We start from the raw sequence: 115,343 nt of genomic DNA, 5'->3' as shown, positions 1-115,343 counted from the left end.
AAGGAATAAGAGAAAAAGTAACGGTAATGATAGGAGGAGGTCCTATATCTCAAAATTTTGCAGATAAGATAGGAGCAGATGTGTATACAACAGATGCTTCAAAAGCAGCAAAATATGCTAAAAAAATAGTAGCAGAAAAAGTTAAATGTTAGTAAAAATTATACTTAGAACAATAAATAAGTTTTTACAGAATATATTTAATAAATAATGTAAGGAAAAATTTAAAACATATGAGGTGCAGCAAATGTTAACACCAAAAGAAAGATTAAATTTAGTATTGAAAAATAAAGAGGTAGACAGGCCTCCCTGCATATGTCCAGGCGGAATGATGAATATGATAATAGAAGATTTAATGGATATAAGCGGATTTAAATGGCCAGAAGCCCATGTGAATCCAGAGATTATGGCTAACTTAGCTATATCAATGTATGAACAGGGAGGATTTGAAAACTTTGGAGTACCTTTCTGTATGACCATAGAAGCAGAAGCTATGGGAGCTACAGTAGATTTAGGAGATAAAACTACTGAACCTAGAGTTATAAAGTATCCCATAGAATCCGTAGAGCAGTGGAGACAATTAAAAAAAATAAATTTAAATGAAGGAAGAGAAAAAGTAGTTTTAGATGCTATAAAAATTATAAAAGATAGAAATTTACCAGTGCCCATAATGGCAAATTTAACAGGCCCTATAAGTGTAACATCATCTTTAATGGAGCCTATGTATTTTTATAAAGAATTAGTTAGAAAAAAAGATGAAGCACACAAATTTATAAATTTTGTAACAGAAAATTTAATAGAATTTGGGAAAGCTCAACTTTTAGCAGGAGCTAATGTTATAACTATATCAGATCCAAGTGGTACAGGAGAAATTCTAGGACCAAGATTGTTTAAAGAATTTGTAATACCTTATCTAAATAGAATAGTAGATGAACTTAAAGACTACACAGATGGAACAATAATACATATCTGTGGAAGATTAAAAAGTATATACAAAGAATTAAATGATTTGCATAGTGATGTGGTAAGTTTTGATTCTATAAGTAGTGTAACTCAAGTTCTTAAGAATGTACAAAATAAAGCTGTAATGGGAAATGTAAGTACATTAACTATACAAAATAGTACGAAAGAAGAGGTAGAAAAACTAGCTAATGCTTGCATGAATTTAGGAGTGGATATACTATCACCAGCCTGTGGCATAGGAACCAAAAGTCCTATAGAAAATGTAAGGGCAATGGTAAATGCAGCTAAAAAAAGAAACGTAAAATAAGGAAATTACGACTTAGAGGGAAGTTATACTACCCATGGTTTAAAAAAGGGATATGTGGCTAGAAAGGCAACTCACTTCAATAAGAGATTCTAACTTGTTTTTTCTTAAAATATATGGTTCCAAATTATAACTCGCTGAACACTCAGACAATAATTTGGAACATACATATATTTTGAAAAAACAACTAAGAATCTCTAATCTTGTTCAAATGCCTTTTACACCACATATCCCTATTTTTTAAACCACGGGAAGCTAGAATAACTCTTTAAAAATAATTTCCTATGTGGTAAAGAGGTACAAAAGGAAGATTTTACTCCACTACGTTCTGTAAAATACACAATTATATTTTCCTTTTTAAGATATTTATACATTATACGTATATAAAAAATTCTCATTATAGCTATCTATTGACTAAAAGTATTTCTTGTTTTAGTACCTTTAAAGGTTGGTATAATAATTTCCTACTGAAAGAAAAATAGTGGAGAGTATATAATTTAAAAAGTCATACTCTGTATTCTGTTTAGTTTCTTTTGCACTTTAATAAGAGTGTTATACGAATTTTTTATAGGAAAATATTCATCTATTAGAATTTTATATAATTGTAGAAAATTTATTATTCCAATGCTAAAATACAAAAATGGAAGGAACAATGGCGAATTTAGTATTATATTAAATTAAAAAAATAAAAATTCTACTTTAAAATATAAATATATTAAAAATAAATATAAAATAAGTAAAAAAAGAATAGAAATTTAATATATAAAATTTGAAAGAAAGGTATGTTAACCATGGATACTTTTAAAGATGAAATGACCGCAAAGGAAAGATCAGAAGCTTATTTTAAAGGAGAAGAAGTAGATAGATTGCCCTGTGCTATTATGTTTGAGGAAACAGCTGCGGTATATGCGGGTATAAGTACTAAGGAATATTATTTTGATGCGGATAAAATGCTACAGGCAGAAAAATTTAAAGTAAGAGAGCTAGGAGCAGAAAGTGCAGGAATTAACGTAACCTTAAGAGGTATGGGAGAAGCTCTTGGTAGTAAGATGGGTTATCCTAGTGATAGAGCCTCCTATTTAATTGATCCAGTATTAAAGGATTATAAAATGTTAGATAATATGGAGGTAGTAAATCCTTATAAGGATGGAAGGTTACCAATAATATTAAAAGCATTAGGTAAAATAAAAAAAGAGTTAGGTAATGAAGTAAATATAGGTAGTGGGGTTTCAGGACCTATTAGCGCAGCTTCTGCAGTTAGGGGAACAAATAACCTTATGAGGGATTTTGTTAAGAATAAAGAAGGTATACATAAATTATTAGATTTTATGACTGAATGTAATTTAGCTTTTATTAAGGCAGCCTATGAGGAATATGGATTAGTATGTGGCATAGGTGATCCTTTGTCCTGTGGTAATTTAATAAGTGGTAAACAGTTTGAAAAATTTGTGGAGCCTTATCTTAGAAAGACCATAGATGGAATATATAAGATAACAGGTAAAAAACCATCTTTGCATATATGTGGAAAAACAAAGCATATATGGAATAATTTGAGTAGAATGAATATATCAACTTTCAGTGTGGATAATTGTGAGGATATAGGGGAACTTAAAGATTTGCTAGGGGATAAAGTATGTATAGTAGGAAATGTGGATCCTGTTTCTGTCATAAGGAATGGAACTGTAGAAGATGTATACAATACTGTTAAACTATGCATAGAAAAGGCTGCGGACAGCCCTAAAGGATATGTAGTTGGATCTGGTTGTGATATACCTGGTGGAGCTCCAGTGGAGAATATAAGGGCTATGATAGAAGCCACTAAAAAGTATAGTAAGGGTATTAGAATAGGTAGAGGAATTTAACTTAAGAGGAGATGTAATATTAATGATAGAAATATCAAATTTACAAAAATTTTATGGTGATACAGAAGTTTTACGTGATATAAATGTGGAAATAGATAAGGGAGATATATATGGCCTTTTAGGAGTTAGTGGAGCAGGAAAATCTACGCTTTTAAGATGTATAAATGGACTTGAATCTTATGAAGCTGGAAGTCTGAAAGTAAATGATGTAGAAGTAAAAAAATTAAATGAAAAAGAACTTAGAGCCTTTAGAAAAAATATAGGAATGATATTTCAACAGTTTTCTTTACTTGAAAGAAAAACTGTATATGAAAATGTAGCATTACCTATGGAGTGTTGGGGATATAAAAAGCAAGATATAGATAAAAAAGTAAAGGAATTATTGGAATTAGTAGAATTAGGAAATAAGATAAAGTCTAAACCTAGAGAATTAAGTGGTGGACAAAAACAAAGAGTTGCTATAGCAAGAGCTCTTACCTTAGATCCACAAATATTATTATGTGATGAAGCTACATCAGCTTTAGATCCTAGTATAACAAATTCTATTTTAGAATTGCTTAAGAAGATAAATAAAGAATTAGGTATAACTATTGTAGTAGTTACTCATCAAATGGATGTAGTAAAGCAGGTGTGTAATAAAATGGCCATATTAAGTAAGGGCAATTTAGAGGCAAAAGGAAAAGTAGAGGATATTTTCTTGGACAAGCCTAAAGTTTTAGAAGAACTCTTAGGGGAATTAAAAGACAATGTAATACCAAAAAAAGGGATAAATATAGAAATAATAGAAAGAGAGAACATTCAAAAGGGTTCCCTTTTATCTAGTTTGGCTATAGATACAAAGGTTAAATATTCTTTAATATGGGGTGGAACAGATAAGTATAGAGACAAAATATTAGGGTCTTTTATTATAAATATAAAAAATGATGATAAATCAAAGATTATAAATTACTTAAATGAAAAGCATATTGAGTGGAGGGAAGTATAGAGTGAATGAGATTACAACTTTGATGAAACAAATAATTCTTCCTAGTTTATGGGAAACCATATATATGATAATAATAGCAACTATTTTATCTGCTGTAATTGGGTTTATATTAGCTATAGTATTAGTAGTAACAGATGAAAAAGGCATTAAGCCAAATAAAATAATTTATGGTATATTAAGTGCCATAATTAATGTATTAAGATCAGTACCCTTTATTATTCTTGCAGTAGCTATAATACCTTTTACAAGAAGTGTTGTAGGAACATCCATAGGAAAGGATGCAGCCATAGTTCCCTTAATTATAGCTTCAGCACCCTTTATAGCCAGATTAATAGAAAGTAGTTTAAAGGAAGTAAATCCAAGTTTAATAGAAGCAGCTAAATCCTTTGGAGCTTCAAATATTCAAATAATATTTAAAGTAATGGTAAAGGAAGCTATTCCATCTATAAATTTAAATTTAACTTTAGCTACAATAACAATATTAGGATTAACAGCTATGGCAGGAGCAGTAGGAGCTGGAGGCTTGGGAGCCGTTGGACTTACTTATGGGTACCAAAGTTTTAATGATACTATAATGTATACCACTTTAGTTTTATTAGTAATAATAGTTGGGATTATACAATTTGTGGGAAATATTATATATAAAAAATTAAAATAAATACATAATAATCTATTTAAAAAAATTTAAAGCTATAGTTAACTTAACTATATTTTTAAATAAATATATACATAGAAAGTAACAGTCCATATAATTTAATAAATTTTACATATTTAAGGAGGATTTAAAAATGAAAGGGAAGAAAATAGTCAGTATTTTAGCAGCTATAACATTAACATTGGGAATGGTAGCCTGTGGAAACAGTTCATCTAAAGATAAGGAAAAAGCCACTGAAACATCAGGAGATAAAAAGGTAATAACTATAGGAACATCAGTTATATCAAAGGATGTTTTAGAGGAAGCTCAAAAAGTATTTAACAAAAAAAGTAGCAAATATGAAATGAAAGTAAAAGTATTTGATGATGCAATAACACCTAATATGGCAGTTAATGATGGAAGTATAGATGGTAACTTTTATCAATATCAAGATTATATGGACAATTTCAACAAGGATAGAGGAACAAAATTAAAAGCATATGGTAAGCCAGTTTTTGCATTCCAAATAGGATTATATTCTAATAAAATTAAGAAAATAAATGATATTAAGGATAAAATGACTGTTGCAGTATCTAATGATAATACTAATAGAGCTTTAGCATTAAAATTATTAGATAAAGAAGGAATAATTAAACTTAAAAAAGGTGTAGAAGTACCAAACACTTTAGATATTGTTGAAAATAAACATAATTTAAAATTTGTCGAAATGGAAAGATTAAATTTAGCAAATGCATTAAACGATACTGATATGGCTATAGTTATGGCGGATGTTATGCTTAAAGCGGGTAAGGATTCAGAAAAAGCTTTAGCTTTTGCTCAAGAAGAGGGTATTGTATTAGTACTTAAAGAAGACAAAGAATGGGCAAAGGAAGTAGAAGAAGCTTTAACTAGCAATGAGGTTAAAACATTTATAAAAGAGAAAACAAAGGGAACAAAAACCCCTTTATTCTAGGCTAAATATTTTAGGATAATCACAATTCCTATTGTTAAATACAAAGATACCTCTGAACTGTTATAGTTTAGAGGTATCTTATTTTTAGTGGATTTTAAAGTTATTTTTATCTTTTATGATAAATTTATATTAAGAAAAAAGTGTATAACTTGTTAAAAGTAAAACTATTTTTATAGTCTAAAATAGCAAAAATTATGTAATTAAATGATTCTTAAATATTAGAATTTTCAACTCTCTCATCATTTTTATATTCACCAATGAAAATTTCACCATTAGAGTGAATGTACATACCTTTTCCATGTCTTAAATCATTTACCCATTGACCAATATATTTATCTCCATGGTTGCAAACATAAACTCCATGTCCATGACGAAAATCACAAATCCAATCACCAGTATAAACATCACCATCGGACCAAGTATAAATACCCTGACCGGATTTTAAATCATTTTCCCAATATCCAACATAACTTTCTCCATCAGGCCAAGTATATATGCCATATCCATGTTTTTCATCATCTTTCCAACTACCAGTATATTTTTCACCAGAAGCCCAAATTAAAACACCTTCACCATGCATCATGTTTTCTTTCCAGTAACCTACATATTTAGTTCCGTTAGTGTAAGTATATGTACCAAAACCATGCATTTTCCCATCTTTTCTCTCACCTTCATATACTCCACTATGACTATGATGATGTTCATTAGAAATAACAGCTTCAGATGCTGTAGCTTTAACACATATAACATTCAATTCATGATTTTTAGGATTTTCTATTTTAAATTTATTCATATTATATACCTTACCTTTCTAATATTAGTTATATTTATCTAATTTTTTAATATATTTATATAAATGATTTTTCATTTCATTTAATAATGAATAGCAAGTATAAAATATTATATCATAAAATACTGAAAACAAGATACTAAAAATCAATAATTTTATTGATTTTTTAGTATCTGAAAATCTTATTTAATATATTCTGTATGTTTGTTTTAAGAAGCTATTTTATTTTAATAAGTAAGTAAAAATTAAGTTCATTAATATTAATATAATTTAAGATTTTTGTATATGAAAACAGGCTAATCATAATCATAATTTCTAATATTGGGTACAATAAATAAATTTTAACAATAGAATCTTTTAAAAAATAGAGGAAGAGTTAATATATTTAAAGTAATATATAAGAGATAGTTAAAAAATCTGTTTTAACTCCTTTGCTGAAAGTTCAACATTAAATCAAACTATGCTAATATAATAATATAGAATTGAAATAAAACAGGGGGAACTTTTATGAAAAGTTTATTTGATAAAACCTGCATAAAAACAATGGAACTTAAAAATAGATTTGTTCGTTCAGCCACCTGGGAGGGCATGGCCACAGAAGAAGGACATATCACGGAGAGATTACTTAATTTATATGAAGAATTAGCAAAGGGTGGAGTTGGATTAATAATAACTAGTTACACTACTATATTTGATTATGATAAGCCAAGTCTTAGAATCCTTGGAATTTATGATGATAGCTTTATTAAAGAACATAAGCTTTTGACAGATATAATTCATAAATATGGAGCTAAAGTATTAATGCAAATAGTCTTAGGAGAAAATTATATTAATAATGAAACCGGTAGTGAATTTTACGGATTAAGTGAAAATATTCCAGAAGATGATATAAAGGCTATAGTAAAATCTTTTGCTGAGGCAGCTAAAAGGGCTAAAGAGTCAGGTTTTGATGGAATTCAAATTCATGGAGCACATGGATATTTTTTAAGTAGAACATTAAGTCCTCTTTTTAATAAAAGAAAGGATAAATACGGTGGTTCAGTGGAAAAGAGAGGTGCATTAATACTAGAAGTTTATGATAAGATAAGAAAAACAGTAGGAGAGGATTTTCATATATCCATAAAAATTAATTGTTCTGATTTTGAAGAAGGAGGAGCAACCTTTAAGGAATGTGAATTTGTTTGCAGGGAACTTTCTAAGAAAGGTATAGATTCTATAGAAATCAGCGGTGGAGGAACAATTTGGACAGAAACTAATAAAAAGGAATCTATATATAAAGAGTATGCTTCCAAAATAGCAGAACAAGTAGATACTCCTATAATTTTAGTTGGTATGAATAGAAGTTATAATAATATGGATCAAATATTAAACAATAGTAAGATAGAATATTTTTCAATGGCTAGACCTTTTATAAGGGAACCAGATTTAATAAATAAATTTGAAAAAGATGAAAATAGAAAAGCTAAATGTATATCCTGTGGGAAATGTTATGGTGAAAATGGAATAAGATGTATATTTAATATGTAAAATAAATATAAGGATGGAGAATTCAAGTGAAATTCTTCATCCTTTATTTATGTAAACATTATTTTAAAACATAGCAAATTAATATTTTAAAAACTAAAGGGTGATAATTACTAAAGTATTAAACAAATACTATAAAAAATTGATATTTTATTAAAAAATATATTGACTTAATGATAAAATTACGATAATATCTAATATATAATTAATAAATTGATTTTGGATATAATAATCATAATGTTAGTACTAATAGGTAATTATTTAATCCTAGATATAAGACTATAGGGTTTATGTAAAATAATTTTGAAGAAAGTTTTAGGAGGGAAACATATGATAAAATTTAAAGATAGATTAATGATACCTGAAGGATATGAATCCACATTAGGAATAAGAGAAACAGAGGTTGCAATAAAAAAGGTTAAAGATTTTTTTGAAAGAACTTTAGCAGAAAAGTTGAACCTTACAAGAGTTTCAGCACCTTTATTTGTAAGAAAAAATACAGGTATGAATGATAACTTAAATGGAGTAGAAAGACCAGTAGCTTTTGATATGAAAGATCTAAAGGAAGAAATGATAGAAATAGTACATTCTTTAGCTAAGTGGAAAAGAATGGCTTTACACAGATATGATTTTAAAGTTGGTGAAGGTCTTTATACAGATATGAATGCCATAAGAAGAGATGAGGATTTAGATAACCTTCATTCTATATATGTGGATCAATGGGATTGGGAAAAAGTTATTAAAAAAGAAGATAGAAACAAAGAAACTTTAAAGTCTATAGTTAACAAAATATATAGTGTATTTAAGGAAACAGAGAGAGAGATTTGTAGCCAATATGAGGGATTCAATGAAATATTACCAGAGGAAATATGTTTTATAACTTCTCAAGAACTCGAAGATACTTATCCGGATTTAGATTCAAAGGAAAGAGAAGATGCTATAACTAAAGAAAAGGGAGCAGTATTTTTAATGGAAATAGGGGGAGTTTTAGCCTCAGGAGAAAAGCATGATGGAAGAGCTCCAGATTATGATGACTGGACATTGAACGGAGATATATTATTTTGGAATCCAGTATTAGAAAGAGCCTTTGAATTATCTTCTATGGGTATAAGAGTAGATGAAGAATCTCTAGAAAAACAACTTAAAATAGCAGGTTGTGAAGATAGAAAAAATCTAGAATTTCATAGATTGCTTTTAGAGGGTAAATTGCCATATACCGTTGGTGGTGGAATTGGACAGTCAAGAATATGTATGTATTTTTTAAGAAAAGCACATATAGGGGAAGTTCAAGCATCCATATGGCCAGATTTAATGATAGAGGATTGTGAAAAAGCAAAAATCAACTTGCTATAGTATAACAATAGAATAAATTAAGTAATTATTAAATGATTATAAGGTTTAGATGGAGTTCTATTATGAAAAATAGCTCTCCATCTTTATTTTATAATATTATAAAATATTTGGATCAATTCTATTAGGATTTTCTTTATAATGATTTAATTTATTAATAGCAGGCCCTTCAATAATATCACCTTCATAGCTAAATCTAGAGCCATGACAAGGGCAATCCCAAGATTTTTCTGCATCATTCCACTTGAGTTCGCAACCTAGGTGAGTACAAGTATTATCTACTAAATGAATAGTACCGGCATTATCTTTATAAGCTCCATACTTTCGTCCATCAATTGTAACAACTTTTCCTTGGTCATTATTAAGGTCTAATGTATTAGGTGCACCTTGTAGCTTACCTTTAACAAATTCTTTGGCTACATCTATATTTAAAGTAAATAAGTTTTTAATGGAACTGGAGGTCATAGGTCTTGATGGATTATATAAATCCTTCCAGGAATTTTCTTTATTAGTAATGAGATCCTTTAGTAATATTGCAGCAGCAGTACCATTTGTCATTCCCCATTCTCCAAAACCCGTAGCTACATAAATATTTTTAGTAGAAGAGGTTAAATGTCCTATGTAAGGCACTCCATCTAAAGTCATGTAATCTTGAGTTGACCAATAGTATAATATATTATCTATACTAAAAGTTTTTTCTGCAAAGGACTTTAAATTTTTATAATGAGTTAACGTATTTTCTCCATGAGCTGTCTTATGGCCCTCGCCGCCTACAAGAACAATTTTGCTGCCCTTATAATTTTGACAACGAAGAGAGCGTCCAGGTTCTTCAGCATTTATAAACACACCTTTGGGAAAGTCTTCCTTTGTTTCTACAGCTAAAACATAAGATTTTTTTGGAGAAAGTCTTGCAAAGTATAATCCTAAAGCATCATAGCAAGGAAAGTGTGAAGCTACAATAATTTTCGAAGAAGATATTTTCTTCTCATTATCAGTAGTACATACGCAGCTATTATCGCTATCAATGTCTACTATTTTTGTATTTTCAAATATATGACTTCCATCTCCAGGTATTTTATTGGCTAGGTCTAATAAATATTTTCGTGGATGAAATTGAGCTTGATTTTCAAAACATAAAGCAGCTTTTACAGGCAAAGAAATAGGAATACTATCTAAAAATTTTGCTTTTAATCCTAAGCTTAAAGCTGCCTCTGCTTCTTTTTTTATTGAAGATACAAAGTTTTCATCTTCAGTATAAATATAAGCAGGGAGTCTGTGAAAATCACAGTCTATAGAATATTCATTAACTATATTCTCTATGAAATTTATTGCAAATTCATTGGCATCTGCATACTTTTGTGCTTTTTCTATTCCCATTTCAGTAATTAACTTATCGTATATTAAATGATGTTGAGAGGTTATTTTGGCCGTAGTATGGCCAGAAGTACCTTGGCATATTTTATCTGCATCTATCAGTGCAACTTTAAAACCTTCTTTTTTTAGAAGAAGAGAAGTAGTAATTCCTACTATACCAGCACCGATAACAGTTATATCCACAGTGATATCTTCATTTAAAACAGGATAGTCTGTTTCTGGAGTAGAGTCTAACCAATAAGATTTAAAAACCCCTTCAAAATTTTCACAGGTATTACATGATTTGTTCATTAATATCTATCCTTTCTTTAACTCGTAATATATAGATTTCAATATATATGTTAGCTTTTGTAATTAATAAAGAAATATTCTAAGACTTAATTTAATAATGGTAACTTCTTTAAAGTGAAAAGGAGCAGAAAGTTCTAAAATTTTTAGTTAAGATAATTTAAAAAAAGAGGAAAACATTCAAAATTTTTTAAGTTTGAATTTAACTAAAAAGAAAGAGCTGTCTCCTATTTTTGAGATTTAATATAGTTAAAAAGAATGAATTATACCCTATTTTTACAGAATAATTCTACTAAAATATGATATAATCATTAAATGAATAATTAAAACGAATAAATTATAGTGATGGTGAGAAAATGAGCAAATTATTATTAGCAGAAAAGCCCTCTGTAGCTAGAAATATAGGAGAGGCACTAGGGTGTAAAACTAGGGAAAACGGATACTTAGAAGGTAATGGATATATAGTTACCTGGGCCTTTGGTCATTTATTAACCTTATATGATTGCAAGGATTACGATCCTAAATTAGCTCTTTGGAGTTTTGAAAATTTTCCATATATACCTAAAGAGTTTAAATATAAAATAAAAAATGATGGTAAGAATAGAAATGTGGTAGATCCAGGAGCAAAAAAACAACTTGAAATAATAAAGGAACTTATAAATAGAGAAGAGGTAGAAGAAATAATATCTGCTACTGACTATGATAGAGAAGGGGAACTTATAGCACTTTTAATATTTAATTATTTAAAAGCAAATAAACCTATATATAGAATACTTATAAATGAATGGACACCTACAGAAATAAAAAAAGGTCTTAAGGATTTGAAAAAGAACGAAGAAATGATAAACTTACAAGATGCAGGAGTAAGTAGACAATTAGCAGATTGGGTTATAGGTATAAATTTTACATCTATAGCCACTATGAAATATACAAGAGGAAAAGGAAATCTTCTTAATATAGGTAGAGTATTAATGCCAACTTTAAAGATTATATATGACAGAGAAATGGAAATTAAAAATTTTAAGGTAGAAGAGTTTTATGAATTAGAAGCCACTTTTAAAAATGAAAAAGGCGAATATAAAGGTAAATTCTTTTATGGCAAAAAAGAAAAATTTCCAAATAAAAAAATTATGGAAAAGCTTAAAGCTGAAATAAAGGACAAAAATGGATTAGTAACAGAAAAAACTGTAGAAATTAAAAAGGAAAATCCACCAAGTTTATTTAATTTAAGTAATCTTCAAGGATATATTACAAGTAAATATAAAGGTTTTACTGCAGATAAAGTTTTAAAGGTATCCCAAAGTCTTTATGAAAAAAAATATATAACCTATCCAAGAACTGAAAGTACAGCCTTAGAAGAGAGTATTAAGGATAAAGCAAAAAAAGTATTAGAGGTTTTAAAAAATGATTTACCTTTTAAAGAGGAAATAGTTTTTAACACTTCAAAAAAGGTGTTTAACAATGCTAAGGTAGAAAGCCACAGTGCTATAATGCCAACCTACATAATACCTAAAAATTTAACTCCAGATGAAAGATTAGTATATGATGCAGTTAAAAATAGATTTATATCTCAATTTATGAAAGAAGCACAGTATGAAAATACAGAAATAGTAACTACTGTACTAGGAGAAAATTATGAAAGATTATTTAAGACAAAGGGCAAAATACTTAAAGCTAAAGGTTGGCTAAAGTTATATAAAGAAAAGAAGAAAGATGAACTTTTACCACCTATAGAAAAAGATGATGAAGTAGAAATGAAAAGTTTAAAAATAATATCAAAAAAGACTAAACCACCTGCTCATCATACAGAAAAAACTTTGCTTAAAGCTATGGAAACCTGTGGTAAAAACACAAAACAAAATGAAGATAATGAGGAAGAATCAAACATATTATATGGATATTCCATAGGAACAGCAGCTACTAGAGCAGAAACTATAAACAAGTTAAAATATGCAGGCTATATAACTCCTAAGGGGAAATCCTTATTAATAACAGATAAAGGTACTAAATTAATAGAAACCTTTCCTATAAGAGAACTTTTAGATACAGATTATACAGGAAAATTAGAAAAGAAATTATATGATATGGAAAAAGGAAAATTTAAAAGAGAAGATTTCCTAAAGGAAATATTTAATTTTACTGTAAATGGGGTAAATAAAATAAAAAATATAAGATCAAATGTAATTTGTGATACAAGAGTTAAAAATAATAAATAATATTAATGACAAAGGAGGGATTTAAATGCTACAGGATAAATTTTTAACTAAAATAAAAGAGCAGGGAAAAAATATTAAAGAGTATAGCAATATCTATAGTATATTGGGGACTTTAAGATTGATATCTATGATAGGGCTTATATATTTTATTTATAAAGCTTTAAATTCAAGTGTTTATAGTAAATATTTAGGGTTATCCATTTTAATGGCATGTATGTTTATAGCTTTAATAATAAAGCATAGCAATATAAAGAATAAACTTAAATTTTCCAAAGAAATGATAAATATAAATAAAAAATATGTAGATAGAATCAATGGACAATGGATAGAATTTCAGGATAGAGGAGAAGAATTTATTTCAGAAGATCATCCTTATTCAGGAGATTTGGATATAGTGGGAAAAGAATCACTTTTTCAACTTATAAACACAACTAACACCAAGGATGGTAGAGATAATTTAGCAAAATTATTATTAGAGCCAAATAAAAATAAAGATGAAATAATTTTAAACCAAAGAGCTGTAAAGGAGTTAGGAGAAAAATTAGAGTTTTGCCAAAACTTAGAATATACAACAGGAAAATATAAAGAAAAGCTAAAAAGCACAGAAAAACTTATGAAATATATAAGGGAAAATGGTATTTTAATAAAAAGTAAAGTAATAAAAAATATATTGTACATAATGCCATTAATTACAGTGCCTTTATCACTAGGTATAATTATATTAAAGCTTAAGAATCTATATACTTTAGTAGGAGTTTTAGGTATTGTTCAATGCTTAATATGGATGTTAAAAGCTTTAAAAATTAATGCTATCCTGCAATCTATAGATAAACTTAAATATAATTTTCAAACCTATAGTAAGGTGTTAAAGTTAATAGAAAAGGAAGAATTAGAGTGTGAAAAATTAAAGAGCATAAAGAAAGTACTTTTTAATGAAAAAGAAAGTTCTATTAAAGCTATAAAGGAATTAAATATAATTTCGGAGAAGGTTAATTTAAGGTACAATGGTATTTTATATATAGTCTTAAATATATTTTTCCTTTGGGATTACCAATGTGTTTTTTCCCTAGAGTCTTGGAAATTAAAATATGGCGATAAAATAGAAAAATGGCTAAATGGCATAGGAGAAATAGAAAGTTTTGCAAGTTTAGCTGTTTTAACTCATATAAATAACAAAATTTCTTTTCCTAATATATATGATTCCGATAAAAAAACAAGTTTAAATAAAAATACTCAGTCTAATAGTTTACATAAGGAGAATTTTAAATCTGAAAAAGATAGTTATCCTAATTTAAAATTAGAATATGGTGATAATTTAAAGATAGAATGTAAAAACATAGGGCATCCTTTAATTAATATAAAGGATAGAGTATGCAATGATTTAACTATGAAAAATAATATTCTCCTTATAACTGGATCTAATATGTCGGGAAAAACTACTTTTTTAAGAACGCTAGGAATTAATTTAGTTTTAGCTTATAGTGGGGCACCAGTGTGTGCAGAAGAAATGAGCTCTTCCCTTATGGACATATATACTTCTATGAGAATAACAGACGATTTAAAGGGTGGTATATCTACATTTTATAGAGAGCTTATAAAAATTAAAAATATAATTAACCATTCAAAAAATAAGAGCCCTATGATTTTTCTAATAGATGAAATATTTAGAGGAACAAACTCTAAAGATAGATATATAGGAGCCAAAAATGTATTGTTTAACCTAAATAAACCTTGGATAATAGGGGGATTAACTACTCATGATTTAGAACTTTGTGTTTTAGATAAAGATGAAAGAATAAAAAATTATCATTTCTCAGAATACTATAAGAATAATGAAATATATTTTGACTATAAAATAAAAAAAGGACAGTCTACCACGACTAATGCTAAATATCTTATGAATATGGTTGGTATAGAGATTTTAGAAGAATAAAATAGACCTAATAGGGTGTTTCAAAATAGATTAAATTTAATTTTAATGACAAAAATACACTTCATAAACCAATTAGTGTGCTTATGAAGTGTGTTTTTTATCTTTCTTATATTAAATGCACTATTTACTGTACCAACAGCATGGGGTTTAATAATAGATGAAATTTTATATATAGTTTTTATGATAGTAATTATAATCTTGTAATATTGCCAATGGATATTAAATTCAAAATAAAACTTAAAAATGTAATAATGTTAATAATATAGAATATATATTTTTAATAGACAAGTTGAAAAAATCTAAAGGGGGATGAAAATGTTATATAGAAAATTTGGAAAAACCGATGAAGAGGTTTCTATATTAGGATTTGGATGTATGAGACTTCCAGTAATAGATGATGATCCAGCTAAAATTGATGAGAAGAAAGCTATAAGACAAATAAGATATGCTATTGATAAAGGGGTTAACTATATAGATACAGCTTATCCATATCATGAAGGTGCCAGTGAATTTTTAGTAGGAAAGGCTCTTAAAGATGGATATAGAGAAAGGATAAAATTAGCTACTAAACTTCCTTCCTGGCTTATAAAAAGTAGAGAGGATATGGATAAATATTTAAATGAGCAGTTAGAAAAATTACAAACAGATCATATAGATTTTTATCTTTTGCATGCTCTCAATAAGGAAGATTGGGAAAATTTAAAGAAGCATAATGTATTTGAGTTTTTAGATAAAGCTATAGAAGATGGAAGAATAAAATATGCAGGTTTTTCTTTTCATGATGAATTATCTTTGTTTAAGGAAATAGTAGACGCTTATGATTGGAGTTTTTGTCAAATTCAATATAATTTTATAGATGAAAATTATCAAGCAGGTACAAAAGGGCTTAAATATGCTTCACAAAAAGGTCTTGCAGTTGTAATAATGGAACCTTTAAGAGGTGGAAACTTAGCAAGAGTAGTTCCAGATGATGTTAAGAAACTATGGAATAAAGCTCGTATTAAGAGAAGTCCTGCTCAGTGGGGATTTAGATTCTTATGGAATTATCCAGAAATAACTGTAGTTTTAAGTGGTATGGAAAAAATGGCTCACATAGAAGAAAACATAAAAGAATCTAACAACGGATATGCAAATTCTTTAACAGAAAAAGAGCTTGAATTAATTGATAAAGTTAAAGAAATATATATAAGTAGAATAAAGGTTGATTGTACAAATTGTAGATACTGTATGCCATGTCCCTTTGGAGTAAATATACCTAAAAACTTTAAGTACTTAAATATGGCTTCAATTTATAGTGATGTGAAAAAACAAAAGAAAAAATATGTAAGTTACTTAAATAAAAATGAAAAAGCTTCAAACTGTAGGAAATGTGGAAAATGTGAAGAAGCCTGTCCTCAGAATATTAAAATAAGAAATATGTTAGAGGAAGTGGTTAAAACCTTTGAACCTTAACAAATTGTTTTCAATTTGTTAAGGTTCTTGCTTTGTTACTTTTTTTAAGAGCACTTCTATTTTTAAATATTTACCTCTTTAATTTCATTTCCAGTCCATTGTAAAAATTTATAAAAATCCTCATAATCAATAGTAAGAGTAGCTGTATTTGTATTAGGATGAAAATTAATTTTACCATCATGCTTTAAATCCTTATCTAGAAGTACCTTTACTTTTTTATCAGAATTATTCATAAGCCCAAATGGAGTAACACTTCCAGGAGTAAGCCCTAAATGTTTATAAAGCCTTTCTTCTGATGCCATGGAAAGAGGTGTGCTTCCTATTTCCTTTGCCAAAGCCTTTAAATCTGCCATTTTTTCATCACACAAAATAAGAAGGTAATGTATATTTCCTTTTCTATTTCTAAGAAATAAGTTTTTGCAATGTTGCCCTTCTATATCTAATTGCAAATTATTTACCTCTTTTATTGTATAAACTGCCTCATGTTCATGCTTAATATATTTAATATTTAGCTCATCTAAAATATTGTATATTTTTTCTTTACCTTTGTTCATTTATTTCACCTTCCTATGAAATTTTCTTAAGGATTATGTAAAAGTCCTTAGTATTTATTTTTTGAAATGTTTATTGCTTAGACTTTATTATAATGTATTTTAGAAATAATTTCATTATATTTTATATTTTCTGAATTCTAAGGAGAACTAAATTTGTTTTATCACTAAAAATTATTAAATTAATGTATTTGTATTAAAACTAAAAAATATTGACCCCATGGTCAATAGGTGGTAATATGTAGTTAAAATAAAAAGGGGAGATGTTAGTTATGTATCTTTCATTAAAGAATATAGGGAAAAAATTTAATATAGCAGGTAGAGAATTTTGGGTGCTTAAAGATATAAATTTAGAAATAGAAAAGGGGAATATTGTTACCATTTTGGGACCTTCTGGGTCAGGAAAATCTACTTTATTAAATATAATAGGTGGCATAGATAAGGCAGATAAGGGTCAGTTTATTTTAAAGGATAATATTATAAGTGATCTTAAAGATCAGGAGCTTACTTTATATAGAAGAGAAAAATTAGGATTTGTGTTTCAATTTTATAATTTAATACCAAATCTTACGGTATGGGAAAATATAGAAGTAGCCTCTAATATAAGCCATAATCCTAGGGATATTAAAGAAATATTAGAGAAAGTTCATTTATATGATAAGAAAGATAAGTTTCCACAGGAATTAAGTGGGGGAGAACAACAAAGGGTTTCCATAGCTAGAGCTATTATAAAAAATCCAGAATTACTTTTATGTGATGAACCTACAGGTGCTTTAGATTATACAACATCAAAGGAAATACTAAAATTATTAGAGGAAATAAATAAGGAATTTAAGACTACAATTTTAATAGTAACTCACAATGAACCTATAGCTTCTATAAGTGACAAGATAATAAAGATTAGAGATGGAGGAATTTCTGAATTTATAAATAATAAAGAAAAAATTTCAGCGGAAAAGGTGGTGTGGTAGATGATTCTATCTAAAAGAATTAAAAGAGTTATAAAATCCAATAGAGGTTCTTATATAGGGTGTACTTTATTAGTTTTACTAAGTTGTATACTCTTTTCCTCTTTTAATGTGGCTTTTAGAAATATAGATAAAAATTTTAAAGAGTTTGTTGAGGATTATAATTTAGATTCTGCTAAAATCATGGTTAATAAATCTATAGATAATATAGAAAAATTAGAAGAAAAATTTAATATATACCTTGAAAAAAGGTATGAAATGGATTATAGCTTGGATGATAATACTACCTTAAGAATATTTAGTAAAACATCTAAAATAAATAAGTCCTATATTATACAGGGAAGAGATATAATAAATAAAAATGAGATACTCTTAGATCCATCCTTTTCAAAGGAGAAAAATATAAAATTAAAAGATAAAATAAAAATACAAGGAAAAGAGTTTAAAGTAGTTGGATTTTTTGCATTGCCAGATTATATTTATCCTCTAAAATCTGAAACAGATCTTATATGGAACGCTAAAAATTTTGGCATAGCTTCTATGTCAGAGAATAATATGGAAGAGTTAAAGGGAATAAAAACCTTTTACCACACAGTGTTTAAAGAAAATAATGAAAAGCAATTTAGAAAATATATAGAAAAAAACTATAATATATTATCCTACATAGAAAGGGAAAATAATGTAAGATATTCCTTTGTAAAAACTAAGTTAGATAGTTCTATAATCATGGCGATAACTCTTCCTATGGTTATAATTTTGTTAACCTCTGTTCTTTTATCCATAGTGATATGGAGAATGATAAAAATAGATTTAAAACAGATAGGGACTTTATATGCCTTAGGTTATAAGAAAGGTGAAATATTAAAGCATTATATGAATTATCCTATTATAATTGCTATTATAGGAGGAGTAATAGGTACCATATTGGGGCTATTTTTTTCGAAACCTCTAAGCCAGTTTATGCTAAGTTATTTCAATATACCTTTAATAAAAGAAAATTATAGTGTAAGTTATATTATTTTAAGTCTAATAATACCCTTATTCTTCTTGAGTTCAACCTCACTTATTGTACTATTAAAAGTTTTAAAAATGTCTCCTGTTAATCTTATGAAAGGTTTCAAAAATAAAGGGAAAGTAAACAAATTAGAAAAAAGCTTAAAACTTTATAGATTTAAATTTGAAAATAAGTTTAAAATAAGAGAGATTACAAGAAATGTGGGAAGAACTATTATATTATTAGTGGGTATAATAATAGCTTCCATGTTTTTGCTTATGGGGTTTATGAGTAAAGATTCCATGGATTCTTTACTAAAGGCTCAAAGAAATATAAACCAATATGAGTATAATTATATTTTGAAAAATATTCAAAGTGAAAAAAACTATACTGGGGAAAAATATAATCTATCCTCTTTTAAAGTAGATAATGACAAAGAACCTATACCTATATATGGTATAGAAAAAGATACACAGCTTATAAATTTAAAGGATTCGAAAGGAGAAAAAATACAGTTCAATAAAATTATAATAACTAAAGCATTAGCAGAAAAATTAAATATTGATAAAGGGGATAGAATAAAAATATATAATACTTATAAGGATAAAGGATTTTTTATAAATATAGATGAAATAGCAGATAATTATGTTACTAAAAGTATATATATACCTCTTGATGAATTTAATACTATGATGAATTATGAAAAAAATAGTTATATAGGATTATATTCAAAAGAAAAATTAGATATAGATGAAAACTTAATATTTAAGGTAGAAAGTAAAAAAGAAATTGAAGAAGCCTTTAAATCTATGACAGAGCCTATGAAATATTCCCTTACTATTATGGCAGTTTTTGCGATTATAATCGCTTTAATCGTAATATATGTTATAACTTCTATAATCGTAGAAGAAAACAAAGGTAATATATCTATGCTAAAAATATTAGGATATAAAGAGCAAGAAATAAATTCTTTAATATTAAATACAGGAAAAATTCCTGTTATAATAGGTTATTTATTTTCTATACCTATATTAAAAATTTCTATGGGACAGCTTATGAAAAAGGTAGCAAAGGATATTAATTTTTCAATACCTATGAATATTTCATTAAAGTATACTATAATAGGTTTTGTAATAATATATTTAACCTATGAAATATCAAAAATATTATCTAAGAAAAAAATTCTAACTATATCTATGGTAGATTTTATGAAGGCTGAATAGGAGAAGATTTTATGGATGACAATTTAAAGAATATACCGGAAGATAAAAAAGAAGCTATACTAAAAGCTGCTTTAGAAGAGTTTGCTACAAGGGGATATGAAAAGGCTTCTACAAATAAAATAGTAGAAAAAGCAGGCGTATCAAAGGGGCTTTTGTTTCATTACTTTTGTAATAAAAAGGGATTATTTATATATGTATATAACTATTATTTTAAGTTTTTGAAAGAAGAGTTATATATGAAGGTAGATACAGAGGAAAGGGATATTCTAGAACGAGTAAAAAAATGGACTATGATAAAAATGAACCTTATAGAAAAGTATCCTAGTATATTTATGCTATTTATAAAATCTATATTGAATATGCCTAAAGATATAAAATCTACTTTAGAAAAAATCCAATCAAAGGAAACAAAAGAAGCCTATGAAAATTTTTTATCCAATATAGATTATTCCAAATTTAAAGAGAATATTGATATACAGAAGTGTTTAAAAATACTAATGTGGACATTAGAGAAATATGGTGAAGAATATATAGTTCTTAATATAAATAAGCCACTATTACAAATAAATAAGGATAATATTAGAAAAGAGATAGAAGAATACGTGGATATATTAAAGGCTGGTTTTTATAGATAGTTTATTAATTATACAAAATGATGACTAGAAATAGATTTAATTTTAATATAACAAATATAAAAAATTAGGAAATGAGTTAGTTTATAGATTGAATTTTTTATATTTGAGGTGTTAAAATTAAATCTATTTTATTTTGAGAGAGCCTTTGTTATGTTATACGAGATATAACTTATATAATTTATTTTTATATGAAATTTAATAACATTTAATAGTATAAATAAAACAAATAGTTATAAACAAAATTATAAATTTTATCTATTTGATTAGAAAATGCCACTATTATATAATGAAGTTTGATTTAAAATGGAATATTAGTAATTTTTTATACAAAATAGTATATATGGATAAGAAGGAGATATAATGGAAAAAGAAAAAATAATATTTTTATCTCATTGTATATTAAATAAAAGTTCTAAAGTGAAATATTATGGAGAAGAAAAGAATAGAGAAAAAGATGAGAAAATAAAAAATTTACTAAAGTTACTTATGGATAATAATATATCAATTATTCAACTTCCCTGTCCTGAATTAACTTGCTATGGGATTAAAAGATGGGGACATGTAAAAGATCAATTTGATACCCCCCATTTTAGAAAACATTGTAGAGAATTATTTTCGATATATTTAGAGCAAATGGAAGAGTATATTAATAATGATTATGAAATTTTAGGGATTGTAGGAATAGAAGGAAGTCCAACCTGTGGTGTAAATAAAACCTGTGTAGGTAAATGGGGAGGAGAACTTTCGTCTAATAACGAGCTACAAAGCATTATAGGAACCATAAAAAGGGTAAATGAAAGAGGAATATTTATGGAAGAAATAAAAAAAATATTAGAAGAAAAACAGTTAAATATTAATATCATAGGATTAGACGAAAAAAATATAGAGGGTATATATGAACTCTTTCTGTAGGACGGTGTTAAAATGAATTTGAAAATTGAAAATCTTACCATAAAATTCAAAGAGGTTACTGCTGTAAAGAATTTAAATTTAGATATAGAGGAAGGGACTATTGTAACATTATTAGGGCCAAGTGGATGTGGTAAAAGCACTACATTATATACTATAGCTGGATTGTACAAGCCTACTAAAGGGAATATATATTTTAATGATAGGATTATAGATAATTTAGAGCCAGAAAAAAGAAATATAGGCATGGTTTTTCAAAATTATGCTCTATATCCTCATATGACTGTATATAAGAATATAGAATTTCCTTTAAAAATGAAAAAGATTAAATCTAAAGAAGCAAAGGAAAAAGTAGAAAGTATAGCTAAATTGGTTAAGATAGAAGATTTGTTAGAAAGAAAACCTTCACAACTATCAGGGGGACAACAACAAAGAGTGGCTATAGCAAGAGCTTTGGTTAAAGAGCCAGAAATACTATTGTTAGATGAACCTTTGTCTAATTTAGATGCCAGGCTTAGGATTGAAATGAGGGAAGAAATAAGGAGAATACAAAAAGAATTAAATATAACTACTATATTTGTTACCCATGATCAAGAAGAGGCTATGACAATGTCAGATAAAATTGCCTTATTAAAAAAAGGGGAACTTCAACAATATGATAAACCAGAAAACCTATATATAAAACCTAATAATTTATTTGTGGCTAAATTTTTAGGAAATCCTCCTATAAATATTTTAGATGGTGAAGTAGATAAAAATAGTAATTTTTTAAAAGTTTTTGAAGGTAAAACTATATTACATTTAGATGATTTTATTAAAGATAAAAATATAGAAGATGGTACATATAAAATTGCCATAAGATGTGAAGATTTTATACTAGGAGAAAAGGATAGGTCTACTATAAAAGGCACTATAGAAATGGCAGAAATGATAGGAAGAGATACTATAATAAAAGTAAAAGTAGGTAATGATTATATAAGATGCATAATACCCTATGAAAATTTAAATAAAAATGAGAAAACAGTATATCTAAATATAAAAAAATATAAGATACATTTTTTTAGTTTTGAAGATGAAAAAAATCTATTAATTAAAGGTGAAGAAAGTGAATAATAATAAAAATTTAAAATCCTTTGTAAAAGGTATTATGTATATAGCACCAGCTTTTGTACTACTCTTAATTTTTAATATTTATCCTATAATAAAATCCTTTGATATGAGTTTTTATACTCGTTATAACTACTATAAGGATATAGTTTATGCTAGGGGATTAGATAATTTTTATTACATATTTAGTGATAAAGAATTTTTAACAGCTATGAAAAATACTTTTATATATGTGCTTTATGTTATGCCTATATCTATTATTTTATCATTGATAATTGCTATTTTACTAAATTCAAATATAAAATTTAGAGGTTTTTTTAGAACTGTATATTTTATACCCTTTATAACATCAACAGTAGCCATATCTATGGTTTGGAGATGGATGTATCATGCAGATCATGGAATTATAAATTATCTATTACAAGCAATAGGATTATCTCCTGTTAAGTGGCTTTCAGATCCTAAATGGGCTATGCCTAGTTTAATTATATTAAGTGTATGGAAAAGTCTTGGTTATAATATAGTCATATTTTTAGCAGGACTTCAAAATATAGATGAGCAGTATAATTTAGCAGCTAAATTAGATGGAGCTAATAAGTGGGAAAGGATCAAAAATATAACTGTACCGCTTTTATCACCAACTATATTTTTTGTATGCATAATGACTTTGATAAGCTCTTTTAAGATTTTTGGAGAAATATTTGCCTTGTTTGATAAGCAACCTGGACCATTGAATAGCTGTCTTACTATGGTATATTACATATACAACAAATTTTATAATCAGTATCAATATGGCATTGCATCTGCTGCAGTATTTGTTCTTTTTATAATAATAAGCCTATTTAATTTTATTCAATTTTATATAGGAAAGAAAAAAGTAGAATATCATTAAATTATCTAGAGCATATTATGCAAGGAGATTATATTATGACAAAAAATATTTTAAAGAAATCTTTGATTTATATTATATTAGTATTAGGATGTATTATTACTTTGTTACCTTTCCTGTGGATGATAAGTACATCATTAAAGCCCTTTAATGAAATATTTTTAATGCCACCTAAATTGATACCATCTAAAATAATGTGGAAAAATTATGGAGAGGTTCAAAGTAAAATACCTTTACTAAAATATTTTTTAAATAGTGTGTTTATAACTTTAGGTATAACTTTAGGAACTCTTATTACTACTATTTTAGCAGCATTTGCTTTTTCAAAAGTTAAGTTTTGGGGCAGGGATGTAATATTTTCTATATTTATTGGAACTATGATGATACCAGGAGAGGTTATATTAATACCTAATTACATAACTATATCCAAGGTAGGTTGGATGAATAGCTATGAAGCCTTAATAATACCCTGGATTGTAAGTGTATTTTCTATATTTTTATTAAGACAATTTTTCTTTACTATACCAGAACCTCTTTATAGAGCAGCAAAAATAGATGGGTGCAGTGATTTTAAATTCTTGTGGACCATAATGGTTCCTTTATCAAAGCCAGCTTTAATAACTATAGCATTACTTAGAATTATAAACAGCTGGAATGAATTTTTATGGCCACTTATTGTAACTAATATACCAAATATGAGAACACTTCCAGTAGGGCTTATGACATTTACATCAGAGGCTGGAGCGGACTATCATTTATTAATGGCTGCAGCTACTATGATAATAATTCCAATACTTATAGTTTATTTTGTACTACAAAAATATATAATATCTGGTATGACCAAATCTGGAATAAAGGGATAATTTGTTTTTAAATAAATTTAATATAAATAAGTTGGAGGGGATAAAATGAAATTTAAAAAATTAACAGCTCTTATCACAGTAGTTACATTAACCTTTGGGTTAGCAGCCTGTGGTAGCAATAAGGAAGATGCATCAAAAAAGGAAGAGTCAAAAACCACAATAGCAACAGAGATAAAAGAACCTGTTACAATTGAATTTTGGCATGCTATGAATGGTGAGAACGAAGCTGCACTAAAAGATATAACAGAGGAATTTAATAAAAAAAATAAGGATAAGATAACAGTAAAATTAGTATACCAAGGTCATTATAAAGAATTATTTTCAAAATTAGATGGTGCTGCTAAATCTAAAAAATTACCAGCATTAACTATGATATATCCAAATAGATTGACAGCTTATGTTATGAATGATTTAGTAGAAAATTTAAATCCTTATATTGAAAATGAAAAAATAGGATTTAAAAAGGATGTATGGAATGATATTCCAGAATTTGTAAGAGATAATGGCATGTGGAATGATAAACATTATTCACTTCCATTTAATAAAGGTACATATCTTCTTTTTTACAATGAAGAGTTGCTAAAAAAATATAATGTAAAAGTTCCAACTAATTGGGATGAGTTAAAGGAAGCCTCTAAAAAATTAACTGTAGATACTAATGGTGATGGGAAAAATGATATATACGGCTTAGGATTAAATTCATCTGTAGGAATAGATTCAAGTTTTTGGGTAGAACAAGCAGGTGGACATTTAATAGATGAAGCCAATGATAAACTTCTTTTCAATTCAAAAGAGGGAGTAGAAGCCTTTGATTTTTTATCAGGATTAGTTAAATCAGGTAATGCTAAAATAGCCACTGAAGAAAAATATATGACTGGTGCTTTTAGTAGAGGAGAAGCAGCTATGGGAATTTCTTCAATATCAGCCTTACCAGATATAATAAAGGCTTGTAAAGGAAACAATATAAACTTTAAAACTGCAGTGCTACCAGAAGGAAAGAAAAAAGCAGCATTATTTTCAGGTACAGATGTAGCAATATTTAATACTCCTTCATCAGAAGAGAAACTAGCAGCCTTTGAATATTTAAAATTCTTTATGGAAAAAGAAAGTCAAACAAAGTGGGCTACTAAGTCAGGTTATTTACCACTTAGAAAATCTGTTGCAGATTCAAAAGAATTTAAAGATTATGTAGAAAAAGAAAACCCAGCAAAGGGAGAAGCCGTTAAAGAATTTGATTATGGTTACTGTGATCCTAAAGTATTAAATGGATATGCTATACATGATAATATGGCTAAAGCTTTAGATGAGATAATAGATGGAAAGAAAGATTCAAAACAAGCTTTAGGTGATGCAGAAAAGAAAGCAAGACAAGAGCTAGATGAAGCTAAAAAAGCTTTTGGAAAATAGGCATAAAAATTAACAGTTATAGTACTTATTTTGGATAATATAAAAGAATGAAGAAATTATAATAAAAAATCATAAATTCTAAAAATTTACCCTATAGAGTGGATAATGATATAGTCTCTTTAAGATACACATACTAAAAAATAAAAATCTGTCTATCTTAAAGGGGAATATATTAAAACCTATCTATAGGGTAATTTTAATACTAATATTTATCTTATGTAAAAACTATAGACCAGATGCATTAGTTAAAGTATCTTTTAAAGTATTGGCAGATTTAATTAGTTTATCTGCTTCTGTTTTACTTAAATCTATACTTAATGCTTTTTCAACACCTGATCCACCTACGATACAGGGCATTCCTAAGTAAACATCTTCAATTCCATAGTAATTTTCTACTAAAGTAGAAACTGGTAATATAGTTTTTTCATCTCCTAATATAGCTTTTACAATACGTGTTACTGCTAAAGCTATAGCATAGAAAGTAGCACCTTTTCTATTTATAACTTCGTAAGCAGCATTTTTAACATTTTCATAAACTTCTTTTCTAAAGTTATTATTATATTCAAGATTTTCTTTATTAGCATATTCATCAATTTTGATATTTTGAATATTAGTTACACTCCAAGTGGCGATTTCTGAATCTCCATGTTCCCCCATTATATAAGTATTTACGTTTCTTGGATCTATATTATATCTTTTCCCTATTTCGTGTTTAAGTCTTGATGTATCTAAGACTGTACCTGAACCTATAACTCTTTCTTTAGGGAAGCCTGATAGTTTATAAGTTACATAACTTAATACATCTACAGGATTTGAAACTACTAATAAAATAGCATCTTTATTATATTTTACCACTTCCGGAATTATTGCTTTAAATATATTAATATTTTTATTTATAAGTTGAAGTCTTGTTTCACCTACTTTTTGTGCTGCACCAGCTGTAATAACAACAATATCTGAACCTTCAGTATCTTTATAATCTCCACTTAGTATATTTACAGGTTTTACAAAATCTGCTCCATGGGATAAATCCATAGCTTCCCCTTCAGTTTTTGCTTTATTAACATCTACTAATACTATTTCTGTAGCAACACCTGATAGCATTAATGCATAAGCAGTGGTGGCACCTACTGAACCTGCTCCTATAACGGATATTTTAGTAGTATTTCTTTTTTTTATCATTTTAAATTACCCCCTAAAAATTTTAAGTTAATATAAATTAGTTTTAGTGGATTAATGGTATTTTGGTTTAGTGGTAGTACCAATAATCACATGTTTATAATATCATATAATATTATAGATTGCCAGGATAGTTAATTAATTAACATTATATGATATTATAATGATTTACAGCTAAATATAAAAAATAGTAATTAGTATTGGTTAATTTTCTTAAATATTATATACTTATATATTTGTATGGTAGCCGTAATTCTAAAAATATTYTGTTATATACAATAATGTTAAGAAATTGGTCATACTTGACATAAAATTGAAACTTAGAGTATAATCTTAATGAAAGTAATTAATATTTGATTGAAATAAAGTTTATATTTTTATAATATATTAGAATTTTTGTGAATATGTTCACAAATAAGTAGTAACCAAGGTTAATGTTATGTAAATTTTAATATACAATAGTTAAGTTTATAAAAAACTTATTATATTTTTACTTTTAAGAAGGGATGAATAATTATGTTTAGTCCTATAAAAAATACAAGAGTTTACGAAAAAGCTATAGAACAAATTAAAGAAATGATTGTTGAAGGTACTTTTAAAAAGGGAGATAAACTTCCTTCTGAGAGGGAAATGGCAGAAAGCCTACAAATTAGTAGAACTTCTATAAGAGAAGCCCTTAGAGAGTTAGAAATTATGGGACTTATAGAATCAAGACAAGGGGACGGAAACTTTGTAAAAAGTAGTTTTGAAAATAACTTATTAAAACCATTGTCCACTATATTTTTATTAAAAGAAAGTAATCCAGATGAAATATTAGAACTTAGGCAAATTATTGAAAGAGGATCTGTTGTATTAGCTGCTGAAAGAATAACTGATAAGGAATTAGAAGAAATGGAACTTCTTGTTGAAGATTCTTTAAAATCAGATTTTAAATATCAGTTAGTAGATGTAGATATAGCTTTTCATTATAAGATAGCCCAAGCTTCTAAAAATTTTCTTATACTAAGCATATTAAATGCTATATCATTTTTAATTGAAGCTTTTATTAAAGACATAAGAAAGAATGTAATAACAAAAAAGGAAAATACGGATATGCTCATAAAGCAGCACAGGGATATTTTGTCAGCATTAAAGGATCATGATCCAATAGCTGCTGAAAAAGCTATGTTATCTCACTTACAATACGTTAACAGCCAAATGAAAAAAGAAATAGAAATCATTACTTAAAGTACTATGGATTATATAGTGCTTTTTCATTTTAAAGAAAAAAGTTAGTTCACTAAAAACATAATAAAAAAAGAACTCTAATTTAACATATAGCTAAAATTAAAGTTCTTTCTATTGTTTTCCTTACTCATGTATATTATTGGTGCTAGTTTTAGAAAATATACATAAAATATAAGAATAAGTAAAGATAGTTATATTCTATGTAAGCTATTCACAATTTATAAGTGCTTGTATATTTGGAAATTTATATTATTATTTTACTTTAATATGTTCGTCTTCAATAAGTTCATTTGCAACCCATCTTGCAACTTTTCCAGTGATTGTTATGCAGTGATTTTTTCTTTCTGGACTTTTAAAGTTATCTCCAGCCCATTCTCTTGTTATTACTCTACAACAAGTTGATTTGTATTCATTTTTGATATAGTCATGAAGGCTGCTAGATTTTTTAAACATCTTTTCATTCATAGACTCACCTTCAACTCTACCATATATCATACCTAGAGCCATTTGTCCACCTGATACTGCACCACATAGACATCCTGATTTACCAAGGCCTATAGGAAATCCACTTGCCATTTTAACTATGCTTTCATCATATGGTTTCCCTAATACTTCATTAATTGTTTGAACTACTGCCTCACTGCAAAAAAAAGTACCGCTTCTAAAGTAATTTTCAGCTACAGCTTGTACTTTATCAAGAAGTTCTTCTTTTGTAAATTCTTTTGTGTTAATTAAATCCATCACATATTCCTCCTACATACTTATAAAAACTTACTAATATTATAATTTAAATTAAATACGCAACTTTTATTATAAGTTATGTATTTTAAACTTACCAATAAATAAATATTATAATTAAATGATTAATTATAATAAAAACAAATAACTAAAGAATCATATTTAGAGCTATGATATACTTTTATGTGCATTTAATAAACTTATAAAAACTTTAAAATACAAGGAGGCGATCTTAATTGAACGAATTTTTAAAGAAATATCCAGTTCCTATTGTGGGACTTATGTTAGGGTTGGCAGCGACAGGAAATCTTGTTCAATCCTATGGAGAAATATATCGTAGTATATTTGGAATAATATCAGCTATATTACTTATTTTAATGCTCGTAAAGATTGTGAAGTATCCCAAAGGTGTAGCAGAAAGTTTGGATAATCCAGTGGTAGCTAGTGTATTCCCAACATTGTCAATGGGAATTATGTTATTATCAACTTATTGTACTCCATATGCAGCATCCTTTGCTTATATAATGTGGATTATAGGAATTGTTTTACATATTATATTAATATTATGGTTTACAAAGAAATTTGTTTTTAATTTTAAGATTAAACAAGTATTCCCATCTTGGTTTATAGTTTATGTTGGTATAGTAGTTACAAGTGTAACAGCACCAGTTTATAAGATGGGAAATGTAGGAAGAATAGCCTTTTGGTTTGGGCTTGTAACTTATTTAATACTTTTACCAATAGTTATCTATAGGGTTGTAAAAGTAAAGGGAATGCCAGAGCAAACATTGCCAACTATCGCAATATTTGCAGCACCTGCAAGTTTATTATTAGCAGGATATATGAAATCATTTCAAACAAAAAACATGACAATGGCTTGGTTTTTAATGGTGTTATCCATTATTATGTATATAGCAGTTATTATTATGTTATTTAAGCTTTTAAAATTAAAGTTTTATCCAAGTTATTCAGGATTTACATTTCCACTTGTAATAAGCGGAATATCAATAAAACTTACAAATGGATTTTTAACTAAGTCTGGACAAGCTATTCCTTTATTAAAATATTTAGTGAAATTACAGGAAGTATTAGCTGTTGCCATAACACTATATGTATTAATTAGATATATTCAATTTCTTTTACCTGAAAAACATGATTGCATTAGTATTAATAAGGGCAATTAATAAGGAGTTATAAAAATTTGACTGAAGACAAGAGTTTTACAAAGACTAAAGTATGGGGTTTTAAAAAATGTTATAAAAAATAAAATGCAAAAATAGAGTTAAACATAAGAAATAATTAAACATGTATTTTGATGCGAAAAAAGCATAAATTTTAGCCATTCCCTTTTAAGAGGATTTAAAAGGGAATGGCTAAGTTTGTTACTATCTTTTTTATACAAAAATTAGTCACATCTATCATATTATTATCAATAGTTTCTATATTTTTAAATATTAACAGAGTAGAATATAATAACAAGGCAACACTAGATTATAGTAATCTTTATACTAAGAAATATTTTTATTTTACATATTAATTTTAACTATTTGCAATAATAGTTGATTATCTTTAGCTTACTAAAGTTTGATATAGGTATAGAAAATAAAAAATATAATTAGTATTTTAATAAATTATTGTTGAATTTAATCGAAATTAGTATAAAATAAAAGATAAAYGTTATTTGTAATTTAAGGATATAAAGTATATAAATTTGTTTTATTTGTAATTTAAGGATACAAAGTATATAAATTTATTTTATTTGTAATTTATGAATATGCAATAAAATGGAATTATGAATATTAAGAATAATAAATTCAATGGAAGCTAATGAAACACAATAGTAATGGAGGCGTGTCATGCTTGCAGCAATAATAAAAAAAATTCAATTAATTTTAGAAACTAAAAAAAAGAATACATTTAAATATGAATCTATTAAAATATGTTTAATGTATGTAATTAGTGGATTTATTTGGATTTATTTTTCAGATAAAATTATAAAGAAATTTGTTAATGATAGAGAAATGTTGATAATTATAAGTACATATAAAGGTTGGTTATATGTTATTATAACTGCACCAATTCTTTATTTAGTAATAAGAAGTATTCTAAAAAAAGTTTATTTAGCAGAAAAAAAAAATAAAGCTATTATAAAAGCAATACCGGATTTATTATTTGTAGTTAATAATGAGGGATACTTTATAGATTGTGTGGTAAATGATGAAAGTCTTTTGTTAATGCCTAGGGAAAATTTTATTGGAAAATCACTTTGGGAAGTTCTTCCTAAAGAGATATCAAAAGTAGCCTATGAAAAAATAAAATTAGTACTTAAACATGGGGGGTTAGAGAGCTTTGAGTACAAACTTAAAATTTCTAATAAAGAACTGTATTTTGAACTTAGAATGGTAAAAAATAATGAAAAAGAAATATTAGCGATCTCTAGAGATATTACTTTAAAAAAACAAAGTGAATTAGAGTTTAAGATTAGTGAAGAAAGGTATAAAACCCTTGTAAGTGAAATGCAGCAAGGATTAGTGCTTTTTCAAGGTAGTGATAATGAGGAAGGAAAAATTATAAACTATAAACTTTTAGATTCAAATGCAAGTTATGAGAGATTAACAGGATTAAAAAAGGAAAACATATTAGGTAAAACTCTTTATGAAATATTCCCTAATATGGAAAAGAGTCTGATTAAAAAAATCCAACGAGTGGCAATAACAGGACAATCTGTGCATTATCAACGTTATATAAAAGAAAAAGATAAATATTATGAAGCAATAGTGTATAGGCCTAAAAAATTACAATTCGCAGCAATTTTAACGGATATTACTGAAAGGAAACTTGCAGAGAAAGCTTTAAAGACTAGTGAATATAATTTTAGAAATATTTTTGAAAGCTCCTCAGATCCTATACTTATAACTCTGGATAATGAGATTATTGATTGTAATCTAGCTATGATCGAATTATTAGGCTATGATTCAAAGTCATCTATACTTCATAAAAATCCAGTTCAGTTTTCGCCAGAGAAGCAGCCTAATGGAGAATCTTCTAAAGAAAAAGCTCTTCAGGTATATAAGATTACTATGAAAAATAGGAAACATAAATTTGAATGGTGGTTCAAAAGAGTTGATGGTACCTTATTGCCAGTAGAGGTTATGATGACAACTATATTACATAATGGGAAAAAAGTTTTTCATTCTCTATGCAGAGATATTCGTGAAAGAAAAGAAATGGAAAATAAATTAGAATATTTAAGCTATCATGATCAACTAACAGGATTATATAATAGAAGGTTTTTTGAAAAAGAGTTAAAGAGACTAGATGTGGGAAAAAATTTACCTTTGACTATTGTTATGGCAGATGTTAATGGCCTAAAACTTGTAAATGATTCTTTTGGGCATGCTGCAGGAGATGAGCTATTAGAAAAAGTATCAGAAGTTATAAAAAAGGGATGTAGATCTAATGATATTATTGCTAGACTTGGCGGGGATGAATTTGTAATTTTGCTGCCTAAAACAGATATATATGAAACAGAACAAATTGTTAAAAATATTAATGCTTTAGCTTTAAAGGAGACAGTAAGTGCTGTTAACATATCCATCTCCTTTGGATATGGAACTAAGAAGAAAGAAGGAGAAAAGATTGAAGAAATTTTAAAGAAAGCTGAAGATTATATGTATAAGAAAAAGCTTTTTGAGAGTCCAAGTATGAGAGGAAAAACTATAGGTGCTATAATTAATACTCTTCATGAAAAAAATAAAAGAGAAGAGGAACACTCTCATAGAGTTTCAATGTTATGCCAGGATATGGGGCATGCTTTAGGGTTAACTGAAAGTGAGACAGAGGAACTAAAAACTATTGGTTTACTCCATGATATAGGGAAAATAGCTATAGAAGAAAATATACTAAACAAGCGTGAAGAACTTACAGAGGATGAATGGCAAGAAATAAAACGACATCCAGAAATAGGATATAGAATACTTAATACAGTAAATGATATGTTAGAGATAGCAGAGTATGTATTGTATCATCATGAAAGATGGGATGGGAAGGGATATCCTAAAGGTCTAAAGGGGGAAGAGATACCACTTCAATCAAGAATAATAACTATAGTTGATGCTTATGATGCCATGACTAGTCAAAGAAGTTATCGTAATGCTTTACAAGAGGAGATTGCTATAGAAGAACTAAAAATAAATTCAGGCACTCAATTTGACCCAGAGCTTGTAAGGATATTTATTGAAAAAGTATTAAATAAATCTTTTTATTAAAAAGTATCTTTTATGTTTTTTAGTATTTTATAGTTTTAGAATATAAATATATTTTTCGGTGATAATATATTTTAGATAAAAAATATATTGAAGGAAGTGTTTAATGTGGCAATAGTAAGTACAGCAGCGGACCCATATCAAGCATGTATATATGCCTGTAGCAGATGTGCTCAAGCATGTTATGAATGCTTAAATGCTTGCCTAAATGAACAAGATGCTAATCCAAGAAAAAATTGTATAAAAATCCTTATGGAATGTGCAAAAATGTGCGAAATGTCAGTAGGACTTATGGCAATGAATGGGCAATTTGCAAATGATCATTGTAAACTTTGTGCTACTATTTGTGATAAATGCGCTCAGGAGTGTAAAATGGTTCAAGATGAACATTGTCAAAAATGTGCACAAGAATGTACTACCTGCGCAGAAGAATGTAACAAAATGTCTGGAATGTAATGTATTTCAATATACGGATTTTGATAAAATATTTTGATAAATCTATTAAAAATTTAATAATTAAATAGGTAAAGGCTAGAAAATTAGGAATATAACTATTTCAATTTCTAGCTTTTTAATTTATAATTGAAGTTAAAAATTATCTATAAAGAATCAACAAATATATTTATATTACATTGTGTCAGTTAATGAGCATAGTGAATTTAAAGAGCACAAGATACTGTAAGTAGGTAGCTATCCTATTATAAGTAAAGAAGGAGAGTAATAATATGAATGGAACTATAAGAGAAAATATAAGACCAGGTACAAAAGTGAGAGTTGTTCAAAAACAAGATCAGCGTTCTGGAAAATTAACAGAAGGTGTGGTTGAAAAGCTTCTTACAAAGTCAGCTATTCATCCTCGTGGTATTAAAGTTATGCTTGAGAGTGGTATTGTTGGTAGAGTTAAGGAAATATTAAGGTAAAAAGTTAGATATTATAAAAAGAAATCCTTATATTTTTTTAAAAAAGATAGATGCATTTAATAAAAGTTTCTTTTATTTGTAATATGAAAAGAGTAAGTTTTTTATTAAATGAACTAATTAAAGAATGGAACACTATATTTAGGTAAAATTCAACTAAATATAGTTTTTATTTTTTAATTTATTGTAAAGAAATTTAATACATATAAATTAACCTATTAAAATTACGATTAATTACTGTATAAATAGACAAAATAAAAAAGGAGTATCAGTACAATGAAAAAAAATTCTAGTATAAAAAGTAAACTTATAATTTCTTTTGTATCATTGATTTTAGTATCCTTAGTTTTACTAGGCTCTATAGTTTACACTAAAGTATACAATCAAACAAAAGAAGACTATGCTCAATCTATAGAAAAGCAAATTACCCAAGTGGATACTAGCTTTAATAATTATATTGTAGCCTTTGAGGAAAATATAAATATGTTTTCTAAAGGACTAAATAATTTAGATAAGCAAGTAACTTCATATCTTGATAAGAAATATCAATCAAACGAAATACCTATGACTCCTCTAAAAAATGGAAGTTTTGAAGCTTCTTTATATAAGGAGTTCGAAAATTTTACAAAAACTCACGATGGGATAGAAACTCTTTCTATATCTTCAGAAAGCAATGGCGGATATATGCAGTATCCAGCAATTTCAAGAAAAAAGGGATATGATCCTAGAACAAGAGATTGGTACAATGAATCTAAGAAAAATAAGGACAAGGTTTCTTTTACAGATGTTTATAAAACCTCATCAGGATCTATGGTAATGTCAGTTCTAAATCCAGTTAAAGATTTAAATTCCAATTTTAAAGGAGTTATGACCTTTGATATAAACTTAAAAAAATTATCTGAAATGAGTAAAAATACTAAAATAGGTGAAAATGGTTATCTTATTGTAACGGATGAAAAAGGAACAATAATAGCTAGCGGTAAAGATGAAAGTCTTGTTTCCAAGAATATAAAGGAGCTTAAAGTAGAGAATTTAAATAATTTATCAAAATATAAAAATAATAGTTTTAGTACAAAAATGGGTAATGGAAAAGAATATTTTATAAATGTAAAAAAATCCTCTAATGAAAAATTAGGATGGTATTACATATCTTTTGTAGAAAAGGCAGAGCTTACAAGATCTGCAAATAGTATAGGTCTCATAACTTTAATTTTCACTATTATATTTTCCATAGTTGCAGTATTAGTATGTATATTTATATCTGATAAAATATCACAGCCTATTAAATATGCAGCGGAGCATATAAAAGAAATGGGAAAAGGAAATTTCACAATTCCAATAGAAGAAAAATATTTTAAATTAGAGGATGAAATTGGAGATATTATAAAGTCCTTAGACAGAATGCAGGATTCTATAAAATCTATGCTAGGTAAGGTAAAGGAAAGTTCTGGGGTAGTTTCAGAGGAGGGAGAAAAGTTGCTATCTGCTTCAGAAGAAATGACAGGTTCCTCAAGTGAAGTCTCAAATGCAATACATGACGTAGCTGTAGGAATTTCAAATCAAGCTGGAGAACTTGTAAAGGCTACCACAACTATATCAAGTTTTGGAGAAAGGCTTGATATGGTGGTAGGTGAGTTATCATCAATAAGCGAAAATTCTGTAAGTATAAATTTGGTAGCTAATGATAGCAATAAAAAGATGGTAAATATGATAGTATCCGTAAAAAATATTGAAGAGTTTTTTAAGGATTTTTTAAATGTAATATCTAAACTGGATAATAATGTAGGTCAAATAAGTGAGATGACAAATTTAATAAATAGTATTTCAGAGCAAACTAATCTTTTAGCTCTAAATGCAGCAATTGAAGCTGCAAGAGCAGGAGAATCTGGAAAAGGATTTGCTGTGGTGGCAGATGAAATAAGAAAGCTAGCAGAAAGAAGCAAGGAATCTTCTGAAAGTATAAATAAATTAGTAGAAAATATAGATAAAGATAAAAAAGATATTATAAATAATACTGAAAAAATGAAAGAAGAACTTGATAGTCAGTCTAAAACTATAGAGGAAACTATAGATGTATTTAAAAATATAATAGAAGCTATTGAGGATATTGTTCCTAAAATACAAAATGTTAATAGTTCAGCCTATTCTATAAATGAAGAAAAAGATGAGGTTTTGTCTAAGATGGAAGGAAGCTCAGCTATTTCAGAAGAGATATCTGCCTCTTCGGAAGAAATAAGTGCTTCTTCTGAGGAAATGCATAATTGTTCAAAGGATGTATCTATATCTGCGGAGAAATTAAGTGAAATGACTAGAGCAATGAATGAAGAGGTAAATAAATTTAGAATATAAATAAAGAATTTATTACAATTATAATAAAATAAATTATAGTAAATTAAAAACAAATCTTATATTTGTTTTTGTAAATAGGAATACTGCATGGATAGAAAATATAATTTTATAATTTTGAGGGTATTTCTAGAAATGCTTGGCATGAAAGATTCCTTTTTTAAGGAACTTTCATGTTTTTTTATATTTATGATAAAAATTTTGCTACATCATATTGATATTTATTAAGATAAATATTACAATATAAAAAAGGTAATATATTACCTTTTTATTTTCTATTAGGAGGAATAGCATGGATAATACAAAAGAAATGGATAATATTGATAAAAGATATCATATTTTTGGTATGCTATTTTTATTGTCTAATAAGCTTGAAACACTAGGAAATAATTTTCTTGGAGAACTCACAACAAAACAATGGCTTTTTATGTTAATATTAATGAATTTTTTTAAAGAACCTCCTACTCTTAGTGAATTAGCTCTCGAAATGGGAACTTCACATCAAAATGCAAAACAAATTGCCATTAAACTTGAAAAAAAAGGATTTTTAGTAGTGAACAAGGATATTAAGGATAAACGGGTATTAAGGTTAACTCCTACGAATAAAATTAGAGAATATGTAAAATTAAGAGAAGATAAAGATCACTTTTTTATTGAGAAATTTTTTAACGTATTAACAAAGGAGGAAGTTAAAAGTATTTATGAAAGTTTTACTAAACTATTAGATAATATACAAGTTATAGAAAATGAATTTTTATAAAAGTATAATTTCAGGAGGTAAAGTATATGTATAATAAAATAGCAGTAATATATAAATCAAAATATGGTAGCAGTAAAAAGTATGCCCAGTGGATAGCAGAGGAAGTAAAGGGAGATTTATTTAATTCTTCAAACATTAAAGGAGAAAAGTTAAAAGAATATGATATTATTGTTTATGGTGGAGGGCTCTATGCTAGTGGAATTTCAGGTATATCTCTTATAACTAAAAATTTCGATATTTTAAAGGATAAAAAAATAATAGTATATACAGTAGGACTTGCTTCAACGGACAAAAAAGAAATATTTATTCCTATTATAGAAAAAAATTTCCTTAAATCTAAGAGACAGGAAATAAAATTTTTCCATTTGCGAGGTGGAATAGATTATAAAAAGCTAAGTTTAGTACACAAATCTATGATGGCAATGCTTAAAAAGGTAACGGCTAAGAAAGCTGAAGATAAGTTAACAGATGAAGAAAGAGAATTTTTAGATACCTATGGAGATAAAGTAGATTTTACAGATAAAAATACAATAGTACCTTTAGTTAAGTATATTAGTAATATTGTCTAGCTAGGTGACTAAATAGAATTATATTAAGAAGAAATAGCAAAAACTCCAATAAATGTTTTGGCTTAAAAGACAAGCTTAGAACGGAAGATAACAACCGGCTTGGGTTATTTATTTATACCTTTGCCGGATCTTTGGTAGTGTAAATAATAAAACTACAAAGTAATTAGTTCATAATAGTCTTCTCCCCATTTGCACATCATACTAAGAATAGGCATTAAACTCTTACCTAAATCCGTTAATGAATATTCAACCTTTGGGGGAACTTGAGGATAAACCTTTCTGTTAACTAAATTATCTGATTCTAGTTCCCTTAGCTGTTGAGTTAACATTTTTTGAGTTATTCTAGGAATCAATTTTTTTAATTCATTGAATCTTTGTGTACTTTTTGTTCCAAGATGCCATATAATAAGAGGTTTCCATTTACCACCTATTAGATCTATTGTAATTTCAAAGGTACATGCATATTCTTTATTTTTAAATTCTAAAATATCGCAGTTAGAGTTCATAGTTTTTATCCTTTCTATAGTATCTTTTTAGATACTATAATACAAAAAAGTGCGTACTTGTTTTGATGAAACTTATTTTTTACAATAGTAGCATAAATTATAAAAAATATCAATAAGGAGGATACATTTATGAATAAGATATTAAATAGAAAAAGTATAAGAAAATATAAAGATATAAAAGTAAGCGATGATATTGTTGAGGATTTATTAAAAGTAGGCATGGCGGTACCTTCAGCTAGGGTATCCAGATGAAGAAAGAAAAATAGAGGATAGATTTAATAAAGGTAGAATACATTATAATAGATGGTAAAAAACTAAACGAATATCATATATAAATTAAAGAAATATGTATTCTATAATGATAAGATATAATAGTAATTTTTAATATGAAGGAGAGAAAATATGTTGACAAATCACTTGGGAATAAAAGTAAAAGATATAGAAAAAGCTCAAAAATTTTATTGTGAAAATTTAGAATTTGAATTTGAGCATAAATACGAGGATAAAGATAAAATTTTAGTATTTCTAAAAAATGAAAATTCAGTCATAGAGTTAATACACTCCAAGAATAATGTGTATAACTCAGTAAAAAATGGAATTATAGATCATTTAGCTTTTACTGTCACTAATATACAAGAATATATTGATAAGTTAAAAAGGAAGAATGTAAATTTTATTACAAATGAAATAACAGAAGTGGATGGCAAGCTAATTATATTTTTTGAAGGTGCTGAAGGAGAAAAAATTGAATTAGTTCAATACATATAGAAATATATTATATGAAGGAGGAGGGTATATGAATAATGCATATTGTTATGAAACCAAAATTGGGAAAATAGTAATTGTGGAAAATGGTACATCTATTACTCAGCTGTGTTTTGGAGAAGATATTCCTAAAGATGTAACCATTTTTGAGACTGATCTACTAAAAGAAGCAAATAAAGAGCTTGAAGAATATTTTAGAGGAAAAAGAGAAAAGTTTGATTTATCCTTTGATCCACAAGGTACAGAATTTCAAAAAAAGGTTTGGAAGGCATTACAAGAAATACCCTATGGGAAAACTTATAGCTATAAAAATGTAGCAGTAAATATAGGCAATGAGAAGGCTTGTCGTGCGGTAGGTATGGCCAACAATAAAAATCCTATACCTATTTTTATTCCTTGTCATCGTGTTATTGGAGCTAATGGTAGTTTAGTTGGTTATGCAGGTGGACTAGATATAAAAGAGAAGCTTTTAAAAATAGAAAAAGAGAACTCGGAAGGGTAAAACAGAACCACACAAAACATACTGAATTGTTAAAAGAGATAAGGGGCTTAGAAGGTATGAAAAGGAAAAAAATACTAGAAAATCTGAAATCACAAATAAAGAAAGGAAATCATATTATTGGTGTAGCCACAGGAACAGGAATGACAGCAAAGTATGCAAAAAAGGGTGGAGCAGATTTCCTTCTCATGTTGAACTCAGGTAGATTTCGTCAAATGGGAAGAAGTTCATTAGCAGGGTTTTTACCCTTTTATAATAGTAATGATATGGTAATGGAATTTGCCTATAGAGAGATAATACCTTTGGTAAGGGACATGCCTATAATTTTTGGATTTAATGCAACGGATCCCACAAAGGATATGGAAAGTTATATAGATGAAATAAAAAATAAGGGATTTTCTGGTATTAATAATTACCCTACAGTTGGATTAATAGATGGTGAGTTTAGTAAAGCTCTTGAAGAGAAGGAATGTCATTATCTAATTGAAGTGGAAGCAATAAGAATAGCCCACCAAAAAGATATGTTTACCGTTGCATTCGTATTTAGTGATATACAAGCAGCTCAAATGATTGAAGCTGGAGCAGATGTAATTTGTGTGCATTTAGGATTAACAGGAGGAGGGCTATTAGGAGCAAAAAAAGTTTTATCGCTAGAAGCTGCAAAGATTAAAGCAGAAAAAATATTTAAAAAATGTGATGAACTAAATCCAGATGTAATTAAGTTAATTTATGGAGGCCCTGTGAAAACTCCAACAGACGTTCAGTATATGTACAGTAATAATGAAAATTTAATGGGATATATAGGTGGATCTGCTTTTGAAAGAATCCCTTCTGAAAAATTTATTACAAATATAACGAAGGCTTTTAAAGTATCCTCACAATTAGATGAAGATGACTTAATGGTTAAAATGTTAGATGGAATTACAAAGCATTATGATTATGTTGAGTTTGTTAAAGAATATGTTACTAAAAATTATATGCGTGAAATTTCCTTTTCAGATTTGGCCAAGGTCGCTCATGTATCTAGGAGTTACCTAAGTACTTTGTTTAAAAAGGAGGTAGGCTGTAGTTTTCGAGAGTATCTAGTTAAATTTAGAATGGATAAAGCAGCAGAAATACTAGATAAAAAAAATATTCAGTTATCAGAGCTATCACCTTTAGTTGGGTATGAAGATTATGCCCAATTTAGCAAAATGTTTAAAAAGTATAAAGGCTGTTCTCCGAAACAATATAAAAATATAACATAAACACAAAAACACCTAATGTAATAACGTTTACACTAAAAAGTAAAAGCAGTATGATTAATTTGTAGTCAATCATACTGCTTTTTATTTTAAGATAATATTTTAAAAATTATTTATCTAGTATTGTAAAGGCTACATAAAACCAAAGTCATGGGGAGGTTGAAGAATTGAAAACAATCGCAATTGCAGGCACATTTGATACCAAGGGGACTGAATATTTATATGTGAAAGAATTGATTGAAAGTTTAGGGCTAGGTACTTTTACTATTCACACAGGTGTATTTGATCCTGTATTTGAGCCAGATGTATCAAATAGGGAAGTAGCGGAGGCAGCAGGAACAGATATTGAAAAATTAGCTGCTAAAAAAGATAGGGCACTAGCAACGGAAACTTTATCAAAGGGCATGGAAATTTTAGTACCTAAATTGTATGAACAGGGAAAATTTCATGGAATTATATCCTTTGGTGGTACTGGAGGGACTTCACTAGTAACACCAGCCATGAGAGCATTGCCTATAGGTGTACCTAAAATTATGGTGTCAACAGTAGCATCAGGAAATACTGCTCCGTATGTAGGTACAAGTGATATTATTATGATGCCTTCTGTAGTAGATGTTGCAGGTCTTAACTCAATTTCAACAAAGGTTTTCACAAATGCAGTATTTGCCATAGCAGGTATGGTTAAGTTTGAAAATACAAAAACAATAGAGAAGAAGCCATTAGTCGCCACAACCATGTTTGGGGTAACAACTCCATGTGTAAATGCAGCCAGAAAATATCTTGAAGCAAAAGGATATGAAGTACTTGTTTTTCATGCAACAGGCGTAGGTGGACAATCTATGGAAGCACTTATTAATGCTGGATTTATTGAAGGTGTATTAGATTTTACCACAACAGAGTGGGCAGATGAAATTATTGGTGGCGTTTTGAATGCAGGACCACATCGTTTAGAGGCAGCAGGAAAAAACCATATTCCACAGGTTGTATCAGTAGGTGCAATTGATATGTGTAACTTTGGACCTTATGATACGGTACCAAAGAAATTTGCAGGACGTAACTTATATAAGCATAATCCTACAGTAACTCTTATGAGAACTAATGTAGAGGAAAATGAAAAAATAGGTAGAAAACTTGTTGAAAAATTAAATATGGCAAAAGAGAAAACTGTTTTAATGTTACCTCTTAAAGGAGTATCAGGAATTGATGTAGAAGGTCAACCATTCTATGGGATAGAAGAAGATAAGATGTTGTTTGATACCTTAAGAAAGGGTATTAATAAAAATGTTGTGGAACTAATAGAATTGGATTTTGCAATTAACGATGTAGAATTTGCAGAAATAGCAGCGCAAAGATTAATTGATTTAATGAATAGATAAAATTATATAAGGGAGGATTTATAAATGAATACAATGACAAGAAAAGAAATTATGAAAAAATTTAGAGAAGAAGTTAAAAATGGTAAAGCATTAGTAGGAGTAGGAGCTGGAACAGGTATTACTGCTAAAAGTAGTGAAGCTGGTGGAGCTGATATGCTTATAATTTATAATTCAGGAAGATATAGAATGGCAGGTCGTGGATCATTGGCAGGATTGTTATCTTATGGTGATGCAAATCAAATTGTAGTTGAAATGGGCTCAGAAGTATTACCAGTTGTAAAAGATACACCAGTATTAGCAGGTGTGTGTGGAACTGATCCTTTTAGAGTTATGGATGTATATTTAAAACAATTAAAGGATCAAGGCTTTAGTGGAGTACAAAATTTCCCAACAGTTGGTTTGATTGATGGTGTATTTAGACAAAACCTAGAAGAAACAGGAATGGGCTATGGTTTAGAAGTAGAAATGATCAGAAAAGCACATGAATTGGACATGCTTACAACTCCTTATGTATTTGATCCAGAGCAAGCAAAAGCAATGGCAGAGGCAGGAGCAGATATTTTAGTAGCTCATATGGGACTAACTACAAAGGGAACAATTGGAGCAAAAACTGCCCTTACATTAGATGATTGCGTAAAGAAGATTGAAGATATTATTAAAGCAGGTAGAGAAGTTAATCCAGATATTATGGTAATCTGCCACGGTGGACCTATTGCAGAACCAGAAGATGCTAAATATGTGATAGAAAGAACAGAAGGAATTGATGGATTCTTTGGCGCATCTAGTATTGAAAGATTTGCAGCTGAGAAAGGTATTAAATCACAAACAGAAGCATTTAAAGCAATAACAAAATAGGGTTTCCAGTTTAATAATTAGGTTAAACTTGAAAGTATAAAAAATTAAAATAAATGGTATATGAAGTGTAGGATGCTTAGAAACAAAAGCTTCTTACACTTCAGTTTGTATCTAAAAGGCATAGATGTTATTGGTGTAGAAGTATTAGATAGAGTTACTTCTACAAAATACGAAGGATAAAATTGGATACAATAATTAGTGAGATAAATTAATATTAAATTTCTATTATCTTCTTAATTTTCTTAAGAGATATTCTATAGATTAAATACATGAAAAAACTAACTATAACGATAATTCCTAAATTAATTCCAAGTGCAATATATTCACTTGAGCTTATACTTCCACTGTTTCCATATAATATAAGAAAATAAAATAGGTAAATTGTAATACTTCCAACTATAGTGGGAATAGTAAATATTTTTTTTAGTTGTACTTTTATACATTTTTCAATATATTTATTATTTGCTCCAAGATTTTTCAGATCATGAAATAAGGTCTTGTTATTAATAGCAATAGTTATACTCCTGGTATATGAAATAATAGCTACTGCTGTAAGACAAATAATGGTAATGTAAATGAACAACATTAGGTATACAGCCATGTTTTTTATACTATCTTGACGGTTTAATACACCAAATGAAGGATAGTATTTCCAATCTAAGAACAATTGATTATTATCTGAAGATAGATTTACGTGTTTATCTGCATAATATTTCTTACCTTTTTCTAGAGCTAGTTTTTTTTCATATTCATCGTAATGTGGAGTAACTGCTGCAGTTTCGGAACTTCTTTTTATAATTTCATTTTTTAATTTATTTGCAAAAACATAAGTTTTATTTGGATTTTTTACATTAAAAAGCACAAATTCTTCAAAATTTTCTATAGGTAAGCTTTTTATATGTCTTTTATAGTCTTCATCAGAAATTACATGTTTTGTTGTTCCATTTTTAAAAAATGGTTCAAAAGTTATTGTTCCTGCATATTTTATTTTTTGGCAAATCTGAGTAACTGGGTTGGTAATTTTATTTACGTCATTAAATTTTTCATAAATATTTTCTGCACTTTCATATCCAATTATGGTTAAATATTCACCAGGATTAACATGAACATTTTTTCCCGAAACTTTATTAAAATCACTTTCACTAAAAAATTCATCATAACCTATTTTATCAATATAATCATGAGTTATTTTACCGTTATCCATATAGTCACTTTTAACATCATCAACTATAAGTGAAATTGATGAAATTTCGTTATAGGAAGTAATATTTGCATTATATTTTTCTGCAAGAGAATATATTTCATCTTTTTTTATTTGATTTTCAGTTTTATTGTAGTAAAAAGAATAGTCAATGGGATTATTATAAATGGAATAAAATAATCCTGTAAGATTTGCAGGGGTATAAAACGCTGCAAATAAAGCACCAGCAATCAAAAATGATATAGTACACATACTTTTAACAGTTTGTTTCCCCATAAACTTCATCATGCTTTTTGGTATAATATTTTTATAGTATTTTTTTTGATGTTTACCTTTTTTACTGTGAATAACAGTATAGGTTACTAGCATATAAATGCCTATTACAGATATTAAAAATGTTATATTCCAAATTAGAGGCATTACATAATTAAGATAGTTTATAATTAGTTGAGGAACACCATAGCCTAAAAGTATGCCCAGAACAACTAAAATGCTTCCAGCTATGCCATACCATGGCTTTACATCTTTTACTAGTTCGCATTTCCTATGCTTATTTAAAATCTCAATAATGTTAGTACGCTTAATAAATTTTGACCCCATAATAAAGATACATAATGTAACAAATAAGCAGAAAATTATTCCAAAGATAAGACCAAACCAGCCTACTTGATATAACATTTCTTGGGTATCAATAATAAAAATCTGAAATAATTTCCAAATTCCAAAGGATACAGGAATACTTACTATTAAACCAATGAAGGAACTAATTAATGTAATAATGGAAAGTTCAGTGAAAAGAACTTTTTTGATTTGGGTTTTTTTTGCGCCTAGTGATAAAAGCACTCCTGTTTCTCTATTTTTATATTTAAAGAATAAAGAGGAAGCATATGTGGTAAAGAGTGCACAACCTATTATTGCAATTCCAAAAATTAAATAGGCTTGTTTTCTACTGTCTCCTTGTTCAGGGAGTATTTTTTGTACTGTTGGACTAAAAAACATTACAGCATAAGAGGTAACAAGCATAACAGATAGTATTGTACAAAATATAAGCATATAATAATTTTTTATATTTTTTGAGCGAAGTTTCGAATATATATTATTCATTGTCATTATTGTCACCTCCCAATTCTTTTAAGGTTTCAAGTAATAAATCTAAAAATTCATTTCTACTATTGTTTTTTATTAGTTCTTTATGAATTTCTCCGTCCTTTAGTACAATAACTCTGTCACAGAAGCTTGCAGAAAAACTATCGTGAGTCACCATAAATACTGTAGCTGAAAGTTGTTCTTTAGCACGAATGAAGGCATTTATTACTGTTTTACTTGATTTGCTATCCAAATTTCCAGTTGGTTCATCTGCTAATATTAAAAACGGATTGTTTATTAACGCTCTTGCAACCGCAGTTCGCTGCTTTTCACCTCCTGAAATTTCAGCTGGGTATTTATTTTTAATATGGGAAATACCAAAAATTTCACATAATTTATTTGCGGAAGCTTCCATAGAAGCAATATTTTTGGTAGCAATAATTTGGGGAAGGCAAATATTTTCAAATATTGTAAGTCCGTCTAGTAGCATAAAATCTTGAAACACAAATCCTAATTTTTCATTTCTGACATTAGCAAGCTCTTCTTCTTTTAGATTTGATATACTTTCTCCATTTAATAAAATTTCACCACTATCAAAGGGAATAAAATTAGATATACTATTTAGCAATGTAGTTTTCCCACTGCCGGATGGGCCCATAACAGCGACAAATTCTCCTTTTTTAATTGTAAATGAAACATTTTTCAATACATCATATTTAGAAGTATTTGTTTTATAAGACTTATATAAATTTTTAATTTCTAACATAATGATAACCACCTTTCTGTATATATAATAACTGAGTTTATATTTTCATTTAATAATGGTAAATGTAAAATATGGTGTAATTTTTGTAATTTTTAGTATAAGAACATATATTCTGTAAAAGTTTGATAATCCTATGATATAATCGTTATGGGGGGGGCTTTGATTGTTTCGTGTTTGTATATGTGATGATGAAAAGATACAAAGAACTGAACTTAAATCTATAATTAGTACAGAGCTTGAACTTAGAGGGATAGATTTTAATGTTTATGAGAGTGAAGATGGTGAAGAGATGATATCATTACTTTCTAAAGATAAAAATTATCTGGATATTATTTTTCTTGATATAGAAATGGATGGAATAAATGGGGTTGAAACCGCAAGACAAATCAGAGCTTTAAATGATAGAGTAGTTATTATTTTTGTAACTGGATTTATGGATTATGTATTTGATGGTTATGAGGTAAAAGCATTAAATTATATATTGAAACCATATAAGAAGGAAAAAATTGTTGATGTTTTATCCGAGGCTTTAAAACAAATTGATATTATAAAAGATAAATTTTTTATAGTACAGTTTAATAGTAATTCATATAAACTTTGTCTTAATGATATTATTTATTTTGTAAGTGATAAACGAAAAATAAAGGTTAAAACAAAGGGAGAGACTTATGAATTTTATGGGAAGCTTGATCAAATTGGAAAAGAGTTGCCAATTTTTTTTGTGAGAATACATCAGCGGTATTTAGTAAATTTAAATTTTGTATTATCTATTGAAAATAATTATGCTCATATTAATAGTGAAGAACTTCCTATTAGTAGAAAAAGGTATCAAAATGTTATGATTGCTTTTGCTAAAACTATGCTTATATGAGAGGTAATATTTATGAAAGAATTTTTACTTTGGTTGTGTTACAGTGTTCTTGTCATGAGTAGTTATTTTACAGTAGGAATAATTTTTTCAAAAATTACGGATTGCTTTGTAGATATAAAAAAAAATAAAATATTTAAGTTAGTTATTTTTGTTGGGTTAAGTGCAATACCATCTGTGGTTATAATTGTAAGTGATGTTGTAAATGTGATATATGCTTTAATAGCGTATATAGCTATTATGCTAATTTGTTATGAGGGAAGTGCTATAAAAAGGATATCTGTTGTCATGGTGTTTTATCCAATTATAGTGTCATTTAATCTTTTTGGTTATAATTTTATTAAAAAAGGTTATTTCCCATATCCTACAATATGGAGCTATATATTGATTTTATTTTGGTTTGTAATTTATAAGGTGATGAAAAACAAAATTTTGTATGCTAAGCAATATATCAATGATAAAACTTGGATATTGATAGATATAATTTGTATTGCGCCACTTATTTCTATAGTTTCAACAATAATTTTTACAACACATAATGAAGAATATAAGGCTTATGTAATAGCATTAGTATGTATTATTTCTAATATTGGAGTTATGTTTCTTATAGGGTATATAGTTGATAGTGTTAAACTAAGACTTGATAATAAAAACTACAAATTGCAATATGATTATTATAAATCATTAGAGGAAAAACAGCTTGAAGTGAGGAAAATATATCATGATATGAATAATCATTTTCAGATAATTAATAATTATATTAACAATAATGATATAAAAGAAGCAAAACTATATTTTCAAAGTTTTGAACAAAAATTTACTTTTTATAGAAATAAAATATTTTGCAAAAATACTATAGTTAATGCAGTTCTAAATAATAAGTACGATCTAATGGTTGAAAATAATATTGATTGCAATATAAATATTTCAATTGATGATATAGTTTCAATGGATGATATGGATTTATGTTCAATATTTGCAAATACACTTGATAATGCTATAGAGGCTTCACTAAAAATAAAAGATTTATCACAGCGTAAAATTACTATAAAAGCTAGAACAAATAAAGGGTATTTTAGTTATTCTATAACTAATAAGAAAGACCAACATATTTTAACTCATAAAAAAACTATTATATCAAGTAAATCAGATATAAAACACCATGGGTTTGGACTACAAAACCTAAAAGATATTGTGAATAAATATAAGGGAAATCTAGATATTAGTTATAATGATACACAATTTTCTGTAGTGGTGATTATAAAAGTTTATTAACTAATGGATGACAAATTTGAATTAGATTTGGACGGAAATATGGAAGGAGTATTTTCAGAGTTATCATCAAAATTGCAGCATATGTCTAAAAATCTGGAGTATAATTTTATAAATTTAAAAAAGAAAAGGAAAAATAAAATATTTAGTTATAGATATATCCCATCAAGTTAAAGCGCCATTAACTTATATTAAATTATTTAATTCACTTTTAATGGAAGATGATTTGAGCAAGAAGGAAACAGAAGAATTTTTATCTAGAAGTAAACAAGAAATAAATAAATTTATGGAGAAATAAGAAACGAACTGCTATAACACTATTATCTTTAATACTAAGTGGCATATTATGTAATTTTTATGAATTTGATGATAAAATGATTAATGAATCTAATAAATATTTAGTTAAAGGAAAAATATACGTTTTAGATTATTGAAAGGGAATGCAAGTTATACAGTATATAAATTTCCATTAGTTCCCTTGATTTTTTGTTGTTACACTAACTATTGTTGAAATCTTAATTACCTATTTTTAAAAAAGATTCTATAGTAAATAAAATTAGGTACAATGAATAAATATATTTAAATATGCAAAGGAAGGATCAATATATAAATAAGAAATTTCATATATTTAAATAAATTAATAGTATTTTAAAGAACACAATTCCAGTAAAAATAAAATTATTACTGGAATTGTGTTTTTATGATTAACTAAGAATTTGATAAATTAAAAAATACTTAGATAGAAAGGGTGGCTAGGCAATAATACCTATAATTAAGGTTTAAATTCAGTCTTTATTAAAATATACAGTTATTCCTTTATTTACTCAAAATTTTTAAACTCTTAAACCACAGATTTAAAACATGATAAAGATAAAAACAACTTAACTATGAGTTAAATTTTCTATATCATATTCAACTATGAATCTATTGGTATACAGGTTAAAGTAAGTTATACTAAGTGCATAGGATCCTACAATAACTATATGGAGTGATAAATAATGGAAAAATTATTAATAGGTGAAGTTATTTATAGATTAAGAAAAGAAAAAGCTATTACCCAAGAACAGTTGGCAAATTTTATTGGAGTATCCACAGCAGCAGTATCTAAATGGGAAAGTGGAACTTCATATCCAGACATAACATTATTACCAGTTATTGCAATATTTTTTAACGTTACTATTGATACGCTATTAAATTTTAAAATTCAACTTTCAGATGAGGAAGTTATGAAAATATTTGCTGAATGTGAAAAACTATTTAGTAATGGTGAGTTGGGAAAAGCTATAGTTAAGAGCAAGGAATACATAGTAAAGTATCCATCAAGTTATTATTTAAAGCTTAGGATGGGTTTCTTATTTACTATGTATTCATGGAAAAGTACAGAGGAAGAAAAGGGTATGGATATGATAAAGTATTCTATTGAACTATTTAAAGATATAGCTAAAAATTGTACAAAAATAGAATTAGTTGAACAAGCACTATTTCAACTGGGTGCATTATATCCATCAATAGGAGAAGAAGATAAAGCTATAGAAGTTTTAAATAAAATTAATAAAAGTGAGCTTGATCCTAATCTTTTACTTTCTAATATATATATGAAGAAAGATGAATTAAAAAAAGCAAGGGAGATATTACAAAGTAAACTATATAAAAATATTAATGATATAACCTTTGTATGCTTCAGTTTGGCCAATTCTTATATGAAAGATAAAAAAGATTTAAGTATGATAGAAAAATATTATAACTTATCAATTAACATTAAAAAAGTTCTTTCATCTAATGGAGATTATATCTTAAGTTTATCAATGGAATACTTAAATTTTGCACAAGTTTATTTGAAATTTGGTGAAAGTAAAAAAGCTATAGATATGCTACATAAGATGGTAGAAGATATAGGAGAAAATGATATTAATGAACCAGAAAATTTTAGAGATATTTGGTGTTTTAATGAAATTCCAAAGGGAAAGAAAACTATAACTATGAATTTATATGAAAATATATTTAAAATCTTTGAAGCACCAGAATTTGATTTAATTAGAGAAAATAAAGAATTTATTGATATAATAAATGATTTGAAAAATTTAGAGAAAAAATCTTTGAGTGAGAAATAAAAAATATAAATAAAAGAGATGGTTTTATAAATAAAAATCAATTCTATGTCTAATATTAGTCTTGATAGTTAGATAAATAGTCATATGGTAATAGATTTTATATAAAAGGATTAGTTAATCACAGATTTTATATTATATCCATATTTTATATAGTAAAAAATAATTGAAGGTGTGCAATGAAGAAAAGATTTGGAACAGTTCTAAATTGTATTGATGGTAGGGTTCAGATTCCTGTGACAAATTGGTTGAAAGAAAACTTTGATGTGGATTATGTAGATTTAATTACAGAACCTGGAATAGATAAGGTGTTATCTCAAGGTCAATGGCTTGAAATTGAAAGGTTAAGAGAGAAAGTTATAATTTCAATAACAGCCCACAATTCTAATGTAGTTGCTGTGGTAGGACATTATGATTGTGCTGCAAATCCTGTTAGTGATTGCAGGCATTTTCAGGAGATAGTAGTATCCACGTATGTAGTAAAGTCATGGAGACTTCCAGTTAGAGTAGTTGGTTTATGGGTAGATGCGTTTTCATGTGTACATGTTGTCAGTATATAAGTTGCAAATATCTATGATGTATAGAAAATAATTAAATGAATTTAAAAAGATTATAAATTTAAAAGGCAGCTTTTGAGCTGCCTTAATCATTTAATATTTAAAATTTATACAGAAATCTTGTATACTATATTTTACAAAAAAATATTGGCTGTTGCATTTACAATGTTAGCACCAAAATATTTAGGTAATGTAGGTAAATATCATGCAACCAAAAATACTGAAGGTAAAAAGGTTGAAAATAGACCACTTACAACTCAAGAAAAAAGAAGATGTACTGCAATGTTTATAATGGTTGCAATATTATTCCTTATGAGAAATAGACTTCATCACATGATGACAGATGAAGATCTTGAATTAAAAGATTCATCAAACCTAAATGTTTAATTAAAATAGAAAATAAGAATAATTTTAAGTAATAAAATAAGTCTTTAGTAAGAGATGTTGCTTTGTAGAAGAAAAGGTTGAATTCATTGAAAAATATATCTAGATGTTATATGATAATGAATACAATCATTAATTTGTGAAAAATTGTATAGACAAGTATTATAATATTGTATTTCATATTATGGAGGGTAATTATGTACGAATCAAGGGAAAATTATTTAGAAACAATTTTAATATTAGAAAATAAAAATGGAAGTGTAAGATCTATTGACATTGCAAAGGCACTTGATTTTAGTAAACCAAGTGTTAGTCATGCAGTAGGTTTATTGAAAAAATCTGGACATATTAATATAGATAGTAAAGGATACATTAATCTCACTGATATAGGCCGTGAAAAAGCAGAAAGTATATATGAACGTCATCAGATTTTGACTAAATTTTTTGTTGAAACAGCAAAAGTATCTGAGGAAATAGCTGAAAAAGATGCTTGCAAAGTTGAACATGTAATTAGTGATGAAACTTTTCAAGGGATTAAAGAGTTTATGAAAAAGTGATAAGAAAATGACAGAAATTTTTTGTGCTTTGGATTATGTGCTTTTATTAGCTGATCATAATGATCCAGAGAAGCATAAGCATTGGGCAAAGCATTTACTTATTAGTTTAAAGGGAAATTTCGATTGTTTAATTGAAGGTGAAAAAATTAGTTGTGAAGGAATTATGATTTTATTGAAAGCAATGGTATATATGGTTTAGTATATATATTTGATGAAACCACAGATATATCTAAAAAAATGGAAGAAACATATTTAAATGAAACTCCTTATTACATTTTCAAATCAGATACTGTAGAAGAGATGAAAACAATTTGGAATGATAGTATGGGAAAGACAAGGGATTTTAAAAAGATAAAAGAGAATTATCCTACATGCATAACTTTAACGAGATGTTTGATAGAATTTTAAATGATAAACCTAAAATTAATATATTTAGCTGCGAATTAAATTCTAAATCTTTAAAAAAGGAGTGGACAACATTTGGATGAAAGCAACTTAGAGCAAAATTATTTTATCTTTGATGGAATTACAACAATTGTAGAGAGAGATAATGATGATTATCGAACTGTTTATAAGATGAATTGTCAGAAAGGATCTGGATTTATAACTGTTTATCAGGTTTTCCCAGGAATTAAACTTCTTTATAATGAATTTGATGCTGTAAGCTGCTATTGTGGGAAACAATCCTGTGATAATATTATGGAAATTAATTATTGTTTAGAAGGAAGATTGGAATGTGAACTTCAAAATGGATTGTATTTATATATGGGGGAAGGAGATTTTTCTGGTTTTATGATGAATAATCACTCCATAACAACAGGATTTCCCCTTAAATATTATAGGGGAATTTCCGTAGAACTTCATATTGATGAAGTAGAGCATATACTTCCTACAATTATGAAAGAGATGTCTATTGATATCTGGGCATTAAAGGATAAACTTATTTGTAAAAATCAATATTTTATTATAAGAGCAAGAAATGAAATTGAACATATTTTTTCAGAGCTTTATTCAGTTCCATTATCAGTCCAAAAACCTTATTTTAAATTAAAGATTTTAGAGCTTCTTTTGTTTTTGAGCAAAATAGATGTTCATAAAGAAGATGATCAAAAGCTTTACTATCCTAAACAACAGGTTGAAATCATAAAGAAAATTCAGAAACAGATAACAGAACACCCAAAACGAAGATACACTATTGATGAACTTGCAAAAGAACATGGTATTAGCAAAACAACCTTAAAAACATGCTTCAAAGGTGTTTATGGAACTTCCATTGCAGCTTATATGAAGAAATATCGTATGGAGTATGCAGCTGTATTGCTTCAACAAACTAGGAGTAGTGTTGCAGATATTGCGGTTAAAGTGGGATATGAAAATCAGAGCAAATTTGCAGCAGCTTTTAAAGAAATTGTGGGAATAAGCCCTATGCAATATCGAAAAATAAATGTCTGATTGGAGCTAAAGCTGACTCTTAGGAGTTGGAGCACAGATTTAAAAAATGCTAAAATAGACTTAGTTAGAACTAACTAAGTCTATTTTTTATCCTCTTCTATAGCCATTATCTAATATATTTAAGATAAGTGGAGGTAAGCAGAGGAGGATGATTTTTAATTTTCAAGTAGAGTTAAAAATCTATATAAATATTAGAAACTTATTTATGATATAAGGAGCGTGATTTTTAATATGGAAAATACAAAAGTTGAGTCCCCTATTTCTAGACTTAGGGAATTTGCAAAACCACATAGAGCTAGTTTTATAGGCTCTGTGTTACTGGCTATTATTGGTGTGGCATCCGGGATGATTCCTTATTTTGCTGTAGCAAATATGGTGGTTAAGTTAATTGGAGGAGAAAAGAATATTTCTTACTATGGTTTTTGGTGTGTTTTAGCAGCTGCAGGATTAATTTTAAAGACCATTTTTATGAATTTATCTACAACTGTTTCTCATACAGCTACTTATGCTACTTTAGAGGAGATTAGACTCAGATTGGTTTCAAAACTTTCTAGAGTGCCTATGGGATATATTATAGAAACTCCCTCTGGTAAATTAAAAAGTATTATTGTAGATCAGGTAGAGAGTATTGAGTCTACTTTGGCTCATTTAATTCCAGAGATGACATCAAATCTTTTGGTGCCTATAGCTATTGTTGTATACATGTTTATTTTAGACTGGAGAATGGCATTTGTATCTTTTATTACACTGCCAATAGGATTTTTGTGTTATAAGGGTATGGCCAAGGATTATGAAAAGCGATTTAGTGGTTTTGTAGCGGCAAGTAAAAAAATGAATACTACAGTTATTGAGTATGTAAATGGAATTGAAGTAATAAAAGCCTTTAATCAATCTGCAAATTCTTATGAAAAATATACAGATGCAGTAACAGGGAATGCAAACTATGCGGTGAATTGGATGAAGGATTGTCAGGTTTTTATGTCTATGTGCTTTACAGTATGGCCTGCAGTTTTGGTATCAGTATTGCCATTTGGATGTTATTTTTGTATGAATGGAAGTCTCACAATTCCTGTATTTATTACTATAGTGATATTATCTTTGGGAATTGTAGAACCAATACTTTCAGCTATTAGCTTTACAGATAGAATTGGACAAATAGGAACAGTTGTAGGAGATGTATCTAAGCTGCTTGACGCTCCTGAACTTGAAAGACCTACTAAAGAAAAAAATTTAAAGGATTTAACTATTGAATTAAAAGATGTAAAATTTTCTTATGATAAAGAAAGTCAAATTTTAAATGGTGTTAATCTTAGGATAAATCCCGGAACTGTAACAGCTTTTGTAGGACCTTCCGGTAGTGGAAAATCTACAATTACAAAGCTTATTGCAGGGTTTTGGGATGTAACAGAGGGTAGTATTAGTATAGGAAATATAAATATTAAAGAAATTCCTCAGAAACAGCTTATGGAACAGATTGCTTATGTATCTCAAGATAACTATCTATTTGATGATACCATAAGGGAAAATATCCGTATGGGAAAAACTACTGCAACAAATGAGGAGATAGAAGCCGCAGCAAAAGCTTCTGGCTGTCATGAGTTCATTATGAAACTAGAAAAGGGATACAATACTGTAGTTGGTGGAGCAGGAGGACATCTTTCAGGAGGAGAACGCCAAAGGATTGCAATTGCAAGGGCTATGCTAAAAGATGCTCCTATTGTTATTCTAGATGAAGCTACTGCTTATACAGATCCTGAAAATGAGGCTATTATTCAAGAATCAGTAGGAAATTTAGTTGTAAATAAGACGCTAATTGTAATTGCTCACAGACTTTCAACAGTTATAGATTCTGATAAATTAGTGGTAGTTAAAAATGGGAAAATTGTGGCAGAAGGAACTCATAAACAGCTTTTAGCTGACTGTAAATTGTATCGTAGCATGTGGGAAGCTCATGTAGATGCAAAAGATGAGGCATAAGGAGGGATAAATATGATAAATACATTTAAAAAAATATTTGACTTTTCAGGAGATAATAGAAACACATTAAAAAAATCTGTAGTATTTAGTGTAATTCATTCTATATTTGATTTTTTACAACTTCTAGCATTAGCAATTGTATTAAATGGGCTTATTAGTGGGATAACAGAAAAAAACATGTGGATGTCTTTAGGCATTATGCTTATAAGTATTGTCGGAAAAACTATTTCTAGTTACATTTCTCATTTTTCTCAAACTAAAGTTGGTTATTTTATGTGTGCAGATAAGAGAATTCATATAGGGGATCAAATGAAATATTTGCCTATGGGATATTTTAATAGTAATAGCCTTGGTAGTATTACATCTTCTGTAACTACTACAATGGGAGATATAGAAAATAATGCACCTATAGTACTTACAAAGATTCTTCATGGGTTTATTCATGCTGGGGTAATTATGATAGGTATAACAACTTTTGATTGGCGTATTGGATTAGTAGTATTTATGGGAATTATTCTTTTTGTATGGGCAAATGCTTTGTTGCAAAAAAAATCCCATTTAAATTCTCCTAAAAGACAGGAAGCTCAGGCAAAACTTGTAGAAGCTACATTGGAATATGTACAAGGTATAAGCGTAGTAAAAGCTTTTAATATGGATGAGAATACAAATAAAAAGATTGACCAAGCTATAAAAGAAAGTAGAGAGGGAAATATTTTATTGGAAAAAACCTTTATTCCTTATACTGTTTTACAGCAGCTGGTATTGAGGGTTAATAGTGTAGCTGTTATATTTATTGCTATTTTGTTTTATGTAAATGGAACCATGGAACTTTTCAAATGTCTTCTTATGGTAATTTCAGCTTTCATGATTTATGGGCAATTAGAGTCAGCTGGTAGTGTATCTGCATTGCTTAGAATGTTGGATGTTTCCATGAATAAAGTAGATGAAATTGATGCAATTCCCGTTATGGATATTGATGGAAAAGGTATCGTACCACAGAACTATGATATAAAGTTTAACAATGTGAGTTTTTCTTATTATGATAAAAAAATACTTAAAAATATCAATCTAAAAATTCCAGAAAAAACTACTACTGCTATAGTTGGACCTTCTGGAAGCGGAAAAAGTACTCTTTGTAATTTAATTGCAAGGTTTTGGGATGTAACTGAAGGTAGCATTACAATAGGTAATAGAGATATTAAAGAATACACATTAAACAGTCTCCTTAAAAATATTAGTATGGTGTTTCAAAATGTTTATCTTTTTCAAGATACTATAGCCAATAATATTAAGTTTGGTAAAACTAATGCTACTATGGATGAAGTTATAGAGGCAGCTAAAAAAGCCTGCTGCCATGATTTTATTAAATCACTTCCTAATGGCTATAATACTGTGATTGGCGAGGGAGGATCTAATATATCTGGAGGAGAGAAGCAAAGAATTTCTATTGCTAGAGCCATTTTGAAGGATGCACCAATAATTATATTAGATGAAGCAACTTCTAATATAGATCCAGAAAATGAAAGTCGCCTCCAAGAAGCCATAGCAGAACTTACAAAAGATAAGACCATTATTATGATTGCTCATAGATTAAAAACAGTAAAACAGGCAGATCAGATTATTGTTCTGGATAATGGTAATATAGTTCAAAAAGGTACACATGATGAATTAATTAATAAACCAGGTATTTATGCTAATTTTATTGGGGTACGTAAAAAGGCTATTGGGTGGAAAATTGTTAGTTAAATAAATTATTTTTCATCTATTGACTGTTACATTGTGTAATAGTGTATATGATATTCATTAAACTTAAATTGGATGTATAAATCAATAGTAAAGCAAATACGTCAATTAAGGTTTTAAATCTTAATTGACGTATTTGCTTTTAAAATTTTATTAAAACATAATATTACAAATAAAATTTTTGAATTAAAGGTTATATTTTCTAATACGATAATATTTTATGGAAATGTAATGTAATTTGGAAAGGAGTTATATTGATGGTGAAAATCCAATATGATAAGATTTTTGAGGAACAAATTTCTAATTCTTTTAAAAATAGAAAAAATAAAGCTACGGAAAAACATGATGAAAAAAATAAAGTTTTTGATATTAAAAAATTTTCTTCAAATAATAAGAAAGTTAGAGCTCATAAGTATTTTTTAGAAGGTAATGTAATAAAATTATATCTTGTAGAAAATGGAATGAAAATAAAGTGCCTTAAAAGAATTGCTTTAAAAGATGCAGATGCATCAATTTTAGCTCAGATAGAGAACGTGAGTCCAGAAGAGTTACGTGTAATTGTTCAAATGCAACAAGATGAAAGGAAAAAAGATGAAAATAAAAAAAATGAAACTGAAGAATATAGTATTTATGATACTAAAAGCTATTTGAGAAATTTAAAGTGATTTATTAGGTGCATACATTATAAATTTTTATGATAAGACTTTTATTCATAGTTATATGTTTCCAAAATGCTATAGTATTTTAAATGGTAAATATCTATAAAAAGTTTAAGTATTCAATTAGATATAGCGATATATATAATATTATAAAAAATATTTTATATGAAATGGGTGTTCAAAATATGGCAAAAATAAGTTTAGATAATTTAATTAGTAAAGTTGAAGATATGCCTATTCTACCGGATGGAATAAATAAGATAATATCTCTTGCGGAAGATCCTTACTCTACAGTACAGGAATTGGAAAAGGAAATATTAACTGACCAAAGTCTTACATCAAAAATATTGAAATTAGCTAATTCAACCTATTATGGATATGCTAGAAGAATTGATACTGTATCAGAAGCAGCTGTACTTTTAGGTGCTCAAGCAATAAAAAGTTTAGCTCTTGCATCAGCAGTAAGTGAATATCTTGTAAAAGAACTTCCGGGAGGATATGGTCTTGAGAAATATGAGCTTTGGAATCAATCTCAAAGCTGTGCTATAATAGCAAGATTTATAGCTAAAAAATTAAAATATCCTAAAGCTGAACAAGCTTATGTTGCAGGTCTTTTAAGAGATATTGGTAAAACTATATTAAATTATTATGTAGCTAAAGAATATCAAACAATAATAAATAAAGTAGATGAAGAGGGAAAAACTTTTGTAGAAGCAGAGGAAGAGATTCTTGGATTTAATCATGGAGAAGTAGGAGCTAAAATAGCTGAAAAATGGAATTTTCCATTATCTTTAGTAGAGAGTATTCGTTATCATCATTCACCAGAATTATCAAAAGAAGATCCTAAATTAGTTTCTATAGTACATATAGCGGATTCTATTACTATGATGTTAGGTGTAGGTGTTGGAAACGATGGATTATCTTATAAATTTTCAGATTTTGCCCTTGAAACTTTAAATATAAAAGGAGAAGTTATTGAAAGTATAATCTGTGAATCAGTAGATTACTTAAATGATAACGATAGTTTTAATATTATTTAAATATTGAAAAAGCTATAATATATTGCTGATGCATGATACAGATTACATAAATAATCTTTTAGATTATAATATTGATTTAACCTTAACTGGACATAGCCATGGAGGATAAGTGCATATACTCTTTTATGGTGGTGTGGGAAAAACTTTGTATGCAATAAAATGAGTAATTAAAAATAAGCCTAGGAACAAAAATTATAATTTTATTCCTAGGCTATTTATATATTCTAAAGTAAAGTTAAATATTATGCAAACATCTAAAATATAATTTTTATTGAAATTATTATTTTAGATAGTTAGTATTTATTAAATACCTTTTGCTAAAGAATGACTTAAATTAAGTTTTTCTTTAAATACAAATCTGTAAGCTTGAATTATTATTGTAGGTAAAGCAGCTAAAATATAAATATATATAAAATGCTCTATATTAAGGGGGCTAACCTCAAATAATGCTTTTAAAGGATCAAAAGCTAAAACTAAATTTAATAAAAAGAATCCTGTAGAAAAGGCTATCCAAGTATATTTGTTGGAAAATAACCCTATTTTAAAAATAGAACTGCTAGAACGACAATTGAATCCATGGAATAATCTACTTAAGCATAAAGTAGCAAAAGCCATAGTTGCTGCTAAGTTTTCACCATAACCTTTTAATCCTATATGAAAGGCTACCATGGTGAATATTGTTATTAATATACCTTCACTTAGAATACCCTTTAAGAAATCTTTAGAAAGTATAGGTTCATCTATATTTCTAGGCTTTTCATTTATTAAATCATTTTTAGTTTGTTCAACCCCAATAGCTATAGCTGGCAAGCTATCTGTAAGTAAATTTATAAATAAAAGGTGAACAGGAGCAAAAGGCACAGGTAAAGCAAACAGTGAAGCATATAAAACGGATAAAATACCAGCAGTATTTCCAGAAAGTAAAAATCTAATGGCATTTTTTATATTGCTATATATACTTCTGCCGTTAGAAATAGACTTAACAATGGTTGCAAAATTATCATCTGTTAAAATCATTGAAGCTGCGTCTTTAGATACTTCTGTACCTGTTATACCCATTGCAATACCTATATCTGATTGCTTTAATGCTGGAGCATCATTAACGCCATCCCCAGTCATAGCCACAATTTTTCCTTTTTCTTGCCATGCTTTTACTATTCTTATCTTGTGTTCTGGAGAAACTCTAGCATATACAGATATATTTTCTACTCTATCTTTTAACTCTTCATCACTAATTTTATCTAGCTCTACACCTTCTATAGCTTCATCATTATTTCTTAGTATTCCTATTTGAGAGGCTATGGAGGAAGCAGTTATTTTATGGTCACCAGTTATCATTACTGGTTTTATACCTGCGTGTATACATTGTTTAACAGCTTCAAAAGATTCTTTTCTTGGAGGATCAATCATTGATATTAAACCTAAAAATATATAACTATCTTCATCTTCCATAGAAAGTTCAATATCTTCTTTTATTTCTTTATAGGCAAAAGCTAGTACCCTTAATCCCTTTTGTGAAAACTCATAATTTACACTTTCAACTTTTTTCTTATCTTTATTCGTAAATTCCTTTATACCTTCAGAAGTTCTTATGTATTTTATCCTTTTAAGGAGAACATCTACAGCACCTTTGGTAATCATAAGGTATTGTCCATCAATTTTATGAGAAGTACTCATAAGTTTTCTATTTGAATCAAAAGGTAATTCTGAAAGTCTTGGATAAGTTTTTCTTAAATCTAATTCATCTAATGAATAGTTTTTACCTAATTCTACAAAAGCTATTTCAGTAGGATCACCTATTTTTTTATTCTGTTGCACAGTAGAATCATTACATAAAATTGAAGATTTAATTAAAAGATTTTGTACAGAATTTTTTAAATCAAATTCATTCGACTCAAATATTTTATTGTCTATATAGATTTTTTCTGTTTTCATTTTATTTTGAGTAAGGGTGCCTGTCTTATCAGAACATATTACTGAAACACATCCTAACCCTTCTACAGCTTTTAGCTTTTTAATAATAGCATTTTCAGAAGCCATTTTTTGAGTACCAATAGCAAGTACAATAGTAACAATAGAACTTAAAGCTTCTGGAATAGCAGCCACAGCTAAGGCTACAGCAAACATTAAGGAATTTAATACAGAAGATCCTCTATGTATGTCAAGTAAAAATATTAAAGCGGATATCACTAAAATTATCATCGCTAATTTTTTACCAAAATCATCTAGACTCACTTGAAGAGGGGTTTTCTTTTCTTGAGTATTCTCAATAAGTGAGGCTATTTTTCCTATTTCTGTATTCATACCAATATTAGTTACAACTACAGTAGCTCTACCATAGGTAACGAAACTACCAGAGAATACCATATTCTTTTGATCACCAAGGGCAATATCATTTTCAGATATAGTGTCTGCAGTTTTAAGAACGCTTTCAGATTCACCAGTTAAAGAGCTTTCATTAACTTGAATAGAGTAGTTTTCTATTATTCTTCCATCGGCAGGTACATAATCACCAGCTTCTAAAATTAAAATGTCTCCTGGAACTATCTCTCTAGATAAAAGTTCTATTTTTTTACCATCTCTTATTACTTTAGCATGAGGAGAAGATAGCTTCTTTAAACTATTTAGAGAATTTTCAGCTTTTACATGCTGAACTGTACCTAATATAGCATTAAGAGTAATAACAGCAAATATTACAATGGTGCTTTCTATATTTCCTGTTACCATAGAGATTATTCCAGCTATTATTAATATAATTACTAAAAAATCTTTAAACTGTTCTAAGAAAACCTTAAGGATTGTATCTTTTTTCTTTTCTACTAATTCATTGTATCCATATAATTCTCTTTGTTTTTTTGTTTCTTTAGAATTTAAACCATTTTTACTCACATTAAAGTATTTCATAGTTTCTTCAATAGATTTATGAAAATATTTTTCCATGAAAATTTCCTCCTTCTAGTTATAGATTAAAATGCTTAAAGGGTTAAAGAATTCATTGTAAAACATTACTAAAAGCACAGTACTAATAATAGTATCTATATTTTTAGGTTAAGGTTATATATTATTAAAAATTATTTTTATTTTTTAGCTTGGTTTTTTAATATAAAATTATAAATTACACTTATGTAAGTTTAATTTTTTATCCTCCTTAAATTAGATATTATTGGTAATATGAAGTCCCTAAAATAATTTATAATTGCCTAGCAAATAAAAAAGACTTTTAATATAATTCTTAGAATACAAAAGAATTATATTAAAAGTCTTGCAACCAAACTTTGGTATATAACACCAGGCTAGAAAACTAACCGGGCATGTTGATGTTATATTTTATACTACTCCCTTTTAACAACATATAACAATATTAACTTAAATATATAATATAACTTTGCGGAGAGCTTGTCAATAAAATTACCAAATTTAGTTTGAAAAAATATATAATTAATTATTAATTTATTCAATCAATAAGCCGTGATATAATTATTAATGGTTATTAAAATAAGTCCACTTTTGAAAAATTTTAAGGGCAAATAATAATTATTATAAGTAATATAGTGTAGATATTGACATTATTATAGGGAAAATTAAATAATTTTAATGGTTTTCAAACTAATAAATATTATAGCTATATAAGGTCAGAACTTAGTTATTTTTGGATTTTTATCAGTGCTTTTAGTAGTTTGAAGAGAAAAGATTATTTAAATAATAAAAATACAATATAGGGGGGGAATTAATGTACAAGATAATGATAATAGAAGATGAAGAAAAAATAGCAAATATTATAAAGAAATCCCTTGAAAAATGGGGTTTTGAAACTTACATAGTAAAAGATTTCAATGACATATTTCAGGAATTTTTGCATATAAATCCTCAGCTTGTGCTTATGGATGTAAATCTTCCTGCTTATGATGGTTTTTACTGGTGCAGTAAAATCAGAAGTATGTCAAAAGTACCTGTAATATTTTTATCCTCAAGAAGTACCAATATGGACATTGTTATGGCTGTAAATATGGGTGGGGATGATTATATAACAAAACCGTTTTCTATTGAGGTACTTAATGCAAAAATAAATGCTATTTTAAGGAGAACTTATTCTTATAGAGATTCCAATATGGATGTTCTTGACTGTAAAGGTGCTATGTTATCCTTAAAGGATAATATACTTTACTATCAAGATAAAACTATTGAACTTACAAGAAACGAGTTTAAAATTCTTTATATATTAATGAAAGAGTATGAAACTATTGTGAGCAGAGAGGATATAATGCAGGAACTTTGGCAGGATGAAAACTTCATTGATGATAATACTTTAACAGTTAATATTAATAGGCTGAGAAAAAAGTTAAATAAAATAGGCCTTAATGATTTTATTAAAACCATTATAAATCAGGGATATGTTATAAAATGAGCTTTATTAAATATCTAAAAGAAAACATTAAGCTCTTAGCATTTTATATTTTCCAAATAATTTTTATATCATTAACTATATATTTTGATAGAAAAAATAGAGTTTTAACTTCTAATATTTTTTATATCATTTTTGTTTCTATGTTTATGTTTATTACTTATATTGCAATAGATTATTATAGAAAATACCAGCAAATTAAGAAACTTTTAGATGTTGAAGCTTCAGAGGATAAAACTTCCATTTTACCTAAACCTATAGACTGTAAAGAAGAAATATATTATTCAATAATAGATAGCCTTTATAATGATTTTATGGAAACTGTAAAAAATATAGAAAATGAATTTAAGGAAAATAAGGAGTTTATGACTGCTTGGGCTCATGAGATAAAAACTCCAATAACAACTTCAAAGCTTTTAATTAGCTGTGAAAAGCAAGGTCTTGATACAGAAAACTTAAAACCTTTGGAAGAAGAGATAGAGAAAATTGATGATTATGTTGAAAAAGTACTTTATTATTCAAGAAGTGATAATTTTTCTAAGGATTACACTATCTCAGAAGTTAATATAGCAAAACTAATAAAAGAGAGTGTAAAAAAACATTCCATTATATTTATAAAAAAACATATAAAATTATTAAATGAAGTACCTGAAGCTTTTACTGTGGATAGCGATAAAAAATGGATTCTTTTTATTATAGATCAGATTGTTTCAAATGCATTAAAATATTCTAATGTAAATGGTATTGTAATTTTTAAAACCTTAGAAAATGATAAAGAAAAAGTTTTAATTATAGAGGATAATGGTTTAGGAATTAAAAGTGAGGATTTAAAAAAAATATTTAATAATGCATTCACAGGTTACAATGGAAGAAATATTAACTTAAAGGCTACTGGCATGGGACTTTACCTTTCTCAAAAGCTAGCAAAGAAACTTAAACATCATATAGACATTAAATCGGAATATGGAAAGGGTACTAGTGTATTTATACACTTTCCCAAGTGGCATGATTATTATGATGTTACAAAAATGTAAGATGAACAAGAAAAATGTAAGTTAAAAAAATGGTGATACATTTTGGAATTTTATATACTGAAATAGGGAAATACAACTAAATATTTAAATTTAGTTGAATACATTTTGGAGGTATATAAAATGAAAAAAAAGTTATTTTTAACTACAATATCAATATTGGTAGTAATAGTAATATCAGTAACAGCTTCTTATTTAATTACAGTTTTTAATCATTCGAAAATTTATTCATCTAAAGATTCAAATGAATTTGTAGAAAGGCTTGATAATGAATTTCCAAATTGGATGAAAAAATACAAAGTACCTGGTGTTGCCATAGGATTAATTGAAAATGATAAAATCATATGGCAAAAGGGATATGGTTTTGCTGATAAAAAATCTAATACAAAAGTTACTCAAGATACTATTTTTAGAATAGCATCTATATCTAAACCTATTACTGCTTGGGGAATAATGAATCTTGTAGAACAAGGAAAAATTAATTTAGATGCTCCAGCAGAAAAATATCTTACTCGTTGGCATATTCCACCATCAAAATTTGACACAAAGGGTGTAACTATAAGAAGACTATTAAGTCATACAGCAGGGCTTTCTGTACAAGGGGCTCCTGGATATGATCCGGATAAACCATTACCTACTATAGAACAATCACTTTCAGGAATTGCAGGAAAGCAATGGCGTGTTGGAATAGTAAATAAACCAGGAAATACATTTCAATACTCAGGAGGAGGTTTTTCGGTTTTACAATTAATTGTTGAAGAAGTAACCGGAACAAAATTTGCAGACTATATGAAATCAGAAATATTTAATCCACTTAATTTAAAACATACAAGATATGATAGAAAATATAAAGATAATACTACCATTGCTACTGCATATACAGGCGATGGAAAAGCTATAGTAGATAGACCTTGGATAGAGCATGCCTCTGGCGGAGTATATACAAATTTAGCAGATCTTTCAACTTTTACTGCAGCATGTATGAATGATTCTAATGGAACTGGTGCTGGAAGAGGTGTTTTAAAATCAGATTCCCTTGAAAAAATGTTTTCGCCTCAACTAAATACTAAAAGTTCTTTTGGGGTTTATGGTCTTGGATTTATTCCAACAACGTTAAAAAATGGTGAAAAATTAATAACTCATAGTGGAGATATAACTGGTTGGAATGCTCAAATTGCATTTTTACCTAAAGAAAAAAGGGGTATTGTAATTCTTACAAATGGAGATGCTGGATACTATTTTAAATCTGATGTTCTAGGGGTCTGGACTAATTGGGCTACAGGAAGCAATATTAATGAGACTAAATTTTTGAGAATTATGCAAGCAACATTGTTATCGCTAGCATTTTTTCTAGATATTTTATTTTTGTATTTTATTTATAATATAAAAAAGCAATTTACAAGCAAAAGAAGAATTGTTTCTTTAATTTCTAATAATAAATTTGACTTTAAATATTGTATGAAAGTTATATTACCAGCTTTACTTGTGGCAATTTGGTATTTTATCTTCTATTCAAAAGTTCCTTTTAAAATTATATTTAAATTAGATGATTATTTACTTTTTACATTTTTGTCACCAGAACTTTTTTGGGTAACACTGATTGTTACAATTTTTGGAATTGTCTTAACTCTATTAAATATATTAACTAAAAAAATTAATTAGAATATAGGTTTAGTCTTAAATGCTAATTATATATGGTGTAGAATTGTTATAAGGTAATTTTTACATAAGGGGTATTTTAAAATGGAAGTATTAAAGGTAAACAACTTAAGAAAAGTTTATGGTTCAAAATTTGGTAGATTGAAATATACAGCTATTGATGATATAAATTTAGAGATAGAGAAAGGTGAATTTACAGCAATAATGGGGCCGTCAGGCTCAGGAAAAACAACATTTTTAAATGTAATTTCCACCATTGATAAGCCAACTTCTGGGGATGTGTTTATAGAAGGACAGGATATAACAAAATTAAAGGAGCCAAGTTTGTCCTACTTTAGAAGAGAAAAGCTAGGTTTTATTTTTCAAGATTTTAATTTACTTGATAACATGACATTAAAAGAAAACATTGTCTTACCTCTAATGCTTATGAAAGTTTCTTATAAAACCATACAAAAAAGGTTAGAGATTATAAGTTATAAACTTGGTATTAAGGAAATATTGGACAAGCATCCTTATGAGGTCTCAGGTGGGCAAAAACAAAGAGCAGCAGCTGCAAGGGCAATAATTACTGAGCCATCCTTGATTTTAGCTGATGAACCTACAGGTTCATTAGATTCTAAATCTTCAAAGGAGCTTTTAAATTGTCTTAAAAGCTTAAATGATAGCGGTACTACTATATTAATGGTAACCCATGATGCTTTTGCAGCCTCCTATTGTAAAAGAGTAATATTTATTAAAGATGGTAAATTATTTAATGAAATATACAGAGGAGATATGGAAAAAAAGAATTTTTATCAAAATATAATTAGAATTCTTTCTGTTATTGGAGGTGGCGCTGATGACATTATTTAATATAGCCTTAAATAATATAAAGAACAATTTTAAAAATTACTGGACATTTTTTTTAAGCTCTACTTTCAGTGTTTTTGTATTATATTTATTTATATCTATTGTAAATAATAACAGCATAAAATCTGAGTTTGAGGGTAAGCAAATGCTTACCCTTTTGTTCATTGTGGCTTCTTATATAACTGCAATTTTTTCATCTTATTTTGTATGGTATTCCAACTCTTTTTTAATAAAATCCAGAAATAAAGAATTTGCTCTATATATGATACTTGGGATGTCTAAAATGCAGACTTTTGTTTTAAGTTTTATAGAAAATTTTATAACTACAGTTGGTGCGTTTTTTTTAGGAATTACTTTAGGATTAATTTTTAATAAGTTTTTTCTTATGCTCTTATATACAATGATAGGGGCTCATGGAGATGTAAAAATTCAGCTTAGCTTAAAAGCCTTTGGGGTTTGTTTCGTAGTATTTGGATTTATGTTTATATTAATAAGTATTCATAGCTTTATACTTATGCACAAGGGTAATATTATAGAACTTTTTAATGCATCAAGAAAGACTGAGAAAGATTTAAAGGTATCTTTTATAACTAGTTTCATTGCACTACTTTCTATTATTTTTTTAGGAGTTGGATATTATATAGCAATAAAAAAGATTACTTTTAATATTAATCTTGCTTATGTAGTAGTGCTTTTAGTTGTTATAGGAACTATATTATTTTTTATAGGGGTTACTTCATGTATTATATATTTTAGTAAAAAAAATGAAAAAAATCTTTTTAAGGGAACAAAACTAATAGCTATTTCTCAAATTTCTTATAGATTTAAAAGTAATGTGAGTACTTTAAGTGTAATATCAGTTACAACTACTATAGCTTTGTGCGCTATGATAGCTTGTTTTGGACTTTTTGATAAAGTTGAAGAAAATACAAGATATGTGAGACCTTTTTCTGTAGAATATATAAAAGATAATGATAGAATAGACAAAATTTTCCAAGATGCTGTTAAAAAACATAAAGAAGTTTCGGTTAAACATAATAAAAATATAGAACTACTTGAGGTGAAAGCTAAAGTTTCTTTTTATAGCAATAGTAATACATTTTTTATAATAAATGAAAGTCAATTCAATAAAATTGCTAATAGTGAAAAAACTAATAGAAGAGTAACTTTAAAAAATTCTACAGATTGCTATTTTTTTCAAATGAAAGATTTTGCTGCAAATAAAAGTGTAATTGGTGAAATAATAGAATTAATGAGTAAAAATAAAAAATATAATCTAAAAATATCAGGTACTGATATGAAATATTTTATAGGAATGGAGCATTTTAAAGAAACTTTTGTTGTTAAGGATATTGTATATAACGAAATAAAAAGTACAATTTCTAAAGAAAAAGTGTTTAAAATTGCAGGATATACATTTGAAAATGAATATTTTTTAAAGGATTTTATACAGGATTTAAAAAAACAAATTCCCCCTAAAAATAATCTTATAACTTACTATGAAAGTTATAGTTATGGATTAAAGATGACAGGTATGATGGCTTTTATTGGAATATTTATTGGTTTAGTATTTCTTACAGCTACAGGAAGTATCATATACTTTAAAATTATCATGGAAGCTCAAGAGGATAAGAATAAATTTATAACTCTTAAAAAAATAGGAGCTAGTGAAAAAGAAATAAAGAAGGCTATATCAGAAGAATTGTTTATTTTGTTTGGATTACCATTCATAGTAGCAGTAAGTAACTCTTATGTAGCGTCTATAGTTCTTGGAAAAATGATGGCACTTAAAATATATAAAGCCTTTGCAATTATTATTTTAGTGTATGCAGTATTCTACAGTGGGTATTATTTAATAACTTTAAAATCTTATATAAAAACTATCAGTGATTAAAATATTATAACCAATTAAATATTTTTCAAGTGATATTAACCATTGATAATTAATATGATATACAGATGTCATATTACCAATGTTATGATTAGAGTAATTTAAATAACAAAATATTTAAATAAGCTTTTAGGCATTTGAGAAAGGAGAAGTTCATAAAGTTAAAATTAGAAATTCAAATAAAAATTGTTTGGGTTTGTATATGGTTAGTATTATATTTCGTAAAGATGTATATATTAAACTTTCCGTTGGGAGATGAAATAAATATGGACTTGGAATTTAAACTAAGATCATTATATATATGCGTTAAAAATATGGAAAGAGCAATTGAGTTTTATGAGGACTTATTAGGACAAAAAGTTACTGAAAAAAATGATATATATAGTGTTTTTGACATTAATGGTTTTAGATATGGTCTATTTGCAAATGAGAAAATGAATGAAGTAAAAAAATGGGGGAATAACTGTCTCCCAAGTTTAGAAGTAAATGATATTGATTTAGTTCTAAAAAAATTAGAACAATTAAACTGCAAAATTGTTTTTCCATTAACAATTATAGGTGAAAATCAAGTTTTAGAATTTACAGATAGTGAAGGTAATGATATAGAAATTACATGTCCTTTATATTAATTATAATTTGTAATTAAGAGCATTTAATCTTAGATGGATTAAGTGCTCTTTGTTATCATTATGCTATCATTTTGTACTATGATAATTATCTTATGTAAAGTTGTAGTATAAGAGTTCTTATATATGATTTAAGAAGTAAATATAATCAAAAATAAGGATGATTAAAAATACTGGATTTTTAATTGAAGTAATTTAGATGTTTTGATTCTTATCTATGAGTAAATTATAAGTTAGTCCAATTAGTACTAAAAGTCCTCCAAGCAAATTACCGAAGGATAATTTATTTAAAGTAAAATAATCAATTATAATACCAACAAATAATTGCCCTATAAAAATAATCAGTGTTAAATAGAAAGAAGATATTTTAGGTGTAACATAGCTTGATAGTACAATTACTAAAACACCAGTAAGACCACCTAGATAAGCCCATAAAGGTATAGACTTTATTTTCGTATTAGTTATGTTTAGGCTTTCGTTACTTAAAAATAAGAATATAAATGAAAAGAACAATCCAATAACATAGTTAAAAAGAGTTCCTTGAAAAATACCAATTTTTTCTGCTAGATTAGAATTTATTATTCTCCCAGCTACAATAGAAGCACCTGCTAGAATTGCTATGAATATATATAACATTATTAATCCCCCTCTAAAAAACAGTCATTATAAAAATTCCTAAAATAATAAATAACAAACCAATACATTTCTTTTTTTCAAATTTAATAACTTTCATTCCAAGTAATCCAAAATGGTCTATAAAAATTGATGAAAGTGATTGTCCTAATAAACCTAAAGCAAGGGTTAATGATACTCCAAGCTTTGAAAAGCTAAGATTACTAAAAACTACAGTAAAGACACCTATAGCACCAGCACTATATAGGTATATAGGTATTTCCTTTTGAATTTTAATTTTCGATCTACTTATTAAGAGCACAAATGTTATAGAAAAAAGTCCAATAACATGAATTATTATGCTTGAAGTATAGTTTCCAAAAGTATTAGACAAAGTTCCATTAAATAAAGTCATTATAGCTATTAAAGCACCTATAAAGGCTGAAATTAAATTATTCTTCATATTAGTATTCCTCCTAGTGAAACCTTAAACTTAATTTATCATGAAAAAGTTGTAAAGAGATATGACATATGTCATACTTAAAACAAGAATTTATGAGGAGTTTAAAAATAAAGCTATGATAAGAATAAATGATTTAAAAGAAAAGGATAAGTATATTTCAAAGTATAGAATTAATGATATCTTCACTAAAGATATGAATCCTTTTATAGAACTTTTCTTTTTCAAAAAAAATGAGCATATTTGTAGAGAAGATGAAAAGCTTAATTATCTTTTTTTTCTTGTAAAAGGAAAAGCTAAAGTATATACAACTCTTAGTAATGGTAAGTCTTTGTTACTTTGCTTTTATGATGATTTTAAATTGTTAGGGGATGTAGAAATCATTAATTTAGAAAATGCATCTTCCAATGTGCAGGTTATAGAGGATACATATTGCCTAGCTATATCCTTAAAAAGTGTAAGCTTGTATTTGCTTAATGATGCTAAATTTTTAAGGTTTATTTGTAGTTCTTTAGGTGGAAAATTAAATAGATGTTCAAAAAATAGTTCTATAAATTTGCTTTATCCTTTGGAAAATAGATTAGCCAGCTATATTCTTGCTACTGGTGAAAGAGTAGATAATAATGAAGAAAGAATAATAAAGTTTAATGAAAACTTAACTGAAATAGCAGAGCTTCTAGGTACAAGTTATAGACATTTATTAAGAACATTAAATAGTCTTAGTTGTAAGGGAGCCATAATGAAGAAAAGTAATTATTTTCAAGTATTAGATGAGAAAATTTTAAAAAAGCTTGCAGCAGATCTATATAAATAATTATTTTTGTATAATATCTTAAATAATGATATAAAAATCAACCTTTAAAATCAACCGAAAGGTTGATTTTTTTTATGAAAAATTTTTGTATCATAAGATTATAAAAAGGAGGAATTCATATGGGAAATATAATAGAAGTTAAAAATCTAGAAAAAAGTTACAAAAGCAAAAAAGTAGTAAAGGGAATAAGTTTTGATGTAAAACAAGGAGAAATACTTGGTTTTTTAGGACCTAATGGTGCAGGGAAAAGTACTACCATAAATATATTATCTACTGTATTAAAATCAGATAAAGGAGAAGTTAAGTTTTTAGGTGAAAAATCTACTGAGGATGTTATGAATATTAAAAGAAATATAGGTGTAGTTCCTCAAGACTTAGCTATTTATGAAGAAATATCTGCAGAAAAGAATGTAAGATTTTTTGCAAGTCTTTATGGATTAAAAGGGAAAAAGCTTGATGAAAATGTAAAGGAGACTTTGGAGTTTGTAGGGCTTTATGATAAAAGATTAGATATGCCAAAGACATTTTCAGGAGGAATGAAAAGAAGACTAAATATAGCTTGCGCCATTGCACATAATCCTAAACTTATAATAATGGATGAACCTACAGTAGGAATAGATCCTCAATCAAGAAATCATATTTTAAGTTCAATTAAGAAATTACAAAAAAGAGGAGCTACAATATTATATACTACGCACTATATGGAAGAAGTTGAGGAAATAGCAGACAGAATAATAATAATGGATCATGGAACCATTATAGCTGAAGGAACCAAGGAAGAGTTAAAGAAAAACATAGAGGATGAAAGAGTATATTCTATTAATATAGCAAATAAAGAAAAACTTACAGAAGATGACTTTTTTAACATAGAGGGAGTAAAAAAAGTTATAATTTCAGATGAGAAAGTTGAAATAACATCTGTAAATACTGTTGAAAATTTAGATAAATTAATTTTAACTATGATGAACAAAAAGTGTAAGATACAAAATATTGATAGTAGTTTAGCCTCTCTAGAAAGGGTATTTTTAAATTTAACAGGAAGAAGTTTAAGAGAATAGGAGTAAGGTTATGAATTTATTAAAAGTTATAAAGATTGATATTATAAATATATTAAAAAATCCTATACTTGTTCTATATAACACAATTTATCCATTGGTTCTTATAGGTTTGTTTGGATTTATAGCAAATGGAAATTATGGAGGTGAAGGGGTAACATCCTATGATTATTATGGAATTACAATGATTATTTTTACTGTATTATATATTGCTTTAACAGCTTCAAATACTTTTATGGAAAAGAAGGTTAAAAAGGGCAATGTAAGGTTAATATATTCTCCTACTTCTAAAACTATAATATTTTTATCCAAAATATTTTCAACATTTATATTTGCATCAGTGCTTTTTACTATAATACTCATTATAGAAAAATATATTTTAGGAATAAACTTGGGAGGAGAAAATTTTATATATATAATTGCTTTATTAATTTCATTTAATCTTTTAATGTGTTCTTTTGGAGCTTCAATGTGTTGTATCTTTAAAAGTGAAGAGGCAACTAATAAGTTTTTATCTCCAATAGACATGTTACTTGCATTATTAGGTGGATTATTTTTCCCGGTGGATAATCTTGGAAAAACAGTAGAAAAGCTTTCCTACATATCACCAGTAAAGTGGATTAGTGAATGTATATTTAAAATAATTTATGATAAGGATTTTTCAATGTTTGTGCCAGCTATAGCCATTTGTATTGGCAGTTCACTTATATTTATAATTCTTTGTCAAATAACTTTTAAACCGGAGGAATATATATAATGAGTGTGTTTACTATATTAAAAAATAATTTTTATAGGATAATTTCTAAAAAATCAATTATTATAAATACAATAATATTTGTTCCACTTATGATTATGGCGGCGGTTTATTTTACAGATAAAATGGAAATTAAAGGTACAATAGCAGTGGTTTCTGAAAATAAATCTGCAAATTTAAACACAAAATATTTAAAAGTAAAAGTATTAGATAAAAAGCCTAAGATGTCGGAGCTTTTATTAAACAAGTATGATGCAGTGTTAGAGTATAAAGGAAATGGTAAAATTGAGATTACAACTATAAAGGGAGATAAATTTAAAAACACAATAAAAAATTATTTAAAGGCACCACAAAATATAAATAAGAACATAGATATAGGAGAAAAAAGAGGGGTAGGTACTAATATATTAGGATTTTTAATAATGATTATTTTGATTCAATCTGTAGGTCTTATGGTAATGTATCCTGAAGATAGAGATTTTAAAACCTTTAGAAGAATATTAATTTCTCCTGTAAGTGAGGGAAAGTATTTATTAGCACAGGGAATATTTAATTTTATTATAATATATATGCCTGTATTTTTAGCTATAGTAATAGCAAAAGCAGTGTTTAATGTTGATATAGGTTTTAGTTATGGTAATTTAGCTATACTTTTGAGCATAATAACTTTTCTAGGAACCGCTTTTGCCTTATTTATTACTTCTGCTATTGATGATTTAGAGAGTAGTCTTATGCTTGGATCAGTAATAATTACATTAACTTCTATTCTTTCAGGAAGTTTTTATTCATTCTCAGATAATAATAAAATTTTGGATATAATAATTAATATACTGCCTCAGAAGAGCTATTTAATTTTAGTTCAAGGGATAGAAAATGGTAAAAATATATTAAGTTATAAACTTGAGTTAAGTTATATTGTTATCTTAATACTAGTATTATTTACATTGGCAAGTTTAATGACGAAAAATAGTTTGAAAACAGGAAAATATTAAATTAATTTACTACAGTATTAGATATATAGTATAATTAAGTATCGCAGATAATAGCTATGGGACAAATAAAAAAGTAACTTTATTTTGTTGCGAATTATTTGAAAGTAACAAAATATTTCACAGGTGATTATATGGACAACAAAGTAAACTTAATAAGGACTAAGCTTATTAGTCCAATGCCAAGAAAGAATTATGTTAAAAGAGAAAAGATTATAAAAGAATTAGAGGATATAAAAGATTATAAAATTACAATAATAAAAGGAGCAGCAGGTAGTGGAAAATCCACACTGCTTTCTTCTTTTATAAAGGATAAAAATTTAAGTGATGTAAATTGGATAAGTCTTGATAAAGAAAATAATCAATGGAAATCCTTTTGGTATTATCTTATTGAAATATTAAAGAAGTATTTAGAGGATAATGGAAAAGAGCTTACTAATACTTTTAATACTTTTATAAGAAAAGATGAAATATTTAATGTTATTCCTTATATAGTTAATGAATTAGCTAAGGGAGAGGATATTTTTATAGTATTTGATGATTTTCATTATATAAAAGATGAATTTTTGAATTCAACTTTAGAATATTTAATTAAATATTCATCTAATAATATACATTATATTTTTTTAACTAGAGAAGAGATTCCTTTATATTTAGGCGAACTAAGATTACAGGGACAACTTTTAGAAATTGAAGAGGAAAGTTTGAGATTTTCAAAAGGGGAATGTTTAAGTTTTATAAAAAATACATTGAATATTGAACTTACAGAAGATATTATAGATAAAATATTTAATATATCAGAGGGATGGATTGCAGGAATTCAGCTTATCTCGTTGGCTTTAAAAAGTAGAAAGGATAATATATTTAGTGATATAAGTGTATTAAATAAATATGTAATAGAATATTTGACAGAAGAAATTTTAAAACAACTTAGTGAAGAAGAAAGAAATTTTTTAGTAAAAACTTCAATTTTAAATTATTTCAACATAGAATTATGCAATGATATTTTGAATACAAAAAATGCAGAAGAAATAATAAATTCTTTAATATATAAGAATTTATTTGTAATTATTATAGATGAACAGAGAAAAATATATAGATATCACCATTTGTTTAAGGAGTTTTTAAATCTTACTTTTTCAAAGGTTAATAAAGATGAACAGATAAAACTAAATTTAAAAGCATGTGAGGCTTTTAAGAAACAAGGGAATATTGAGGAAGCCATAAAACATTTATTAGAAATAAAAGCTTATGATAAAGTTTTAATAGAAATAGAAAATAATGCACAAAATATTGAAGTATGGTCCTATTTAAAAGAAATTCCTATAGAATATCTAATTACAAGTAAGGAGTTAACTCTTCAAAGATTATTTTATCATTTTGTAAATTTGGAAGTAAATGAATGTAAGAATTTGATAGATATATTAGATAATAAGATAAAGGAAAGAGAATGGTTTGAAGTTATTAATGCTTTTAAAATATACATATATGATTCTTCTTTAGATGCAAAATTGAATTTACAATATATAGAAAAATTTAATTTTAGTGAGATAACAAAAGCTATAATATATTTAAATAGCTGTTATATATTTTTTGCACAAGGATATCTTGATAAAGCTATATATTACTTAGATAAAAGCAATAGTATAGGTGAAAAATATAATATATCATATATAAGTTTTTTCAGTAAATCAATTAAAGCATGTGCTTTAGAGGAATTAGGTGAACTCTATAAGGCAGAATGTATCCTTAAAGATATGAAAGAAATGCTTGATAAAATGCCTATATTAAGCAATTTAATGTTTATGTATCATTTAGGAATAGCTGGAATTTATATGAAAAGATTTGAAATACAAAAATCGGAAGAAGAACTTAAATTGATAAATGATTTTTTTTGTGATGGCTATGAGTTTGCAGATAGAGGAATTTTATATAATTTGATGGAATCTCAATTTTTAAAGGGAGATAAAAAGAAAGGTAAAGAACTGGCAAATAAGATTATAACAATACATACAACTAAAGAAAAAGATATACTACTTTATTTATATTCAGCAAGAATAAAATATTTCATATCAGCTGGTATTTATTCAAATGAAAATTTACAAGAATATAAGGTTTTATTTGAAAAACAACAAAAGAATTCTAATATTTATATTAGAATTGATGAGAAGATTACTTATGCAAGAGTTATTTATATATTAGGTGAACAAGAAAAAGCTAAAGATATTTTATATAAATGCTTAGAATATAGTAGAAAAAAATCATTTAAAATATATCTTGTTGATGGATTAATTGTGCTTACATTAATATTAGAAGAACTTAATGAAAGTAGAAGAACCACATTTAATTTATTAAGAGAAGCTATTCATTATAGTGTTGATAATAGATATTTAAAGCCATATGTACTTGAAGGGGAAAAACTTTTAAATATTATAAAAAAACTTAAAAATGACAAGGATATAGAATTAACTTCTAAGGAAGATAATTTTATAAAAAATTTAATTGATATTATGGAACCAGAAAAGATTAAAGCAGAACTTTTAACTGAAAGGGAGAAGGAAGTGATGGAAATATTATTTGAAGGAGCTTCAAATAAGCAGATTGGAGAAAGACTAAATATATCTTTAGCAACGGTAAAAACTCATATGATTAATATATATTCTAAACTTCAGGTTTCTAATAGAGTACAAGCTGTAGAGAAATATAAAAAAATTAAAGCCATAAAATATTAATACTTAAGTATTAATATTTTATGGCAACTAGATTAGTGAAGCCATGGAGACTTTAAAACTATTTTCGGTCTAACCTTAAACAATTATTTCTAAAATCTTTACCCATTTTAAATCACCTCTCTACACTAATAGTATGTGAATATTAAAAAAGAATATACTATTAGTGTAGAATAAATAAATCATGTAAATTTGCCTAAGTTTAACAAATTAGAAGAAAAAAATTTAAAAGGAGGATAGACTTTAAAGATAGCTTGTTTAATATTATCAAGTACTAAATCATAAAAAGTTTTTATGTTAGTCTTTACTTTATGGCTACATATATATCTACTTCAGAATTTTCGTTTTTATCATATCTCTTATCATAGAGTTCAAAATCTCCTGTATAGGTTCTTTGAAGTCCTGAATTCCATATATATCCCCAGGCTTCTCCTATTTTATCTGGCATTTTGCCTTTAGCTGTTACTACACAATATTTCCCAGCTGGTATCACTTTATATGTCATACCTTCTGGTATAGAATTTTTATCTGTAACTTGAAATCCCTCCATAAAAGAATATAAGCCAAATTCTTTATTTTCATAATCAGTATATAAACCTAAAATCTCATCTTTATTTACTTTATTTAATATTTTGTCCCCAAGTCTTTTATTTTGAAATTCTTCCCAAAGTTTTGGAATTACAGCCATAAAGGCACCATTTTTGTTAGTTGTTCTTACTTCTTTTCCAACTATTATCATTTTATCTTTTTCCACTATTTTAGTAATTATATCTTCTTTTCTCCATCTCTTTAAATTAGGTAAACAATTTTTCATTAATGCTATTGCTTCATCTTCCTTCATTCCTTTTTCTTTCATAAAAGGTACACATACATCTATCATTTGTTCCATAGTTAAATTTGGATGCTTAAAAGCTCCATTTTCATAACAATAAATACAATATTCATGATTTTTTTTATTATTTAATTCAGTACTATAAAGCTCTTCATTCATTGGCATTCCACAACTTTGACAATATCTTTGTTCCATATTTTATTCCCCTTCCTTATGTTTATATTTGTATTATATAGGAAGGCTTTGACAACACTATGTCATATTTGAATATATATCATTAATTTTTTTACATTTATCCTTTATAATTTCTCTAATATGATTGGGTTCAAGTACTTCCACATATTCTCCGTAACTTAATATCATGGAATATGTCCAGTCATCTTCTAATAAATATGTATCTACAATTACACTACCATCTTCTTGAAACCTCATTTCATCTTTATCAAAACAATCGTCTATTCTATATCTAACTCTTTCAGAAAACTTTAATACAACTCTTATAGGTACTTGTTCACTCTCACTAATATTTATATATTCTTTATAGGAAATTCTATTTTCATTAATTTTTTCATGTAAAACAGTTAAATTTTCCATTCTTGATAATTTGAAAAATCGGTAATCATTTTTTAATTTGCAAAAGGAAAATAAATACCATGAAAAACCTTTAAAAACAAGAGTTAATGGCTCTACCTGTCTCCAATTATATTCACCTTTTGAGTTTCTATAATCAAAGACTATACAGTTTTTGTTATCTACAGCATCATATATAATCTTGTATTTTAAGTTTTCTTCTTCACATTTTTTAAAGCCCCAAGGTAATGTATCTATATACATTTGCTCAAAATGTAAATCAAATACTTCTTTTTTTTCTTTAGGAACAATATTTTTTACCTTTTCAATGGCCATTTCAACATTTTTATTATCTAAAAATTTATTCATATTTTTTAGAGCTTCTATAATTGAAATCATATCTTCTAATGTTAAAAGTTGATGATTGATTTTATAGTTATCTATAATGTAGAATCCCCCATTATTTCCAATTTGAGAAACTATAGGAATTCCAGCAAGATTAATTGCTTCAATATCTCTATAAATTGTCCTTACAGAAACCTCAAATTTTTCAGCTAATTCTGATGCAGATATTTTTTCTCTATTTAAAAGCATGACCACAATTGCCAATAATCTATTAATTTTCATGAATCTATAAACCCCCCCATAATTTGAAATGACTATTTTATTATATCAAATTAATAACTTGTAAGATTGTTTAGAGAGAAATTGTTGGGAGAATTGCATAAGAAAGTTTTAAAAGAATAAATTCAATATGGTAATCTTTAGGTTATTTATGGGTGTGAACTTGACTTAACAAATGTACTATAGTAAACTTATATCGTAAAAAAGAATAAAGACAGTTCGTAACCATCCTGTCTATAAATAAAACTAGGACGTAGCTACCGCCTTAGGTAGTTTTTTTGTTGATGGGCATTTAATGCCCTTTTTTATTTGCAAAAAATTCACAAATATGATTTTTTATTTTAGGTGAAATTTTAAATTTATATAAAGTTTAGAAATTGTTATTCAAGGACGCAGAGGTCTTATCTAATGAATTTTTTAACTTAAATATAACAGTAACAGTATAAGGCTGTTTTTTATAAAGATTGTTCAAATATAACTTAAAAACCTTACAAGTTAGGGAACTTTAAATAGTTGTAAAATATTCTAATAAATAATAATTTATCATAACCATTATAACTATTTGATGTTTTCAAGTCTAAATGAGTGTAAAGATTGAAAAATCTATAGTACAAGGAGGAATGAAAATGAAAAAAATAGGATTAACAACTACAGTGCCAGTGGAAGTTATTGTTGCAGCAGGATATACACCAGTAGATTTAAATAATATGTTTATAACTTCAGAGAATTATTTAAAATATATAGACGTAGCTGAAAGAGATGGTTTCCCCAAAAGCTTATGTGCTTGGATAAAGGGGATTTATGGAGCATGTCTAGAAAATAATATTAAAGAAATAGTTGGAGTTATGGAGGGGGATTGTTCTAATACTAAAGTTCTTATTGAGGTTTTTAAACTAAGAGGAATAAAAATTTATCCATTTTCATTTCCCCATAGTCATAGTTTAAAAGATGTAGAAATTGAAATAAGAAAGTTCATGGATATCTTCAATGTTAACGAGGATAAGGTAGAACAGGTTAGAAAAATATTAAATAGAGTTAGAAAGCTAGCAAAAAAAATAGATGAAATGACTTATATAGATAATAAGGTTAATGGTTTTGAAAACCATCTATATCAGGTGAGCTTAAGTGACTTTAATGGAAATATAGATAAATTTGAAGAACACCTTAAAAAAGTCATTGAGGGTATGGAGAAAAGAGAGCCAATAAATAAAAAATTAAGATTAGGCTATATAGGAGTTCCTCCAATGACTGGAGATATATATGAGTTTAGTGAAAAATTAAATGCTCATTTTGTATATAACGAAGTTCAAAGAGAATTTGCTTTTCCTAGGGGGATAGAAGCTGCAAATATATTTGAACAGTATTATAATTACACCTATCCTTATGATAATGAGTTTAGAATTAAGGAATTGAAAAAGCAAATAGAAAAGAGAAAGATAGATGCTATAATCCATTACACTCAGGCTTTTTGTCATAGAGCTGTTGAAGATATAGTATTAAAAAAAGAGCTAGGTATTCCTATGTTAAATATTGAAGGGGACAAGTTAAATACATTAGATGCAAGAACCAAGCTTAGATTGGAAGCTTTTCTTGATATGTTATTAGATTTAAAGGAGCGGAATCAATGAGGTTATTGGGAATAGATCTTGGAAGTAGAGAAGTTAAGATTGTTTTAATGGAAAACAGTATTATAGTTCAAAAGAAAAAAGTAAGTACCATGAAATTTTACAGAGATTACTGTAGCTTTAATGGCAAGGTTATAGTAGATTTAGAAAAACTAGATATAGAAGGAATTGATAAAGCAATATCAACGGGTTATGGGAAAAATAATACGGATTTAAAGCTTTTTACACCAATAAATGAGATAAAGGCTCACGTTTATGGAGCAATTTATCAAAGTAAACTAAAGAATTTTATACTTTTAGATGTAGGTGGGCAAGATGTTAAAGTGGTAAAGGTAGAAAAAGGCATTGCTACTGATTTGGAGCTTAATGAAAAATGTGCTGCTTCCTGTGGAAGATATTTAGAGAATATGGCAAATGTCCTTGAAATATCTTTAGATGAAATGAGCAGGTACTCGGAAAATCCTGTGGATTTAAATTCTACCTGTGCAGTATTCTCAGAGTCAGAATTAATTGGAAAAATAGCTGAAGGGGTACAAATAGAAAGATTATGTGCTGGAGTTAACTACTCTTTGTATAAAAGGTTACAGCCTCTTTTAAGTAAATTTAGAGATAAGAAATTAGTTCTAACTGGTGGTGTCGCTAGAAATAATTCAATAAAAAAATATTTAAATAATGATTATGAAGAAATAGTCCCAGTAGAAGATCCTCAGTTTAATGGAGCCATTGGATGTTGTTACTTTGGATTGGAATTTTTAAAATAAATTTAGGAGGAAAAACATGTATATTTTAAAGGCGGAACATAGTTTTGATAGTGCTCATTTTCTTGCAGGTTATGAAGGTAAATGTGGAAATATTCATGGACATAGATGGAAGGTTGAAATTCAGGTTCAGTCAAAATCATTAGTACAAGGCGGTCAGCTTGATGGAATGGTAATAGACTTTGGGGATTTGAAAAAAGATGTTAAATCTATAGTAGATTATTATGATCATGCATTGATAATAGAAAAGGGAACTATGAGGGAACAATCACTAAACTCATTAAGAGAAGATGGTTTTCGTATAATAGAAGTTAATTTTAGACCAACAGCAGAAAATTTTGCATTATTTTTCTATAAAACCATGAAAGATAAAGGATATAATGTAAAAAGTTCTACAGTTTATGAAACTCCTAATAATAGTGCTACCTACGAAGAAAGTGGGGTTAATTAAGATGGATTTTAAAGTAGTTGAAAGATTTGTAAGTATAAATGGGGAGGGAAGACGCTCAGGACAATTAGCTATATTTATAAGATTTGCAGGTTGTAATTTAAATTGTAGTTATTGTGATACACTTTGGGCAAATGAAAAGGATGTATCTTATGAATTAATTAGTTCAAAAGATATATATGACTATATTAAGTCACAAAAAATTAAAAATGTAACCCTAACAGGTGGAGAACCTCTTATGCAAAAGGGAATAGTAGAGTTACTAAAAGTTCTTTCTAAGGACAAAGAACTTTATGTGGAAATTGAAACTAATGGTAGTGTATTATTAGACGAATTTTTAGATATAGAAAATTCACCAAGTTTCACTATGGATTATAAGCTTCCTTCAAGTAATATGGAAAATAAAATGGCATTAGATAACTTTAGATATTTAACTAATAAGGACACGGTAAAATTTGTATCTGGTAGTATAGAGGACTTAGAAAAAGCTAAAGAAATAATAAAAAAATATAATTTAGTGAATACAACTAATATATATATAAGTCCTGTTTTTGGAAAAATTAATTTAGATACTATTGTAGAATTTATGAAAAATAATAAAATGAATGGAGTTAATTTACAACTGCAGCTTCACAAGATTATATGGGATCCTAATAAGAAAGGGGTGTAGTAATATGGCAATTGATGTTAAGGCCATTGAAGAGCACATAAAAGGAATTTTGATAGCATTAGGAGATAATCCAGAAAGAGAAGGGTTAAAGGATACACCAAAACGTGTAGCTAAAATGTATGAAGAAGTATTTAAGGGTATGTGCTATACCAATGATGAAATCGCAGAAATGTTTAATGTAACTTTTGAAGATGATTTATGTGTAAGCGATAATGTAGGCGATATGGTTTTTATGAAGGATATAGAGATATTTAGTCATTGTGAACATCACTTAGCACTTATGTACAATATGAAAGTAGCTATAGCATATATACCTAAGGGAAAAATTATTGGATTAAGTAAAATAGCAAGAATAGCAGATATGGTAGGACGTAGACTACAGCTTCAAGAGAGAATTGGGAGTGATATAGCAGAAATTCTAAAGATGATAACTGATTCAGAGGATGTAGCTGTTATTATAGAAGGTGAACATGGCTGTATGACCACTAGAGGAATAAAAAAGACAAATACTAAAACTATAACAACTACATTAAGAGGAAAATTTAATACTGATACAATTGTAAGCAATAAATTAATGATGCTTTATACAAAATAAAGAGGTTTTTAGTTTTGGATAGAGTTTTATTAATATAAATATATTAGATTCGTACAAGGCTGAAAAACCCTGCATAGGGTGGAATATTTTATATAAAGGAAGTGTATTAAAAGGCATAACTATAACAAAGATTTTTGTGGATTTTAAGATGATAATAAAATAATAAAGGGATGTGTAGTAAATGAATAAGGAAAAAGCAATAGTAGTATTTAGTGGTGGACAAGATAGTACAACCTGTTTGTTTTGGGCAAAGAAAAGGTATAAAGAAGTTATAGCAGTATCCTTTGATTATAATCAAAAGCATAAGTTAGAGTTAGAATGTGCAAAGGATATATGTAAAAAACATAATATTGAACATAAAATCTTAGACTTGAACTTACTAAATCAATTAGCACCAAATTCACTAACAAGGCAGGATATAACTGTTGATAAAAGTGCACCAAAAGAAGGAGTACCTAATTCCTTTGTAGATGGAAGAAATTTATTATTTTTGAGTTTTGTTGCAGTATTTGCAAAACAAAGAGGAATAAATGCTATCATAACTGGTGTATCACAAAGTGATTTTAGCGGATATCCAGATTGTAGAGATGTGTTCATAAAATCCTTAAATGTTACATTAAACTTAGCTATGGATTATGAATTTGAAATACTTACACCACTAATGTGGATTAATAAAGCGGAAACTTGGAAAATGGCCTATGATTTAGGAGTTCTTGATATAGTTAAAGAAGAAACCTTAACATGCTACAATGGAATAAAAGCAGATGGATGTGGAGAATGTCCAGCTTGTAAATTGAGAAAAAAGGGATATTTAGAGTTTGAAAAAGAGTATTTAAAATAATAATTTTATATGTATTGTTTGTCGAATACCTCCTTTTATATTTTATGTTTAGTTTTTATAAATTTTTTCGATAATTTATTATTGAAAGTATGGAATACTAGGAGGAATATATTATGATAAATATTTTTGGTAAAAAAAATAGTAAAAATGATACCATTGACCAAGAAGTTATTATTGAAGAAAAACATGAAGTTGAAACCACAGATACTATGGAATTTCTAAAGGAAATGACTGTACAAATAGAGGGAATAATACAGCAGCATAATAAAGTTAATGGTGAACATGAGGTACTTGAAAAATTAGCAAAGCAGATTGAAAACCATATGGCAACAGTATCAAATTTAACCGAGAGGACTAATGAATCAACAGATAAGCTTTTTAGTCAAGGAGAAAGCTTGTTGGAGATTACAAAAGATACTGTAAGCAAATCCTTAGAAGGTAAAAAATCAATTGAGGGCATGGTTAAAGTAATTGAGAATCTTGATATAGAAACAAAGGATACATATGAAAATATTAATGCTTTGGGTGAAAAACTAAAAGAAATTGGAGAAATAGCTCAATTAATAAGTGGAATAGCTTCAAAAACAAATCTTCTTGCTCTTAATGCCGCTATAGAAGCAGCTCGTGCAGGAGAACAGGGTAAAGGCTTTGCGGTAGTTGCTGATGAAGTTAGAAAATTAGCAGAAATGACAGGAGAAAGTAGTAGTAATATAACTAATTTAATTAGTGGCATAGATTCTCAGACTAAAAATGTTTTAAGTAGTGTGGAAAAAAGCACATTAGTAGTTACAGAAGGTGTAGAATCTTCTAAAGGAGCCCTTGAAAAAATAGAGGAAGTTTTAGATTCATTTAACAGGGTTGAAGATGACACTGATAGTCTAATTAAAACAATTAATACTCAGAAGGAAGATATAACCAAAATTTTTAGTGGAATAAATGAGGTAGACAACATTCTTACTGAAACAAATGATCAAATTATAAATCATATAGATGAGGCTCATAAAGTAGATAAGAAATTAGAGGAAAGTGTATATCATATAGCTCAATATGTAAAATAAAATTAAGAAAATGCATTTCACAAGTTAGAATTAGTTTAATAATATATATAATAACTTAAGGTTATAAAAGTAATATGAGAATTAAGGATATGGTAATTAAAATATTATAAATAGAATAAATATTATATTGGGAATTTATTATAAATACTTATAAGGGAGAACAATAAAATGTGGACACGAGAGCAGATCAAAGAAAGAGCTAAAAGAATATTAAAGCTTAATTACTGGAAAGCCTTTCTAGTAAGTTTAGTTATAAGTGTTGTAACTGCAGACAGTTATGGAAAGGCAGAAAAAAATGTTAACAAATTTACTGATGACTACGCTATCTTTGATAATACAATCTTTGAAGGATTAGTAAATTGGACAGGAAAGCTGTTAGTGTTTTTAGCATCTATAGCAATAATTTTGCTGATTTTAAGGGTTGTAGTAGGATATATGCTTGAAGTAGGTGGAAGGAAATTCTTTATTAAAGCAGCAGAAGGGGAAACTAATATGGGATACCTTGGATATTGCTTTAAAGAAGGAAGCTATTTTGGAGTGCTTGTAACAATGTTATTAAGGAGTATTTATACATTTTTATGGACTTTATTATTAGTAATACCAGGGATAGTTAAGACCTATGCATATAGCATGGTACCATATATATTGGCAGATAATCCTTCTATAGGTGCTGAAAGAGCCATACAGTTAAGTAATAAAATGACAGATGGAGAGAAATGGGATATGTTTGTGCTTGATTTATCATTTTTGGGTTGGTATATACTAGGGGCATTAGCTCTAGGAATAGGTGTATTATTTGTAAATCCATATGTTGATTCTACAAAGGCTGAATTGTATCTAATTCTTAGAAAAAAATCAATAGAAAATGGATCAACATCCTGTGAGGAATTAAATATTGTAAATTGTGGCAACAATATTTAAAGATAGATTAAGACCTAAATAATATATTGAAAGTTTAAAGTATATAAATAAGTAAAAAGGAATTTATAGGACTAAGTCAACATAGGCTTAGTCTTTTTATATAGAGTAATGTACTTAATATATGTAGAATTGCAAAAATAAATTTTTTTTAATCAGTAGCAACATATCAAATTGGTAGCAAAGTAATAAGAAATTAGGATTAATTTTAAAATAATATGTTATAATAATATTAAAATTCAGGAAAGTTTAGGAAAAAATATTATTTTGTTATTTTTTAATGTGACTAAATTTGAAATTTAGGAGTTGAATATTTTGAGAAAACCAAGAACGGCAGAAGTAACAGCACATCTTCAGTCTGATATAAAATTTGTTTGGAATGTGGTTACTAATAATAACGACTATAAGTGGCGTAGCGATATTGAAAAAATTGAAATTATTAATGATGGAAAAGAATTTATTGAGTATACTCCTAATGGAATTGCCACAAAATTTTTTATTACTAAAAAGGAAGAGTATAGCCAATATGAATTTAGTATGGGAAATAAAATGTTTACTGGTTTTTGGACTGGACATTTTTCAGAAACAGAAAATGGTGGAACAAAGATAGTTTTCGTAGAAAACATATTTATAAAAAATCCAATCATTAAGATTTTATCTTATTTTTTTATGGATTTAAAGAAAATGCAAAATACATATATATTAGATTTAAAAAAGAAGTTAGGGGAACAGTGATGACAAGAGGAGATTTAAACAATGTTAAAAGATAAAGACAGACAAAGTATAGATGTTGCAAGATTATATTATCAATCCGAATATAGTCAACATGAAATTGCGAATTTACTTAATATTTCTAGGCCTACAGTATCAAAACTTTTAAAATATGCTAAGGAAAATGGTTACGTTACTATTAAAATTAATGATCCAATGGATATATCTGATGATTTAGCCTTAACTTTAAAAAATAAGTATGATTTAGAGGAAGTCGCTATTGCTTATTCTCCATTAAATAACGAGGATGAGATAAAAAATCAAATAGGTCGCGTGGCAGCGCAGTATTTACATGATATTGTTAAAGATGGAGATATTATTGGAGTAAGCTGGGGAACAACCATGTATGCTGTAGCCACACAGTTAGTGGAAAAAGAATTAAAAGATGTTCAAATTGTACAACTTAAAGGTGGACTAAGCCATACTCGTAGCAATACATATGCTTCAGAGATAAATGAATTATTTGCAAAGGCATTTTATGCTGAGGGAAGAGCGTTGCCATTGCCTGTTATATTTGACACACCAGAACTAAAAGAAATTATAGAAAAAGACAGCCATATAAATGAAGTAATGAAAATGGGGAAGCAAGCTAATATTGCTATTTTTTCTACAGGTACAGTTGAAGATGATGCTCTATTATTTAGATTAGGCTATTTTAATGAAGAAGAAAAAAAGCGTATTCAGAAGTATGCAGTTGGAGATGTATGTTCACGATTTATTGATAAGAATGGTAACATATGTGATGAAAAAATAAATAGTAGAACAGTAGGAATAAATTTAGAAGAATTAAAGAAAAAAGAAAGAAGTATTTTAGTTGCTGGTGGAGAAAGAAAACTTAATTCATTACATGTAGCATTAAGTTCGAAAATAGCTAATACACTAGTAACAGATCAATTTACCGCTAAACTATTACTTGGAAGATAAGTATATAACAAAGAATAACAGTCATTATATTTATTCTTTTAGGATTGAAAGTGGCATTACAAAAACAAAAATAATAACAAACTTAAAAATGCAATTTTATAAATGAAAAAACTCTCATGTAATTATTTATGGGGGCTTTTTTACTTTAAAACAATATTAGAACAAAAGAAAAAACTAATATTTACTTTTGTTCTAATGAGTGCTATTATGAGGATACAAAGAAGCACAAAATAATTTTGAAACAAAAGTAAAAGATAATTAATGTTTAATAATAAAAAAAGTGAGAGGGGCTATAAATTATGAAATTATCTAAGTATATTGATCACACACTATTAAAACCGCAAGCAACAGAAAAAGATATTTTAAAACTTATTGAAGAAGCTAAAACTTATGATTTTGCATCAGTTTGTGTAAATCCTAGCTGGGTTAAGCTTGCGCATAAAAATTTGAAAGATACAGATGTTAAGGTTTGTACTGTTGTAGGATTTCCACTTGGAGCAACTTCGACCGCTTCTAAAGTGTATGAAACAAAAGTTGCTATTGAAGATGGTGCAGATGAAATAGATATGGTTATTTCTGTTGGACAACTTAAGTCAGGAAATGATGAATATGTAAAAGAAGAAATCAAAAAAATTGTAGAAGCATCAAAGGATAAATTAGTTAAAGTAATTATAGAAACATGTTTATTAACAGAAGAAGAAAAAGTAAAAGCATGTACTTTAGCTAAAGAAGCAGGCGCAGATTATGTAAAAACTTCAACTGGATTCTCAACTGGTGGAGCAAAACCAGAAGATATTAAATTAATGAGAGAAACAATTGGTAAAGATATGGGTATTAAAGCTTCTGGAGGAATCCATACTAAAGAAGAAATGGAAGCCATGATTGAAAATGGTGCCATAAGAATCGGTGCAAGTTGTGGAGTAGAACTTGTAAAATAAACATAATATTATAGATTGTTAATTTGTTTTTTATAACAGATTAGCAATCTATAGGATAAAAAACTAAAGTTATATTTTATATAATTACATATCAGTTTATATTAAAAAACAATTATTAAGTTCATATTTTATAGAAGTAAGTTATTATTATGTATTTCGTAAAGCTAAACATAGCTTAATGCAACGTATAAAGGAGGAGATTTAAATGAGTATGAACGATATTAAGAGATGCCTAGCTGATTATTTAAATAGAACTCCAAGCTTTCAATATAAAGTAAGTAAATACTAAAATAAGTAGATGTAGGATGTACTGCATTAAATATTGAAAGGAAGTGCTTAAAAATGGATATTGCAGTTATTGGTTCAAATATGGTAGATTTAATAAGTTATATTGATAGAATGCCTAAAGAAGGTGAAACTTTAGAAGCACCAGATTTTAAAATGGGATGTGGGGGTAAGGGAGCAAACCAGGCCGTTACAGCTGCAAGATTAAAATCAGATGTTATGATGGTAAGTAAAGTTGGAGATGATTTATTTGGACAAAACACTATTAAAAATTTTAAAAGCAATGGTGTAAATACAGATTTTGTAACTGTTCAAAAAAATCAAGCTAGTGGAGTTGCACCTATTTTTGTTGATAGAGAATCTAAAAATAGTATTTTAATTATTAAAGGTGCCAATAAAAATTTATCTCCTACAGATATAGATGATGCAAGTGAAGAATTGAAAAAGTGTTCTTTAATTATTTTACAATTGGAAATTGAATTAGAAACTGTTTATTATGCTATAGATTTTGCTAATAAAAATAATATTCCTGTATTGTTAAATCCTGCTCCTGCTACAAAAGAACTTGATTTCGATTATGTTTATAAATGCGATTTCTTTGTGCCAAATGAAACAGAATTAGAGATTTTAACAAATAAACCTGTAGACACAATAGAAGATATAAAAGAAGCTGCTCATTTCATTGGGGATAAAGGGGTTAAAAATGTAATTGTTACAATGGGTAGCAAAGGTTTACTATGGATTAATAAAGATGAAGAGCATTTTATAAAAGCACGTAAAGTTGATGCTGTAGACACCACCGGTGCTGGTGATGGATTTATTGGATGTTTTGCACATTATTATGTAGCTACAGAAAACATATTATTAGCTCTTGAAAAAGCAACAGCTTATTCAGCCCTTAGTGTTACAAGATATGGCACTCAAACTTCTTATCCTACAAAAGAAGAGTTTGAAGAATTTTTAAAGTAAGTTTTAGGTTTGAGAAATTTTACTGTAGAAAAATATATTTTTAAAAACAAAGACTCCTATACATTAGTGTAGGAGTTTTCTATTTTGTGGAAAATAAGAGTAAATATTTATTGAAATTTCGTTTTTATTTGTAAAAAATAAAATTGGTGAAAATACAATGTTTTATCTATAAAAAATAATGTATAAATAGTTTGATTGATAGCTATTTTAATGTTAGCCAGTTTTTTTATAAATAAAGAAAAGAATGGTTTCTATAGGTATAAGACTAGGAGATGAATTTGTAGTTTATTAAACTGTGGGTATAAGATTCTGTATATGAATCTATGATTCTCAAAGCAGTTGGCTTTGAAAAAGCAAAAAATTGTATTGACAGTAGTAAAAAGAAATGATAATATATTTTTAATTTATCACTTTACTCAGATAAACTAATAAATCAATAAAGTGAGGGGATAGAATGGAAAATTGGAATAAGTATATACCGGAAGGTATGAAAGATATTTTATTTGAAGAGAGCAATATAAAATTAAATATAGAGGATCAATTAAGAAAAATTTATAAATATAGTGGATTCTCTGAAATAATATCTCCTACATTAGAATTTTATGATGTATTTAATTCTAATATTCAAGCTATACCTCAAGAAAAAATGTATAAACTTTTTGATGATTTAGGTAGAATTCTTGTTTTAAGACCAGATATGACTACTCCGATAGGGAGAATTACAGGTACTAAAATGAAGGATTGTACATATCCACTTAAACTTTGCTATACAGGAAATATATTTAGGGTTAATGAAAAATTAAATGGGAAGCTAGGAGAAATAACTCAATCAGGAATTGAAATAATTGGAACTAAGGGAATAAAATCTGATGTGGATAGTATAGTTACAGCTATAGATGCTCTTTTAAGCTTGGGGCTTAGAAATTTCAAAATAGAACTAGGAGAAGCTGGATTATTTGAAGCTCTAACAGAGAATATGAGAATAAAGGAAGAAAATTTAAAAAAATTAAAAGAAATAATAAGAAACAAAAATTATGTAGCTCTTAAAAAATTTTTAGATGAAATAATTTCAAAGTATTCAAAGAATGATTTTGAAATTATAGAGAACTTGCCTAAATTATTTGGAGGTATTGAAATTATAGAAAAGGCTAAGAGTTTAACTAAAAATGAAAAGGCTTTAAAATCTTTAAATGATATATATAACATATATAAATCCATAGAAGATATAGGACTTGGATCATATATATCCATTGATCTTGGAATGGTTCAAAACATAGATTATTATACAGGAGTTATATTTAAAGGTTATGTAGAAGAAGTAGGGGGCTCTATATTAAGTGGAGGAAGATATGATAATTTAATTCAACATTTTGGAGCGAAACTCCCCGCTATAGGATTTGCCATTAATGTAGATGATGTAATGATTGCTTTAAAGAAACAAAATACAATATCTATAGATAAAGATAAGAAAGTTTTAATATCTTACAAAGAGGAGTTTTTAAGAAAAGCATATGATTTTATGGAAGAGCTAAAGACGAAAAAAATTATATGTGAATTAAGTCTTTTAGATGATGATAAAGAAATTTTAATATACTCAAAGAAGAAAGGTATAGATTTTATTATAGGATTTACAGGAGAAGAAAAACTATTTGTTAAGGATTTAAAATCAGATAAAATAGCTTTTTTAGAAAAAGATGAAATTGAAGATTTATTAATGTTGTAATTAGTGAGGGGATAGGTGATTACATTGAAAAAGGTAAAAATAGCATTAACCAAAGGCAGACTTGAAAAGGAAGCTATTGAAATATTTAAAACTATTAATATTAATACTAGAGAATTAGAGGATAAAGGAAGAAAACTTATTTTAAATTGTGAAAATGAAGAATATAATATAGATTTTTTTTTAGTTAAAGCTAAAGATGTAGAAACCTATGTAGAATATGGCGCTGCGGATATGGGGATTGTGGGAAAGGATACTTTAATGGAAGCAAATAAGGAGTTTTATGAAGTTTTAGATTTGAATGTAGGAAAGTGTAAATTTGCTTTAGCTGCATTGCCTAGTTTTAAATTAGATCAAGGATACAATAGGAAAAAAATAGCTACTAAATATCCGAACATAGCAAGGGAATATTTTAGAAAAAAGGGCATGGATGTAGAATTAATTAAGATAGAAGGCTCCGTAGAATTAGGACCTATTGTAGGACTTGCAGATGCCATAGTAGATATTGTAGAAACAGGAAACACTTTAAGAGAAAACGGCTTAGTAGTTGTGGAAGATATATGTGAAATAAGTGCAAGAATGATAGTAAATAAAGCTAGTATGAAAACAAAAAAAGATGAAATTATAAAAATAATTGAAAATGTAAGTGAAGTAATAAAACAATAGGAAAGGACAAAAAAGAAAGGGGGGTATTTAGTGGAGGGTGTAATCGTTATATACTCTCACTAAAGATAAAAAATGATAGATATAGTTAAAATAAGTGAAGACAATAAACAACAGTGTATGAATAGTTTGAAAAGCAGGTCAAAGGAAGTCCAAAAGGATATAATTATTTCTGTAAAAAAAATACTAGAGGACATAAATGAAAATGGGGATAAAGCATTAATAAAATATACTAATAAATTTGATAGTAAAAAAATAAATTTAGAAAATATTAGGGTTACTCCAAAAGAAATAAAAAAGGCTTATGAATTAGTTGATGAAAAATTTATAGAGGCTATAAAAATTGCTAAAGAAAATATATGGTTTTATCATGAGAAGCAAAAACAAAGATCCTGGATGGTAACAAAGGAAGATGGAATAATTTTAGGTCAGCAAATTAGAGCTCTAGAGACTGTAGGCATATACGTTCCAGGAGGAACAGCAGCTTATCCTTCTTCAGTATTAATGAACACCCTTCCAGCTAAAGTAGCAGGAGTAGAAAAAATAGTTATGATAACTCCTCCATGTGAGGATGGAAGTATTAATCCTAATATTTTAGTAGCTGCTAATATTGCAGGAGTTGATGAAATATACAAAGTAGGAGGAGCACAAGGAATAGGAGCTTTAGCTTATGGGACAGAAATCATACCAAAAGTGGATAAAATAGTAGGCCCAGGCAATATATATGTGGCTATGGCAAAAAGAAGTGTTTATGGCTTTGTGGATATAGATATGATAGCAGGACCTAGTGAAATTTTGATTATAGCAGATGAAAGTTCTGATCCTAAATTTATAGCAGCAGATTTTATGTCTCAAGCTGAGCATGATGTATTGGCATCCTCAATTTTAGTTACTACCTCTGAAAAATTAGCACAAAAGGTAATAAAGCAATTGAATATACAGATAAAAAATCTTTCAAGGAAAGAAATAATACTTACATCCATTAAAGATTATGGTGCTATTTTTGCAGTAGATAATTTAAAAGAAGCTATAGAACTTGCTAATGATATAGCACCAGAACATTTAGAGATTATGACAGAGGAACCTTTCACTATTTTAGGACAAATTAAAAATGCAGGTTCTGTATTCTTAGGTAAATATGCTCCAGAACCATTGGGGGATTATATGGCAGGACCAAATCATGTATTGCCTACTAGCGGCAGTGCAAGATTTTTTTCACCTCTTTCAGTAGATGATTATATTAAGAAATCAAGTTTTACATACTATACCAAAAAGGCATTAGAAAAAGTAAAGGATATTACTATAATCATGGCTGAAACAGAGGGATTAACTGCTCATGCAAATTCTATAAGGGTAAGATTTGATAACAAAAATTTTTAACTTCAAGTTTAGGTTTAATATCAACAAAGATTAATAAGTGGTGGTTATTAAATAAATAGTAGTTTAATGTGTTTCTTATAAAAAATACAATTGGAACAGTTTATAATTATTAAATAAAATTTATACACCATGGAAAAGAGGATAAATTTATGAAAGAAAGTGTAGCTAAGATTTATAGAAAAACTTCAGAAACAGAAGTAAAGGCGGAAATTAATTTATATGGAGAAGGAAAATATGATATAAAAACTGGCATAGGTTTTTTTGATCATATGCTAAATCTTATGGCAAGGCATGGACTTATTGATGTAAAACTAGAGGCAAAAGGTGATTTACAGGTAGATTCTCATCATACCGTGGAAGATGTAGGGATAGTTTTAGGTCAGAGTTTTAGAGAAGCTTTAGGGGATAAAAAAGGTATTAAAAGATATGGAACTAGCTTTGTTCCTATGGATGAAGCCTTAGCCAGTGTGTCTATAGATATAAGTGGAAGACCATATATAGTATGTGATTTTAACTTTACTGTAGACAAATTAGGGGGAATGGACACAGAATTAGTGGAAGAATTTTTAAGAGCATTGGCTTTTAACGCTGGAATAACTCTACATGCTAGGGTACTATATGGTAAAAATAATCATCATATGATAGAAGCGGTTTTTAAAGCCTTAGGTAGAGCTCTTAGAGAAGCTGTGGATAAAGATAAAAGAATAAATGGAGTTATGTCTACTAAAGGCATACTATAGAAATAATAAATATGAATTATATTTAGAAACAATTATTTTTACTATTAAATATTACAAACTTTATAAGGAGTAATGGGGAATATTATAAAGTTAATGACATTAAAAAAGAAATATAAGGGGGAAAAATAGATGATTTCAATTGTGGATTATGGCATGGGGAATTTAAAAAGTGTAGAAAATGCACTTAATTTTTTAGGTATAAAGTCTGTAATCACATCAGATAGAGAAGTGATTTTAAATAGTGATGGAGTAATATTACCAGGAGTGGGAGCTTTCCCAGATGCCATTAATAATATTAAAAAAAATGGCATTGATAAAGTTTTAGAGGAAGTAGTAAAAAAATATAAACCTTTACTTGGAATATGCCTTGGGATGCAGCTTTTATTTGAGGAAAGTGAAGAGGTTAAAAGCTGTAGGGGATTAGGCTTTTTAAAAGGGAAAATAGAAAAAATGAAAGTGAATTTAAAAATACCACATATGGGTTGGAATAGTTTAAGTTTTCGTAAGGATTCTCCAATACTTAAAGGTATAAAAGAGGACAGTTATGTGTATTATGTTCACTCGTATTACGCAAAAATTGAAGAGGAAGGAATATTAAATGCCTATTCCCAACATGAAATAGAAGTACCGGGGATAGTAAGCAAAAGTAATATTTATGGAATACAGTTTCATCCTGAAAAAAGTGGGAATATAGGACTTAAAATATTAAGTAATTTTGGGGAGATGATAAAATGATAATTTTACCTGCCATAGATTTAAAAGAGGGTAAATGTGTTAGATTATATCAAGGAGATTTTAAAGCTTCAAAGGTAGTAGCGGAAGATCCTATAGAAGTAGCACTAAAGTTTAAAGAAAATGGAGCGGAATATATACACGTAGTGGATTTAGATGGAGCTCTTACTGGAGAAATTAAAAATTTATCTATAATTTCTTCCATAATAAAAACAATTAATATACCTGTAGAGCTTGGAGGTGGAATAAGAAATTTAAATACAATAGATATGCTTATAGATGCAGGAATTGAAAGGATAATATTAGGTACAGCTGCATTAAATAATAGAGAACTTGTTGAAGAGGCTGTGAAAAAATATGATGAAAAAATTGCCATAGGAATAGATGCTAAAAATGAAAAGGTAGCTATAAATGGATGGTTAAATATAAGTAGTACAAACTATATAGATTTTGCTAAGGAAATGGAAAAGATAGGGGTTAGAAATATTATATTTACGGACATTAGTAAAGATGGGACTTTAAAGGGTCCTAATTTAAATCAGCTTAAAAAACTAAATGAGAGTGTAAGTTGTAATATTATAGCTTCAGGAGGTATTAAAGATATAGAGGATTTAAAGGTTATAAAAGAAATGGATATTTATGGAGCCATTGCAGGTAAAGCCATATATTCAGGGAAGATTGATTTGAATGAAGCTATTAAAATTATAAACAAGGAGAGTTCTAGATGAGCAAATATTGGAGCAATATAACTAAAAATATAGAACCCTATGTATGTGGAGAACAACCTAAAAATAAGAAAATTATAAAGTTAAACACTAATGAAAATCCATATCCTCCCTCACCTAAGGTATTGCAGGCTATAAAAAATGCTGCCAAGGATGATTTAAGATTATATCCAGATCCTAATTGTGATGCCTTAAGAAAAACTATAGCTAATTACTACAATTTAAGTAAGGAAGAAGTCTTTGTAGGGAATGGTTCTGATGAGGTTTTAGCCCTTTCTTTTTTAACTTTTTTTAATCCAGAAGAGACTGTAGTTTTTTCAGATATTAGTTATAGTTTTTATCCTGTTTATGCAAATTTGTATAAATTAGATTATAAATTAGTAAAACTTAGAGAAGATTTTTCTATAGATATTGAAGATTTTAAAAATACAAAAGGAGGGGCCATTATAACAAATCCTAATGCACCAACAGGATTGTATCTTTCCTTAGATTCAATAAAACAAATTTTAGAGGATAATATAAATAAGGTGGTTATGGTTGATGAAGCTTATATTGATTTTGGAGGAGAATCTTCAGTAAGTCTTATAAAGGATTATCCTAATCTTTTAGTAATACAAACCTTATCTAAATCTCGATCTTTAGCTGGAATGAGAATAGGATTTGCTTTAGGACAAAAGGAGCTTATAGAGGGGTTAAATAGGATAAAAAATTCTTTTAATTCCTATACAATAGATAGGATTTCATCTTTAGCAGCTATAGAAGCCATAAAGGATGAAGAATATTTTAAGGAATGTACACTAAAAGTAATAAAAATACGAAATTGGACTATAAATGAACTAGGGAAAATAGGATTTAAAATCATACCATCTAAAGCTAATTTTATATTTATTACTCATGATACATATCAAGCTGAAGATATTTTTATAAAGCTAAGGGATGAAAATGTACTTGTTAGATACTTTAATAAAGATAGAATAAGTAATTATTTAAGGGTTAGTATAGGTTCTAAAGAAGAAATGGAGATTTTTATAGATAAAATAAAGAAGATTATAAATAAATTATAGTTACTATATAAATGAAAATATATAAAAAGTATATATTAGAACATATATATTTAGAAGATATGAATGAGAATAATAGATTTAAAATATAGGAAGCAAAAGTATTGGTGAAGTATAAAGTTATGAAAAAAAATATATATAATTAGAAAAATAGAAGGTTTAAAATATGCTAAAAAGGAGGATTATATGTGATTACAAAAAGAATAATACCATGCTTAGATGTAGATATGGGTAGAGTTGTAAAGGGAGTTAATTTTGTTAATCTAAAGGATGTAGGTGATCCTGTAGAAATAGCAGAGTTTTATAACAAAGAAGGAGCAGATGAAATAGTATTTCTAGATATATCAGCTACTCATGAAGGAAGAGCTACAATGATAGATGTGGTTAGAAAAACAGCAGAGAAACTATTTATCCCTCTTACTGTAGGAGGGGGAATTAAAAATATAAATGATTTTAGAGATATATTAAGAGCTGGGGCAGATAAAATATCAGTTAATTCATCCGCTATAAGAAATCCTAAACTTATAAAAAAGGCAGCAGAATGTTTTGGATCACAATGTGTTGTAGTGGCTATAGATGGTAAAAAACGAAAAGATAAGGATGGATGGAATGTATTTATAAATGGAGGCAGAATAGATACAGGCCTTGATGCTATAGAGTGGGCAAGAAAGGTCGAGAAATTAGGAGCCGGTGAGATATTATTAACAAGTATGGATGCAGATGGTACAAAAGAAGGTTATGATTTAGAGTTTACAAATGAAGTTTCAAAGGCAGTAAATATTCCTGTAATTGCTTCAGGAGGATGCGGAAAACTGAAACATTTTGGAGAAATTTTTGAAAAAAGTTCAGCAGATGCAGCATTAGCAGCTTCATTATTTCATTTTAAAGAATTGAGCATAAAGGAAGTTAAAAACTATTTAAAAAAAGAAGACTTTAGTGTAAGACTTTAGTTTTTTATATTTGAATTATTAAGATTTTATAGTTAAGTTCCACTCTATATAAAGATTATAAATGATTACAAATATATATTGTAACTCTCATCTGCATATTTTTAAATAAAGGATGTTAGATTATATGGTTATAGATTAAGATGGAGGATAAAAATGAATTTACAGAAGATATCAAAGAAAATAGATTTTAAAAAAGGATCAGATCTTATACCTACTATTATTCAGGATTTTTGCTCAGGGGAAGTTTTAATGTTAGCATATATGAACAAAGAGTCTCTAGAAAAAACTATTGAAACTAATACTACTTGGTTCTGGAGTAGATCTAGAGAAGAACTTTGGAATAAGGGAGCAACTTCAGGTCATTTTCAATATGTTAAAAGTATTCATATAGATTGTGATGGAGATACTCTATTGATTAAAGTAGAGCAACTTGGACCGGCATGTCATACTGGGAATAGAAGTTGCTTTTATACAACATTAATATAAATGTATTATTTATAAATAGAAAAATTACATATAGAAATTGATGTTATAAAATGGATAGGGGGAAGGATGTGAGTATTTGGTGGTTTGATGTAATTTATAAACATCTGATCACTAAGGACAAATTATGAATAAAAATAATGTTATAGATAGTTTATTTAATATAATAGAGGACAGAAAAGATAAGCCCATAGAAGGTTCTTATACTGGATATTTATTTGAAAAAGGATTGGATAAAATATTAAAAAAAGTCGGAGAAGAAAGTTCAGAGGTAATTATAGCTGCTAAAAATGAAGACAAAGAGGAACTGATAAAAGAAATATGTGATTTAGCCTATCACATAATGGTTTTAATGGCAGAAAAACAAATAAAATTAGATGGTATAGAAAAAGAATTAGAAAAAAGAAGAGAAAAAATATGCAATAAAAAAAATGAAAGAAAAACAATAGAGAAATTATAAAAATAGGAAGATTCAATATAATTATTATAATTTGAAGTATTTTCATTAATAGATTAAAATAAATGTATATTTATAAATTTAAAATAGTGAATGAATAAAAAGAAAAAAAGCATTAATATTTTTATAAGGGGGATAACATGTCTAAGGATATAGATTTGCTTATTCAAAAAAGGCACAATGACCATAAGGTATATGTAAAAAAGAAAAATCAAATTCCACAGGCAATAAGTATATGTATGATAAGCTTATTAGTAGGCATTATTTTATGGAAAATGAATCCTGATAATGTCTTTTATTGGTTTATAGGTATAGTTATTGGTTTTGTATTAAGAAAATCTAGATTTTGTTTGTGTGGGGCTTTTAGAGACCCCTTTTTATTTAATAATACAAAACTTTTAAGAGGAGTAATAATTACTATTATAATTAATACTTTAGGCTTTGGAATAATACAGTATTATTATCTTAAAGGAAATATTATGAATTATGACAATATTCCTGGAAACGTTACTTCTTTTGGATGGCACATAGCTATAGGAGCTTTAATTTTTGGTATAGGCATGGTTATAGCTGGTGGTTGTGCATCAGGAATACTTATGAGAATAGGTGAGGGACATGCTCTTCCCTGGATAGTATTTATAGGAATGATAATAGGAAATCTTTTAGGAGCTAAAGATTATTCCTTTTGGTATGATAAAATTATTAAAAATTCAAAAGTTATTTATTTTCCTGAATATATTGATATAAGAATTGCAATAGCAATACAAATAATTATACTTATAATTATATATAAATTCCTTTCTTTTAGGGAAAAGAGAAATTTTGAGGAAAAATAATGGAGGCACAGTTATGGAAGTAAAGGATTTAGATTGTCTATATGAGCCCTGTCCAATACCTTTAGTTAGAGCAAGTCAAGAATTAAAAAAAATGAAAACTGGAGATATTGTAGTTTTACACTCAGATCAAAGTTGTATTGGGGTTATGGCAGAGGAATGGGCAAAACAAAATAATTATGAAATAAAAGTAATTGAAGTGGATAATGGTGAATGGGAAGTTTATATTCAAAAATAATAAAAAGGGGATAAAATATGAAATGCATAAAGGATAGATTAAAAAAGCCCTGGCCTTATTGGATAGGTGGAATCTTGCTAGGTATTTTAAATGTAGCTCTTTTAGCAATAACGGGGGTTGCGTGGCATGTCACTAGTGGGTTTTTGCTATGGGGTGCAGCAATACTAGACTTTTTGGGAGCTAAACCTTTGAAGTGGGATTTTTTTAGTATATTTAATGTACAATATAAGGAGATATTATTAAATCATAGTTTAATTATAAATAAATTTACTATTTTAAATATAGCAGTTATTATAGGATCTTTAATAGCAACTTTATTTGCTTCTCAATTTAATATAAAAAAAATTAAAAATAGAAAACAAGTAATTATTGCTTTAATAGGTGGTATAATCATGGGCTATGGAGCTAGGCTTGCTTCTGGATGTAATATTGGTAGCTTTTTAATAGGTATATCATCTTTTTCTTTACATGGTTGGGTATATTGGATTTTTATTACTTTAGGAGCCTTTATAGGCACATTAATATTAAAGAAGTTTATATTATAAAATAGATAATATAAACTTCTTTAATATTTTTTAGCAGAATCCTCTTTTTCTAGATATTATAAAATCAACAAACATTTTTTCATATTTGGTAAATACATAATTTTTTCGAAATATTACATAATAATTAAATTTAATATCTATATTTTCCAAATTTATATGCTTAATACTTTCTTTTTTTAACTCTTTTTTCACCGTTAGTTTAGGTAAGAAAGCAAAGCCTTTTCCAGCACATATGGAAGACTTAATAGCTTCTGGAGAGTTAAGATTATATACAATGTTTAAGTCATCTATACTAATTCCTCTTTCAGAAAGAGCTTTTTTTACTAAATATGTGGCATTAGATGTTTTTTCTCGTAAAATTAAGGGTAAATTTTTTAATTCTTCTAAAGTAATACTATCTTTGTTATACCCGTTATTTCCCACCAAAATTAATTCATCTGAGGTTATAAGTTTTGCATCTATACTTTTATCCTTAGGCAGATCTTGAATAATTCCAATATTACTAGAATGATCACATAATTTTTCCATAACCTCGGTAGAATTTAATATTTCCATATCTATGTCCACTTCTTTATTAAACTTTTTAAAAATGTATATGCTGCAAGGTAGTGCATATTCACCCACACTTTTACAAGAGCTTATGATTAATCTAGGTCTAGTCTTTTTTATATTTTTAATATCCCTTTCTATATTGTCTTTCATAGATAGAATAGTATCCGCATAATTGTATATAATTTTACCTTCCTCTGTAGGTCTCACTCCCTTATTACTTCTTATTAATAGATCTGCTCCAATTTCTTTTTCAAGATTTTTAAGTTGCATACTAAGCCCTGGTTGGGTAAGGTGCAGAGCTTCAGCTGCCTTTGATATGCTGTTATATTTTACAGTTATATAAAAAGATTGGAGATATTCAAAATTCATATATGTTCACATCCTTAGAATTAATAATTTTAGATAACTGATATATAAGTAACTGTTATGCAGTATAACACTTACTTATTATAAAATAGGGTGCAATGATATTATAATAAAAATAGGGATTGAGAGAAAATTAACAAACACACTTTATTATTTTCATTATAATCTACATTTGTATAAAAATAAATAGGAAAGAGAGGGGATAAGTATAATCAACATATTTGGAGAAGCAGTAAATTTTTTAAGTACAAATTTATGGAACATTTTTTTGCCCTTTATAATAATAGCAGCTTTATATGTAAATTATAAAAGAAAAAATTTTTTTAATGCAATAAGCAAAAAAGATTCTAGTAAGATAGAGTTTAATAAAGTGAAAAATGCCCTTTCAATTTCATTATCTTCAAAGATTGGGACAGGAGCTGTAATAGGAGTATTAGCTGCCATGTGGAAGACTTCCCAAAATGGTATAGGTGGAGAGGCCGTAGTACTTTGGGTTATTATTGGCATGATTTTACTCATTCCATTAACTTATTCAGAGGTTTTTTTTACTCAAGTAATAAATAAAACTCCAAGGAATTTTATAGAACGATATATTAATAAAAAAGTTGCAGCTGTTTATGCAGTATCTTTAGCTATATTATATTCTTTTGGATTTACAGGTTTTCAAATGACAGGAGTTCAAAGTGTAGTTAAAATTTTTGCTAAACAAAATTTCAACTATAACTTTACGACTAAGGGTAGATTAATTTTTATAGTTATACCAATTATATTTATAGTATCTTCTATAGTTTTAACCAAAAGCTATAAACTTTTTATTAATGTATTGGGTTCTCTTGTTTCTTTATTAATTATTTTATATGCAGGATTCTTTTTAGTATTTTTATTTGTAACAAGGAGTTTTATACCAGAGTATTTATCTATAATTTGGAGAGATTTCTTAACCTTTAAGACTGCAGCTACAGGTATTCCTATAGGACTTATTGTGGGATTTCAAAGGATTATCCAAGTAAGTGAAACAGGATTAGGAACCAGTGCTTTAGCTAGTTCAGATATGATGAATTCTCCCAGGAGAGAGGCTATGATTCAGACCATTGCAACTATTATTACTATATGTAATGCAATTATAATAACGTCCTATGTATTTACTTATGGAAGATATAATCTTAACGGGGTAGTTTTATCAGGAGATGGATTAGATAGAATTGCTAGTTATTTAAACAGCGCTTATGGAGTTACGGGTTTTTTAGGACAAAGTATAATAATTATGTTTTTTTTAACCTGTGGTTTTACTACAGTTTTAAGTTCCTATCATTTTATTAATACAATTATTTATTTTAATGAAAATAAGAGGATAGTATTTTATATATGCTTAGTAACAGCTTCGGGGCTATTAAGTGTATCAAATTTTGATATGATTTTTGATGCAGTGGACTTATTGATGTTCATTGTAGCAACAATAAATATAACTGCTCTTTGTATATTTGTATATAAGGATATACAAAATTATAAAATTAAGTGATCAATAAGTTTTATTTATAAATACAGCCATTATAAGGGGCTTAATACCTTGTAGAGTATATTTTAATGGAGGTATAAATTATGAGCAAAAAATATTTAATAATAGGAGGAGTTGCTGGTGGTGCATCTACCGCAGCTAGACTTAGAAGACTTAGTGAAAAAGATCAAATAATAATGTTTGAAAAAGATCCCTATGTATCCTTTTCAAATTGTAGCTTACCTTATCATTTGAGTGGGGTTGTAGAGGATTCCAATAGTTTAGTACTTATGACTCCAGAACAATTTAAAGCTCAATACAATATAGAGGCTAGAGTAAATAATGAAGTTATAACAATTAATAGAGATAAAAAAGAAATTATAGTTAAAAATACATTAACAGGAGAAAGATATTCTGAAAATTATGATAAATTAATCTTATCTCCAGGAGCAATGCCAATAGTTCCACCAATTAAAGGGATTGAAAATGTAAATGTATTTACAGTAAGAAATGTAATGGATATACAAAGATTAAGTGAAAAATTAAAAAATAAAAAAGTTGAAAACATATCTGTTATTGGAGGAGGTTTTATAGGGGTTGAAGTTGCTGAAAATTTAAAAGAAGCAGGAAACGATGTTACTCTAATTGAAGCTATGCCTCATATTATGAAACCCTTTGATTATGATATGGCACAAATTTTACACAAAGAATTTTATGATAATGGTGTAAATTTAATTGTAAAAGATAAGGTTAGTGCTTTTGAAAAAGACACAGTAGTTTTAGAATCTGGAAGAAAAGTACAGGCTGAGGCTGTGGTTATGGCCATAGGTGTAGCTCCAGATACAAGACTTGCAAAGGCAGCAGGATTAGAAATTGGAGAAACTGGAGCTATAAAAGTAGATCAAAACTATAGAACTAGCGATAAGGATATATATGCAGTAGGAGATGCTATTGAAGTTTATCATGCCCTAGCTAGAAAAACTACTAAACTACCTTTAGCAGGACCTGCTCAAAAAGAAGCAAGACAGGTGGCAGATCATATTCATGGAAGAGTTGTTAGGAATACAGGTTTTATAGGAAGTTCAGTAATTAAATGTTTCGATTATAATGCAGCAGCCACAGGACTTAATGAAGAAATGATAGAAGCATTAAAATTAGACATAAAATATGAGGTGGCTAAGGTGATACCGGGAGATAAGGTAGGATTAATGCCAGATTGTGAGCCTCTACATTTTAAATTAATTTTCGAAATTCCTACAGGAAAAGTATTAGGAGCACAAGCTATTGGTAAAGGAAATGTAGATAAGAGAATAGATGTAATTGCTACAGCAATTAAATTTGGAGCTACTGTGGATGATCTAAGAGACTTAGAATTATGCTATGCACCACCCTTTGGAACTGCTAAAGATGTAGTAAATTTTGCAGGCTATGTAGCATGTAATTTATTGCAAGATGAATTTAGACAAGTTAGAGAAAAAGATATAAGAAATATCGTAAAAGAAAAAGCTTTAATTATAGATGTAAGAGAGAAGCATGAATATGAATTAAGTCATATTATTGGTGCAAAAAATATACCTCTTAGTGAGTTAAGAAATAGAATAAATGAAATACCTAAAGATGAGCCTGTGTATTTACACTGTAGAAGTGCTCAAAGAAGTTATAACGCATTAAAGGCTCTTAAAAATTTAGGTTATGAAAATATTTATAACGTTTCTGGTGGATTTTTAGGAATTTCTTTTTATGAATACTTTAATGACATAACTACTAAAAGAGAAAAAATTCTTACAGATTATAACTTTTTATAAAATTAGAAATTGAGTAATCTAGCTTATTTAAATAACTATAAGGATTCTATGGTTCAAAAGGAGCTTTTATCTCAATTGAACCATAGTAATTCTTAACTAGCCTATTAGTTATAATAATGAATTAAATTAACATGGATGGAGGGAATGATTTTATGAATAAAAAACAGATATTCTCAGGATTTATAATTTCAATATTAATGATCATATTTGCTATAGTACAGTCCAATAGAAATTATAAGCTAGGATTGTTTTTAATAAGTGGCCTTGCCATAGGTTATTTAATGCAAAGATCAAGATTTGGTTTTGCAGGAGGTATAAGAAAGCTATACGTTACAGGAGAATCAAGTCTTACTAAAGCACTACTTTTTCTTTTTTCTATTTCATTAATAGTTACAGCGGCTATTCATTATGGAGCTCATGTTAATGGAGCTGAAGTAGCTTATAGAGCTTCAGAGGGAGTTAAAATAATACCTGGAACTCAAAGTGTGTATCCCGTAAATTTAGCTACAGTATTTGGGGGAATACTTTTTGGAATTGGTATGATGCTAGGTGGAGGATGTGCTTCAGGTACTTTAACAGATGTCGGTGAAGGGGAAGCCAGAGCTCTTATAGTATTATTATTCTTTATAACAGGTTCTCTATGGGGAGCACATGACATGCCATGGTGGAAAAGTACTCCTATTTATACCTGGAATAAGAGTGTGTATTTGCCAGATGTTTTTGGATATATGGGAGCTATTTCAGTTTCTTTGTTAGGATTTTTAGGAATTTATATATTTACTAAGAAATATGAAAATAAGAGAAAAAGAGAAAACACATATATACCTTTAGAATATGATAGCTGGCAACAGGAATTGCCAGAGACTAATGAATATAAATTTTTTAGTAAGGAAACTTATCATAAATTTTTTGTGAAAAGATGGTCTTTTTATACAGGAGCAGTTTTACTAATGATAATGTTTGAAGTAATACTGTTAACTACAGGCAAAAATTGGGGAGTTACTTCTACATTTGTAGAGTGGGGAGCTTGGCTTTACCAATCTTTAGGAATAGTAGATGTTTCTAATTGGCCATATTTTTCAGATAAGATGAAAACTATAAATGCTGGTTTTATTAATGATCCAGGTTCTATGAGAAACTTAGGAATAATAATAGGAGCTTTAATATCTCCGCTTTTAGCAGGACATTTTTCTTTTAAGAGAGGTTTTAAATTAAGAGATATAATTTTTTATGCTTTAGGAGGTATATTTATGGGATATGGAGCAAGATTAGCTTCAGGTTGTAATATTGGAGCTTTATATGCTGCTATATCTAGTATGTCTTTATCTGGCTGGGTATTCTTACCTTCATTAACTCTAGGAGGTATAATAGGAGTTAATTTAATTAAAAAATTCAATATTAATTCATAATGAAATTCAAAATATATAAAAGTGCTAGAACAAATTCATACTCATTAGTATTCTCTTGATAATACGAATATTATAAAAGAAATCACTAAAAATCAACTATAGACTAAGTTGGTTTTTAGTGATTTTAATTTTAGAAAATAAAATTGTTTTATACTTTAAATGTTCATATTAATTTGTAATTTACAGTTATATTAATTTATTTTAGTAATGGCTATAGAAGCAGAATAAGTATTTTCTGAAATCCTTATAAAATCCTTATGATTATAGTTTAGAGTAAATATTGAACAGAAGGAGAGGATGATTAATATGGAAAAATATATTTTACAAACAAAAGATATTTGTAAAGTCTTTAAAGGTCAGCATGCAGTAAACAATATTTCAATTACAGTGAGAGAGAATTCTGTGTATGGATTATTAGGGCCTAATGGGGCAGGAAAATCTACTATGTTAAAAATGTTAACAGGAATGTTACGTCCAACATCTGGGAAAATTATATTTGACAATCATCATTGGACTAGAAAGGATTTAGTGAGTATTGGCGCTCTTATTGAAGCTCCACCCCTTTATGAAAATTTAACTGCAAGGGAAAATTTAAAAGTTCGTACTACTCTTTTAGGATTAAAAGACTCACAGATTGACGAGGTATTAAAAATTGTTGATTTAACCAATACAGGTAAAAAAACCGCTGGTAAGTTTTCAATGGGTATGAAGCAACGTTTAGGGATTGCCATTGCTCTAATTAACAATCCTAAACTATTGATATTAGATGAACCAACAAATGGTCTTGATCCTATTGGTATTCAAGAGTTACGTGAATTAATTCGATCATTTCCAAAGCAAGGAATAACAGTTATTTTATCTAGTCATATTTTAGCGGAGGTTCAGCTTATTGCAGACCACATTGGAATTATAAGTAATGGGATCTTAGGATATGAAGCAAAAATTAATCCTTCAGAGAATTTAGAAACACTTTTCACAGAAGTAGTAAAAAAGAATAAAAAAAGGAGGGCATAAGAATGTTAAATTATATAAAAGCTGAAAAGTTTAAATGCAGAAGAACTTTTGGGAAAAAGAACATTTATATAGCTCCAATTACTGTTTTGTTACTTGCATTTTTATCCCCATTGTGGTATCAAGCTTGTGCATTTAATTGGTGGTATCTATTAATTTTGCCAGGATTTATTGCTTTAAGTTGTTACTTTGTACATCAAAAGGAGGAAAAAAAATTAAATTATAGAGCTGTATTTTCTTTACCTATTGATTTAAGAAAAGTCTGGATTGCTAAAAATGTTATGATTTCTATGAATTTATTTATTGCTTGTGTGGTTTTATTAATTGGTATTAACTTAGTTGGAGTATTCTTTAATGGGGTTCACAATATTCCGGTTTTAAATGCTGTAATGGCTACTATTATTATGGTTATAACATCTTTATGGCAGATCCCTTTATGTTTATTCTTATCAAAAAAGCTTGGAGCTTTTGGAGTTATATTAATAAATGTTGGAGCGGGAGTGATTTTCAGCATAAGTATGGTGTCTAAGTCTTTATGGTGGTTATGTCCTTACACATGGACAACTCGATTAATGTGTCCAGTACTAGGAATATTACCAAATGGACTATTTGCAGAACCAGGAAATTCATTATTAAATCCTAATGCCATTCCTATAGGAATTGGTATGGCTATTTTATTATTTATTATTCTTATGCTTATTACAACCAATTGGTTCAAGAATCAGGAGGTAGCTTAAGTATGATCAGTTTATTTAGATGTATAAAATCGGATTTTTACAAACTAAAACGTACTCCTATTTTATGGCTACATGTTTTTATTCCAATTTTAGGTTCCTTTTTATTTTTACTTTATTATTCTTTTGGTTCTAAAGGAAATATAGATTCAATCTGTGGGTACTTAGAGACAGTGGCAATAGTATTTCCATTACTAATAGGTTTAATGAGTGGCATGGTTATAGAACAAGAGGAGAGAGCAGGAAATTTTCAAATGCTTTTAAGCAGCACAAAATGCAAGAGTGTTACTTATCTAAGTAAATTGATTTTATTACTTTTGTTAGGAATTTTTTCTGTAATAATTGTTATAGGAGTTTTTGCACTTGGTTTTAAAAAGATGGATGCTATGTTTTATGTACAGGAAGCAATTGTTTTATTTGTAGCAAATATTTTTATTTATATTTTACATGTATTAGTAACCCTTAAATTGGGGAGAGGAGCTTCCATAGGCTTAGGCATTGCTGGAACTTTACTTTCAGCACTAATGCTTACAGGTTTAGGAGACAGAGTATGGCAGTGGACACCTTGGGCCTTTGGAGTTAGATTTTGTGACTATACTATGTTAAAAATAATAGATCCTTCAAATTACAATATTGTGTCTAGAGAAGTGAGCAGGGGATTTTTTATTATGATATTTGAAATATGTATTGCTTTAATAGCTAGCCTTTTATGGTTTAAGTATTGGGAAGGTAGAAAATCTTATGAATAAAGAAATTATCTGAAGGGAAATAGAAAAGCTTGGTAATAAGGCTAAAGATAAAATGTTTATAAAAGGCAATTAATTCTTATTTTAAGCTACAGTTAGGCTATTAAAAGATAGGTTTTTTTATTGGAGAATTATTTGATTAAATTACTCCTAAAGAAAAAGTATAGGATGTTAATTATTAAATTTAAAAATTATAAATTAAATAGGAACTTAAAAAATACAGTATATATTATCAATAACAAGCTGTATTTTTTTCTAATAGAGTAGTTTATAATTAAAAATAAAAATATAATAAATACAGGAGGATATTATGTCAAAAATACTTGCAATTGATGATGAGGAAGATATTTTAATTCTTATTAAAAATGTTCTTTCCAAAGATAATCATTTAGTAACTACAGTAAAAGAAGCAAAAGATATTCAATTAAATGATTTTGTAAAATTTGATTTGATTTTATTAGATGTAATGATGCCTGATATTGATGGATTTACTTTGTGTAAGGAAATTAGAGAGAGGGTAGACTGTCCAATTCTTTTTTTAACGGCAAAAACTATGGAAAGTGACATTATGTTTGGATTAGGAATTGGTGGGGATGATTATATAACAAAACCTTTTGGAGTAGGAGAATTAAGGGCTAGAGTAAATGCTCATCTGCGCAGAGAACATCGTGAAAAACGTCATATTTTTGTAGCTTCAGATATTATATTTAATCTATCCAGCAAGGAAATTAAAATAGGCGATGTAAAGGTTCCATTCACAAAGGGAGAGTATGCTATATGTGAATACCTGGCGAGAAATTCAGGGCAGGTGTTTTCTAAAGAACAGATATATGAAGCGATTTATGGTTATGATGGAGAAAGTGACAGCTCTGCTATTACAGAGCATATTAAAAATATTAGGGCTAAGTTAAAAATTTTTGATATGTCACCAATAGAAACTGTTTGGGGGATTGGGTACAAATGGGTATAAATAAAAAACAGGCCACATTAAAAACTGTTTTTCTTAGATATCTATTAGCATTAGCTTTTACTTTCTTTGTAGCAATAATAATTGAAATAATTATTGCAAGCTTAGGGATGCAAATGAATATTTTTAATAGTGCTAATTATAGTGAAGATTTAGCAAGACGAGCAAAGCCTATACTCCAATCTGCAGAAAGAATTACAGAAGACATGATTCCTAATGGGTGTAAATTTGCTGTATTTGATAAAGAATTTAAGGTCATTAAAACAGATCTTAAAGGGGAAGATTTAAAACAAGCAACTTTATATGCTAAAGGCATTAATAGAAAAAATGGAGATAAGAAAAGTTATTATTTTATTGAGAGAAAAGATGGCTTTTGTGTATTGCAATATTATATTAAAATGAGCTATTCTTCAGAATGGATGAATGAATATTTTCCTAATCCAGAATTTTTATTAATTGCAATTCTTATTTTTGGATGTTTAATTGGGGCTTTTATTATTTCTATAGTTTTTGCAAAAAATTTAAAAAATAATTTAATTCCTTTAATGGAGGCTACTGAAAAAATAAAAGAACAGGATTTAGATTTTAACATTGGAAATTCTCCTATAAAGGAATTTAATGATGTGTTATGTTCTATCTCCGATATGAAAGAGGAACTAAAGAAATCTCTAAAAGAGCAGTGGAATTTAGAGAAGACTAAAAAAGATCAGATATCTTCTTTAGCTCATGATATCAAAACTCCTTTAACTATTATTAAAGGGAATACTGAACTTTTAAAAGAGTCTTATCTTAATAATGAACAGAAAGAATATATTGAGTTTATCGAAAAGAATTCAATACAGATTGAAAAGTATATAAAACTGCTTATTGATATGTCAAAAGGGAAATTAGAGTTTTTAGGAAAATTACAGAAAACTAACACAAAGGAATTTGTTCATGACATTTATAATCAACTAATTGCTCTTGCGGGCCCAAAGGAACTACAAATTAAGTTCGAACAAAAAGATATACCAGAAAATATAATCATAAATAAAGAAGCTATGCATAGAGCTATAATAAATATAATTTCTAATGCAGTGGACTATTCACCCTGTAATAGTAATTTATATTTTTATGTTGAAGGTAAAAGTGACTCTGTTGAATTTTCAGTTATTGATAGTGGTAAAGGATTTTCTAATGAGGATTTAAAAGCTGCTAAGAAACAATTTTATATGGGAGATTCAGGTAGAACATCAAAAACACATTGGGGTATGGGGCTTTATATTGCAGATTCTATTGTAAAACAACATAATGGAATTTTAACTATTGAAAATTCACATCAAGGAGGAGCAAAGATAATAATTAAAATACCTTTATTAAGTGACTTTTAGGCTTGCTAAAGTTTATTTAGAATAATTACTTTTAAGCAAGAATGGCCCAAAAATAAATATTCTAAAAATATATCACTAGAAATTAATAAACATTTTGATTAATTTCTAGTGATTTTAATTTGAAAAATAATAAAATTTAAAAAAATTAAGAAAAATATATAAAAAATATATAAAAAATAATTTGTTTAATTATTCTATATGTATGAATAATTAAATGAATAAATAAGAAAAGTAAACGATACAAATATGCATAAATAAATATATATATACTATAAATCATGAAAAAAACTTATATACAGTATAAAACACATAGAAAAATGAATAATTATACATAGCATATACATTTTTAAAAATATAGATTGCATGAATAATATACAGAATATTTTTAAAAACCTGTAAAAACCGTCTAAAATCTAAGAAAAACATATAAAAAATGAAGAAAAATGTAAAAATACAGTTAATTATTCATATTTTTGACTAGAAATATCAATTTGAATTAATTATGCATTGTATGTATAATGAATAACAAATGTTAAATAAATAACTAGTACATGAGTACTCAAGAGGAGGAAAAAAATATGAGTTCTTTTATTAATATAACTTCCGAGATAGGAAAGCTTAATAAAGTTATGCTTCACAGACCAGGAGCAGAAATTGAAAATCTAGTTCCTGAATATCTTGAGAGGTTACTATTTGATGATATACCTTTTTTAAAAGTTGCAAGGGAAGAGCATGATAGATTTGCACAAATTCTAAGGGAAAATGGAACTGAAGTTTTCTACTTAGAAGAACTTACAGCAGAAACTTTAGAAGATGACAAAATAAAGAAAGAGTTTTTAGAAGAGTTTTTAACAGAAAGTAAGATAACATCACAAGTAATAAGAGAAGCTTTAATGGAATATCTTCTTAAAATGCCAACAAGAGAAATGGTTGATACATTAATGGCTGGAGTTAGAAAGGAAGCTATTGAAGTTAAAGAAGCTACTTCATTAATAGAGTTAATGCAGGATAGTTATCCATTCTACCTTGATCCAATGCCAAACCTTTATTTCACAAGAGACCCAGCAGCTTCAATGGGATCTGGGATGACAATTAATACAATGAAAACAGAAGCAAGAAGAAGAGAAACATTATTTTTAACATACATTCATAAATATCACAAAAATTTTGCTAATGGCGAAACTAGCTTATGGTATAACAGAACGCTACCTTATTCAATAGAAGGTGGAGACGAGCTTATCCTTTCAGACAAGGTTGTAGCTATTGGATGCAGTGATAGAACATCAGCTGAAGCCATTGAGATAGTAGCTAAAGGCTTATTTGCTAAAAATGAAAGTTTTGAAAAGGTTCTTGTATTTGATATACCAAACTGTAGAGCATTTATGCATCTTGATACAGTATTTACAATGGTTGATTATGATAAATTTACAATTCATCCACAAATACAAGGTCCACTTAGCGTTTATGAAGTTACTAAGGGTCAAAATGGAACATTAAGATTTAAACATCATACAGATCCATTAGAAAAAATATTAGCTTCAGCTCTTGAAATCCCATCTGTTGAGTTAATTCAATGTGGTGGTGGAGACTTTATAATAGCAGGAAGAGAGCAATGGAATGATGGGTCAAATACACTTGCAATAGCTCCAGGAACTGTTGTAACTTATGAAAGAAACTATGTATCAAATGAACTTTTAACTAAGAGGGGCATTAATGTTCTTACTATGCCAAGTGCAGAGCTTTCAAGAGGAAGAGGCGGCCCAAGATGCATGAGTATGCCTCTTCATAGAGATAACTTAAGATAACCAAAGATAACCAAGTTATTTAGATATGTTAACATAATTTGTATAATTATGTTAACATAATCTATATAATTTTCCATAGCAATCTATATAATTTTGTATAATAATCTATATACATTTAGAAAAGGGGTTTGAAAATGGGAACACAAGATAAAAAATTAGGTCTTGGACTTTTGATTACTCTTGGTATAGGCTCTATGATAGGCGGCGGGATCTTTAACAGTCCCACAGACTTAATAACAAAAGCTAATCCACAAGCAGCTCTAATTGCTTGGATAATAGGTGGATTTGGAATTATATGTTTAGCACTAGTATTCCAATTTCTTGCCAATAAGAAGCCAGATTTAAAAGGTGGAATTTATTCCTATGCACAGGATGGATTTGGAGACTTTATGGGTTTCAACTCAGCTTGGGGATATTGGCTTTCTGCTTGGCTTGGAAATATTGCGTTTATAGTTTTAATGTTTAAAACTATAAATAGTTTATTAGGGCCAGGGCGTGAACTAAAGCCAATAGTTTCTTTTATAGCAGCATCCTTATTATTATGGGCTGTGCATTATATTCAAACAAAGGGAACAAAAAATGCAGGGATCATAAATGCAGTTGTAACTATAGGTAAGTTATTACCGTTAACATTGGTTGTTATATTAGGTATATTCATATTTAAGCCAGAATTATTTACAGTTTCAAACTGGAGCACAGTACTTGCAAGTTCTGGAGAAGCAACATCTACATTTAAACAGGTTAATGGTGCTATGGGAACTATAATTTGGTGTTTTATAGGTGTAGAAGCATCTGTAGTTCTTTCAGAAAAAGCAGAATCACAGGCTATAGTTGGGAAAGCCACAGTAATTAGTTTGTTAATTACATTACTTATTTATGTTTCAATATCCTTACTTGCAATGGGGATTATTCCAGCTAAGGAACTTGTAGCATCAGGAACTCCTCTAGCAGAGGTTTTATCCAAAACAGTTTTTGGAGGAGCAGGAGCTATAATAGTTAAATTAGGTCTTATAATATCATTGTTTGGAGCGTTAATAAGTTGGGTAATGCTTGCAGCAGAAATACCATATGTAGCAGCTAAAGATGGAGTTATGCCAAAATGGTTTGCTAAAGAGAACACTGCAGGAGTTCCAATAAATTCATTAATATTTACAAATATTATAACACAAGTATTTTTATGCGCATTACTTTCAGATAAATTACAATCAGCTTATAGTTTAGTATTTGCCATAGCAACTACTTGTATGTTAATTCCTTATACTTTATCAGCATTATATGCTATAAAGGTGTGTAATGAAGAAAAGATAAGTGGGAAAAATAAAATAATAGCAATTTTAGCTTCTGTATATACAATATATGGTATATATGCAGGTGGAATAAAATACTTTGCTCTTGCATTTATAATGTATGCCTCTGGAGTAATAGTTTTCAATAAGGCCAAGAAGGAAAAGAAACAAAAGTATACATCAATGGAGAAAATCGGTACAGCTATAGTTGTATTTGTAGGAATAGCTATGATAATTTTACTGGCAATAGGAAAAATATCACTATAATATTTAGATATAACTTGTGTAATATATTTTATGTAAGGTAAAATATAAAAATTAAAACCATTTCTATACTAAATAGTTTATGTATAAACTATTATTGAAATCAGTTTTTTAAGTAAATACCATCAAAAAAATGGTCCAAATTTACTTAAAGAGCTGATTTTTTATTATAAAGAGAAAAATATAAATGAAAAAAGGATAGCCATGCTGGTTATCCTTTTTTTATATATACATTATGTAATTTGACATAAGTATAAAATGACATAAGCTACCCATAAGTACAAATATATGAAAAATATCATGAAAATTAAGATATTTACTAGCGATTTTAGGTCGTTTTGTACCATAAATTACTGCACCTATAGAATAGGCAATTCCACCACTTATTAACCAAAATAGGCCACCAGAGGAAAGAGTTTTAGATAATGGAAATATTGCAATAACTATAAGCCAACCCATAATTAAATAAAAACCAGTAGATATCCACCTTGGGGCAGAAAACCAAAAATTTTTAACTAGTATCCCAATAATAGCTAAAGCCCAAATAATAGCTAACATGGTTAATCCAAAGGTTCCTTTTAAGGCCAATAAACAAATAGGAGTATAACTACCTGCAATTAAGACATAAATCATTGAATGGTCTATTCTCCTTAATATTCTAATGGATTTTTCTGAAGTTGTTACCAAATGATATATAGAGCTAGCACTATATAATAATATTAAACTTGCCCCAAAAATTGCAAAAACTGTAATATGCAAAGGACTATTTTGAAATATTGAGGAATTGACTAATACTATAAGCCCTACTATAGACATGATAGCTCCAAACAAATGAGTTAAACCACTTACTGGATCTCTAAACTTTTTAAACATAAAAACCATCCTCTCTAAAATGTATTGATATAATAATACGTAGTTTTCAAAACTATGTATTATCTTATTGTTATTTTAATACTAAATATAAAATTTTTCAAGATGTTAATTTAAAATATTTTTATTTAATCATTATTTCTTCTAATAATTACTGTCTACTTTGTGAAAGAAATTTGTAGTAAATTAGTATTTTATCTAAGATATTTCATATAAAATCAAAGATTACTTAATGAGGCATATAGTTTTTAATTAAAGATTATATTAATAATTAAAATATAAAAATAGTGAAATAAACTATAGATATAGGTTTTAGTTACTATATATTAGAG

At 27.7% G+C, this 115,343-nt stretch carries 107 protein-coding genes and 1 pseudogene (1 of these 108 running past the window's edge); 93 read left to right on the top strand and 15 right to left on the bottom strand.

The window, feature by feature from the left end:
* The 6 genes from ACYUEW_RS08645 to ACYUEW_RS08620 form a co-directional block, all read left to right on the top strand.
* On the top strand, positions 1-152 hold the 3' portion of the coding sequence (locus tag ACYUEW_RS08645) for a corrinoid protein (protein ID WP_096044093.1). 511 nt of this gene lie to the left of the window's left edge; 152 of the gene's 663 nt are visible here — the last part of the coding sequence; the start codon falls outside the window, past its left edge; the stop codon is at positions 150-152.
* A 92-nt stretch (positions 153-244) separates the two neighbouring features.
* A complete protein-coding gene (locus ACYUEW_RS08640) occupies positions 245-1,267 on the top strand; it encodes a methylcobamide:CoM methyltransferase MtbA (RefSeq protein WP_460276588.1) in 1,023 nt (340 codons plus the stop codon).
* 788 nt (positions 1,268-2,055) lie between these two features.
* Positions 2,056-3,126 carry a uroporphyrinogen decarboxylase family protein gene (locus tag ACYUEW_RS08635; RefSeq protein ID WP_163201319.1) on the top strand — a complete coding sequence of 357 codons (1,071 nt, stop codon included), beginning with the start codon at positions 2,056-2,058 and terminating at the stop codon, positions 3,124-3,126.
* Positions 3,127-3,148: 22 nt separating this feature from the next.
* A complete protein-coding gene (locus tag ACYUEW_RS08630; protein ID WP_460276587.1) occupies positions 3,149-4,111 on the top strand; it encodes a methionine ABC transporter ATP-binding protein in 963 nt (320 codons plus the stop codon).
* Position 4,112: 1 nt separating this feature from the next.
* Positions 4,113-4,769 carry a methionine ABC transporter permease gene (locus tag ACYUEW_RS08625; protein WP_072584494.1) on the top strand — a complete coding sequence of 219 codons (657 nt, stop codon included), beginning with the start codon at positions 4,113-4,115 and terminating at the stop codon, positions 4,767-4,769.
* Positions 4,770-4,899: 130 nt separating this feature from the next.
* The gene (locus ACYUEW_RS08620) at positions 4,900-5,718 is read left to right on the top strand and encodes a MetQ/NlpA family ABC transporter substrate-binding protein (RefSeq protein WP_043031845.1); all 819 of its coding nucleotides are present in this window, start codon (positions 4,900-4,902) and stop codon (positions 5,716-5,718) included.
* 211 nt (positions 5,719-5,929) lie between these two features.
* Here ACYUEW_RS08620 and ACYUEW_RS08615 read toward each other — a convergent pair whose 3' ends face one another.
* Complete coding sequence (locus ACYUEW_RS08615; protein WP_003486477.1) at positions 5,930-6,511, bottom strand: MORN repeat-containing protein; 582 nt, start codon at positions 6,509-6,511, stop codon at positions 5,930-5,932.
* Positions 6,512-7,015: 504 nt separating this feature from the next.
* Here ACYUEW_RS08615 and ACYUEW_RS08610 point away from each other — a divergent pair.
* Complete coding sequence (locus ACYUEW_RS08610) at positions 7,016-8,035, top strand: NADH:flavin oxidoreductase (protein WP_460276586.1); 1,020 nt, start codon at positions 7,016-7,018, stop codon at positions 8,033-8,035.
* A 327-nt stretch (positions 8,036-8,362) separates the two neighbouring features.
* Positions 8,363-9,385, top strand: coding sequence for an aspartate--ammonia ligase (asnA, locus tag ACYUEW_RS08605; RefSeq protein WP_042385177.1), 1,023 nt, complete (start codon positions 8,363-8,365; stop codon positions 9,383-9,385).
* A gap of 96 nt (positions 9,386-9,481) precedes the next feature.
* On the opposite strand, the gene ACYUEW_RS08600 is transcribed toward asnA, so the two are convergent.
* The gene (locus ACYUEW_RS08600) at positions 9,482-11,047 is read right to left on the bottom strand and encodes an FAD-dependent oxidoreductase (RefSeq protein ID WP_460276585.1); all 1,566 of its coding nucleotides are present in this window, start codon (positions 11,045-11,047) and stop codon (positions 9,482-9,484) included.
* 353 nt (positions 11,048-11,400) lie between these two features.
* On the opposite strand from ACYUEW_RS08600, the gene ACYUEW_RS08595 reads away from it, so the two are divergent.
* The 3 genes from ACYUEW_RS08595 to ACYUEW_RS08585 all read left to right on the top strand — a co-directional run bounded on the left by ACYUEW_RS08595 (position 11,401) and on the right by ACYUEW_RS08585 (position 16,645).
* Positions 11,401-13,260: a type IA DNA topoisomerase gene (locus tag ACYUEW_RS08595; RefSeq protein ID WP_043031848.1), complete on the top strand. Its 1,860-nt coding sequence runs from the start codon at positions 11,401-11,403 to the stop codon at positions 13,258-13,260.
* 25 nt (positions 13,261-13,285) lie between these two features.
* Positions 13,286-15,193, top strand: coding sequence for a MutS family DNA mismatch repair protein (locus ACYUEW_RS08590; RefSeq protein ID WP_460276584.1), 1,908 nt, complete (start codon positions 13,286-13,288; stop codon positions 15,191-15,193).
* Positions 15,194-15,508: 315 nt separating this feature from the next.
* Complete coding sequence (locus tag ACYUEW_RS08585; protein WP_042385173.1) at positions 15,509-16,645, top strand: aldo/keto reductase; 1,137 nt, start codon at positions 15,509-15,511, stop codon at positions 16,643-16,645.
* 62 nt (positions 16,646-16,707) lie between these two features.
* On the opposite strand, the gene ACYUEW_RS08580 is transcribed toward ACYUEW_RS08585, so the two are convergent.
* A complete protein-coding gene (locus ACYUEW_RS08580) occupies positions 16,708-17,199 on the bottom strand; it encodes a prolyl-tRNA synthetase associated domain-containing protein (protein ID WP_003486470.1) in 492 nt (163 codons plus the stop codon).
* Positions 17,200-17,468: 269 nt separating this feature from the next.
* Here ACYUEW_RS08580 and ACYUEW_RS08575 point away from each other — a divergent pair, with 269 nt between their 5' ends.
* The 8 genes from ACYUEW_RS08575 (at position 17,469) to ACYUEW_RS08540 (ending at position 26,191) form a co-directional block, all read left to right on the top strand.
* A complete protein-coding gene (locus ACYUEW_RS08575) occupies positions 17,469-18,167 on the top strand; it encodes an ABC transporter ATP-binding protein (protein ID WP_460276583.1) in 699 nt (232 codons plus the stop codon).
* A complete protein-coding gene (locus tag ACYUEW_RS08570; RefSeq protein ID WP_043031851.1) occupies positions 18,168-20,381 on the top strand; it encodes an ABC transporter permease in 2,214 nt (737 codons plus the stop codon).
* Positions 20,382-20,392: 11 nt separating this feature from the next.
* Positions 20,393-21,016: a TetR/AcrR family transcriptional regulator gene (locus ACYUEW_RS08565; RefSeq protein WP_003486467.1), complete on the top strand. Its 624-nt coding sequence runs from the start codon at positions 20,393-20,395 to the stop codon at positions 21,014-21,016.
* 360 nt (positions 21,017-21,376) lie between these two features.
* Positions 21,377-21,928, top strand: coding sequence for a CD3072 family TudS-related putative desulfidase (locus tag ACYUEW_RS08560; protein ID WP_043031852.1), 552 nt, complete (start codon positions 21,377-21,379; stop codon positions 21,926-21,928).
* Between the two features lie 12 nt (positions 21,929-21,940).
* Complete coding sequence (locus tag ACYUEW_RS08555) at positions 21,941-23,038, top strand: ABC transporter ATP-binding protein (RefSeq protein WP_003486464.1); 1,098 nt, start codon at positions 21,941-21,943, stop codon at positions 23,036-23,038.
* Entirely contained in the window at positions 23,031-23,924 is an 894-nt protein-coding gene (locus tag ACYUEW_RS08550; RefSeq protein ID WP_042385164.1) for a carbohydrate ABC transporter permease, read from the top strand. The genes ACYUEW_RS08555 and ACYUEW_RS08550 overlap by 8 nt, the downstream gene beginning before the upstream one ends.
* A gap of 35 nt (positions 23,925-23,959) precedes the next feature.
* The gene (locus ACYUEW_RS08545) at positions 23,960-24,784 is read left to right on the top strand and encodes a carbohydrate ABC transporter permease (protein WP_042385162.1); all 825 of its coding nucleotides are present in this window, start codon (positions 23,960-23,962) and stop codon (positions 24,782-24,784) included.
* Between the two features lie 45 nt (positions 24,785-24,829).
* Complete coding sequence (locus tag ACYUEW_RS08540; RefSeq protein ID WP_003486459.1) at positions 24,830-26,191, top strand: ABC transporter substrate-binding protein; 1,362 nt, start codon at positions 24,830-24,832, stop codon at positions 26,189-26,191.
* A 225-nt stretch (positions 26,192-26,416) separates the two neighbouring features.
* On the opposite strand, the gene ACYUEW_RS08535 is transcribed toward ACYUEW_RS08540, so the two are convergent.
* Positions 26,417-27,373 carry an L-lactate dehydrogenase gene (locus tag ACYUEW_RS08535; RefSeq protein ID WP_003486457.1) on the bottom strand — a complete coding sequence of 319 codons (957 nt, stop codon included), beginning with the start codon at positions 27,371-27,373 and terminating at the stop codon, positions 26,417-26,419.
* A gap of 513 nt (positions 27,374-27,886) precedes the next feature.
* Between ACYUEW_RS08535 and ACYUEW_RS08530 the strand changes: the two genes are divergently transcribed.
* Positions 27,887-28,597 carry a FadR/GntR family transcriptional regulator gene (locus ACYUEW_RS08530; protein ID WP_460276582.1) on the top strand — a complete coding sequence of 237 codons (711 nt, stop codon included), beginning with the start codon at positions 27,887-27,889 and terminating at the stop codon, positions 28,595-28,597.
* Between the two features lie 252 nt (positions 28,598-28,849).
* On the opposite strand, the gene ACYUEW_RS08525 is transcribed toward ACYUEW_RS08530, so the two are convergent.
* Complete coding sequence (locus tag ACYUEW_RS08525) at positions 28,850-29,338, bottom strand: C-GCAxxG-C-C family protein (protein ID WP_096044075.1); 489 nt, start codon at positions 29,336-29,338, stop codon at positions 28,850-28,852.
* 233 nt (positions 29,339-29,571) lie between these two features.
* On the opposite strand from ACYUEW_RS08525, the gene ACYUEW_RS08520 reads away from it, so the two are divergent.
* From ACYUEW_RS08520 to ACYUEW_RS08490, 7 genes are all read left to right on the top strand, one after another.
* Positions 29,572-30,519: a TDT family transporter gene (locus ACYUEW_RS08520; protein WP_003486452.1), complete on the top strand. Its 948-nt coding sequence runs from the start codon at positions 29,572-29,574 to the stop codon at positions 30,517-30,519.
* A 672-nt stretch (positions 30,520-31,191) separates the two neighbouring features.
* Positions 31,192-33,603 carry an HD domain-containing phosphohydrolase gene (locus ACYUEW_RS08515; RefSeq protein ID WP_003486450.1) on the top strand — a complete coding sequence of 804 codons (2,412 nt, stop codon included), beginning with the start codon at positions 31,192-31,194 and terminating at the stop codon, positions 33,601-33,603.
* Between the two features lie 105 nt (positions 33,604-33,708).
* Positions 33,709-34,056 carry a four-helix bundle copper-binding protein gene (locus ACYUEW_RS08510; protein ID WP_460276581.1) on the top strand — a complete coding sequence of 116 codons (348 nt, stop codon included), beginning with the start codon at positions 33,709-33,711 and terminating at the stop codon, positions 34,054-34,056.
* A 269-nt stretch (positions 34,057-34,325) separates the two neighbouring features.
* A complete protein-coding gene (locus ACYUEW_RS08505) occupies positions 34,326-34,520 on the top strand; it encodes a YwbE family protein (protein ID WP_003486445.1) in 195 nt (64 codons plus the stop codon).
* Between the two features lie 273 nt (positions 34,521-34,793).
* Positions 34,794-36,866, top strand: a complete 2,073-nt coding sequence (locus ACYUEW_RS08500) for a methyl-accepting chemotaxis protein (protein WP_003486444.1) — start codon at positions 34,794-34,796, stop codon at positions 36,864-36,866.
* A 289-nt stretch (positions 36,867-37,155) separates the two neighbouring features.
* Positions 37,156-37,623, top strand: a complete 468-nt coding sequence (locus tag ACYUEW_RS08495; protein ID WP_460276580.1) for a MarR family transcriptional regulator — start codon at positions 37,156-37,158, stop codon at positions 37,621-37,623.
* Between the two features lie 26 nt (positions 37,624-37,649).
* Complete coding sequence (locus tag ACYUEW_RS08490; RefSeq protein WP_460276579.1) at positions 37,650-38,192, top strand: flavodoxin domain-containing protein; 543 nt, start codon at positions 37,650-37,652, stop codon at positions 38,190-38,192.
* Positions 38,193-38,344: 152 nt separating this feature from the next.
* On the opposite strand, the gene ACYUEW_RS08485 is transcribed toward ACYUEW_RS08490, so the two are convergent.
* Complete coding sequence (locus ACYUEW_RS08485) at positions 38,345-38,698, bottom strand: winged helix-turn-helix transcriptional regulator (RefSeq protein ID WP_460276578.1); 354 nt, start codon at positions 38,696-38,698, stop codon at positions 38,345-38,347.
* 129 nt (positions 38,699-38,827) lie between these two features.
* Here ACYUEW_RS08485 and ACYUEW_RS08480 point away from each other — a divergent pair.
* The 6 genes and pseudogenes from ACYUEW_RS08480 to ACYUEW_RS08455 form a co-directional block, all read left to right on the top strand.
* Positions 38,828-38,935: pseudogene (locus ACYUEW_RS08480) on the top strand (nitroreductase family protein); the annotation flags it as partial.
* A 165-nt stretch (positions 38,936-39,100) separates the two neighbouring features.
* Positions 39,101-39,466: a VOC family protein gene (locus ACYUEW_RS08475; protein WP_003486434.1), complete on the top strand. Its 366-nt coding sequence runs from the start codon at positions 39,101-39,103 to the stop codon at positions 39,464-39,466.
* A gap of 28 nt (positions 39,467-39,494) precedes the next feature.
* Positions 39,495-39,965: a methylated-DNA--[protein]-cysteine S-methyltransferase gene (locus tag ACYUEW_RS08470; RefSeq protein ID WP_216471516.1), complete on the top strand. Its 471-nt coding sequence runs from the start codon at positions 39,495-39,497 to the stop codon at positions 39,963-39,965.
* 56 nt (positions 39,966-40,021) lie between these two features.
* Entirely contained in the window at positions 40,022-41,209 is a 1,188-nt protein-coding gene (locus ACYUEW_RS08465) for a phosphoenolpyruvate hydrolase family protein (RefSeq protein WP_045515618.1), read from the top strand.
* 164 nt (positions 41,210-41,373) lie between these two features.
* Positions 41,374-42,582 carry a Tm-1-like ATP-binding domain-containing protein gene (locus ACYUEW_RS08460; protein ID WP_460276577.1) on the top strand — a complete coding sequence of 403 codons (1,209 nt, stop codon included), beginning with the start codon at positions 41,374-41,376 and terminating at the stop codon, positions 42,580-42,582.
* A gap of 24 nt (positions 42,583-42,606) precedes the next feature.
* Positions 42,607-43,437: a phosphoenolpyruvate hydrolase family protein gene (locus ACYUEW_RS08455; RefSeq protein ID WP_004451681.1), complete on the top strand. Its 831-nt coding sequence runs from the start codon at positions 42,607-42,609 to the stop codon at positions 43,435-43,437.
* Between the two features lie 214 nt (positions 43,438-43,651).
* On the opposite strand, the gene ACYUEW_RS08450 is transcribed toward ACYUEW_RS08455, so the two are convergent.
* Together ACYUEW_RS08450 and ACYUEW_RS08445 are read right to left on the bottom strand one after the other, a co-directional pair.
* Positions 43,652-45,748, bottom strand: coding sequence for an FtsX-like permease family protein (locus tag ACYUEW_RS08450; protein WP_460276576.1), 2,097 nt, complete (start codon positions 45,746-45,748; stop codon positions 43,652-43,654).
* Complete coding sequence (locus ACYUEW_RS08445) at positions 45,735-46,490, bottom strand: ABC transporter ATP-binding protein (RefSeq protein WP_003486424.1); 756 nt, start codon at positions 46,488-46,490, stop codon at positions 45,735-45,737. Before ACYUEW_RS08445 ends, ACYUEW_RS08450 begins: the two co-directional genes overlap by 14 nt.
* A gap of 163 nt (positions 46,491-46,653) precedes the next feature.
* Between ACYUEW_RS08445 and ACYUEW_RS08440 the strand changes: the two genes are divergently transcribed.
* The 14 genes from ACYUEW_RS08440 to ACYUEW_RS08375 all read left to right on the top strand — a co-directional run bounded on the left by ACYUEW_RS08440 (position 46,654) and on the right by ACYUEW_RS08375 (position 59,107).
* Positions 46,654-47,361 carry a LytR/AlgR family response regulator transcription factor gene (locus ACYUEW_RS08440; RefSeq protein ID WP_460276575.1) on the top strand — a complete coding sequence of 236 codons (708 nt, stop codon included), beginning with the start codon at positions 46,654-46,656 and terminating at the stop codon, positions 47,359-47,361.
* Between the two features lie 12 nt (positions 47,362-47,373).
* The gene (locus ACYUEW_RS08435) at positions 47,374-48,633 is read left to right on the top strand and encodes a sensor histidine kinase (protein WP_052500383.1); all 1,260 of its coding nucleotides are present in this window, start codon (positions 47,374-47,376) and stop codon (positions 48,631-48,633) included.
* A 3-nt stretch (positions 48,634-48,636) separates the two neighbouring features.
* Entirely contained in the window at positions 48,637-48,804 is a 168-nt protein-coding gene (locus ACYUEW_RS08430) for a hypothetical protein (protein ID WP_003486418.1), read from the top strand.
* Between the two features lie 40 nt (positions 48,805-48,844).
* A complete protein-coding gene (locus ACYUEW_RS08425; protein ID WP_414836224.1) occupies positions 48,845-48,928 on the top strand; it encodes a hypothetical protein in 84 nt (27 codons plus the stop codon).
* A 700-nt stretch (positions 48,929-49,628) separates the two neighbouring features.
* Positions 49,629-50,741 (top strand): helix-turn-helix domain-containing protein, encoded by a 1,113-nt coding sequence (locus ACYUEW_RS08420; RefSeq protein ID WP_460276574.1) that lies wholly within the window; start codon positions 49,629-49,631, stop codon positions 50,739-50,741.
* 176 nt (positions 50,742-50,917) lie between these two features.
* A complete protein-coding gene (locus tag ACYUEW_RS08415) occupies positions 50,918-51,298 on the top strand; it encodes a carbonic anhydrase (RefSeq protein WP_003486415.1) in 381 nt (126 codons plus the stop codon).
* Between the two features lie 72 nt (positions 51,299-51,370).
* Positions 51,371-51,682: a hypothetical protein gene (locus tag ACYUEW_RS08410; RefSeq protein ID WP_460276573.1), complete on the top strand. Its 312-nt coding sequence runs from the start codon at positions 51,371-51,373 to the stop codon at positions 51,680-51,682.
* A 194-nt stretch (positions 51,683-51,876) separates the two neighbouring features.
* Positions 51,877-52,236 (top strand): metal-dependent transcriptional regulator, encoded by a 360-nt coding sequence (locus ACYUEW_RS08405; RefSeq protein ID WP_003486411.1) that lies wholly within the window; start codon positions 51,877-51,879, stop codon positions 52,234-52,236.
* 7 nt (positions 52,237-52,243) lie between these two features.
* Entirely contained in the window at positions 52,244-52,435 is a 192-nt protein-coding gene (locus tag ACYUEW_RS08400) for a hypothetical protein (protein WP_003486409.1), read from the top strand.
* Between the two features lie 281 nt (positions 52,436-52,716).
* Positions 52,717-53,688, top strand: a complete 972-nt coding sequence (locus tag ACYUEW_RS08395; protein WP_043031858.1) for a helix-turn-helix domain-containing protein — start codon at positions 52,717-52,719, stop codon at positions 53,686-53,688.
* A 231-nt stretch (positions 53,689-53,919) separates the two neighbouring features.
* Positions 53,920-55,665: an ABC transporter ATP-binding protein gene (locus ACYUEW_RS08390; RefSeq protein ID WP_003486404.1), complete on the top strand. Its 1,746-nt coding sequence runs from the start codon at positions 53,920-53,922 to the stop codon at positions 55,663-55,665.
* A 12-nt stretch (positions 55,666-55,677) separates the two neighbouring features.
* Complete coding sequence (locus ACYUEW_RS08385) at positions 55,678-57,411, top strand: ABC transporter ATP-binding protein (RefSeq protein ID WP_460276572.1); 1,734 nt, start codon at positions 55,678-55,680, stop codon at positions 57,409-57,411.
* Between the two features lie 254 nt (positions 57,412-57,665).
* Positions 57,666-58,073, top strand: coding sequence for a hypothetical protein (locus ACYUEW_RS08380; RefSeq protein ID WP_003486400.1), 408 nt, complete (start codon positions 57,666-57,668; stop codon positions 58,071-58,073).
* A 179-nt stretch (positions 58,074-58,252) separates the two neighbouring features.
* Positions 58,253-59,107: an HDOD domain-containing protein gene (locus ACYUEW_RS08375; protein ID WP_042385143.1), complete on the top strand. Its 855-nt coding sequence runs from the start codon at positions 58,253-58,255 to the stop codon at positions 59,105-59,107.
* 303 nt (positions 59,108-59,410) lie between these two features.
* On the opposite strand, the gene ACYUEW_RS08370 is transcribed toward ACYUEW_RS08375, so the two are convergent.
* Entirely contained in the window at positions 59,411-62,047 is a 2,637-nt protein-coding gene (locus ACYUEW_RS08370) for a cation-translocating P-type ATPase (RefSeq protein ID WP_460276571.1), read from the bottom strand.
* 790 nt (positions 62,048-62,837) lie between these two features.
* Between ACYUEW_RS08370 and ACYUEW_RS08365 the strand changes: the two genes are divergently transcribed.
* The 6 genes from ACYUEW_RS08365 (at position 62,838) to ACYUEW_RS08340 (ending at position 69,568) form a co-directional block, all read left to right on the top strand.
* Entirely contained in the window at positions 62,838-63,512 is a 675-nt protein-coding gene (locus ACYUEW_RS08365; RefSeq protein WP_042385141.1) for a response regulator transcription factor, read from the top strand.
* Positions 63,509-64,543, top strand: a complete 1,035-nt coding sequence (locus ACYUEW_RS08360) for a sensor histidine kinase (RefSeq protein ID WP_460276570.1) — start codon at positions 63,509-63,511, stop codon at positions 64,541-64,543. The genes ACYUEW_RS08365 and ACYUEW_RS08360 overlap by 4 nt, the downstream gene beginning before the upstream one ends.
* 120 nt (positions 64,544-64,663) lie before the next feature.
* On the top strand, positions 64,664-66,202 hold the full coding sequence (locus ACYUEW_RS08355) for a serine hydrolase domain-containing protein (protein WP_003486390.1): 1,539 nt from the start codon (positions 64,664-64,666) through the stop codon (positions 66,200-66,202).
* 81 nt (positions 66,203-66,283) lie between these two features.
* Positions 66,284-67,051: an ABC transporter ATP-binding protein gene (locus ACYUEW_RS08350; RefSeq protein ID WP_003486388.1), complete on the top strand. Its 768-nt coding sequence runs from the start codon at positions 66,284-66,286 to the stop codon at positions 67,049-67,051.
* A complete protein-coding gene (locus tag ACYUEW_RS08345) occupies positions 67,038-68,942 on the top strand; it encodes an FtsX-like permease family protein (protein ID WP_460276569.1) in 1,905 nt (634 codons plus the stop codon). Before ACYUEW_RS08350 ends, ACYUEW_RS08345 begins: the two co-directional genes overlap by 14 nt.
* Positions 68,943-69,205: 263 nt before the next feature.
* Positions 69,206-69,568, top strand: a complete 363-nt coding sequence (locus ACYUEW_RS08340; protein ID WP_042385139.1) for a VOC family protein — start codon at positions 69,206-69,208, stop codon at positions 69,566-69,568.
* A 192-nt stretch (positions 69,569-69,760) separates the two neighbouring features.
* Here the strand turns inward: ACYUEW_RS08340 and ACYUEW_RS08335 are convergent, their stop codons facing one another.
* Positions 69,761-70,201, bottom strand: coding sequence for a DMT family transporter (locus ACYUEW_RS08335; protein ID WP_003486383.1), 441 nt, complete (start codon positions 70,199-70,201; stop codon positions 69,761-69,763).
* Positions 70,202-70,214: 13 nt separating this feature from the next.
* The gene (locus ACYUEW_RS08330; RefSeq protein ID WP_003486381.1) at positions 70,215-70,640 is read right to left on the bottom strand and encodes a DMT family transporter; all 426 of its coding nucleotides are present in this window, start codon (positions 70,638-70,640) and stop codon (positions 70,215-70,217) included.
* Positions 70,641-70,755: 115 nt separating this feature from the next.
* Here ACYUEW_RS08330 and yeiL point away from each other — a divergent pair, with 115 nt between their 5' ends.
* From yeiL to ACYUEW_RS08305, 5 genes are all read left to right on the top strand, one after another.
* Positions 70,756-71,451, top strand: a complete 696-nt coding sequence (gene yeiL / locus ACYUEW_RS08325) for a transcriptional regulator YeiL (protein ID WP_042385135.1) — start codon at positions 70,756-70,758, stop codon at positions 71,449-71,451.
* Positions 71,452-71,570: 119 nt separating this feature from the next.
* Positions 71,571-72,509, top strand: coding sequence for an ABC transporter ATP-binding protein (locus ACYUEW_RS08320; RefSeq protein WP_003486378.1), 939 nt, complete (start codon positions 71,571-71,573; stop codon positions 72,507-72,509).
* A 10-nt stretch (positions 72,510-72,519) separates the two neighbouring features.
* On the top strand, positions 72,520-73,263 hold the full coding sequence (locus ACYUEW_RS08315; protein ID WP_460276568.1) for an ABC transporter permease: 744 nt from the start codon (positions 72,520-72,522) through the stop codon (positions 73,261-73,263).
* On the top strand, positions 73,263-74,252 hold the full coding sequence (locus ACYUEW_RS08310; protein ID WP_460276567.1) for an ABC transporter permease: 990 nt from the start codon (positions 73,263-73,265) through the stop codon (positions 74,250-74,252). Before ACYUEW_RS08315 ends, ACYUEW_RS08310 begins: the two co-directional genes overlap by 1 nt.
* A gap of 131 nt (positions 74,253-74,383) precedes the next feature.
* Positions 74,384-76,981 carry a LuxR C-terminal-related transcriptional regulator gene (locus tag ACYUEW_RS08305; RefSeq protein WP_460276566.1) on the top strand — a complete coding sequence of 866 codons (2,598 nt, stop codon included), beginning with the start codon at positions 74,384-74,386 and terminating at the stop codon, positions 76,979-76,981.
* A gap of 301 nt (positions 76,982-77,282) precedes the next feature.
* Here ACYUEW_RS08305 and ACYUEW_RS08300 read toward each other — a convergent pair whose 3' ends face one another.
* Both ACYUEW_RS08300 and ACYUEW_RS08295 read right to left on the bottom strand, forming a co-directional pair.
* The gene (locus ACYUEW_RS08300) at positions 77,283-78,005 is read right to left on the bottom strand and encodes an effector binding domain-containing protein (protein ID WP_460276565.1); all 723 of its coding nucleotides are present in this window, start codon (positions 78,003-78,005) and stop codon (positions 77,283-77,285) included.
* 57 nt (positions 78,006-78,062) lie between these two features.
* Positions 78,063-79,007, bottom strand: a complete 945-nt coding sequence (locus ACYUEW_RS08295) for a helix-turn-helix transcriptional regulator (protein ID WP_460276564.1) — start codon at positions 79,005-79,007, stop codon at positions 78,063-78,065.
* Between the two features lie 623 nt (positions 79,008-79,630).
* Between ACYUEW_RS08295 and ACYUEW_RS08290 the strand changes: the two genes are divergently transcribed.
* The 25 genes from ACYUEW_RS08290 to ACYUEW_RS08170 all read left to right on the top strand — a co-directional run bounded on the left by ACYUEW_RS08290 (position 79,631) and on the right by ACYUEW_RS08170 (position 100,331).
* Complete coding sequence (locus ACYUEW_RS08290; RefSeq protein ID WP_460276563.1) at positions 79,631-80,632, top strand: 2-hydroxyacyl-CoA dehydratase family protein; 1,002 nt, start codon at positions 79,631-79,633, stop codon at positions 80,630-80,632.
* A complete protein-coding gene (locus ACYUEW_RS08285; RefSeq protein WP_460276562.1) occupies positions 80,629-81,390 on the top strand; it encodes an acyl-CoA dehydratase activase in 762 nt (253 codons plus the stop codon). The genes ACYUEW_RS08290 and ACYUEW_RS08285 overlap by 4 nt, the downstream gene beginning before the upstream one ends.
* A gap of 16 nt (positions 81,391-81,406) precedes the next feature.
* Positions 81,407-81,838: a 6-carboxytetrahydropterin synthase QueD gene (gene queD / locus ACYUEW_RS08280; RefSeq protein ID WP_003486363.1), complete on the top strand. Its 432-nt coding sequence runs from the start codon at positions 81,407-81,409 to the stop codon at positions 81,836-81,838.
* Between the two features lies 1 nt (position 81,839).
* Positions 81,840-82,505, top strand: a complete 666-nt coding sequence (queE, locus tag ACYUEW_RS08275) for a putative 7-carboxy-7-deazaguanine synthase QueE (protein WP_043031865.1) — start codon at positions 81,840-81,842, stop codon at positions 82,503-82,505.
* Between the two features lie 4 nt (positions 82,506-82,509).
* Positions 82,510-83,100 (top strand): GTP cyclohydrolase I FolE, encoded by a 591-nt coding sequence (folE, locus tag ACYUEW_RS08270; protein ID WP_257411803.1) that lies wholly within the window; start codon positions 82,510-82,512, stop codon positions 83,098-83,100.
* A gap of 181 nt (positions 83,101-83,281) precedes the next feature.
* Complete coding sequence (gene queC / locus ACYUEW_RS08265; protein ID WP_460276561.1) at positions 83,282-83,941, top strand: 7-cyano-7-deazaguanine synthase QueC; 660 nt, start codon at positions 83,282-83,284, stop codon at positions 83,939-83,941.
* Between the two features lie 113 nt (positions 83,942-84,054).
* Entirely contained in the window at positions 84,055-84,999 is a 945-nt protein-coding gene (locus ACYUEW_RS08260) for a methyl-accepting chemotaxis protein (protein ID WP_003486355.1), read from the top strand.
* 168 nt (positions 85,000-85,167) lie between these two features.
* On the top strand, positions 85,168-85,920 hold the full coding sequence (locus ACYUEW_RS08255) for a DUF975 family protein (RefSeq protein WP_191598128.1): 753 nt from the start codon (positions 85,168-85,170) through the stop codon (positions 85,918-85,920).
* A gap of 312 nt (positions 85,921-86,232) precedes the next feature.
* Positions 86,233-86,652 (top strand): hypothetical protein, encoded by a 420-nt coding sequence (locus tag ACYUEW_RS08250; protein WP_003486351.1) that lies wholly within the window; start codon positions 86,233-86,235, stop codon positions 86,650-86,652.
* Positions 86,653-86,673: 21 nt separating this feature from the next.
* Positions 86,674-87,612, top strand: coding sequence for a sugar-binding transcriptional regulator (locus tag ACYUEW_RS08245; RefSeq protein ID WP_257411806.1), 939 nt, complete (start codon positions 86,674-86,676; stop codon positions 87,610-87,612).
* Positions 87,613-87,911: 299 nt separating this feature from the next.
* Positions 87,912-88,550, top strand: a complete 639-nt coding sequence (deoC, locus tag ACYUEW_RS08240; protein ID WP_460276560.1) for a deoxyribose-phosphate aldolase — start codon at positions 87,912-87,914, stop codon at positions 88,548-88,550.
* Between the two features lie 342 nt (positions 88,551-88,892).
* The gene (rbsK, locus tag ACYUEW_RS08235; RefSeq protein WP_257411808.1) at positions 88,893-89,804 is read left to right on the top strand and encodes a ribokinase; all 912 of its coding nucleotides are present in this window, start codon (positions 88,893-88,895) and stop codon (positions 89,802-89,804) included.
* Between the two features lie 454 nt (positions 89,805-90,258).
* Positions 90,259-91,527 (top strand): ATP phosphoribosyltransferase regulatory subunit, encoded by a 1,269-nt coding sequence (locus tag ACYUEW_RS08230; protein WP_460276559.1) that lies wholly within the window; start codon positions 90,259-90,261, stop codon positions 91,525-91,527.
* Positions 91,528-91,551: 24 nt separating this feature from the next.
* A complete protein-coding gene (gene hisG / locus ACYUEW_RS08225; RefSeq protein WP_045517511.1) occupies positions 91,552-92,190 on the top strand; it encodes an ATP phosphoribosyltransferase in 639 nt (212 codons plus the stop codon).
* Positions 92,191-92,262: 72 nt separating this feature from the next.
* On the top strand, positions 92,263-93,567 hold the full coding sequence (hisD, locus tag ACYUEW_RS08220) for a histidinol dehydrogenase (RefSeq protein ID WP_265204011.1): 1,305 nt from the start codon (positions 92,263-92,265) through the stop codon (positions 93,565-93,567).
* A gap of 149 nt (positions 93,568-93,716) precedes the next feature.
* Positions 93,717-94,307, top strand: coding sequence for an imidazoleglycerol-phosphate dehydratase HisB (hisB, locus tag ACYUEW_RS08215; RefSeq protein WP_460276558.1), 591 nt, complete (start codon positions 93,717-93,719; stop codon positions 94,305-94,307).
* 129 nt (positions 94,308-94,436) lie between these two features.
* The gene (gene hisH / locus ACYUEW_RS08210) at positions 94,437-95,042 is read left to right on the top strand and encodes an imidazole glycerol phosphate synthase subunit HisH (RefSeq protein ID WP_460276557.1); all 606 of its coding nucleotides are present in this window, start codon (positions 94,437-94,439) and stop codon (positions 95,040-95,042) included.
* On the top strand, positions 95,039-95,767 hold the full coding sequence (gene hisA, locus ACYUEW_RS08205) for a 1-(5-phosphoribosyl)-5-[(5-phosphoribosylamino)methylideneamino]imidazole-4-carboxamide isomerase (protein WP_460276556.1): 729 nt from the start codon (positions 95,039-95,041) through the stop codon (positions 95,765-95,767). The genes hisH and hisA overlap by 4 nt, the downstream gene beginning before the upstream one ends.
* On the top strand, positions 95,764-96,828 hold the full coding sequence (gene hisC, locus ACYUEW_RS08200; RefSeq protein WP_460276555.1) for a histidinol-phosphate transaminase: 1,065 nt from the start codon (positions 95,764-95,766) through the stop codon (positions 96,826-96,828). The genes hisA and hisC overlap by 4 nt, the downstream gene beginning before the upstream one ends.
* Before the next feature lie 185 nt (positions 96,829-97,013).
* Entirely contained in the window at positions 97,014-97,775 is a 762-nt protein-coding gene (gene hisF, locus ACYUEW_RS08195) for an imidazole glycerol phosphate synthase subunit HisF (protein ID WP_460276554.1), read from the top strand.
* Positions 97,776-97,928: 153 nt separating this feature from the next.
* Positions 97,929-98,261 carry a phosphoribosyl-AMP cyclohydrolase gene (gene hisI, locus ACYUEW_RS08190; RefSeq protein ID WP_460276553.1) on the top strand — a complete coding sequence of 111 codons (333 nt, stop codon included), beginning with the start codon at positions 97,929-97,931 and terminating at the stop codon, positions 98,259-98,261.
* A 124-nt stretch (positions 98,262-98,385) separates the two neighbouring features.
* Positions 98,386-98,718 carry a phosphoribosyl-ATP diphosphatase gene (hisE, locus tag ACYUEW_RS08185; RefSeq protein WP_460276552.1) on the top strand — a complete coding sequence of 111 codons (333 nt, stop codon included), beginning with the start codon at positions 98,386-98,388 and terminating at the stop codon, positions 98,716-98,718.
* Positions 98,719-98,855: 137 nt separating this feature from the next.
* A complete protein-coding gene (locus ACYUEW_RS08180; RefSeq protein ID WP_460276551.1) occupies positions 98,856-99,551 on the top strand; it encodes a YeeE/YedE thiosulfate transporter family protein in 696 nt (231 codons plus the stop codon).
* 13 nt (positions 99,552-99,564) lie between these two features.
* A complete protein-coding gene (locus ACYUEW_RS08175) occupies positions 99,565-99,786 on the top strand; it encodes a sulfurtransferase TusA family protein (RefSeq protein WP_003360814.1) in 222 nt (73 codons plus the stop codon).
* A 17-nt stretch (positions 99,787-99,803) separates the two neighbouring features.
* Positions 99,804-100,331 (top strand): YeeE/YedE thiosulfate transporter family protein, encoded by a 528-nt coding sequence (locus ACYUEW_RS08170; RefSeq protein ID WP_460276550.1) that lies wholly within the window; start codon positions 99,804-99,806, stop codon positions 100,329-100,331.
* A gap of 30 nt (positions 100,332-100,361) precedes the next feature.
* Here ACYUEW_RS08170 and ACYUEW_RS08165 read toward each other — a convergent pair whose 3' ends face one another.
* A complete protein-coding gene (locus ACYUEW_RS08165; RefSeq protein WP_460276549.1) occupies positions 100,362-101,252 on the bottom strand; it encodes a LysR substrate-binding domain-containing protein in 891 nt (296 codons plus the stop codon).
* Positions 101,253-101,517: 265 nt separating this feature from the next.
* Here ACYUEW_RS08165 and ACYUEW_RS08160 point away from each other — a divergent pair, with 265 nt between their 5' ends.
* The 10 genes from ACYUEW_RS08160 to ACYUEW_RS08115 all read left to right on the top strand — a co-directional run bounded on the left by ACYUEW_RS08160 (position 101,518) and on the right by ACYUEW_RS08115 (position 114,144).
* The gene (locus ACYUEW_RS08160; RefSeq protein WP_460276548.1) at positions 101,518-102,768 is read left to right on the top strand and encodes an alanine:cation symporter family protein; all 1,251 of its coding nucleotides are present in this window, start codon (positions 101,518-101,520) and stop codon (positions 102,766-102,768) included.
* Between the two features lie 80 nt (positions 102,769-102,848).
* Positions 102,849-104,549: an FAD-dependent oxidoreductase gene (locus ACYUEW_RS08155; RefSeq protein ID WP_460276547.1), complete on the top strand. Its 1,701-nt coding sequence runs from the start codon at positions 102,849-102,851 to the stop codon at positions 104,547-104,549.
* A 152-nt stretch (positions 104,550-104,701) separates the two neighbouring features.
* The gene (locus ACYUEW_RS08150) at positions 104,702-105,958 is read left to right on the top strand and encodes a YeeE/YedE family protein (RefSeq protein WP_460276546.1); all 1,257 of its coding nucleotides are present in this window, start codon (positions 104,702-104,704) and stop codon (positions 105,956-105,958) included.
* Between the two features lie 306 nt (positions 105,959-106,264).
* On the top strand, positions 106,265-106,972 hold the full coding sequence (locus ACYUEW_RS08145) for a lantibiotic protection ABC transporter ATP-binding protein (RefSeq protein ID WP_460276545.1): 708 nt from the start codon (positions 106,265-106,267) through the stop codon (positions 106,970-106,972).
* Positions 106,973-106,974: 2 nt separating this feature from the next.
* Positions 106,975-107,706: a lantibiotic immunity ABC transporter MutE/EpiE family permease subunit gene (locus ACYUEW_RS08140; protein WP_460276544.1), complete on the top strand. Its 732-nt coding sequence runs from the start codon at positions 106,975-106,977 to the stop codon at positions 107,704-107,706.
* 2 nt (positions 107,707-107,708) lie between these two features.
* Positions 107,709-108,452: a lantibiotic immunity ABC transporter MutG family permease subunit gene (locus ACYUEW_RS08135; protein WP_265204018.1), complete on the top strand. Its 744-nt coding sequence runs from the start codon at positions 107,709-107,711 to the stop codon at positions 108,450-108,452.
* 307 nt (positions 108,453-108,759) lie between these two features.
* Positions 108,760-109,419: a response regulator transcription factor gene (locus tag ACYUEW_RS08130; protein ID WP_265204019.1), complete on the top strand. Its 660-nt coding sequence runs from the start codon at positions 108,760-108,762 to the stop codon at positions 109,417-109,419.
* A complete protein-coding gene (locus ACYUEW_RS08125; protein ID WP_460276543.1) occupies positions 109,410-110,786 on the top strand; it encodes a sensor histidine kinase in 1,377 nt (458 codons plus the stop codon). Before ACYUEW_RS08130 ends, ACYUEW_RS08125 begins: the two co-directional genes overlap by 10 nt.
* Positions 110,787-111,364: 578 nt before the next feature.
* Entirely contained in the window at positions 111,365-112,591 is a 1,227-nt protein-coding gene (gene arcA / locus ACYUEW_RS08120; protein WP_061326027.1) for an arginine deiminase, read from the top strand.
* 134 nt (positions 112,592-112,725) lie between these two features.
* Positions 112,726-114,144, top strand: coding sequence for a basic amino acid/polyamine antiporter (locus ACYUEW_RS08115; protein WP_257413306.1), 1,419 nt, complete (start codon positions 112,726-112,728; stop codon positions 114,142-114,144).
* A 219-nt stretch (positions 114,145-114,363) separates the two neighbouring features.
* Here ACYUEW_RS08115 and trhA read toward each other — a convergent pair whose 3' ends face one another.
* The gene (gene trhA / locus ACYUEW_RS08110; protein ID WP_042385106.1) at positions 114,364-115,014 is read right to left on the bottom strand and encodes a PAQR family membrane homeostasis protein TrhA; all 651 of its coding nucleotides are present in this window, start codon (positions 115,012-115,014) and stop codon (positions 114,364-114,366) included.
* Between the last annotated feature and the right edge of the window lie 329 nt (positions 115,015-115,343).

This window comes from Clostridium sp. CTA-1, from assembly GCF_054768215.1.
This window is presented reverse-complemented; position numbering and strand designations above follow the sequence as displayed.

Coding starts and splice junctions, on each gene's coding strand:
- trhA (WP_042385106.1), bottom strand. CDS start 115,014: ATGTTTAAAAAGTTTAGAGATCCAGTAAGTGGTTTAACTCATTTGTTT.
- ACYUEW_RS08315 (WP_460276568.1), top strand. CDS start 72,520: ATGAATTTATTAAAAGTTATAAAGATTGATATTATAAATATATTAAAA.
- hisB (WP_460276558.1), top strand. CDS start 93,717: ATGAAAGAAAGTGTAGCTAAGATTTATAGAAAAACTTCAGAAACAGAA.
- ACYUEW_RS08390 (WP_003486404.1), top strand. CDS start 53,920: ATGGAAAATACAAAAGTTGAGTCCCCTATTTCTAGACTTAGGGAATTT.
- ACYUEW_RS08455 (WP_004451681.1), top strand. CDS start 42,607: ATGAATACAATGACAAGAAAAGAAATTATGAAAAAATTTAGAGAAGAA.
- ACYUEW_RS08230 (WP_460276559.1), top strand. CDS start 90,259: ATGGAAAATTGGAATAAGTATATACCGGAAGGTATGAAAGATATTTTA.
- ACYUEW_RS08260 (WP_003486355.1), top strand. CDS start 84,055: ATGATAAATATTTTTGGTAAAAAAAATAGTAAAAATGATACCATTGAC.
- ACYUEW_RS08425 (WP_414836224.1), top strand. CDS start 48,845: ATGGAAGATGATTTGAGCAAGAAGGAAACAGAAGAATTTTTATCTAGA.
- ACYUEW_RS08515 (WP_003486450.1), top strand. CDS start 31,192: ATGCTTGCAGCAATAATAAAAAAAATTCAATTAATTTTAGAAACTAAA.
- ACYUEW_RS08340 (WP_042385139.1), top strand. CDS start 69,206: ATGGACTTGGAATTTAAACTAAGATCATTATATATATGCGTTAAAAAT.
- ACYUEW_RS08115 (WP_257413306.1), top strand. CDS start 112,726: ATGGGAACACAAGATAAAAAATTAGGTCTTGGACTTTTGATTACTCTT.
- ACYUEW_RS08135 (WP_265204018.1), top strand. CDS start 107,709: ATGATCAGTTTATTTAGATGTATAAAATCGGATTTTTACAAACTAAAA.
- ACYUEW_RS08130 (WP_265204019.1), top strand. CDS start 108,760: ATGTCAAAAATACTTGCAATTGATGATGAGGAAGATATTTTAATTCTT.
- ACYUEW_RS08535 (WP_003486457.1), bottom strand. CDS start 27,373: ATGATAAAAAAAAGAAATACTACTAAAATATCCGTTATAGGAGCAGGT.
- ACYUEW_RS08415 (WP_003486415.1), top strand. CDS start 50,918: ATGAAGAAAAGATTTGGAACAGTTCTAAATTGTATTGATGGTAGGGTT.
- ACYUEW_RS08445 (WP_003486424.1), bottom strand. CDS start 46,490: ATGTTAGAAATTAAAAATTTATATAAGTCTTATAAAACAAATACTTCT.
- ACYUEW_RS08465 (WP_045515618.1), top strand. CDS start 40,022: ATGAAAAGGAAAAAAATACTAGAAAATCTGAAATCACAAATAAAGAAA.
- hisA (WP_460276556.1), top strand. CDS start 95,039: ATGATAATTTTACCTGCCATAGATTTAAAAGAGGGTAAATGTGTTAGA.
- ACYUEW_RS08530 (WP_460276582.1), top strand. CDS start 27,887: ATGTTTAGTCCTATAAAAAATACAAGAGTTTACGAAAAAGCTATAGAA.
- ACYUEW_RS08585 (WP_042385173.1), top strand. CDS start 15,509: ATGTTATATAGAAAATTTGGAAAAACCGATGAAGAGGTTTCTATATTA.
- ACYUEW_RS08380 (WP_003486400.1), top strand. CDS start 57,666: ATGGTGAAAATCCAATATGATAAGATTTTTGAGGAACAAATTTCTAAT.
- hisH (WP_460276557.1), top strand. CDS start 94,437: ATGATTTCAATTGTGGATTATGGCATGGGGAATTTAAAAAGTGTAGAA.
- ACYUEW_RS08450 (WP_460276576.1), bottom strand. CDS start 45,748: ATGACAATGAATAATATATATTCGAAACTTCGCTCAAAAAATATAAAA.
- ACYUEW_RS08470 (WP_216471516.1), top strand. CDS start 39,495: ATGAATAATGCATATTGTTATGAAACCAAAATTGGGAAAATAGTAATT.
- ACYUEW_RS08320 (WP_003486378.1), top strand. CDS start 71,571: ATGGGAAATATAATAGAAGTTAAAAATCTAGAAAAAAGTTACAAAAGC.
- ACYUEW_RS08155 (WP_460276547.1), top strand. CDS start 102,849: ATGAGCAAAAAATATTTAATAATAGGAGGAGTTGCTGGTGGTGCATCT.
- ACYUEW_RS08565 (WP_003486467.1), top strand. CDS start 20,393: ATGGATGACAATTTAAAGAATATACCGGAAGATAAAAAAGAAGCTATA.
- ACYUEW_RS08305 (WP_460276566.1), top strand. CDS start 74,384: ATGGACAACAAAGTAAACTTAATAAGGACTAAGCTTATTAGTCCAATG.
- ACYUEW_RS08350 (WP_003486388.1), top strand. CDS start 66,284: ATGGAAGTATTAAAGGTAAACAACTTAAGAAAAGTTTATGGTTCAAAA.
- ACYUEW_RS08165 (WP_460276549.1), bottom strand. CDS start 101,252: ATGAATTTTGAATATCTCCAATCTTTTTATATAACTGTAAAATATAAC.
- ACYUEW_RS08365 (WP_042385141.1), top strand. CDS start 62,838: ATGTACAAGATAATGATAATAGAAGATGAAGAAAAAATAGCAAATATT.
- ACYUEW_RS08560 (WP_043031852.1), top strand. CDS start 21,377: ATGGAAAAAGAAAAAATAATATTTTTATCTCATTGTATATTAAATAAA.
- rbsK (WP_257411808.1), top strand. CDS start 88,893: ATGGATATTGCAGTTATTGGTTCAAATATGGTAGATTTAATAAGTTAT.
- ACYUEW_RS08575 (WP_460276583.1), top strand. CDS start 17,469: ATGTATCTTTCATTAAAGAATATAGGGAAAAAATTTAATATAGCAGGT.
- queE (WP_043031865.1), top strand. CDS start 81,840: ATGGATTTTAAAGTAGTTGAAAGATTTGTAAGTATAAATGGGGAGGGA.
- ACYUEW_RS08145 (WP_460276545.1), top strand. CDS start 106,265: ATGGAAAAATATATTTTACAAACAAAAGATATTTGTAAAGTCTTTAAA.
- ACYUEW_RS08500 (WP_003486444.1), top strand. CDS start 34,794: ATGAAAAAAAATTCTAGTATAAAAAGTAAACTTATAATTTCTTTTGTA.
- ACYUEW_RS08355 (WP_003486390.1), top strand. CDS start 64,664: ATGAAAAAAAAGTTATTTTTAACTACAATATCAATATTGGTAGTAATA.
- ACYUEW_RS08255 (WP_191598128.1), top strand. CDS start 85,168: ATGTGGACACGAGAGCAGATCAAAGAAAGAGCTAAAAGAATATTAAAG.
- ACYUEW_RS08635 (WP_163201319.1), top strand. CDS start 2,056: ATGGATACTTTTAAAGATGAAATGACCGCAAAGGAAAGATCAGAAGCT.
- ACYUEW_RS08545 (WP_042385162.1), top strand. CDS start 23,960: ATGACAAAAAATATTTTAAAGAAATCTTTGATTTATATTATATTAGTA.
- ACYUEW_RS08600 (WP_460276585.1), bottom strand. CDS start 11,047: ATGAACAAATCATGTAATACCTGTGAAAATTTTGAAGGGGTTTTTAAA.
- ACYUEW_RS08580 (WP_003486470.1), bottom strand. CDS start 17,199: ATGAACAAAGGTAAAGAAAAAATATACAATATTTTAGATGAGCTAAAT.
- ACYUEW_RS08630 (WP_460276587.1), top strand. CDS start 3,149: ATGATAGAAATATCAAATTTACAAAAATTTTATGGTGATACAGAAGTT.
- ACYUEW_RS08475 (WP_003486434.1), top strand. CDS start 39,101: ATGTTGACAAATCACTTGGGAATAAAAGTAAAAGATATAGAAAAAGCT.
- hisD (WP_265204011.1), top strand. CDS start 92,263: ATGATAGATATAGTTAAAATAAGTGAAGACAATAAACAACAGTGTATG.
- ACYUEW_RS08405 (WP_003486411.1), top strand. CDS start 51,877: ATGTACGAATCAAGGGAAAATTATTTAGAAACAATTTTAATATTAGAA.
- ACYUEW_RS08180 (WP_460276551.1), top strand. CDS start 98,856: ATGTCTAAGGATATAGATTTGCTTATTCAAAAAAGGCACAATGACCAT.
- ACYUEW_RS08310 (WP_460276567.1), top strand. CDS start 73,263: ATGAGTGTGTTTACTATATTAAAAAATAATTTTTATAGGATAATTTCT.
- ACYUEW_RS08590 (WP_460276584.1), top strand. CDS start 13,286: ATGCTACAGGATAAATTTTTAACTAAAATAAAAGAGCAGGGAAAAAAT.
- ACYUEW_RS08245 (WP_257411806.1), top strand. CDS start 86,674: ATGTTAAAAGATAAAGACAGACAAAGTATAGATGTTGCAAGATTATAT.
- ACYUEW_RS08300 (WP_460276565.1), bottom strand. CDS start 78,005: ATGGAACAAAGATATTGTCAAAGTTGTGGAATGCCAATGAATGAAGAG.
- arcA (WP_061326027.1), top strand. CDS start 111,365: ATGAGTTCTTTTATTAATATAACTTCCGAGATAGGAAAGCTTAATAAA.
- ACYUEW_RS08620 (WP_043031845.1), top strand. CDS start 4,900: ATGAAAGGGAAGAAAATAGTCAGTATTTTAGCAGCTATAACATTAACA.
- ACYUEW_RS08525 (WP_096044075.1), bottom strand. CDS start 29,338: ATGGATTTAATTAACACAAAAGAATTTACAAAAGAAGAACTTCTTGAT.
- ACYUEW_RS08150 (WP_460276546.1), top strand. CDS start 104,702: ATGAATAAAAAACAGATATTCTCAGGATTTATAATTTCAATATTAATG.
- ACYUEW_RS08495 (WP_460276580.1), top strand. CDS start 37,156: ATGGATAATACAAAAGAAATGGATAATATTGATAAAAGATATCATATT.
- queC (WP_460276561.1), top strand. CDS start 83,282: ATGAATAAGGAAAAAGCAATAGTAGTATTTAGTGGTGGACAAGATAGT.
- ACYUEW_RS08640 (WP_460276588.1), top strand. CDS start 245: ATGTTAACACCAAAAGAAAGATTAAATTTAGTATTGAAAAATAAAGAG.
- ACYUEW_RS08385 (WP_460276572.1), top strand. CDS start 55,678: ATGATAAATACATTTAAAAAAATATTTGACTTTTCAGGAGATAATAGA.
- ACYUEW_RS08435 (WP_052500383.1), top strand. CDS start 47,374: ATGAAAGAATTTTTACTTTGGTTGTGTTACAGTGTTCTTGTCATGAGT.
- ACYUEW_RS08370 (WP_460276571.1), bottom strand. CDS start 62,047: ATGGAAAAATATTTTCATAAATCTATTGAAGAAACTATGAAATACTTT.
- ACYUEW_RS08290 (WP_460276563.1), top strand. CDS start 79,631: ATGAAAAAAATAGGATTAACAACTACAGTGCCAGTGGAAGTTATTGTT.
- hisI (WP_460276553.1), top strand. CDS start 97,929: ATGAATTTACAGAAGATATCAAAGAAAATAGATTTTAAAAAAGGATCA.
- deoC (WP_460276560.1), top strand. CDS start 87,912: ATGAAATTATCTAAGTATATTGATCACACACTATTAAAACCGCAAGCA.
- ACYUEW_RS08360 (WP_460276570.1), top strand. CDS start 63,509: ATGAGCTTTATTAAATATCTAAAAGAAAACATTAAGCTCTTAGCATTT.
- ACYUEW_RS08140 (WP_460276544.1), top strand. CDS start 106,975: ATGTTAAATTATATAAAAGCTGAAAAGTTTAAATGCAGAAGAACTTTT.
- ACYUEW_RS08285 (WP_460276562.1), top strand. CDS start 80,629: ATGAGGTTATTGGGAATAGATCTTGGAAGTAGAGAAGTTAAGATTGTT.
- ACYUEW_RS08295 (WP_460276564.1), bottom strand. CDS start 79,007: ATGAAAATTAATAGATTATTGGCAATTGTGGTCATGCTTTTAAATAGA.
- ACYUEW_RS08430 (WP_003486418.1), top strand. CDS start 48,637: ATGGATGACAAATTTGAATTAGATTTGGACGGAAATATGGAAGGAGTA.
- ACYUEW_RS08335 (WP_003486383.1), bottom strand. CDS start 70,201: ATGTTATATATATTCATAGCAATTCTAGCAGGTGCTTCTATTGTAGCT.
- yeiL (WP_042385135.1), top strand. CDS start 70,756: ATGATAAGAATAAATGATTTAAAAGAAAAGGATAAGTATATTTCAAAG.
- ACYUEW_RS08175 (WP_003360814.1), top strand. CDS start 99,565: ATGGAAGTAAAGGATTTAGATTGTCTATATGAGCCCTGTCCAATACCT.
- ACYUEW_RS08345 (WP_460276569.1), top strand. CDS start 67,038: ATGACATTATTTAATATAGCCTTAAATAATATAAAGAACAATTTTAAA.
- ACYUEW_RS08125 (WP_460276543.1), top strand. CDS start 109,410: ATGGGTATAAATAAAAAACAGGCCACATTAAAAACTGTTTTTCTTAGA.
- ACYUEW_RS08615 (WP_003486477.1), bottom strand. CDS start 6,511: ATGAATAAATTTAAAATAGAAAATCCTAAAAATCATGAATTGAATGTT.
- folE (WP_257411803.1), top strand. CDS start 82,510: ATGGCAATTGATGTTAAGGCCATTGAAGAGCACATAAAAGGAATTTTG.
- ACYUEW_RS08420 (WP_460276574.1), top strand. CDS start 49,629: ATGGAAAAATTATTAATAGGTGAAGTTATTTATAGATTAAGAAAAGAA.
- ACYUEW_RS08375 (WP_042385143.1), top strand. CDS start 58,253: ATGGCAAAAATAAGTTTAGATAATTTAATTAGTAAAGTTGAAGATATG.
- hisE (WP_460276552.1), top strand. CDS start 98,386: ATGAATAAAAATAATGTTATAGATAGTTTATTTAATATAATAGAGGAC.
- ACYUEW_RS08490 (WP_460276579.1), top strand. CDS start 37,650: ATGTATAATAAAATAGCAGTAATATATAAATCAAAATATGGTAGCAGT.
- ACYUEW_RS08610 (WP_460276586.1), top strand. CDS start 7,016: ATGAAAAGTTTATTTGATAAAACCTGCATAAAAACAATGGAACTTAAA.
- ACYUEW_RS08400 (WP_003486409.1), top strand. CDS start 52,244: ATGACAGAAATTTTTTGTGCTTTGGATTATGTGCTTTTATTAGCTGAT.
- ACYUEW_RS08540 (WP_003486459.1), top strand. CDS start 24,830: ATGAAATTTAAAAAATTAACAGCTCTTATCACAGTAGTTACATTAACC.
- ACYUEW_RS08505 (WP_003486445.1), top strand. CDS start 34,326: ATGAATGGAACTATAAGAGAAAATATAAGACCAGGTACAAAAGTGAGA.
- hisC (WP_460276555.1), top strand. CDS start 95,764: ATGAGCAAATATTGGAGCAATATAACTAAAAATATAGAACCCTATGTA.
- ACYUEW_RS08570 (WP_043031851.1), top strand. CDS start 18,168: ATGATTCTATCTAAAAGAATTAAAAGAGTTATAAAATCCAATAGAGGT.
- ACYUEW_RS08485 (WP_460276578.1), bottom strand. CDS start 38,698: ATGAACTCTAACTGCGATATTTTAGAATTTAAAAATAAAGAATATGCA.
- ACYUEW_RS08330 (WP_003486381.1), bottom strand. CDS start 70,640: ATGAAGAATAATTTAATTTCAGCCTTTATAGGTGCTTTAATAGCTATA.
- ACYUEW_RS08555 (WP_003486464.1), top strand. CDS start 21,941: ATGAATTTGAAAATTGAAAATCTTACCATAAAATTCAAAGAGGTTACT.
- ACYUEW_RS08170 (WP_460276550.1), top strand. CDS start 99,804: ATGAAATGCATAAAGGATAGATTAAAAAAGCCCTGGCCTTATTGGATA.
- ACYUEW_RS08595 (WP_043031848.1), top strand. CDS start 11,401: ATGAGCAAATTATTATTAGCAGAAAAGCCCTCTGTAGCTAGAAATATA.
- asnA (WP_042385177.1), top strand. CDS start 8,363: ATGATAAAATTTAAAGATAGATTAATGATACCTGAAGGATATGAATCC.
- queD (WP_003486363.1), top strand. CDS start 81,407: ATGTATATTTTAAAGGCGGAACATAGTTTTGATAGTGCTCATTTTCTT.